Origin of the sequence: Mycobacteroides sp. LB1, assembly GCF_013449725.1 — a bacterium.
In the GTDB taxonomy this organism is placed as follows: domain Bacteria; phylum Actinomycetota; class Actinomycetes; order Mycobacteriales; family Mycobacteriaceae; genus Mycobacterium.
In genome coordinates this window covers 1,882,761-1,995,430 of sequence record NZ_JACCFF010000001.1, presented here as the reverse complement: position 1 = coordinate 1,995,430, position 112,670 = coordinate 1,882,761, and the positions used below count along the sequence as shown (strand labels likewise).

Genomic DNA, 112,670 nt, shown 5'->3' with positions numbered 1-112,670 from the left:
GATCTCGTATGTTTTTCGATTGCCGTTGCGCTGCTGTGAATTTCAATGTCCGGTGCTCTGTCCACCGTCGACGTGCAGACCGCGACACCGCGTATAGACCACTCTCGGTCAATCAGGCCGACACCGCGGAATTTGCGAATTATCCTGATCGACAAGGCTTGTCGAGATATTCACGATATGCCCGCCGCTGACCTGTCAGGTGAAGACCTTGAGCACTACGCCGAGGTGCACTATTTGACGAGCCCTATCCGGGCGTCAGTGGTGCGTGCGGGAGATCCACACGGCACAAACCTTTGGGCGGGTAGCGGATTCACATGCTTGAGTCGGGGCGCGCGGCCATCGTCCGCGATAAGTGGGCATTCCGTCTATTTCATGCGGAATCGGAACGCACGGATCGGCGAAAGTGGTAGCGCGCCTGGCGTCTCAAGGAGTGGGACGTGTGCCGGCTGAAAGGTGGGATAGGTAACAGAAAATTTCCTGCGTTAATACAAGAGATGCGCAGATGTGCAGGAAAAGTGACCAATGTGGTTAGGGTGCAGCAAATTATGAATCGAAGTCGTGGAACATTCAATAAACCCATGATGTCCTGCGATTTTGCCTGACTAGACGAACCACTACACATGCGCTACCGTAATCAGTAAGACGTTGGCGGACAGTAATTCCCGTCATAATTTACAGCAAATATGACGGAAGCCACATATTTTGGTAGGTCGTCAAGCTGGTTGTTAGCGTCCCGTCTCATGTCTGATCTCGCTGCTTTGCTGGCGTTTATCCATCAGGTTTCGGGTACGCCGTATGTCTCGGGCGGAGACACCTCACGAGGCACTGACTGCTCCGGCCTTGCCTCCTGGGTGTCCAACGTCGCCACCGATCGCCCCGCGTTCGGTTCTCGGTTCAACACCGGGAACCAGGAGCGCGCGCTTCTCGCACGTGGTTTCAAGTACGGCACCGCTCCTGGTGCACTGGTAATTGGCTGGAACGGCGGTCATACCGCCGTCACGCTGCCCGATGGCACCCCTGTCTCCAGTGGTGAAGGAGGCGGCGTGAAGATCGGTGGTGGTGGCGCATACCAGTCGCAGTTCAAGCGCCACATGTACTTGCCGATCGACAACGCGGACACGGCAGATGCGGGCCCGTTGGATGTGCCCGCTCATGCCGAGGGTCCTGAGGTGATCCCCGCGACTGTGCTTGCGCCGCATCCCGGACAGGCGCCCGCAGAAGAAGCGCCGGCCGAAGCGGACTCGGTCGAGATCTAAGGGATCTCCAAACTTCTTGTACAACAACACAATTGTGATGCGCTGGTGTCGCCACTCACGCCTCCCGTTGGCCGGGAGGAACCCCGTCGATGCGCGCAAACGGTTGGGGTCCGACAGGATCAGGGTCAACTCCATGCACCCCGGCGTCGTCTACTCCCCGATGACGGCCCAGGCCGGATTTCAGGAGGGCGAGGGCAACATGCCCATCACCGCGATGGGGCGAGTGGGAGCCCCAGATGAGGTCGCGGGCGCTGTCTCCTATCTGTTGTCGGATGACGCCGGCTACATCACCGCTGCCGAGCTCGCGGTCGACGGCGGATAGACCGCCGGCGCCACCCTGAAAACAATGACGGGTCAGTGAGGTCGATTGGTCGCGCTGATTAACGTGTCGATTTCCTTCGCAGCCTGGGCAGGCAGTTCCAACTGCGGGAAATGCGTGGTGCCAGCCAGGCGCGTGTAGCTGAACCACGGATTGCGTGATCGGAACTCGTCGTGCAGATCGTCGTACGCAGTGCGTTCGGGGTTGCAGAAGATGTGATGAACGGGCCGGGATTCGGTTAGCTTTTCCATGCGCGACATCGGTGAGCCCCAGGTGGCGTACGCATCCTCGATGACGCGTCCGGCGCGTGCCCACACGTCGAACCCGAATCCGCCCATCTCCGAGCGGATATGCCGATTGACGGCCGCATTGCCGCTACCGGCCAGCCACGCTCGGAGAAACCCCAACCGGCTGGACTGCCAGCCTTCCGGATCGCGGAATGCCCTGATACCGCTAAGGAATTCGGCAGGAGCCGGTGTCATGATCAGGTCCACAATCATGACGGAAGGCACCCGCACGGCGCCGAGAAGTTCGGCGAGTTCCAGCGCCGTCCACCCGGCATGGGCATGAGCCACGGGGACAATTGTCTGCACGCTCAGGGCATCGAGTAGTCCGATGACATCTGAAACCTGTTCTGCAAGACCAAAATCGGCAACCGGCGTGCGGTCGATCCCATGGCCACGCCAGTCCATGCGAAGGACGCGGTGGTGCGGGACGAGGTGGGGCAGTAGCTCGTCATACGCGCGGTGGTCGTGTCCCCAGCCGCTGAGCAGCAGGATCGCGGGTCCGTCGTCGAGCCCCTGGTCGTCGAAGCTGATCTGTGCGCCGTTGATGGTGATGGTGTACATCGTGAGCCTCCCCGGAATGTCAGAGCGCCGAGTGGACGCGGAGGGGATGGATACGCACGAGAGCCTCGCCGGGCGCACTGTGATGCTCGTGAACGTAGGCCTCGGCGCGGGCTGCTCCCAGATACCGGGCGGTGATATCGATCAGGGTGGCGCGGACCGTCGATTCGTCGGGGTCCACCTTGGCATCGCCCTGAACCTGCACATAGCGGTAAGGCTCGGTCGGTGTCGCCACGGTGATCACCACGCGCGGATCACGTTGTAATGCCCTGACTTTCAAGCTGTTCAGATGAGTGACGAACTGTAGGTGATCGTCGGCCAGCTGATACCAGATGGGCAGAATCAGCGGTCGTCCGTCGGGTCCGAGGTAACCGAGTTGCCCCACCAGAGCGGGGGTCGAGTCGAGGAACCGGCGGATGGACGGATCGTGGATCGAGGTCATGGATCCTCAACCTAGGATCTCAAGTGCGCTTGACGTCAAATCGTTCGTACCGGGTGCTTCGACACGCCGTGCGGTGGCGGATTCGTATCGCATACTTCCGCCATGAGACGGCGTGTCGGAATAATGGGTCGCGTGACGCGCATGATCGCGATCGGAGTGGCGGTGCTGGCGCTCATCGCGGCTGGGCTGCCCGCGGGATACGCCCATGCCGACCCGCAGGCATGCGTTCCGGGGGATCCGGCCCGGCCGCAAGCCGAGCTCTTCGCCACAAACAACACCGCGATCATCACCGATCCCGCGGATGGACGTCTGCACGACCCACTTGATGACTTCTCGCTGCAAGTGAGCGCGATGACCGTCCAGAATCTCGTTCTCCCCGTGCGATCGACACCGGTCGACGGTGTGTACTGGTCCCAGGACAACAACCGCATGACATACGAGCGTTCGCGTGCCTTCGAACTTGCCTGCGTGGACCGCGATGATCTGCAACGCATCGGTGAACAGGTACGTCGACAGTACGGTCAGGAATCGGTGCTCACCTTCGAATACCTGCAGGCCGGGGATGCCGGGATAAATGCGGTGGCCGTGGAGGTTCCGGGCATCGATCGGGTGCGGTTCCACGACGCGCTGACCGCGGACACCGCTGCGCGCGAGGCGCTGGTCGGCGGGTCCGTCACCGAAGATAACTGGTTGATGCTGATCGCGGACGTCAACGATGTCGACATCGCCCGGCGCCTGGTCCATGCTGCCGGTGGCAGCTGGCAGAACGCCACTATCCAATACGGAAAGCGTGAGTTCGTGGGGGCGCCCCAGTAGCGGTTCATTGCATCTGTTCAGCGGGCCGAGAGCACCCTGTACAGGCACGATTTCGTCGGGGGCGGCACCGCGGTTCGTTCCTTCGGAAGGGATAAGGCCCTGGGAGAGTTCGTGTTCCATATCGGGTGCCAAGCGGATTCCACGGCAACTGGGTTCCGAGTGCCGGCTGAGGCATTCCGCTAAGGAGTTACCACGTATCGACGACGGCTCTGCGTGGCGGCAGCGGCTCCCGCGTGGCCGCGGCGAAAGTCGATGCGACGAGCGACCGCGTATCGGCAGGGTCGATCACGTCGTCGATCTCGAATATCTGAGCGGCGTTGAGCGCCTTGGCATTCTCTTGCGCAGCGGCGGTGGCCTGACGCACGGCCTCTTCGCGAGCGGCCTCATCGGGAATCGCCTCCAGCTCCTTGCGCAGCCCCAGACGCACCGCGCCTTCCAGGCCCATGGGACCGAGATGCGCACCCGGCCACGCCACCGTCAGCAGCGGTTCGTGCAGACTGCCACCGGTCATGGCCTGCGCGCCGAGGCCATACCCGCGACGCAGGATGACCGCGACCAGCGGCACTCGCAATGCCGCGCCGGCAACGAGCATGCGCGACGCGCGCCGCACCAACGCATCCGCCTCCGCGGCGGGACCCACCATGTATCCAGGACAGTCGACCAGCGAGAGCACCGGCAGCTCGAATGCGTCGCACAGCTGCAGGAAGCGCGCGGCCTTATCGGATGCGGCGGCCGTGATTGCTCCGGCCATCACCATGGAGTTGTTGGCGAGCACGCCAATGGCTCGGCCCTCGATGCGCGCGAGCGCTGTCACCATCTCGGGAGCGAACTTCTCTCGCAGGAACGTCACCGAGCCTTCATCGGCAAGCGTTTCGATGATGGGTGCTACCGGATATGCGCGTCGCGCGCGCTCGGGAATCATTGTCCGCAAGACGGTTTGGTCGGCTTCTGATCCGGGATCTACCGAACCCTGGAAGTAGCCGAGAAGCCGTTTGGCGACGGCGACGGCCTGCTCTTCATCCTCCACGACCACATCGACGACACCATTGGGCGACTGGACCGACAGCGGTCCCACCTCATCCGGAGGCACGTCGCCGAGTCCTCCGCCCGCGATCATTGCCGGACCACCCATACCGATGGATGTGTCCTTGGTTGCCACGATCAGATCCGAGCATCCCGCGATCACGGCATTGCCGGCGAAGCACCGGCCCTTGACCACCGAGATCCGCGGCACGACCCCCGATAGCGCCGCCCACAACTTGAATGCGCGGACATCGAGCATCGAGACCACGGGGTAATCGGTGTCGCCGGGACGTCCGCCGCCACCCTCGGAGAAGAAGACCGTCGGCAGCTTCATGCGCTCGATGAGATCGAAGAGCCTGTCCTTCTTCTGGTGTCCGAGCGCACCCTGCGTTCCGGCCAGCACGGTGTAGTCATAGGACAGCACGGCACACGGATTGCCGTTGATTCGTGCGGTCCCGGCCACCAGACCATCGGCGGGTGTGCGGGCGATCAGATCGGCGACCTCCCGCCGCCCGCGTTGGGCGGCGATAGCGAAGCGCCCGTACTCCACGAACGAGCCGTCATCGACCAGGTCGGCGATGTTCTCACGAGCGGTGCGCCCGTCAGCGGCGTGACGACGTGCAACCGCGTCGGGCCGAGCCGCATCTTCGGTGAGCGCACGCCTCCTCAGTAGCTCCAGGTGGTCATCGCGCAATGGTTCGTCAGCCATGGTCCGGACTCTTCCACAGACCCCGGAAAGTCTGCGGGAACTTTTCCTCACCATGATTCGACCACTCCACCGGTGCCCCCTGTGGGCTAGGCGGTCAAAGGAGATATGCAGTGAAGTTGGTCACCATGCTGGGGATGCCCGGGGAAGCTCTCCGGGTCTCGCGTGACGAGTGGCAAGAATCGCTGACGGATGTGGTGCGCGAATCATTCGCGTTCCATGTCGAGCGCAACGGTTTCTACCGCGCCCAGTGTGAGGCCGTCGGCCTTACCCCGAGTGACATTCGCGAGTCGGCTGACCTGCATCGCATACCCCTGCTTCCGGTCAGCATGTTCAAACAGGCTGGGGCGCATGTGCTCATGAGCTGCGGGCTCGAGGATGTCGAGATCGAGATCCGGTCGACGGGCACGAGCGGCGTGCCGTCGGTGGCGCGGCGCGATTCGACGACGGTGACCCGGGCATCGGTCGGAATCTTCGGTGGTTACCGCGACTTCTTCGGTATCTCGCAGGGAGCGGGTCTGTTCCTATGCCCGTCCACCGCCGAGGTGCCCGAGATGGGGATGGTCAAGATCTTCAATCTCCTTACCGGGATGCTCGACGACCACCGCTACATCGTGCGCGAATACTCCTTCGACCCCGAGGAGGCGTTGGCGCAGCTACGGAGCTGGGAGGGGAGGATGACCAGGCACCTCATCGGCCCGCCGTTCATCATCGCTCGGTTCCTTAAATACCTGGAGCTGGAGGAAATTCCGCTCGCGCTCGACCCTGAATCGATGATCATCATGCTGGGCGGCTGGAAGCAGTACACGGGCAACTCCATCAGCCGAGAAGACTTCAACGAGAAGGCGCAACGAGTGCTGGGCATCGACCGCACTCGCATCCGCGACATGTACGGGATGATCGAGTCGAACATGCTCGCCATCGAATGCGAGCATCAGCGCAAGCATGTGCCGCCGTGGTGCTACATCTCGATCCGGGACGTCACCGATGCCTCCGTCGAGCTGGAGCCCGGAAAGACCGGTGGGATAGCGATCCTCGACGCACTGAACACCGCATACCCGGGATTCCTGCTCTCCGACGATATCGGTGAGGTGGACGAGGGGGACTGCCCGTGCGGCCGCACCGGTCAGACGGTGAAGTTCCGGCGGCGCCGCCAGGGCGCCGAATTGGGCTGCTGCGCCGTGAGTATCGAAAAGTACATCGACTCAAGGGAAGTCGTCGCCGAGTGCCAGCTGGTGGAGACCGGGGCGGGCGTCTAGTGCCCCGGTTCAGTCCGATGGTGGTCGACCACTTCACCAACCCCCGCAACTCGGGCCGCCTGACGCAGGCCGATGTCACCGCGTTCATCGGGAACCCGGTGTGCGGGGACCAGATCCTGCTGAGCGCACTCATCCGGGACGAAGCCATCAGCCAGATCGGATTCGAAGCATACGGATGCTCGGCCTCGCTGGCCGTGGCGTCCATTCTCACCGAGCGTCTCACCGGGATGCCGGTGGAAACGATCGCGACCATCGAGGCGACCCAGGTGGCCGAATGGTCGGGAGGCCTCTCGCCGGAACAGCAGCACGTCGCCGCCCTCGGAGCTGACGTCGCTCAACGTCTAGCCAACAACTACCGCAACGGAATCCACGAAGATGTCAGCACCGTCCCTGGTTCTTAACCCACCATGTCCATCCGCGGAAGTGGTCCCGTCGGAGATCTACCTGGACTACGCAGCCACGGCACCCCTGCATCCGCGTGCGGCGCAGGCCATGGAGGACGGCCACCGGCTGGTCGGTAATCCGTCGAGCCGCCACGGCGCCGGCCGTGAGGCCGCTGACGCATTGACGGATGCACGGCAGACCATCGCGCTGATGTTCGAGGCCGACGCCGATGAGGTGGTTTTGACCGCCGGCGGTAGTGAGGCGAACACCCTGGCGCTGTGGGGAACCTTTGCAGCGGTGGGATTTCGGGGCCATCTGGTGACGTCTTCCATTGAACATCCCGCGGTCCTCGCGAATGCCCAGGCGCTGCAAGACCTGGGCGTCGAGGTGACCTTCGTGGATCCGGCCCCGTCGGGACATGTCGATTCCGAGGCGGTGGCGCGTGCGCTGCGCCCCGACACCGCGCTGGTCTCGGTGATGCACGCCAACAACGAGACCGGCGCCATCCAGCCCATCCGGGCGATCGCCGATATCGCGGTGCAATCGGCTGCCGCGTTCCACGTCGACGCCGTACACACCGCAGGCAAGCTCGACCTGACAAGTGTTGGTGCCACGATGATCTCGGTGTCGGCGCATAAGTTTGGTGGCCCGCGCGGAATGGGCGCACTGCTGGTGCGGCGCGGGCATCGGCTGCTGCCGGTGATGCGCGGTGGGCCTCAGGAGAACCGGCTGCGCGCAGGTACGGAAAACGTGCCCGGAGCACTCGGTATGGCCGCCGCGGTCGATGTGTGTCTACGTAAGACGTCGATGGGTTATCGGCTGGGAATGCGAGACCGACGCGAGCAGCTGCTCGATGGGTTGCGCGCGGTGGGCGGTGTCCATCTGAACGTGGCCGAACCGGTACTGGAGGAGACCATCAGCGTGCGCTTCGACGGTATCCGTGCCGACACCCTCGCCGACGATCTCGATATGCACGGGATCTACGTGTCCACCGGATCGGCCTGTCATGCCGGAGAAGACTCGGTTTCGCATGTGCTGCAGGCGATGCGGCTGACCGAAGATCAGGCGCGCGGTACCGTGCGCTTCTCTCTGGGCCCGGGCGTGTCACCCGAGGATGTCGACAGAGTCATCGCGGTCACCAGCAGGGCGGTAAAGAGATTGCGTGCCATGGCGGGCGGAATTGTCCGATGATCGTCGCCGTCAAGAACCTTGTCGCGGAGCGTGCCCGGTTCGTCCTTTCGGTTATCGGGGTCGCTGTCGCGGTTATCCTGGTGCTGGTGATGTCCGGCATCTTCGTCGGCACCACGAATCAGGTGACCACCTACATCGACCACTCCAAGGGGGCGGTGTGGGTGGTTCAGCCGGGTGTCTCCCAGATGTTTCGCGCTGTGTCGTGGCTGCCCGCTGATGGTAGGGACCGGTTGCTGAAGGTCCCCGGCGTGCGATCGGCGGATCCGATTCTCGGCCTGCCATCCGATTTCGTGCACGATGGCGGACATACCGCGTACTTCGTCGTCGGATACGACACGGCCACCGGTGTGGGTGGCCCGTGGTCGTTGTCGGAGGGCCGCAATGTGTCTGGTTCCGGCGAGGTCGTACTGGACCGGGTGCTGGCCAAGAAGAACAAGATCCATGTCGGTGACACGGTGCAGCTCGTCGACGGTGATTTCACGGTGGTGGGGTTGTCCAACCAGACAGCCGCTGTGGGCAACTTCTACGCGTTCATTTCCTTGCCGGACGCGGCTCACCTGCTGCGGGCGGGAAGTCGTGTGTCCTACTTCCTTGTTCAGCCTGCCGATGGGTTCACCGCGGACCAGGTAGCGGGTGCCGTCCGAGAGGCGGCGCCGGGTATGGATGCGCTCACCTCGGACACCTTCGCCGAGAACAGCCGAGCAATTGTCATCTCGATGATCGGGCGGCCGCTGAAGACAATGATCGGGATCGCGGCACTGGTCGGGGTGGCACTTGTGGGTTTGACGGTTCTCGCGGTGACCACCGAGCAGATGAGTGATTTCGGAGTGCTGCGCGCGCTGGGTGTTCGGCCGGCACAGTTGTGCCGCACCGTGATTACCCAGGCCGCGCTGATCGCCGGGCTCGGATACCTGGTGGGTGCGGGAGTCACCTACGGGGTGCAGTTCCTGGTGAAAGATCGGTTGGGAGACGTCACTGTGGAGGTAACTCCCACCATGCTGGCCGCCATGGCTGCGGCCACCGGCATCATGGCGATCATCGGATCGCTGATCCCGGTCCGGCGGGTAACACGTATCGATCCCGCTCAGGCGTTCCGGAGGTGAGCGCGATGAACAGCTCTGAAAGCCCAAGCATGTCAAATGATCCCGTGCTGCAGCTGGAGGGCATCGAGCACCAGTATGGAACCGGCGATGCGGCGGTGCGTGCACTCCGGGGCCTGGATCTGACGGTGAAACCGGGTGAGGTAGTGCTGGTCGTCGGCCCATCGGGTGGTGGCAAGACCACTGCGCTCTTGGTCATGGGGCTACTACTGACCCCGCGGTCGGGGACAGTCAGGATCGGTGGCCAGGACGTCGGCGAACTCGATGAGCGGGAACGTGCGCGTCTTCGACTGCGATATCTCGGGTTTCTGTTCCAGGAGTACAACCTGCTTAATGCGTTGACGAGTGCGGAGAATGTGGCGCTGCCGTTGCGCTATGCCGGGGTCGGGAAGGACGCCGCCATGTCGCGGGCTCGGGAGCTGCTGGCCGAGCTCGGATTGGCGCATCGGACCAATCATCGTCCGTCGGCGCTCTCGGGTGGAGAGAAACAACGAGTCGCCGCGGCGCGTGCATTGGTGGCGCGCCCCGGTCTGGTCCTCGCCGACGAGCCGACGGCGAACCTGGATTCGGCCACCGGTAAGAAGGTGGCCGAGCAGCTCGCGGACGCGGCGAGAACTCAAGGGGCAGCGGTGGTGATCGTGACCCACGATCTGCGTCTCACGGATATCGCCGATCGGGCGCTGCATCTCGAAGACGGCGTGCTGCTGGAGAAGGAGAACCAATGACCGAAATCGCAGTGCTTCCCAGTGATATGGACGTTATCGATGCGCTCCGGGACTCCCTGACCAAGCTGCTGCCTCCGGAGGATCTGGCGCTTGTCGATCTAGATGCCGTCGATGCCAACACGCCACTGCTCAGCCTCCCCATCGACTCCGTGGTGTTGATGGCGCTGATGAACGACCTAGAAGACAGATTCACGGCGTTCATTCCGGAAGAGGAAGCGTTCGCGTTCACGGTGGTGGGTGATATCGGAACGTTCATCCGGCAGCGACTCCGTGATAAGGCGATACGCCGCGAACAGGCATGAGCGCTCACTCGATTCGTCAGCATGTGAAGGCGAATGCTCCGGCCATGGTGTCCGGTGCGATCGACTACGTCACCTTGTTGCGATCCGATCTGGAGCAGATCGACTTCTATGACTCGCGTACCCACCTGTACACGCTGGCGGGAGTGAATCTGGTTCGTACCATCCGGATTCGCGCGGCGGCATTGCGAGCTCGAGGCCTTGGGCGCGGCGATCGGGTGGCGATGATCGCCGCGAGCGACGAGGAGTACCTCACTACATTGCTAGCTGTGCTGCTGTTGGGCGCGGTACCGTGCGCAATTGCACCGCCGCCGACCCCTTCGCGACCGGAATCCGCGGGCGTGGCACACCTACGTGCGGCGCTGGGAGTGCTGAGCCCGGCAATGGTCATCACGCAACCGCGGGTGGCGGTGGCCATCGCGCACCCGGTCGTCGTGACGTATAACGAGCTGACCGACCCCGATCCGATGGATTGGTCGCTGGGTTCGCACCCCGACCCCGGCGACATCCACCACATCCAGCTCACCTCCGGCTCTACGTCGGCGCCGAAGGCGGTGCTGTTGACTCACGGCAATGTGGTGCACAATTCCAGCGCAATCGCGTACGGGACAAGGGTATTACGGGGTCGGGATCGGGTGTTCAGTTGGCTGCCGCTGTACCACGATATGGGTTTCATCCAGGTGCTGGCCGCGCTTCTCTACGGCCTGCGGGTCGGGGTGATGACCCCGATGGGGTTCCTACGAGATCCGCTGTCCTGGATACGACATATGACCCATCACGGGTCGACCCACACCGCGGGCCCACCATTCGCATATCGGGCCGTCTCTGACGCGATCACGCGCGGTGGCGCGTCGGCCGATATCGACTTGTCTGGTCTTCGTCACGCCTACGTCGGTGCCGAACCCATTCCGTACACGGTGTTGCGTGACGCCACCGAACGGCTGGCGCCGCTGGGGATGCGGACAGATGTACTGGTCCCGTGTTACGGGATGGCCGAGACGGTGCTCGCGACAACCGTTGCACTGCAGCCGTGTTCATCGGATTCGTCATCCTTCGGCAGGGTGCGCGCCTGGAGGCACCCGGATGACGATCAGCCCGCCGTGTCGTGCGGGCAGGTCGTCGATGGCCTGCAGTTGCGGATCAGTGCGCCCGATGGCAAGCCGTTGTCCGACGGTGCCGTGGGCGATATTCAGGTGAGTGGGCCGTCGGTGATGCTGGGCTACTTGACCCCGGAGGGAGGGGTCGCCGCCCCCGAGGACGGATGGCACGACACCGGGGACCGAGGGTTTCTCACCGATGGTGAACTGTTTGTAGTGGGCCGCCGCAAGGAGATGCTCATCGTGCGTGGGCGCAATTTCCCGCCATACGACGTCGAACGGGAGATCGACCGGATATCCGGCGCCGGAGGGGTTTCCGTTGTCTTCTCGCTGCTCGACGAACAGCGGGCTCGCGAGTCGTTGATCGCTGTCGTCGGAACCAGGGTGGCGGCGGATGAGTATGAGGAGCTTCGCACGCGGATAACCAGTGGCGTCCGTGCGGCCTTCGGGTTCTCCCTTGACGAGGTCGTGGTGGTGCCGGCCCGAACGATTCCGCTGACCACAAGCGGAAAACGTCAGCGGCTCAAGGTGCGCGAGCAGTATCGGGCCGGGCTCCTCGTTCCCGTGGGGGGTTGACGTGCGGCACATGTGGGATGCGGTGGTGATTGGCGCTGGGCAGGCGGGGCTCGCCGCTGCAACAGCACTGACGGACAGGGGATTACGTCCGATCGTCCTGGAGTCGGGTTCCGAATCCGGTGGTGCGTGGAAGCACTACTACGACAGTCTGACGTTGTTCAGCCCGGCCCGATACTCCGGCGTGGTGGGCAGGCCCTTCCCCGGTGACCCCGATCGCTACCCGCGGCGTGATGAGGTAATTGGATATCTGAGCGACTACGCGGCGCGGCTCGACGTAGAGGTGCGGTCGTATTCCCGAGTGACACGAGTCGGCAGGAAGGCGGCCGAATACACGGTGACCGCCGACGGCGGCGACGCATTCGTCGCGCCGATCGTTATCTCGGCGACGGGCACCCACGGAAATCCCTACACGCCGGTTATTTCCGGGGCAGAGACCTACCGCGGTCGTCTGCTGCATGCCGGGCAGTACCGCGATGCAGCATCGTTCGCCGGTGAGCGGGTGGTGGTGGTTGGGGCGGGAAACTCGGCCGTGCAGATCGCGGTGGAACTCGCGGATACGGCGACGGTCACGCTCGCTACGCGTGGACGTCTGCGTCTCGTACCTCAACGCCCGTTCGGGCTAGACATGCATTTCTGGTACACACGAACGGGTCTCGATACCGCCCCGGTGGGGTCTTGGCTGCCGCGTCGACCGACCGCCCCAGTGTTCGACGACGGTCGCTACCGTGCGGCATTCAACGCGGGTCGTCCCGATTGCCGAAAGATGTTCACGCGCCTGCTTGGCGATGGGGTGGTGTGGGCCGACGGCAGCACCGAATCTGTGGATGCGATCGTGTGGGCGACGGGATACCGCCCGAACGTCGACTACCTTGTTGGCCTTGGCGCGCTGGATGCGTCAGGTGTTCCGCGGCACCGCAATGGTGTGTCGACGACTCATCAAGGGTTGGGTTACGTCGGACTGGAATGGCAACGGTCGTTGTCGTCGGCGACGCTGCGTGGGGTCGGCAGAGACGCCGCATTTGTCATCGATCATCTTCTACGGCAACGGGATACCGCTCATAGCGTTCGGTCTAGTCCAAATAACGCTGCGCCATTGCGGTAGAGGACACCGCGCACCCAGTCGTCGTCGACACCGGGGATTTCCCGCAGCGCGGTGATCGCCTCGGCATACCCGTAGGGGATGTTGGGGAAGTCGCTGCCGAAGAGGATCTTGTGGCCCAGGTCCCTAAGCCGCGGGAAGTCGGATTCCGGAAACGGTGCCCTCTCGTTGGAGAACGTGGTGAAGGCCATCGTGGTGTCGAGACGCACCTCGTCATGCTGCGCACAGATGTCGAGGAAATCGGCGTACTCGGGCATGCCCATATGCGCGATGATCAGGCGTAGTTGCGGGAACTTTCTCAGCAGCGCCCGGATTGGCTCAGGCCCGGTGAATTCGCCCGGCGCCGGACCGGAGCCGCAATGGATCACCACGGGAAGTCCGGCGCCCTCGATGAGACCCCATACCGGAGCGAGTAGTGGATCGGTGGGGGAGAAGGCCCCGACCTGAATGTGGACCTTGAAGATGCCCGCGCCCGCCTCGATCGCCTCGCGCACGTAGTCGACGGCATTGGGTTCGGGAAAGAAGGTGGCGGTGTGAATGCAGTCCGGAGTCTGGGCGGCGAACTGGGCGGCCCACTGGTTCAGCCAGGCTGCCATCTGCGGTTTGTGGGCATAGATCAATGAGGTGAAGCGGAGCACCCCAAACTGTCGCAGCGTCGTGACCCGCTCGGACTCCTCGGCGCGATACGTGATCGGCCAGGACCGACCGACCAGCGGCCCCACCGAGTCGAAATAGGCCCACACCTTGTCCATGACGGGTTTGGGCATGAAGTGGGTGTGCACGTCCACAATCCCCGGGACGCCTAGCTCCTGCCAGATCTGTCTGACGGGCGCTGGGTCGAAAGCTGATTCGGGCATACGCCTATCTATATCAATCGATCCGGGGGAAGCAGCCATGGCCTAATACCCCCTAGGGGTACTTGCCAAGGGTGCTGACCGCTGCTACGTTCAACTTGTCAGATACCCCTAGGGGGTATAGAAAGGAATGGACGAATGTCGACAACGGAAACGTACGACTGGAACCTCAAGGGCGACTGGTTCGATGTGTGCAGCTGCAAGCTGCCCTGCCCGTGCAGCTTCGCGCAGGAACCCACACACGGAGACTGCCTGTTCACCTTGGTGTGGCATATCAGCGAAGGCCATTGGGGCGATGTCGATTTGAGCGGCCTGGGCGTGGTGGCTCAAGGCGAGTTCAAGGGGAACATGTGGATCGGTGATCCGGACGCGACCATGAAGCTGATGTTCTACATCGACGAGGACGCTGATGCCCGCCAGCGCATCGCGCTCGAACGCATCTTCACTGGTAAAGAGGGCGGCTGGCCTGCCGAGTTCGCAAGCCTCATCGAGGAGCTGCGCGGTATCGAATACGTGCCGATCAACTTCAGTAAGGCCGATGATCTCGCGAGTTGGAGCGCGCAGATCCCCGGCAAGGTGGATCTGCACGTTGAGGCCTTGACCGGTCCGACCGCCGACCCCAGCCGCCGCGTGACTACCGCGAACGCGCCCGGGGCTGAAGTCGGGCCAGGCCAGATCGCGACGTGGGGAGTGGTCAAGAAGGATCATTCCGTGGGATTCGAATGGTCGCACGAGCATCGCGGCGATTCGAGTAAGCACTTCCCGTTCGACTGGCGTCCCGACGGCAAGGTTGAGGCTGTGTCGGAGGAAATGGCGTCGGCTCAGCAGGGCGGATGCTGCTGCTCGAACTGAGCGAAGTCGGACCGCGCCCGGGAATGAACCCGGGTGTGGTCCGACTTCGATAGTTAGGTGAACATCGACCTGACAGGCAAGACGGCGTTGGTTACCGGATCCACGCAGGGCATCGGACTGGAGATCGTGCGGCAGCTCGCCGCCAGTGGTGCGCGGGCCGTGGTCAATGGACGGTCCCAGGAACGTGTCGACGCGGCAATCGCCGACCTGGGGCATGACAGCGGCAATGGCACAGTGATCGGCTTAGCCGCCGACGTGACCACGGCGGTCGGTGTGGAGGTGCTGCGCGCGCAGCTCCCCGAGATTGACATCCTGGTCAACAACCTGGGCATCTTCGGCACCACCCCGGCGCGCGAGATCACCGATGAACAGTGGCGGACCTACTTCGAGGTGAACGTGATCTCCGCCGCGCGCCTTATCCGCTCCTACCTACCCGGAATGATCGATCGCGGATGGGGCCGCATCATCCAGATCGCCAGCGACTCCGCAATTGTCATCCCGCAGGAGATGATCCACTACGGCGTCTCCAAGACTGCGTTGTTGGGGTTGACTCGCGGATTCGCGAAGGACGCGGCGGGTTCGGGAGTCACCGTGAATTCGGTCATCGCCGGACCCACGCACACTGCGGGTGTGGAGGACTTCGTCTATGAGCTCGTCGACAAGTCGCTGCCCTGGGATGAGGCGCAGCGGGAGTTCATGACGAAGCACCGGCCGCAGTCGCTGTTGCAGCGCCTGATCGAGCCGCGGGAGATCGCCAATCTGGTCGCATACCTCAGTTCCCCCTTGGCCTCTGCCACTACTGGCGCGGCGGTTCGCGCCGATGGCGGATACGTGGATTCGATCCTGCCTTAGTGGCCGGTGGGCCTTGCGGAGAGCTGTTCGTCGGTATCCAGGACGGTGACGAGGGTGCGTACCCACCATCGACGTTGTTGTCGGTGGTGGGTTGCATCTGGTTCGGGGATGCCCGCGCTGCGGCGAAATGCCGCCCCGTAAGCAGATTCGGTGGCAAGCGCCTGATGTAAGGCGGCGACGGCAAGACGGGTATCGGTGCGCGAAGGTCGGCGACCGTGGGATGGCATCCGGGCTGCGTGGAGGGTGTCTACGACGGGGTCGAGAAGACCGGCGCCGCCATCGCGCCACCCCGCGGCGTGAAGGGCGATCGCCAACTCGCCGTAACCGTCTTCGTAGACATCGGCGATGGAGTCCACGAGCTCGGACACCTGTGCTCCACGGCTGACCCAGTCGTGGGTGGCGTGCTCGATCGCGGCGCGGATCCGGCTACCGCCGTGCTGCAGCAGTGCCACGAGCAGACCGTCGCGGCTCTTGAAGTGGTGGGTGATACCCGCGTCGGTCATGCCGATTCGGGTGGCGACGGCGCGTACCTCGACCGCATGCGGACCACCCTCGACCAGTAACTCCTCGGCAGCTTTGAGTATCAATGACTTTGCCTCATCGGGACGTCGGCGCGTTCGAGGCTGGCTCACACTGAAAGTCTACCTTGACTGCTCAATGCAACAGGACTATACCTTGACATTGCAAGGTATAGCGCATCGAAAAGGAGGCCAGTGATGCTGACGTTCGAGGAGAAACTGCCCGGTGTCGACAACGACATCTCGTTGGTGCCGCTCTTTAGAGGCGTGTGGCGGGTGGCTCCGTACGTGATCCTGCCCAACACCCCGGCCGGCACACGCGTTGTCATCGAAATCCCGGAAGGCAGGATGGAGGGGCGTGGGATCAGCGCGCAGACCCTGGGTGGCGCGAATGCCGACTGGTTCGTTATCGGGCCGGACGGAACCGGCACGGCAGATTATCGGGGAACCATGCAGACCGCCGACGGGGCGGCGATCTACGTCCACGGCCACGGTCGCTGTGACATGGCAGCAGGCTTTGCGGCCGGAGCGGTCTTGCGAGGGCACGCACATTTCGAGACCGGCAGCGACCAGTACCGCTGGTTGAACAAGATTCACGCGGTGTTCCGCGGTGTCGTCATTGGTGACGGCTCCTCGGGCGACGGTATCTACTACGACGAATACTTCGAAGTGCGCTGATGTCGGTTCGGCTCAACGGGCCCCGTCCCGGCCACAAGAAAAGGGCCACTTCCGTAGGCTGATTCGGAAGTGGCCCTTGTCCTTTCGGCGGGCTTAGTTAATGCCGCCGATGTACTGGCCGCTGGGGGGCGAGGTGTAGCGCATCTGCGGTCCGGAGTTGTTCATCGAGTACTGGCCGGTGCCCAGCCGGGCGTGGTCCCGGTTGTTGCCCCCGGGGCCGTCATTGCCGGCGCCTGCGACAGCGGAGACAGGTGCGGCGGCCAGCTCGATGGCGGCGTAGGTGGGCACCAGGATTGCGAGACCGATACCAGCGGCGGCGACAGCGCGACGGAGGTTGGTGGAGATTGCCTGCGAGGCGGCGCTAATAGTGGTCATTTCGTCTGCGCTCCAATACTTTTGAACATCTTCTTGCGATGCTTCTAATAACGTGAGCGCGATCCGTTGCCATCCTGAACGGCCTGTGATATGTCAGTCAGCCCGGCCCGGAATAATCGCGGAGACGGGGCTGTTCGATAAAGCAGGACAACCGAATACGCCAAACGCGGACTCCCACGGCCTTATGACCGGGTTGAGTCCGCGTTCGCGTATTCGGTTGGATTCAGTTGTGGGTGGGGCAGGAGATGTCGACGTACACCGTCGAGAAGGCGGTGGCGCCACGCAGGCCCTCGATACCCGTCACCACACATTGGGAAAGCGGCGCGTCGGCGATGCCATTCAGCTGGACTGTGTAGCCCTGCGCCTGTAGCCGGTCGACGGTGTCGGAGGCGGAGGATCCGCTACCCCCGGCTGCGGAGGCCTGCGCGGTGAAGGCGAACGAGGCCACGGCCATCGCTGCGAGCGCGGCCAGCGCCACCAGGAACGAAACTGCCGACCGGACGGCCGATTGTGCGAATGGGGCGATGCGGGTGTTCATGGCAGTTTCCTTAGTGTCAAGAGAAGGTCATCAAAAGTTCTAATGCTTAAAAGAACCCCAAACCATTAGGAGGTCCTTCCTCTGCACTGTTAGATAGGCCACATGGTTACAAGTGGCTTTATCCATTAGGCGAGATATGGTCGAAGCTTGGATACAAGCACGTCGAGCACGATCGCCGCCATCCTGGGGGAACCACTTCCCGTGGAGCTGATGAACACCGTTCGCGGTGGTCGCGGGGAGGTGCGGGACGCCCTGGATGGTGATGTCGCGGTGCACGCGTGGCTCAACGCGATGGCGGAACGCATCCTCGCCGAATCGGGTGCGCAGACCATCAGGTTCCCGTTGGAGGATGCGCGTATCGTTGCCGGTGACCTGCGGGCGCTGCGTGACGCGCTACGGTGCCTGGCGTCCGAAGTCACCGAGGATCCGCGACCCCCGACATCCGGTACTGCACATGCCCAGGCCGTCGCCACCATCAATACGCTCGCGCGCATCCGGGCCGAGCTGGTGTGGCCCGTGGACGGGGAGCCGACGAGAACCGTGACGGCGCGCGGATCGCAGGCACGGTTGACCGTGGGGCTAATCGCTCGTCAGGCGGTCGATTTCTTTGGTGGTCAGGGACGTCATCAGCTGCGCGCGTGCCTTGCTTCGCACTGCGTCTTGTACTTCGTCAAGGAGCACCCCCGGCGGGAATGGTGCACCCCGAAATGCGGTAACCGAGCCCGGGTCAAGCGGCACTATGACCGCCAAAGTCCGGCGGGTTCCTAGCGTTCAGCCGTTATCGGCGACCGCGCGCCGTCTATCCAGGTACACCTTGGCGGCCGTCGCGACGGCGGGGAGGGTCGACAAGATGGCGATCACCAGGATGATGATGTCCAGGTGCTCCCCGACGAACGCGATATTGCCCAGGAAATAGCCGACCGTCGTCAGGCCGATGCCCCATGCGGTGCTGCCAATAGCGTTGTACAGCAAAAATATTGGATAGCGCATGCCGGACATGCCGGCGATCACCGGGGTGAAGGTGCGAACCACACCGATGAACTGTGCGACGAGAAGCGTCTTGGGTCCGTGTTTGTCGAAGAACTCGCGAGAAGCCGTCAAATACCGCTGTTTGAAGAAGCGCGCATCTTCCTTCTTGAACAATGCCGGGCCCAGTCGACGTCCGATGAAGTAACCGCATTGACTGCCCAGCAGGGCGGCCACGGCGGCGCAGGGCGCCAGCACCTGGATCGAAATCGGGGAATTCGGCTGAGCGGCAATCAGTCCAGCGGAAAACAACAGGGTGTCACCGGGCAGGAAGGGGAAGAGTAGCCCGGTTTCGATGAAGACGATGATCATGACCCCGGCCAGGACGGCGCCCCCGAACAGCCCGCCTTCGCCAAGCCAGTACATCGGATCCATGACGTCCGCCGGCGCCAGACCCATGTCCATGGCTGGAAGCTAGCCACGGAACATTGCTGGACAGGAAACAACACGAGAACCCCGTCTGGCGCACTCGCGCTTGGCGGGCAATCCCGTATGACGGGTACGCGGCAACCGGGTGAACAATCTCGACGTGACCTCGTCTATTGGGGCGATACGGAGATCCTCCGAATACCGTGACGATCCAGAGATACTCGGAATATCGTGACGATCACAGGAGCATCGCTCAAGGGAGCTAGATATGGTCCGGACCACATTCAGTGTCGCGACGTTCAATATGTACAACCTGCAGGACGCAAAGGCCAAGCTGTACGCGACGACCAAGCCGTGGACGCCCGAGGAGTTCAAGTGCAAGACCGAGTGGGCGGCATGGCAATTGGGGACGGTTGGCGCCGACGTGATCGGGATGCAGGAGGTGTGGAGTAAGAGCGCTCTGGAGGCCGTCCTCGCGGTGGATCCGAAGGGACTGGCCGACGAGTACGACGTGCTGGCCACCCCGGCCGTCGGAACCTCGATCACCTGTGCGGCCCTGGTGCGCAAGGGCCTGCTCATCGGAAAACCCAAGTGGATCAACGACTTCCCGAAGGCCGTGCGGCTTGAGTCCAGGGATGATCCCGCTGATCCGCAGGCGCCCGTCATCGACGTCTCGATCACGAGCTTTTCGCGGCCCGTGTTGAACTTTCAGGTCCAGCTACGTGACGACGAGCCGGCCACGGAAGTCTTTGTGGTGCACCTTAAATCCAAGCTTCCCACGCAGATCAGTAGGGAATCCTGGTATAAGAAGTCCTCGGCGACGTATCGGCCACATCAGCAGGCACTGGGTGACGGGATCTCGACCATCCGCCGAACCGCTGAGGCGGTGGCCGTGCGGATCCTCCTCAACGGGGTCATGCGAGATACGGAGACCCCGGTCATCGTGCTCGGCGATATGAACGACGGCAAGGAGAGCAACACCGCGAACATCCTTACTGCGCAGCCGCGCTACCTTGTCGGAGATTCGCAGGGCGGCAGCGACTTTGGACTCTATTCAGCCCAGACGCTGCAAGAGTACCGAGACACGCGCGACGTGTACTACACCCACGTGCATCAAGATCTGCGGGAATCTCTCGACCATGTGCTGGTTAGCGAGCAGTTCTACGACCACAGCCGTAAGCGGGTGTGGCTCTTTGATGGGCTGCTGATCAACAACGATCACCTCAACTTCGAGAATCACCGGGAGACCGGTACTGGGGACCACGGCATCGTCAGGGTGAGCTTCAAACATGACCCGGCGAAATGACCTTTTAGGACACGCTCAGCACTCGCCGATCGCCGAGTGGGCTCTGCAGTGGCACGGCCAGACTGCCCTGTAGGGCGATGAGGATGCACATCTTGTCGACGGCTTCCGGCGGCGTGCCACCGCGCAGTGCGATCTCCACCGCGTCATCGGTCTCGTGAACGGTCGCGTGCACGCCATGGCATTGCGGAGTACCGCTGGTGAAGTACACGATCACCGCATTGCCGTCTGGGGAACGACTCCAGATGTCGAATGGCACCGGACGGCTGTCGACGATACGTGGGTCGTCCTCGAAAACCGTTGCCCCGTCCATCGGGGGATTCTCGGACGGGGTTGAGGTTGCGGTGGCGCCGGGGGTATCGGCTGCCGCGGTGGGTGTGTCGAGCCCGCGGTCGCCGCAACCCGCAAGCAGAACAAGGGACAAGACCGTCATCGCCACCGCACGCATGCTCTCAAGGTAGGCGCACGCCAGGCTATTTTGCGATCGGCAGCGACAACAGCGCGCGTACCTCCTCGTCGGAGACCTGGTGAAAGTCCTGGTAGGCATCGCCCACCGCGAGGAATCGGGTGGGAGAGGACGCAACGACGAAATCGTCGACAAGGGAATCGAATCGACCAAACGCCGACCGTGGCGCGACGGGAACAGCCGCTATCACCCGTGCGGGCGCCCTCTTTCTGATCGCCAGTAGCGCCACGCGCAGCGTCGCACCGGTGGCAATCCCGTCGTCGACCAGAATGACTGTCTTACCTTCGATTTCGGTGCGGCAGTGATTCCGATAGGCATGCTCACGACGGGCGAGCTCGAGGCGCTCGTGGGTGGCCACGTCTTCGAGTTGTTCGGGGGTGATTCCCATCATGCGCACGATGTTCTCGTCGATAACCACTTGGCCCCCGCTGGCGATGGCGCCCATCGCGTACTCCTCGTGTCCGGGGACCCCGAGCTTGCGCACGACTAGCGCCTCAAGGGGGGCTCTCAAGGCTGTCGCGATCTCCCGCCCCACCGGTATTCCTCCACGCGGTAACGCGAGGACCACCACATCCTGCATCGTGTAGGGCGCAAGGATGCTCGCCAGTACGCGGCCGGCGTCCTGGCGATCATTGAACATCCGATATATGCGTGACATGGGACCGTCTCGGAGTGCTTCTCCGAATGCCTCCATCTTCCAACCGGGATGGCGTGCTGACAACAGCTGCGTCCTGGACGGCCTCGAACAGTGTGGCGCGGACGGTAGACACCGAATGAGGAAGCCACACGGCCTGAACGGGAACCAATGGGGGATCGACGATCTCGACTACCCGTACGTTGCCGTGGTAAACGTCCCCCGGGTCGTCGGTGACGAACGCGCAATGGTCTGGGTGTGCGAGCACCGCGGTGTACGGAGGCGTGCCCTGCACCGGATTGACCAGCAGTCGTGGTTCGAAACCACTTCGCCGGCAATGTGAAACCAACAGGTCCGTGTAGAACGAATGGCGGGGTGGGGCCCACACCACTATGGGAAACTCGGCGATTTCGGTGATGTCGATGCGATCACGGGTCGCGAGGCTGTGGGACTGCACCACGGCGATACGGAGCGGCTGATAGAGGAGAGTGTCGGTGGCCAAATCGGCGGGCATATCGACCCCGCGGCGGAGCGCCAGGTCGAGCGAGCCATCGAGCAGGCCGTCGTGCATGGCATCGGGAAAGACCTGCCGAACGGTGATTGACATCGATGGGTCGGCGATGACAGCGGGTTCGATAAGGCGATAGACCTCGTCACTCGATATTGCCGGGGAGTGGGCGATGACAAACGCGGGTTGTGGATGTGTCGCATTCCGCGTTGCGTTGGCCAACACTCGGATTCCCGCGAGCAGCGGCTTGGCACCGGTGTACAGCTCGCGGCCTGATTCGGTCAGTTGCAGGCTGCGCTGTGCCCGAGAGAACAGCGCCACACCGAGATCGCGTTCGAGCTGGCGGATCGCGGAGGAAAGCGCCTGCTGCGTGATGAAGAGCTCGCTGGCCGCAGCGGCGAGTGTGGGTGCCTCCGCGGCCACCACGAACTGAAACAATCGCCGGGAATCCAGTAAGTCAGCTAGCGAACTGCTCTCTCTCGCCTCGTTCATCTGCAAATACAACTCCTATTTGTGTGTATACAAGAATTATATGGTTTTTCCTTGTGTTATCTAAACCTACGATTTCGAGGAGAGACATGGGTAACCATGGAGCCCACTCGTGAGGGCGAGTCCACGGATGCGAAAAGGGAGATAATCGAGTGACGAATCATTCACTAAATGGTAAGACAGTACTCATCGCTGGTGGTGGCAAGAATCTGGGCGGACTCATTGCGCGGGATCTCGCCGAGCACGGGGTCGGCGCCGTAGCCGTGCATTACAACAGCCCCTCGAGCAAGGAAGCTGCCGACGAGACGGTGGCCGCGGTAGAGGCGGCCGGCGCTAAGGCGGTTGCATTCCAGGGCGACCTGACTACGGGAGCAGCGGTAAGCAAACTGTTCGCAGATACGGTCGAAGCAGTGGGGCGGCCCGATATCGCGATCAACACCGTCGGCAAGGTCATCAAGAAGCCGTTCGCCGAGATCACCGAGGAGGAGTACGACTCGGCCAGCGCGGTGAACTCCAAGTCCGCGTTCCTGTTCCTCAAGGAGGCGGGTAAGCATGTCAACGACAACGGCAAGATCGTGACGCTGGTGACCTCGCTGCTGGGCGCGTACACCCCCTTCTATGCGGCGTACGCCGGTACGAAGGCCCCGGTAGAGCACTTCACCCGCGCTGCATCAAAGGAGTACGGCGAGCGCGGCATCTCGGTGACCGCGGTGGGTCCGGGTCCCATGGATACGCCGTTTTTCTACCCGGCCGAAGGTGAGGAGGCGGTCGCGTACCACAAGACCGCGGCCGCACTTTCGCCATTCTCCAAGACCGGTCTCACCGATATCGAGGACATCACCCCGTTCATCCGATTCCTCGTCAGCGACGGCTGGTGGATCACCGGACAGACCATCCTGATCAACGGCGGCTACACCACGAAGTAGTCACTGTTGCGGTAGCGGCCTCGTCTGGGACGTCGGGGTCGCCGCTGGCCGCCGTACACGCTTGGTGAGTAGGACGCTCGCCAAGGCGACGGCGGCCAGTTCCGTCACCACGCTGATGACCGCATACGGCGCCGGATCCCAACCACGTTCGGAAAACCCGAACAAACCGACAGTGCGGGATAACGCGAACGACACCAGCGCACCGGCTGAACCCAGCGCGGCGAGTGCCACTATCCACTCGGGTGCGCCGACCGCGATCAGCACGGCCAACGCGATGAAGACACTGGCCTGAATCAGGAAGCCGGGTCCGACTGTCGGAATGTTTTGGTAACCATGCATGTACAGGTAGGCGTGGACATACCCACTGACGGCCAGCGTCGCGGACAGTCCGAGGCGAAGCACGACGTTCATAGCAGCTTGTCCTCCTTGATGGCGAGCGCCTGACTGCCCTTCAGGTAGCTGACCTCGCGAATGCCGAGGATGTCGTGCAGCTGGCCGGCTGGCAGCGTCATCGGTTTCGGAGCGGGACCATCACCCGGTTTGGGTAAGGGATACGCCGTCGTCGTACCGCTGTGGAAGGTGATGTTCCCTTCGGTTTTGGTGAACAGCTGGTGCACATGACCGTTGAGGCATGTCACCGACGCAAACCGCTTCAGGTAGCTCAGGGCCTGCGCGGAATCATCGGTACCCCAACCCCATTCGGGATACATGGCGAACAGCGGGATATGGCTGAACACGATGATCGGGGTGTCCGAAGAAAGGGGCGCAACGTCCTTTTCGACGAACTCGAGCTGATCGTTTCCCAAGTGTCCGAGCTTCTTCAAATTGAGCGTGTTCACCAGCCCGATCACATGGACACCGGCGATATCGAAGCTGTACCACCCGTCGCCGCGGGTGCCACCGCCGAAGACACTGCGGTACTTCTGTCCGGCATCGTCGACCGAATCGTGTTCCCCCGGAACAGTGAACACGTGCGGGGTGCCGAGCCCCGACATCATCTGCTTGACCTGATCGAACTGCTCATCGGTGGCCAGATGCGTGAGATCGCCCGTGTGGATGACGAAATCCGGGGTGTAGCCCAGGTTGTTGATCTGATTGATCGCGTGACCGAAGGAATCGACGACATTGGGGTTGGCGGTGCCGTTGAACCCGATATGACTGTCGCTGATCTGCGCGAAGCGCAATGTGGGGCGGGTGCTCGTGTTCACGGCGGCCGATCCTGCGACATGCGAGATCACTTCTCCGCCAGCCACGGTCAACGCAACCGCGGCGCCGAACCAGGCGGTGTGGCGGACCAGCTGCCGCCGCGTCATATCTTGTCGGCCGTGTTGCTCGGTCATTGCACTACCACCGTTGCCTTCATGAACGGGTGGATTCCGCACACGTACGGGTACGTGCCCGGCCGGGCGAACTGGTAGGAGAACGTGCCCTGAGCGTCCATTCCGGGTGATCGGAACGTGCCGTCCTCGGCCACCACGTTGTGCGGCTCTTCGTCCTTGTTTGTCCAGGTGACGGTCGTACCGGCGGGCACTGTCAGCGTCGTGGGATTGAATGCGAAATTCTCGATGTTGACCGCGGGCCCGGCGGGAGCGGGTGCCATCGGGGTGCTGCCGTGTGGTGCCATGCTGCCGGATATCGCAGGCATGCTGTGCCCGGACATTCCAGGAGTGCCGTTGGCATCGGAAGCCACCGTGATCGACAGCGGCGCATCGGATGGCGCGCTGCCACCACCGGAACATGCCGCCAGTGGGATCGCGGCTACCGCGACCAACGCGGCGCAGCGCGATCGAGATCTCAAGAAAAGCATGGGAGCCCCTTTTCATGACCGAGTCCGCGGTGAGTCGCGAACCACCGCACAGAGATAGGGGCGGGGGTTACAGACGGATCAGACCGGGCGGTCGGGCGCAAACACCTCGATGTGACCGTCGGCCTCGCGTACCTCCAATGTGGGCAGTGGTTTGGGGGCGATGGGCAATTGGTGGGTAATCACTCGCCCGTCGGTGGCGAACGATGTGGTGTGGCAAGGGCATTGCAGCCGGTCGTGCGCCCCGTCGAACCAGAGCTTGCATCCCTGGTGCGTGCAGACTCCCGATACCGCCTCGATCTTGCCGCCCACTCGACGCACGAACCCATTGACGAATCCGAGGTCGAAGGGATGCACCCCGCCGTCGGGGACCGCACTGCTGGCGGCGACGCGCTGCCAACTTCCGGTGTTGGGGACGATCTGGCCCGACGCCTGCTGGGGGTCGGTCTCGGGTTTCGGGGTCATGAGACGGTCGGCGGTGACGGCGACAGCGACGGCAGCAGCGGCAGCCGAAGTGCCGACGAGGACGGTCCGGCGGGTGGGTGTCTGCCACCGCGTGTGCTCGGAAGACGCTGGAACATTGCCCATCTGATCGGCAAGGCGCCCGTGTAGATCGGCCAGAAACTCCTGGCTGGGAGCATCATCGCCGGGCCGGGTCGCGCGCAACTCGATCGCGGTTCGGATCTGTGCCGCCTCGAAATCGTCGGGGCGGAATGGCTTGGGTCGTCGACCTCGGAGCAGGTCGTCGACATAGCGGCGCAGCCCACGCGGATTCATGACAGGTCCTGTTCGTTGATCTGGGCGGCCAGGCGCAATGCGCGGTGTTGCAGCACCTTGGCATTGGCGACGGTGACACCCATCTTGGCGGCGGACTCCTTGATCGAACAGCTTTGCAGGAACCGGAGTTCCAGAATTCGACGATAGTTGTCCGGCAGTGCGTTCAAGACCGCCTTCACGTGTTGCGGTGCGGCGCTGATGGATTCCTCGATGTCCGGCGGTCGGTCGGTGACATCGTCGATCGAGGTGATCTCGCGGCCCAGGGTTTCGCGCCAGTGCGCCGCAAGCACCGTGCGTGCCGTCGCCCGCAGATAGGCCCGCACCTCGGGCTTCGTCGCGGTGAGGCGCAGCGGGCGCAGCGCGGCAAGAAACACCTCGGCCGTCAGATCCTCGGCATCCGGCTTGTTGCCCACCCGCGCGAAGATGGTGCGGTAAACCCAGACGGCATTGTCCTCATACACGGACTGCCAGTCCGCATAGTGGTCGCTTCCATCCGGAACGGCTCGTAAGCCGCGCCGGGCGGTGGGATCACGTTGCGTCATCACCGTCGGTTGTCCCGTCCGAAACGTCCCTCACAAGGCAGGCGGAGATCCGCCCCTAGAGAAGTAGTGCCGGTGGTTACACGATGTCGGTGGCTGTTTGGTTCGGGGTAGCGTCACGGGGATGACGGGTGCTCTCGACGGGATCAGGGTGCTGGAACTGGGCACCCTGATCGCTGGGCCTTTTGCGGGTCGGCTACTAGGGGATATGGGCGCCGAGGTGCTCAAGATCGAGCCGCCCGGCTCGCCGGACCCGTTGCGCACGTGGGGGCAGGCCGAGGTTGACGGGCACCATGTGTTCTGGACGGTGCATGCCCGCAATAAGAAGGCCATCACGTTGGATCTGCGTACCGAGGCCGGGCGCGGGCTATTCCTTGATCTCGTCGAGAAGTCGGATGTGATCGTCGAGAACTTTCGGCCCGGCACCCTGGAGAAATGGGGGCTGGGCTACGACGTACTGACTCAGCGCAACAAGGGCATCATCCTGGTTCGGGTCTCCGGCTACGGACAGACCGGTCCTGATGCGCATAAAGCGGGGTACGCATCGGTCGCGGAGGCCGCCAGCGGCCTACGACATCTCAACGGCTTCCCCGGCGGACCGCCGCCGCGGATGGCACTCTCGATCGGTGACACCCTGGCCGGGATGTTCGCAGCACAGGGCGCCTTGGCCGCTCTCTACCGGCGGACTGTCACCGGAACCGGGCAGGTGGTCGACGCGGCATTGACCGAAAGTTGTTTAGCAGTACAGGAATCCACCATCCCGGACTACGACGTGGGTGGGGTGGTACGGGGCCCGTCGGGTACCCGGCTGGAGGGGATTGCCCCGTCGAACATCTACCAGGCAGCCGATGGCAGCTGGGTGGTGATCGCCGCCAACCAGGACACGGTGTTCCGTAGGTTGTGCGAGGCAATGGAACAATCAGAGCTGAGCTCCGATGAGCGATTCGTGAATCATGTTGCCCGCGGACGCAATCAGGACGAGCTCGACGCGATCATCGCCGACTGGGCGCTGCAGCGAAAGCCTGCCGACATCATCGAGGTGCTCAGTGCCGCCGGAGTGATCGCCGGTCCCATCAACACAGTCGCCGACGTGGTCCAGGACCCCCAGCTCAAGGCGCGGGAGATGCTCGTCGAGCATTTCGACGAACGACTCGGTCGGTCGGTGCTGGGACCGGGTGTGGTCCCGGTGCTCTCGGAGTCGCCGGGCAGCGTCCGGAACGCGGGCCCGGCGCGGCCCGGACAGCACAACGAGGAGGTCTACGTGGGGCTGCTAGGTAGGAGCGCCGCGGATATCGAGAGCCTTCGCGCCGAGGGGGTGCTGTGAGTCTGCCCGCCCATGTCACCATTCGAGAGGTGCTGCTGCGCGACGGTCTGCAGCTTGAGGCGCTGATTCCGTTGGCGGACAAGCTGAAACTGCTGGACGCGATCGCGGCGACGGGGGTACGTGAGGTGGAGGCCACCGCGTTCGTGTCACCCTCCAAGCTGCCGGCGCTCGCCGACGCCGCCGAATTAGCGGCCGAGCTGGGCAACTACCCGGATATCGAGTTCTCCGCGCTCGTTGCCAGTCCCAATGGCGCCAAACGTGCCATTGCCGCGGGGCTGACCTCAATCGAGTACGTCGTTTCGGCGGCCGACGGCCACAGCCGCGCCAATGTCGGCAGCACCAGTGCGGAGGCCACCGCCCGCATTGAGGAAATCGTCGCACTCGCGCATGATGTGGGTGCGACCGTGGAGGTCATCGTGGCCTGCTCGTGGGACTGCCCGTTCGACGGCCCCACCCCCGAACATCAAGTGCTCGAAATCCTGGGTCAGGCCCGCGATTGGGGCGTCGATCGCTTTGCCCTGGCCGATACCATCGGCACCACGACTCCGCGCCGGGTGGCGAATCTTGTTGCTGCGGTGCGGCCCATAGTCGACGGCGCACCGTTGGGTGCGCACTTCCACAACACTCGGGGATCGGGCCTGGCCAGCGCATACGCCGCCGTGCAGGCCGGGGTGACGCGGCTGGATTCCTCGATCGGCGGGCTTGGCGGCTGTCCCTTTGCGCCCGGTGCGACCGGCAACATCGCCACCGAGGATCTGGTGTACCTGTTGCGGGACAGTGGAATCGGCGTGGATGTCGATCTATCTGCTGCGATCGATGCCGCGCGGCTCGTGCAAGCGGTGGTGGGGCATGAGATTCCCAGCGCCTTGCTGCGCGCGGGAGATCGGCTGTCTGGATAGCCAGAAAGAATTCTCCGCAGGCCATTCTCAACGGTCGGGTGGTGGACTAGCATTCGACCGACCACAGGTCAGTTGCTGGACTTTTGTTTAGTAACGGGTTGGGCCTGCGTGTTTGGGTGATATTCAAGGAGGAATATGTCCACACACCTATGGATTGGGACAGCGGTGGGTCTGATGATCCTCGGCGGCCTACTTACGGTGGCGGCGCTATATGTGCTGTCCTATAGCGATAAAGGTCCCCGGCGATATGAGCTGACGGCGACCGGCCCGAATTATTTCGAAGAGACGGCTCCCTTCGCCGTGACCGCTGAGGTCGGCGTACCTGGTCCCATCGAGCGGGTGTGGAATCAGGTGGAAGAGGGTGGATACCTGGGGGTCATCCCGTTCGTGTCCTGCCCACAGCGTTCGGGAGATCGGCTGGCAACCCGGACTCCCGTGCTCGCGTTCTCCGAGAAGGTCGTGCGCAGTGAGGAAGGCCGTGAATTGGTGGCGATGGGGACGGGTGCCTCATTGCCGCCCATCTTTATCAAGTCGTTCGCTCAGCGCTGGGAGCTAGCCCCCGAAGGGAATCAGGTGCTAGTGCGGTGGACCATTGCCATCACTCCACGGTGGTGCGCATGGATCCCGCTGCGGTGGATGGCATTTATCGCGCGGCCGTTCCTGCGGACCGTGATGCTCCAAGCGATCCGCTAACGCGAACCCGCCGCGACCACCTCATTCGCAAGGAGTACAGGCCCGGTAACCAGGCCGCTGAACATGGTGGCGATGGTGTCGGCGACCTCGACCATCGTGACCGCGGGATCCTCGGATTCGGCGATGACGCTGTTGGCCGCGACGAAGATCGTCATGAGCATCCGTGCAGCCATCGATGTATGCACCCCGGCTTTGAGTTCACCGCGTTGTTCCAGCGCTTCCATGAGTTTGACCATCGGTGGCAGCACGATCGTTTCGTCGATATGGCGGTAGGTCTCCTCGCCCAGGACCATCGGCGCCTGGCGCATGAGTTCCCGGTACGTACTGTCGTTGAGCGATCGTGACAAGTAGACCCAGGCGGAGGCGGCGGCGACTTGCGGGCCGTTGGCTCCCGGCCTGTCCAGGCGGTGGATGGCGGTGGTGACGGTATCGGCGGTCTCGGTCAGGCATTCGGTGAGCAGCGCGGTGAACATCGCCTGTTTATCGGAGAAGTGGTAGTAGAACGTGCCCTTACTGACTTCGATGCTGCTGACGATGTCGTCGACAGTCACGTTGTTGTATCCGGTGCTGGTGAAATGCCGGCGTGCGGAGTCCAGGAGATCCGAACGGGTCTGTTCTGCGTACATCTGCCGCCGGGTAGCCATGCAGGCAGTTTAGTCAGAAGCCGACCGGAAGTCAGTTTCTGAACAGAGATTGTTCCTTACCAGACCAATCGGGCGAGGTAGGTCTGCGCATACCGCCGCACCGCCGCGGTATCGGTGATATCGAGGACGCCCGCACGGTTGGTGAGCAGTGAACCGACCAGGCGCACAAGGATTTCCGAGACCGCGAGCGCCGCATCGTCGGGCATTGTCGCGCCGCTGTACCGAAGGGTCGAGGCGACCAGCGCGCTGGCGCGGTCGATGGCCTTCTCGCCCGAGGGTGTGTTGAGCCCGATGACCAGCTCGGGTTCGTTCTCGATGATGGTGCTGGCCAGCTGACTTTCGGTGATAAGCCGCATCGCCAGCGTGAAGCATTCGACGATGGCTCCCGCGGCGTCCTGGCCCTGTGCGGCAGGAGCCAGCTGGGTGAAGATCCCGAGGCTCTCGGTTTCGATGAGATGCTCGAAGAGCGCCTCCTTGGTGGGGAAGCGGCGGTAGAGGGTCCGTCGGCTCACCCCGGCGCGGCGTGCGATGGCGTCCATATTGGCGCGGCGCATGCCGTGTCGTTCGAACTCGGTGCGCGCGGCATCCAGCACGGCGTCGGCGGGCGGTGCGCTTGTCACCCCCTGAGTATTCGCCTCTTCGCGCAAGCTGCTCATCGGTGTGTGTTCTATGCCGCCCGGTTGTGCAGCGGGCGGGGGTCCACTCCCTCACGCTTCCAGGCCTCCGCGGCCCACGGCAGGTACAGGGCGCGTACCGGCAGCTTGTTGAACACCGGGTTCAACGCACGCATGACCTTGGCGAAACGCTGAAAACTGCGTTCCTTCTTGTCGTTCCACTCCAGGCGGCAGACGGCCTGCATCTGTGGCGGGAGCGTTCCGACGATCACCGTCCGGATGAAGGCGTTCAGCGGGGCAGACAACACCCGCCACATCGGTGCCGGAATCTGCTTGGGCCCGGGCACGCCCTGCCGGATGTAGCCCGTCGCGTAGAGGATGGTCTTGGTCGGCACGAACCGGTCGAACATGCCCTCCATGTAGGTGACGAACTCGTCGTAGGTCTGTGGCTGGTTGCGGGCGCTGACGCCGTAGAGGCGGTACCAGACCTTGCTCTCCTCGAAGATCTCCACCTTCTCCTCGTAGGACAGCCGGCGGACGAACGTATCGGTGATGTACAGCACCTGATCGACGAATGTCGCATGCGCCCAGTAGAAGAGCTCGGGGTTGAGGGCGTGGTAGCGCGTGCCGTCGCTGATAGTCCCACTGATGGGCTTGTGGAAATCCCGCACCGTCCGACCCCACTTTTGTGGGTCCGCGGAGTAGACCGTTTTCATGATGGGCGGGCCGGAACGGCGGGCCCGGCCGAGGGTGTCACTGAAGATCACTGAGTGGTCTTCGACGGCCTTGCCCAGCTGCTCGATGCAATTCTCGGTGCCGGCCAGCCGCTGGAAACCCAGGACCCCCCGGATATCGCCGTAGAACTTCCAAACCAGCGAATCCGCGCCCAGTCGGGGTGTCTCGACGGACGGGTCCGCTCCATCGTCGACGGGCATGGGGATTGCCTCGCGTAGTCCTTCGTCCAGGCTGACGGGGCGAGTGATGGCGCTCTGATCGACCATAACGCCAGACTAGCTCAATGGCACAAAAGTGCGCAACTGTGCCAACGCTCAGTCGGTGAAGTCGATGCGCACCGAGACGGGTGTCGTCTCCAGTGCCTTGACGACGCGTGCGCCGACCGCCCCAAACTTGCGGCCCCGCGCGACGACATCGTCATCGGGTCGGAATTGGGCTATGCCGGTGCGCCACCGTTTTCCCTGCTTCAGCCGGACATTCGGGTTTGCGGCGATATTGCTGCCCCAGCCCGAGCGGGTGCCGTGCTGGCTGATGACCCAGGCACCGGTCGCATCGAACTGGACCGAGACGGGGACCCGTCGCAACTGCCCGGTCTTGCGGCCCGTGGTCTCCAGCTCGGAGGCCAGCGCCGTGCGCAGGCCGAGCTTCGTCAGGGCAGCGACAGCGGGATTCAGCAGGTATCGCCCCATGGCGCGCTCCCGGCGAAACTTGCGCAGCGTCTTGTCCGTCATGAACTTCTCCTTCTACGAAAGGCGTCGACACCATTGTTCTTAAGGAGCCGCAGCGCGGTGATCCAGGGGCCGACGGTGGGATCGGGGTCTGTGCCCGCACCCAGGCGGTGCAGTTGGGTGTTATGCCACTGGAGTTCCAGTGCGCTGAGGAATGACTTCGCCCTGCCGGTTCTCGCCAGCCATGCCGGCATCGGGAGGGACGCATCTGGGACGGTGAGCGTGTTCTGACGCGCGGTGAGCAGGCGGTCGGCGGACTCCGGGTTGACGGTGGTGGGACGCCCGAGTCCCACGACATCGCAATCACGCGATTGGACGGCTTCTGACATGGCGGTTCCTGTGCGGAACCCTCCCGTCACGGCCAGTGGCACATCGGCGGCGGCCTCGCGGGCAGTGCGGGCGTACTCCAGGAAGTAGGCCTCACGGGCCTGGGTCGACGCCGATGTCACCAGCGGGCGGCCCTCCATAGCCGGGGATTCGTAAGTACCGCCGCTGATTTCGATCAGGTCGATCTCCTCGGAGGCGAGTGCCGCGATGACTGCGCGCGACTCTTCCTCGGTGAAGCCTCCGCGCTGGAAGTCCGCGGAGTTGAGTTTGATGGCCACCGAGAACCCAGGGCTCACTGCGGCGCGGGTGCGCCGGACAACTTCGAGAACGAAGCGCATCCGGCGCTCGGGGTCGCCGCCCCACCGGTCGGTGCGCTGGTTGGTGCGCGGCGACAGGAACTGTGCGACGAGGTAGCCGTGTGCGCCGTGGATTTGCACACCGTCGAATCCGGCGGCGTCGGCTATCGACGCCGTGGTGGCGTACCGGTCGATGATGTTCTCGATCTCGTCGTCGGTGAGCTCGCGGGGCGCCTGCCACCCAGGGACGTTCATCTTGATGGCAGACGGCGCCACCGGCTGGGATGCGGTCGCCAGCGGGTTGGCTTGTCTGCCCGGATGATTGACCTGCATCCAGATCAGGCCGCCGCCGTCCTTGGTCGACTTGGCCCACCGGGACAGGCCGTCGAGATGCCTGTCGTCCTCGATGACCACGTTCCCCGGCTCGCCCAGGTGGCTGCGGTCGACCATCACATTGCCGGTCACGACGAGGCCGAATCCGCCGGTGCCCCAGCGGCGGTACAACTCGACGAGCCGATGGTCCGGGCCCTGGGACATATCGCCGAGCCCCTCGCTGAGAGCCGACTTCATGAGCCGATTGCGCAGAACCTGGCCTGAGGCCAAGGGAAGGGGATCGTGTAGGTCTACCACGCGGACGACGGTAGTACACCGATCGGTATACTGCAATATCTCGGTTATCTACCGACGTCGGAGGCGTCTGAGTAGACTGAGCGGTATAGTTAACACCTGACAAGTTTGGAGGCAGGCGGGATGTCGGCACGTGACACCTTGATCACCAGCGTGACTGGTTTGGTGCGGCGCAGGGGCGTCGCGGGAACTGGTCTCAACGCGCTGCTCGAGGACAGCGGTGTCTCGCGGCGGACCATCTACCTGAACTTCCCGGGCGGTAAGCAGGAGCTGGTCGCCGAGGCGACTCGTCTCGCGGGACAAGCGCTCACGGACATCATCAAGACGGCCGGCGACGGGATTGACCCGGTGCGGGGGATTCAGATGTTTATCGAGCTATGGAAGGCGCAACTCGGCGAGACCGAGATGCAGGCCGGTTGCCCGATCGTCGCTGCCGTGTTGGGGCGCACCGAGGCGCCTAAGGCAGCCGAGGTGGCTGCCGAGGCGTTCCGGGATTGGCAGGCGCTTCTTGCCGGACGGCTGGAGAACCACGGGGTGGGCGCGGATACCGCGCGCTCACTGGCGAGAACGATGATCGCCGCGATCGAAGGCGCGGTGATCATGTCGATTGCGGAGCAGTCGACCGAGACACTCGACGATGTCGGGCAACGTTTGGCGGAGCTTGTGCGGTTGTACGTCCCGTCCGAATCCACCGCCTAACCTTCACTCGCCGGCCCCGGCAGCTCTAGCCCGCCCTGCCCACTCCCGTGATCAGCGGTAGATCCAGCGTCGTGCGGATACCGGCATCGGCCGCGACGACGGCCGGGACCGCGTTGACCACACGCATCGCGGTCGCGATCAGGTTCGCGTAGTTATGATCGCCGTGCGCGCTGAACGAGCCCAAATCCAAGATGTAGCTGGGCTCCCCGGTGATCTCGACGCGGTAGGTGCCGCCTTCGTGTGCGGGCTGAGGCCAGTCCGGCGCCAGATCCTCGCGCAGGCGGGTGAAATGCTCGAGGACCGTCACGGCCTTGCCGTCCTTCATGCCGCGCACCTCGAAATGTAGTGCCGCCATGGTGCCGGCCGGGATATGTCCCGAGGAGATCTCGAAATCCTCTGGGGCGGGTAGCTTTTCGTACATCTCGATGACTTCGTCCAACTCGATGCCGAGGCCCTTCGCGAGCTGACGCACCACCGAACCCCAGGCCAGGGACAACACGCCCGGCTGCAGCAGCATCGGCGTCTCGTCCATCGGCTTGCCGAATCCCATGACGTCGAACATCACCGTCGCGCTGTCATAGGTCGCGTAGTCGACAACCTCGATACAGCGCACCTCGTCGATGCGCTGGCAGGTGCCCATCAGCGCGAGCGGCAGCAGATCGTTGGCGAATCCGGGATCGATACCGCCGACGAAGATCGACGAATTACCTTCCCGTGCCGCGGTTTCAATGGGTTCAAGCATGTTCTCGGGCAGGACGCCCCACGGGTACTGCAGGAACACCGGAGCGCTGGCGGCGATATTGATACCGGCCGCCAGAATCGAGCGCTGGTCTTCGAGAGCTTCCATCAACCGGTTGTCGGTCATCGCCGTGTAGACAACACAGTCGGGCTTGAGCGCGAGGATCTCCGCGGCGTCGTTGGTTGCGGTGACCCCGGTGGTGATGTCGAGCCCGGCGAGCTCGCCCGCATCCTTACCGGCCTTGTCCGGTCCGGAAACCCATACGCCGACGAGTTCCATGTTCGGATCGGTGATCACCCCGGCAAGCGCATGCCGGCCGACATTGCCTGTGCCCCATACGGCCACACGTGCCTTGCTCATGAAAGGTCCGGAAGGGGGATGTCGAGGTTGGGGGCGATCAGGCCACCGTCGACCTCGAGAACCTTGCCGGTGAGAAAGCTGCCGGCAGGTGATGCGAGATAGAGCGCGGCCGCGGCGATATCGGTCGGATCGCCCAACCGGTGCAGGGGGGTGTTCTTCTCCAACGTCCCACGCACTTCGTCATTGCTCGCGACGATTTCCAATGCCGAGGTGAGGATGGATCCGGGGGCGATGCCGTTGACACGAATCCGCGGGCTCAGATCCATTGCCGCGGTGCGCGTGTAGTGAGCGAGTGCGCCCTTGGCCGTGCAGTATCCGAGGAAGGCCCGCCCGGGTAGGCGGCCCATGGTGGACGTGATGTTGATGACCGACGCGTTGTCCGACTTGAGTAGGTGTGGCACGGCGGCACGCACCAGCGCATGCCCGTTGAGGACATTGAAGGAGAAGGCCTCGGCGAGATCCTCATTGGTGGTGTCCAGGAAGGGTTTCGGCATGGTGCCACCCACGTTGTTGACGACGATGTCAAGTCGCCCGAACCGGTCGACGGCCTTCTGTGCCAGGGAAGCGGACGCTTCGGTATCGGAGAGGTCGGCGACGACGACCTCCGCCTGACGTCCCGTCGCCTCCACCTTCTCGGCGACCTCCCGCAGCTGGGATTCGGTGCGCGAGGCGATGACCACATCGGCGCCCGCCTGCGCAAAGGCCACGGCGATCGCCGCACCGAGTCCGCGGCCCGCCCCGGTAACGACCGCGACGTTGCCGTCGAGCCTGAATCGGTCCAGAATCATCTCTACCTCCGTGTCGAATATTCGACTACCTTGGGGCGAATAGTCGATGCACTGTAGACCTGGACCTCGCATCGCGCAAGAGGGGAGTACCTATGCCGGCCATCTCACCGCCGACTGCTCGCGTCGTGCAGATCGTGGAAATGCTTGCTGCCACAACCCAACCCAAGTCGGTTAGTGAGATCGCCACGACCACTGGTATTTCTCGGGCCACCGCGACCGCGGTGGTGAACGAGCTGGAGGCCGCGGGGTGGGTGGCGCGTGACGATGAGCTTCGGTATCGCATTGGATCGGCTCTCCCACGCGCGGTTGACACCGCCATGCCTCGGGAGATTCAGGAAATGCTCGCCCGAATCGCGGTGGAGGCGCAGGCGGGAGCGACCGTCAGCCGAATCAGTGCGAAGACGTTGACGATCGTCGCCAAGGCGCAGGCCGGTCGCAGGGCCGTCGCCGGATTTGCGGTCGGCCAGACCATTCCGCTGGCATTTCCGGCGGGTTCGGCGGTCATGCCGTGGCGCTCCTCCGACGAACGGTCACAGTGGCTCGGTACTGCTCGTCGACTGAGTGCGCGTTCCGGTCAGCGCCTCGTACAGCAGGTTTCCGACTGCGGATACGTGGTCTACGGCCCCGATCATGATGACACCGGGATGGTTGACCTGCTCTCGGACTTGCTCGGTTCGGTGGGCTCGGAGGTGATGGAGGCGGCTCTGCGAGAACGGCTGCTGCGACAGCTGTCCCGGCTCACCTCGCGTCCCTATTCGCGCGGCGAACTGGGATCCGACGATGTGCTCCCGATCAGTTATCTGGCGGCGCCGATCTTCGAGGGTGCCGATGCCACGTATGAACTTCAGCTGGGCCCGCTGCTGCCCGGTGCGACTCGCGCCGAGCGGGAAGCCCTCATCACGACGCTGACGCGAGGGGCGCGGGAACTTTCGGAATTGTTGAACTAGCCCGCCGTGACGACGGGGACGCCCTCGGACGGTTGCACGATGACGAACCCCTGACCCTGGAACGAAACCTGGAGGGCCTCGCCCGAGCCGCGGCCGATGAGGGCACCGGCCTTGAAGCTTGTCTTGAGTTGGGTCTGCAGGTTCGCCGACCAGGCCACCACCGCATTGGTGTCGGCGAAGGTCGGCGCCTCGGCGGCGTTGAGGACGACAGGCGGACCGTCGGTGGTCAACGCGACCCAACCGGTGCCACGCAGTGTCGTGTTGAACAGACCGCCCGTCACCATGCTGGCGCCCTTTACCCGTTCGATGTTCCAGTTCAGTCCCGCGGAGAAGGCCAACACGTTCTTACCGCTGATCGACAGACCTGCGTTGTTCAGATTCAGCAGGTGCACATCGAAGGCGCGCTCGGCAAGGAACACATCGCCTTGGCCCGAGCACCGCATCAGCGGCAGGCCCTCGCCGGTCAGTGCCTTCTTGAGGAACTTGGCCGCACCGCCGCCCTCGAACGAGAAGTCGACATTGCCCTGGTAGGCGACCATCGACCCCTGGCGTGCCAGGAACGGCTCGCCGAGCCGTACGCGCAGCAGCTTCGCGTTCTGGTTGGAGATCGGTGTGGCCTCGTTCTCGCTGAACCGTCCGTCCACCAATTCTCCGGTGATGCCGGAGAATCCGTTGCCGACGGCCTGCGCCGCTGCCGCCGGTTGTGCCGGCGCCTGCTGGGTGACCTGTGGCCCGGCCGGTGCGGGGCCGCCCAGCGGAGCCGCACTGACCTTGCCCTGGTGTGCGACTTGATCCGTCCAGCGCTGGCCGTCATGCCAGCGGAATTCGAATCGTCCGTCGGGGTCGGGTTGCCAGCTTCCGGGGTTCGGAGTCGTCATGACAACCAAGCTAGCGGTGTTCGCTCAAGGGCGTCGTTCGATCAGGAACGTTGTTCGATCAGGATTGTGGGGACCGCCAGCCCCGGATCTTTGACGGTGGCAACCCGTGTTCCGGGCTTGTGGCCGTCTCGGATATCGCTGAGCGTGACATCGGCCGCCGTCAGACGGGCATACGAGGCGTCGATATCGGCGGTGCGCCAGGCGATTCCCCACAGCGAGTCGGGTCCGGCGGGGTCGGCTGCCTCGTCGGTGCGGAGTACAACCTCAACCACCAGGCCCGCGCACCGGAAGAACAATTGGTGGACACCCCAGGGCTGCAAGCGATCCAAACGCAGGTCAAATCCGAGCCGTCCGCACAGCGTCGCGATGATCCTGTCGCGGTTGGGGGAGAACAGCACCAGGTGATCAATCTGGCCGCTCTCGGGGGCTGACCGTGCGGGCGCGTCCGGTCGTTCAGTCAATCCCAGGGTGAGTCCGTCGGCCTGTCCCGTCGCGAGGTCTCCGCGAGAAGTCAGCGAGAGGCCGCGGCGTTCGAGGATCCGAGCAGTGGACGATAGGTCCTCGACACGAAACAGCATCCCGGGGTGCGGTGCCCATTCGGGGAGCCCGAGGTAGAGCTGGGGGTGCGGAGTTTCGGTGCCGAGCAGCCGCGAGTAGGCGGCCTTTGCGTCAGCGAGATTTGGAACGTCCAGAAGCACCGAGTCCAGTTCGGTGATCATCAGAGCATTTCCTCCCTGCCGGACCGAAGTCCGCTTATGCATACTGGTGGTGTGCGCTTTCAGCTTCTCGACATTGTCTTCTACCTACCAAACCCCACGACGGGGGCGTTGACGCCCGCCGCCGACCGACTGAACCGCGTGGTCGAGACTGCGGTACTGGCCGAGAGCCTGGGCTTCGACTCCTTCGCGGTCGGGGAACGGCATGCGGGAGACGTGCTCTCCTCGGCTCCGACCGTGCTGCTGGGTGCGCTGGCCGCCGCCACCGACCGAATCCTGTTATCGACCGGCGTTACGGTGCTGTCCCTGCTGGACCCGGTGCGCGCCGCCGAGGACTTCGCCACCATCGACCAGCTGAGCCGCGGTCGCCTGGAGATCGTCATCGGGAAGGGCAATGAGGACCGGCAGTACCCGTTGATGGGACTCGATATCGCCAAGCAGTACGAGTACCTGCAGGAGAACTACGAGCTATTGCGTCGACTCCTTCGTGAGGAACACGTCGACTGGACGGGGGTGCACCGGCATCCGCTTACCGACGCCACCACGCTGCCCCGGCCGTACGACGGACCGTTCCGGATCTGGCATGGGTCGGCGACCTCGACGTTCGCCGTCGAACTCGCCGCCAAGTGGGGTGACCCGATCGTCACCGCAAATGCCCTGCAGCCCAAGGAGAACTACAAGGTTCTCATCGACAGGTATCGCGAGCTTTACGCGGAGAACGGGCACGACCCGGCGCAGCTGTACGTGGGCGCAGGATCGGGTGGCCTCTATCTGGCAGATACAACCGAACAGGCCATCGCGCAGTACCGGCCGATCTACGAGGCCAGGCTGGCGCAGATGGCCAAGCTCAAGGACCATCCGAAGGCCGTCGGCAAGTTTCCGTCCTTCGAATCCATCGAGGACGCGGCCGATCGGGGGCCGGTGCTGGCCGGATCGCCGGAACGGGTGGCCGAGAAGATCGTGGAGTGGCATGACGCCTTCGGTCACGAGTTCCAATCGATCTCGCTGAGTCCCGAGGCCGATTTCGAGGAACAGAAGGACACCCTGCACCGATTCGCCGAAGAGGTTGTCCCGTTGGTGCGAGCAGAGGTTACGTCGACGCTGTGGGGCTCGCGGGACACACTGCGGGCCAAGGGACTTACCGCGTCCTGAGCCCAAGCCTCACCGAAGAGCGCGCCGGTTGCGGCCGACTGTGCGGCAATCCGATTTGGCACGCCATAGTGGCGCTGACGGGCTCGTTCTTGCCCAAAACTAGAACATGTTCTAACGTCGAGCGAAGTGGCTGATCGGCGACTATTCACTGAGGAGTGCGATGCCTGATCTCTTTGACCCGCTGCACGGGTCGATCAACTCCGGGCACCTGCTGGTTGCTGCCCTGAAAAAGAATGCGAGCGTGCCCGCGCTGGTACTCGGGGATGTGACCCTCACCGGCGCCCAGATGGCCGATGAGATCAGCAGGTACATCCAGGCTTTCACTTCGCTGGTGCCCGATCCGACTGACGGTCAGGGCATGCTGGCGCTCAACCGCCCCGAGGTGTTATTGGTGATCGGGGCCGGGCAGCTGCTGGGCACCCGACGCACCGCGCTGCACCCGCTCGGGTCCCTCGATGACCATGCCTATGTGCTGGCCGATGCCAAGATCACCACGATCGTCATCGACCCGACGCCGCAGTTCGTGGAGCGTGCCGCCGCATTGGTGGAGAAGGTGCCGACGCTGACCCGAGTGCTGACGCTCGGGCCCGTTCCGGCGGAACTGGCCGGGGTGGGGCACGACTTGGTTGCCGTGGCTGCGGGCTTTGCGGCGAAGCCGCTGGTGCCGATCAACCTGTCACCCGAACACATCAACGGGCTCACCTACACGGGTGGGACGACAGGTAAGCCCAAGGGCGTCATCGGAACCTCGCAGTCGATTCTCACCATGACGCAGATCCAGCTGGCCGAGTGGGAGTGGCCTGAGCGCCCCAAATTCCTGATGTGCACCCCGCTTTCACATGCCGGGGCCGCGTTCTTCATGCCGACCCTGATGAAGGGTGGGTCGATGGTGGTGGTGCCGAAGTTCGATGCGGGTGCCGTCCTGCAGGCGATCGAAGAGCACAAGATCACCGCCACCATGCTGGTGCCCTCGATGATCTACGCGCTGATGGACCATCCGGATTCACACACCCGCGACCTGTCCTCGCTGCAGACCGTCTACTACGGCGCCTCGGCCATCAACCCGGTGCGGCTGGCGGAGGCCATCGAGCGTTTCGGACCGATCTTCGCGCAGTACTTCGGCCAGTCCGAGGCGCCCATGGTGATCAGCTACCTGGCCAAGGGCGATCACGATGCCAAGCGGCTCTCCAGCTGCGGCAGGCCCTCGGCATTCCTGCGCACCGCGCTGCTCGGCGAGAACGACCAGCCGGTGAAGCAGGGTGAGCCCGGCGAGATCTGTGTGGCGGGGCCCTTGGTGGCAGGCGGTTATTGGGAACTGCCCGAGCAGACGGCCGACACCTTCAAGAACGGCTGGCTGCGCACCGGCGATATCGCGCGCGAGGATGAGGACGGCTTCTGGTTCATCGTCGACCGGACCAAGGACATGATCGTCACCGGTGGTTTCAACGTCTTCCCGCGCGAGGTGGAGGACGTTGTCGCCGAACATCCGTCGGTCGCGCAGGTCGGGGTCATCGGGGTGCCCGACGAGAAGTGGGGTGAAGCGGTGACGGCGATCGTGGTGCTGCGCGCCGATGCCGACCGTAGCGGTGGCGCGGTCTCCAAGATGACGTCCGAGATTCAGGCCGCGGTGAAGGATCGCAAGGGCTCGGTGCAGTCGCCCAAGCACGTGATCGTCGCCGAGTCGCTGCCGTTGACCGCGCTGGGAAAGCTGGACAAGAAGGCCCTGCGTCAGAAGTACGCGGCGGTCTAGCTTCCCTCCGCTCCCGAGAGAAGGTTCCGCGCGCTGGAGTGGATGAACTCGCGAAGCCATGGTGCGGGCTCGCCCCTATCGGGTAGATGCCGGCGTATCGCGGCATACGGCATGTCGATCAGTGTGAACACCATCTTGTCGAGCAGCTCGTGAGTCACCGCCTCGAAGCGACGTTCGGCGTACTCGCGTAATGCCTTTCGCACCCGAGAGTTCAGCGACGTGAGCTCGGCTGCGAGGGTATCGGGCCAGTGGGCGACCAGATCGGCCTTCTCGTACTGGAGTAGCAGCAGTGCCTCGTTGCGGTTCTGCTGGGTCCAGTCGAAGGCGTGATCGATCGTCGCCGCCAGTGCGTCGTCGGGGTCGGGCATCGCGAGCGCAGCAAGTATCCCGTCCTGGTAGCGCGTGATGGACCGCAGCCAGAGGCGGGCCACGAGCTCATCCCGGCTGGCGAACCGGTGGTACACCGAACCTGAGGGTGCGCCCAGGACCTTCCCGACGGCGGCCGCGGTGGCAGCCGACGGCCCACCCGAAGCCACCAAGCTCAGGGCCGCATCGAGGATGTCGTCCGCGGTGTACTGCGGCTTACGCCCCACGGCGCCGGACCATGCTCGTGCCCTGGGCGACCGCGACCAGCTTGGTGTGCCCGTCGTGATCCTCGACGGAGATCTCGCAGCGGCCGAGCGCCTTGGTGCGACCCGAGCTCACCAGGGATGCGTCGGCGAGCAGACGCAGACCGTCGCGCGCGGGGGCCACGTACTCAATGGTGTATCCGCTGGTCACGATGTCCCCGCCCAGGCCAAGGGCGCAGGCGTAGGTGATCGCGTTATCGGCGAGGTAACTCAGCACCCCGCCGTGAATGAACCCGCTCTGCTGCCGCAGCTCGTCGCGGATGTCGAGCGAGAGCTGAATTCCGGACTCATCGAGCCGGCTGATGGAGGCGCCCAGGAGGCGACTGAATGGCTGCGCATCGAGCACCTGTCGGGCCTGATCCAGGGTGATCACAATATTAGAGAGTAGTCGCTAATAATTGCACGAGCCAGCGTGCATATGATGAAGATGCAGCTGGTCTGCTGGTATCGGTTTCGGCCGATGCCAGCATCGAGTGAAGCGCCGCCCAACAGGGCTGTTCGGCACGAGAGGGAACCCGGTGAGAATCCGGGACTGTCCCGCAGCGGTATGCAGGAACGAACGCCGTCTTAAGCACTGGGGAAGCACTAAGGAAGCCCCGGGAAGCGACGGCCCGTAGGAAAACCTGAGCCCGGGTAACGCCTGTAAGTCCGAAGACCTGCCAGCCGTGCCGGGTGCGCCGCACCCGGCGGATCATCGCTTCGCGGAATGGGCGTATGACCGAATCGGTTTCACCGAACAGATATCTGTTGCGGTGGGCCCGTGCTCGGTTCTTTCGTCCCCTGGCGGTGGCCACCCCGCTGTTGATGAAGGACTAGAAATGACGGATCAACCATCTGCGGCTTTTACCGCAACCACGCTCGGTTCGGCGCGCATCGGCCCACGCCGTGAGCTCAAACGGGCTACCGAAAGCTACTGGGCCGGACGCACCAGCCGCGAAGAGCTCGAGAAGATCGCCGCCGGGCTGCGGCGCGACAACTGGGCCGCACTCGCCGCCGCCGGTCTCGATTCCGTGCCGGTCAACACGTTCTCCTATTACGACCAGGTACTCGACACCGCGGTGCTGCTAGGCGCATTGCCGCCCCGTGTCGCGGGCATCGCAGACGACCTCGATCGGTACTTCGCCGCCGCGCGCGGCAATGACGAGGTGACACCGCTGGAAATGACGAAGTGGTTCGACACCAACTACCACTACCTGGTGCCGGAGATCGGGCCCGACACCCGATTCGAGCTGAACCCCGCCAAGTTGTTCAGCGAGCTGAAAGAGGCTCAGGCGCTGGGTATTCCGGCACGTCCGGTAGTTGTTGGGCCGATCACCTTCCTCGCGCTGAGCAAGGCCGTCGATGGTGCCGCCGCGACCATCGAGCGTCTCGATGAGGTGGTGTCGCTGTACGAGCAGCTGCTGGTGCAGCTTGCCGAGGCCGGGGTCACCTGGGTTCAGATCGACGAGCCGGTGCTCGTCACCGACATCCTGCCGAACGGCCCGGAACTGGCCGAGCGGGTGTATGGCCGCCTCGGTACGGTTGCCGATCGCCCCGCGATCTTGGTGGCCACCTACTTCGGTGACCTTGGGGCGGCCCTGCCCGCCCTGGCCCGCACACCGATCGAGGCGATCGGCGTCGACCTGGTCTACGGGTCGGCGGCGGGTGTGGCATCGGTTCCGGAACTCGCTGGAAAGACCGTTGTGGCAGGCGTTGTCGACGGCCGAAACATCTGGCGCACCAATCTCGAGTCGGCGCTGGGCACACTGGCGACCCTGCTGGGATCAGCGGGTGCGGTAGCAGTTTCTACATCGTGCTCGACGTTGCATGTGCCGTACTCGCTGGAGCCGGAGACCGAACTCGATGACCAGCTGCGCAGCTGGTTGGCCTTCGCCGAGGAGAAGGTCAAGGAAGTCGTCGTGCTGGCGCGGGCACTGAGCGAGGGGCGCGACGCTGTTGCCGCGGAGTTCGCGGCATCGAACGCTGCCGTCGAGTCACGGAAGACGGACCCGCGCCTGAACAACGGACAGATCCGTGCGCGGCTGGATTCGATTCTGGCGGCTGGTGTTTCACGCGGCGATGCCGCAGAGCGCCGGCGTAGCCAGGACGAGCGGCTGAAGCTTCCCGAGCTGCCGACCACCACCATCGGGTCGTTCCCGCAGACCACGGAAATCCGGGTGGCGCGCGCGGCATTGACCAAGGGCGAGATCGACGAGGTGGAGTACGTGCGGCGTATGCGCGGCGAGGTTGCCGATGTCATTGCGCTGCAGGAGAAGCTGGGCCTGGACGTGCTGGTGCACGGCGAGCCGGAACGCAATGACATGGTGCAGTACTTCGCCGAGCAGCTCGACGGCTTCTTCGCCACCCAGAACGGTTGGGTCCAGTCGTATGGCAGCCGCTGCGTACGCCCGCCGATCCTGTACGGCGATGTGGCACGGCAGAACCCGATGACTGTTGAGTGGGCAACCTACGCACAGTCGCTGACCGCCAAGTATGTCAAGGGCATGCTGACCGGGCCGGTGACGATCCTGGCGTGGTCCTTCGTCCGCGACGATCAGCCGTTGGCGGACACGGCGAATCAGATCGCCCTGGCGATTCGGGACGAGACGGTGGACCTGCAGGGCGCCGGAATCGCCATCATCCAGGTGGACGAGCCTGCGCTGCGCGAGCTGCTGCCGTTGCGCACGGCGGACAAGCCCGCATACCTGGACTGGGCAGTCGGCGCGTTCCGGCTTTCCACCTCGGGCGTGTCCGACGCGACACAGATCCACACGCACCTGTGCTACTCGGAGTTCGGCGAGGTGATCGGTGCGATTGCCGACCTAGACGCCGACGTCACCTCGATCGAGGCCGCCCGCTCGCATATGGAGGTGCTCGACGATCTCAATGCGATCGGATTCTCCAACAGCGTCGGCCCGGGCGTGTACGACATCCACTCGCCCCGGGTTCCGACCAGCGAGGAGATGACGGCTTCGCTCCGCGAGGCACTGAAGGCCGTTCCAGCCCAGCGCCTTTGGGTGAACCCGGACTGCGGTTTAAAGACCCGGAAGGTTGACGAGGTGACTGCCTCGCTGGCCAACCTGGTGGCCGCCGCTGTCGAGGCGCGGTCCGGCGTCTAGATCTCGATTGCTGCGACCAGTCCCCCGCAGGAGCCCCCTGCGGGGGACTGGTCGCGTGCGAGATTTATTGGTGTATAAACCATTAGCGAGCCAAATCGGAGGTACCTGGTGTCGATGAATACCGTTGCATTGGAACTGGTGCCGCCCAACGTCGATGGCGGCCTCGGCAAGGCGTCGGAAGAGCTGCGGAAACTGTCCAGTTTCTCGGCGGAGTTCGGCATTGACGGGCGCATCGACCACGTGATGATCCCCTCGATGATCCTCGAGGACGCCGATCGACCGCTCGAGATGAAGCCGAAGCTGGATGTCGCCGACTATTGGTCGATCATCCGATCAGAGCTACCCACAATGCGGGGACTGTGCACGCAGGTCACTTCCTTTTCGGATGAGACGTCGTTACGGAGCCGACTTGCAGGCCTGACGGAAGCCGGGATGGACGGCGTGATTTTCGTCGGTGTGCCGCGGACCATGAGCGACGGCGAAGGGTCGGGTATTCCACCGACCGATGCGTTGTCGAAGTTCGACGACATCATCGAGAACAGGGGAGTGATTCTGATTCCCACCCGCAGCGGGGAACAGGGTCGCTTTTCGTTCAAATGCGATAAAGGCGCCACCTTCGCGATGACCCAACTGCTGTATTCCGATGCGGTGGTTGGCTTCCTACAAGAGTTCACGCGGACGAGCGACTACCGGCCGGAGGTTCTGCTTTCGTTCGGTTTCGTCCCGAAGTTGGAGTCGAAGGTCGGACTCATTGATTGGCTGATCCAGGATCCCGGCAATGAAGCCGTCGCGCGCGAACAGGCCTTCGTCAAGTCGCTGGCTGCCTGCGAACCTGATGCCAGACGGCCACAGCTCGTCGACCTTTACAAACGTGTCGTCGACGGGGTCGCAGACCTCGGCTTCCCCTTAAGCGTGCACTTCGAAGCACCGTACGGTCTTGCCAGGCCGGCCTTCGAAACATTCTCAGAGATGCTGGGGTACTGGTCACCAGCGCTCTAAGCGCTGTGGAAGCGGTGCGGTGGCGTGGAATTCCGTTGACCGTGATCGAGTCCGTGATCGAGACTCGTCGTATGGAACCCGTTGAGTTGCGGACAGAACGGCTGTTGTTGCGCCTCGTCACCGCGGCCGACGAGGCCGCCCTCGCACAGGCATGCAGCGATCCGCTGATCGCGCGATACGTCCCGGTGCCTTCGCCATACACCTCGCAGGACGCGCAGCGGTTCGTTGCGGCATCCGCCGCCGGGTGGGCCGACGATGTGCAGTACGGTCTCGGTTTCTACCTGGCGGACTCGGGATTGTTGGCCGGAACTTGTGTGCTCAAGTGTGTGGAGCGCGGGGTTGTGGACCTTGGCTATTGGGCAGCCCCGGCTCACCGGCGTAGGGGACTCACGGTCGAGGCGGCGAGACGACTGTGCCAGTGGGGTTTTGACGAGCTGGATATCCACCGTATCGAGTGGTGGGCCGTCGTCGGGAACACCGGCTCACGCGCCGTCGCGGAGTCAATGGGTTTCCAGGTTGAGGGGCTGCTGCGCCGACGGGCGTATCAGGCTGGGGAACCGGCCGATTGGTGGGTAGGCGGATTACTGTCGCGGCCCGCGTAGGTGAGTCACGAGCCTCGGTGAGCAGACGCTTGTTGTACGCGCGACCGGCGATATGTGTACAACAAGCGTCTGCTCGCGACGAGAACTTACGACGCCAGGGAGCGTTGCGGCTTCCCTGAGTACTCGCTCAGCGGTCGGATCAAAGCATTCGCTGCGGCCTGCTCCATGATGTGCGCGGTCCAGCCCGTGATCCGGCTCATCACGAAGATCGGTGTGAAGCAGGGGATATCGAAGCCCATCAGGTAGTAGGCAGGCCCGGTCGGGAAGTCCAGATTGGGCTTGATGCCCGTCGCCGCGTCCATCTCGGATTCCAGCACCTTGTAGATCTCTAGCCACTTGCGCCCGTCACGAACCCGGGCCACGTCCTCAAGTGCGGCACGCATCGTAGGTACCCGTGAGTCGCCGTTCTTGTACACGCGATGCCCGAAGCCCATGACCTTCTCTTTGCGGGACCGCTTACCTTCCAACCAACCTGCAGCCTTGGCGGCGTCACCGATCTCGATCATGTCGTGCATGACGGCCTCATTGGCGCCACCATGCAGGGAGCCCTTGAGTGCACCGATCGCCGCGGTGACCGCACTGTAGATATCGGACTGTGTCGAGGTCACCACGCGAGCGGCGAAGGTCGAGGCGTTGAAGCTGTGCTCGGCGTACAGGATCATCGACTGTTCGAACGCCGTGACGATCACCGGGTCCGGCACCTCGCCAAAGCACATCCGCAGGAAGTTCGCCGAGTAGCCGAGGTGGCTGTGTGGCTGAATCGGGTCCAGTCCGCGCCGCCGGCGCATATCGGCGGCGACGATGGTCGGCAGCACGGCGAACATGCGGAGCGACTTGGCGTAGTTGGCATCTGGTGTGCTGTCGTCCTCCGACGGATCCTCGGCACCCAGGACACTGATGGCGGTACGCACCACGTCCATCGGATGGCAGGTCTCGGGCAACTTGGCCAGCAGAGACATCAACGAACGGTCTAGTCGACGTTGCGCGCGCTCCCGTTGGGAGAACAGGCCCAACTCTCCCTCGTTGGGCAGCTCGCCGTGCCACAGCAGGTAGGCAACCTGCTCAAAGCTGCACTTGGCGGCCAGATCCTGCACCGGATATCCCCGGTACGTGAGCGAGTTGGTCTCGGGCACCACCTTTGAGATGGCGGTGGTGTCCACCACGACACCGGCAAGTCCCTTGTGAATGGTCGGGGTTGCGGTAGTCATCGGGCTCCTCCTCCATTGAGGCTGAAATTGAAGATCTCGGTGTCGAATTGGTTGTATTCGGAATAGCGGAGCAGTTCGTACAGGCGGCTGCGGTGCTGCATTTGGTTCAGCAAGCCCGACTGTGTTCCGGCCGTATCGATTTCACGTAGCCCCTGCTCGACCGCGAACATTGCCAGCCGCAGGGTGGTGACGGGATAGATGACGACGTTGTACCCGACCTCGCGGAGCTGCTCGGCGGTCACCAGTTCGGACTTTCCGAACTCGGTCATGTTGGCGAGCAGCGGAACGTCGACTGCGGCACGGAAGGTCTCGAACTGACCGATATCGTTGAGGGCCTCCGTGAAGATGAGATCCGCACCCGCATCGGCATAGGCCTTGGCGCGCTCGATTGCCGCGGGCAACCCCTCGATACCCGCAGCATCGGTGCGGGCGCAGATCACGAAATTGGGGTCGCGGCGGGCCGAAACCGCAGCCCGCAGCCGCCGGACCATCTCGGGGGTCTCCACGACCGCCTTGCCGTCAAGGTGCCCGCACCGCTTCGGATTTACCTGATCCTCGAAATGGCAGCCGGACAGCCCGGCGTCTTCGAGCACGGTGACCGTGCGGGCGGCACTCATCGGCTCGCCGAAACCGGTGTCGGCGTCGATAAGTGTCGGCAGGTCGGTCATCGAGGCGATCTGCCTGCCACGTCCCGATACCTCGGTGAGAGTCGTCAATCCGATATCGGGCAGTGCCAGATCGGCAGACAGCACCGCCCCCGACACATACACACCTTCGAAGCCGATTTCCTGAATCAGCTTGGCCACCAGCGGAGAAAATGCGCCCGGAAAGCGCAGCAGTTCACCGGAGGTCAGGCCCTGACGGAACGCGGCGCGCTTGGTCGCCGCATCCGTGGCAGAGGCAAGGAGTGAGCTCACTTGAAGATGCCCTCCGGAGTGGTGGGTGCCTTATCGAGGACCACGGCATCCACGAGCGGGTTGAGCGCACCGAGCGATCCGGCCTTCAGGCCGATCAATCCCTGTGCCACGGAAAGGAATCGATCCTGCTCATGCTGCTCGATGACACCGTCGGACAACCCGGTGAACTTGTTGATGTAGTTCTCCCGGGCGAACGGGCGTGCCCCAAGCGGGTGCGCATCGGCGATCGCGAGTTCATCGGTGATCACCTCGCCGTTCTTAAGCGTCACCACGGCCTTGCAGCCGAAAGCCTTTTCGTCCGGGTTGGCCGAGTGGTAACGCCGGGTCCACTCGGGATCCTCGACGGTGCTGATCTTGCGCCACAGCTCGATGGTCTCGGGGCGGTGCGCGCGCTCCGGGGCGTACGACCGCTCGTGATGCCAGGTGCCGTCCTCCAGCGCGACGGCGAAGATGTACATGACCGAGTGGTCGAGTGTCTCGCGAGAAGCGTCCGGGTCGAACTTCTGCGGATCATTGGAACCGGTACCGATCACCACGTGTGTGTGGTGGCTCGTGTGCAGCACGATCGTCGCGATCTGCTCCAGATCTCCGATCCGGTCGCGCAACCTACGGGCCAAGTCAATCGGTGCCTGGCTCTGATACTCGGCCGAATGCTCCTTGGTGTAACTGTCCAGGATCGCGCGCTTTTCCTCACCGGGACCGGGCAGCGGCACCTCGTAGACACGCTCCGGACCGCCGAGCATCCAGGCGATGACGCCGTCCTCACCTTCCCAGATCGGGGAGGGTGCGCCTTCACCGCGCATGGCGCGATCGACGGCCTCGATGGCGACCTTGCCGGCCCACGCTGGGGCGTAGGCCTTCCAGCTGGAGATGAGTCCCTTGCGTGACTGTCGAGTCGCCGTGGTCAGGTGCAGGGCTTGACCGATGGCCTGATAGATCGTCTCGGTGTCGAGCTTCAGCATGGTGCCCAGACCGGCGGCCACCGAGGGCCCGAGGTGTGCGACGTGGTCAATCTTATGCTCGTGCAGACAGATTCCGCGGGTGAGGTTGATCTGGGTCTCGTATGCGGTGGCCAGACCGCGAATGAGGTCGTTGCCGCCGATGCCGAGCTGCTGGGCCACGGCCACCAATGGCGGAATGTTGTCTCCGGGGTGTGAGTAGTCGGCGGCGAGGAAGGTGTCGTGGAAGTCCAGCTCACGTACGGCGACGCCATTAGCCCAGGCAGCCCACTCGGCCGAGTAGCCACCGCTGACGCCGAAGACGTTCGCACCTCGCCCACCGGAAGACACCGCATGCGCCTGCGCTTGGCGGCGCGCGACTGTGACGGGACGACGGATGGCCGAGGCGGCGCTGACGGCGGCGTTGTCGATAATCCGGTTGATGACCATCGCCTCGGTATCGGCGGGAACGGCGACGGGATCGGAAGCGACTTCGGCGATCTTCCAGGCGAGGTGTTGGTCGCGGGGGAAGTCATCGGCGCTGCGGCGGGTGTGTACGGAGTGAACGTCCATGATCCGCACGTTACGCAGGCTTTCGAAGGATCAAAAGACCATGTAGATGCGTATTTCTGTATCCTTAGTTCGCGCATCTTGCAAACATTGCGAATATGTAGAGGGTTATCCTCACCTCATGTCCAGACCGTTCGCCGGAGCGCGGTTGCGGAGGTTGCGCGAGGAGCGTGGCCTGACGCAAGCGGCGCTCGCGCGTGTCCTGGACTTATCGACCAGCTATGTGAATCAGCTGGAGAACGATGCGCGTCCGGTGACGGTTGCGGTACTGCTGCGGCTCACCGAACGGTTCGACTTGTCGCCGCACTACTTCTCGCCGGACTCCGACGCCCGGCTGGTCGCGGATCTCGGCGAGATCTTCACCGAGGCGGCGGTGGGCGAGATCAGCGATCTACAGCTCGAAGAACTTGTCGCCCGGATGCCCTCGGTCGGTCAAACGCTGGTTGGCATGCACCGCAGGCTGCGGGATGTCACTGCGGAGCTGGAGAGCTACCGAGCCACCGAGAACGCGGCCACAACCGGCGAATCGATACGAGAACCACTGCGTCCCATGCCGTTCGAGGAAGTCCGCGACCTCTTCTACGACCACAAAAACTATCTGGGTGAGCTCGACACCGCCGCCGAGGATTTGTTCGAGCATTACGGGCTGCACATCGGCGGGCTCGACGTCCAGCTGGCGGCGGTGCTCAAGCAGGACCACGGCATCGCCGTCACTGTGGATAAGGCTGGGGCACTATCAGATTCGGCGAAGCGTCGTTTCGACCAGGAGACCGGGGTGCTGCGCATCGCGCACTGGCTCACCCCCGGTCAGCGGGCCTTCCAGATGGCGACCCAGCTGGCACTGCTGACGCAGACGGAGACCATGGCGGCGATCCTCTCCGGCGCCGAGCAACTGAGCCCGGAGGCGGTTGGCGTTGCCCGTATCGGGTTGGCCAACTACTTCGCGGGCGCATTTCTGTTGCCGTACAAACAGTTCCATCACGAAGCCGAAGCGGTACGCTATGACATCGACCTGCTGGCCCGCCGCTACGAAGTGGGGTTCGAGACGGTGTGTCACCGGCTGTCCACGCTTCAGCGGCCCTCGAGCCGCGGGGTGCCGTTCATCCTGGTCCGCACCGATCAGGCTGGCAACATCTCGAAGAGACAGTCAGCCACGGCATTTCACTTCTCTCGGGTTGGCGGAAACTGCCCGCTGTGGGTGATTCACAACGCCTTCTCGCAACCCGGTCAGTTCGTGACACAGGTCGCCGAGATGCCAGACGGTCGCCTGTACTTTTGGATTGCCCGGACGACGACGACGGCGACGGGTGGATTTCTCAGCACACCAAAATCATTCGCGATCGGTCTGGGATGCGATATCGCCCACGCGAATCGTCTCGTGTACTCGACTGGAATCGCGATTGACGATCCGTCGACCGCCGTGCCGATCGGACCAGGGTGCAAGGTATGCGTGCGCGAGTCGTGCACCCAGCGAGCGTTTCCCTACATTGGCCGCAGCGTCCACGTCGACGAGGATGCCAGCAGCCGCCTGCCTTACACCTGATCGTTGTGCCGCAGCACCGTTGGCGCGGCGGCGATCAGTGCGACCAGCTGGATCACCCCGACCACCGCGATGAGCATGGGAATCGATACTCCGTACAGGTAACCCGTCAGTGCCCCGCCGATCGCGGTCGCCGTACCGAGCACGGCCGCGTACACCCCGTAGGCGGTGGCCCGGCGAGCCGACGGGACGAGATCTGCGACCACGGCACGCAGGGTGGATTCCTGAATCCCGACGGCGGTGCCCCACAACAGCGCACCGAGCACGATGCCCGGCAACGAGTCTGTGAACGCCAGCATCGGCACAATAGCCCCGATAATGGGTAACACGACAAGGGTTTTGGGTCCGATCCGGTCGTATGTCCAGCCGGAGAAGAGGGCCGACACGGCGGCGGCGGCCATGGCGACTGCGTACACCAACGGCACCGTGGCGGGCGCGAGCACGCCTTGCTGAACCATATGGAAGGACAGCACGCCAAAGGTCGCGAACCCGGAAACGGTGATTCCGGAGAATCCCGCATACAGCCAAAACCTCACCGGAAGTCCGAGTTTCTGACGCACGGCCGGTGCGCCGTGCACATGCCCGGCGTCCTCATATCGCTCGGGATGAGGTACCCGTCTACGCAACCAGAACAGCAGGGCAAGTGCCGCGGCGCCCGGAATGGCCAGCACGGCGAACGTCGGCAGATAGTTCCCTTGAGTGACGGTGAGCATGCCGGCCACCACGAGTGGGCCGGTGACGGCGCCGACTTGGTCCATCGCTTCGTGTACCGCGAAACCCTTGCCGCGACCGGTGACTGAGGTGGCGTGGGATAGCAGGGTGTCCTTGGCAGGGCTGCGCACCGCCTTGCCCACGCGTTCGGCGATGACCAGAGTGGCGGCCACCCACAGCACGCTGGCCATCCCCAGGAACGGGACCGTGATCACGGTCAGCGCGTAACCGGCGATGGTCCACGACCAGAACATGCGGGTGCGGTCCGTGAGGGGGCCCGATACCAGTCGCAGCGCCAGGGCGGCGGCCTCACCTATTCCCGTCACCACCCCGACGACGAAGGCAGTAGCCCCGAGCGATGCCAGCAGTGGTCCGGTGATGGAGCGGGCGCCCTCATAGACGATATCGGCGAACATGCTGATGACGCCGAAGGTGGTGATGAAGCGCCAAGCTGAAAGACGTTGTGGCACAGTCTGTGAATCTAGCCGATCCACTGTTTTACTTGCTCGGCGATCCATCCGCCGTCGTCGAGGGGAATGTCGTGTCCGGCGGTGGGATGGACTGCAATGGGTGCGTCAAACCGTTTGGAGATCGTGCGTGATGCCGAGGAACTCACGAGCCGATCGTGAGTCGAGGTCAGGACCAGCAGCGGAGTGTCGATGTGGGTCGGCATCCGGAAGGTGACGGCGGCGGTGATCTGGCGGCCGATGCTGGCGCTCGACGGTCGCTGGGTCTGCAGGTACCCCGCCCACCTCTGTGAGAGTGCATCGAGATCAAGATCGCTGTTGTTGGCGGTCTGTGCCAGGATCGCGCGCTCGCGAGGGACGTCGGCGCGGAATCGTCCGAATATCAGGTTAGGTATCGACGATGGGCGGAACCGCTGCCATATCGGAGTGGAGGCGGTGCTCGAATTGATGATCACTGCGCGCTCGAATTCTCCGGGATAGCGCGCGCACCAATCGAGTCCGATCATGCCGCCGAGAGATATCGAGAGCAGCGACCAATCGTCGTTCCCGCGGTCGAGACGGGACCGGATGTCGTCGGTGATCGACGAGATACTTGCGGGCGAGGTGCGGTCGAACTCGGTGCCGAACCCCGGCGCATCCAGGCAGTCCACCTGAACACCAAGCGATTCGGCGAAGATCTGCGGGAACTGTTCCCAGTGGCGCTTCTCGCGGCTCAGGCCGCGTAGTAGCAGCCACCGTGTCATCGTTTGATGCCTACCGTGATCCAGTCAACGGTGATGAACGGCGGTGTGACGGGACGGTTGACCGGGCGTTGCAGTGCCACGTCAAATCCCGCACCCTCAAACAGCGCCCGCATTTCCACGGGGGTGGGCATATTGGCGGGTACACGGTTGAGCAGCAGATTGTGCAACCCGGGTAGGCGTCGCTGACTAGGGCTTAGCGTGGCGACAGCCGCGAAGCCGCTGGGTGCAAGCACCCGGTGGAATTCTGCTAGCGCGGCAGGCTGGTCGAAGAAGTGGAATGCAGACGTCGACAGCACGGCGTCCAACGCCCCATCATCGAAGGGAAGATGTTCGGCCGGAGCAGTCAACCATTCGACGCGTCCGGAGCGGGCCTTTGCCTGCGCCAGCATGCCTTCGGACATGTCCACGCCGTACACTTTCTCCGGTGCCAGCTGGTCTGCGATCCGGGAGGCAAGAATGCCTGTGCCGCAAGCTATGTCCACAATCTGCCGCGAGCCGTGCTCGCGGAGCTGATTGATCATCTCGTCCTGCGGGGGGCTGTACACCCATTGCTGGAGCGGGCCCCAGTCGTAGGCCTTGGCGGCCAGACTCCAGAACCGGGTGACGTAATCGTTGAAAGCTCGCCGTTGAACCGCGGATGAGCCGCTTGCGCGAAGACCAGCAGGGGTGGATGAGCCGCTCGGGCGAAGACCATCAGCTGTCGTCATGGGCACAACGTACGCGAGCGGTGGTTGCGCTGCCAGAGGTGCACTCCGGCTTGGTGCTCAGCCACCGGAGATGGTGACCCTATTCGGGTAGAAGGCCAGATGGCGGGCAATCTGGGCGACCGCCGGGTAGGGGTCCTCGTAGGTCCAGACGGCGTCCTCGATGGTCCCGTCGGGTGTGTGCACCGAATAGTACGAGGCCTCGCCCTTGTACGGGCAGTAGGTATGGGTATCGGTGGGCTGCAGTACCTCCCAGTTCACCGCGTCGGGTGGGACGTAGTACACGGGCGGGTAGGTGGCCTCCTGCAGCCGCAGGGCATTGGTTGTGTCGGCGATAGTGACGTCGCCGGACGTGACCACGATGTGACTGGTGGAGGGCTCGATGTGGATCGGATGGTCCGGGCCGGGAACCAAATGCGGCCTGTCGGGGGAGGACATGTTTCCGAGAGTAGGCCTCTTTCAGAGGCAGCCGGCGGCCTTGTGTCACGGGTCGTAGATCCCAGCTCCGATCGGCTGTACCCCTTCAGTTTCTAGCCGACGCAAGGCCCGAGAGCGCTATGGTCTGCCACATGGCCGACCGAACTGACCCTGACGAGCTGTTCGGCATTGACGCGCTGCTCAGCGACGAGGAACGCGCGATCCGTGACAGCGTGCGTGCGCTGGTCAACGCACGCGTGGTGCCGAACGTCCAGCGGTGGTACGAGCACGGCGACTTACCGGTACGGAAGCTGGCGTTGGAGCTCGGCAAGATCGGTGTGCTCGGCATGCACCTGCAGGGTTATGGATGCTCCGGAACATCCTCTGTCGCATATGGACTGGCGTGCATGGAGCTGGAGGCGGGTGACTCGGGTATCCGTTCGTTGGTCAGCGTGCAGGGATCGTTGGCGATGTACGCCATCTACGCCTACGGCAGTGACGCGCAGAAACAGAAGTGGCTGCCCCGGATGGCGACGGGGGAGGAGCTGGGTTGTTTCGGTCTGACCGAACCCGATTTCGGGTCCGATCCCGGTGGAATGCGCACCTATGCCCGACGCGAGGGCACCGACTGGATCATCAGCGGCACCAAGATGTGGATTACCAACGGATCGATAGCCGATGTCGCGGTTATCTGGGCGCAGACCGACGACGGAGTTCGTGGCTTCTTGGTGTCGACGGATTCGGCGGGATTCAACGCCCAGACCATCCGCTCCAAGATGTCGTTGCGTGCGTCGGTGACAGCCGAGCTCATTCTCAGCGACGTTCGAGTACCGGAGAAGAACCGGCTGCCTCAGGCGATCGGGCTCAAGGCTCCGCTGTCGTGCCTTAACGAGGCGCGCTTCGGCATCATCTTCGGGTCGATGGGCGCGGCGCGCGAATGCCTGCGTACCGCACTCGATTACGCGCAGACCAGGGAACAGTTCGATCGCCCGATCGCGGGATTCCAGCTGACCCAGGAGAAGCTCGCGAATATGGCGCTCGAATACGGCAAGGGTGTGCTGCTGGCATTACATCTCGGTCGCCGCAAGGACGCGGGGACGCTCATCACCCCGCAGGTCAGCCTGGGCAAGCTCAACAATGTGCGCGAGGCTATCGAGATCGCCAGAACGGCCCGGACAATCCTTGGCGCCAATGGGATTTCGGGTGAGTATCCGGTGATGAGGCATGCCAACAACTTGGAGTCTGTATTGACCTACGAGGGGACCAGCGAGATGCACACGTTGGTGATCGGTCAGGCACTTACCGGAATCGCGGCATTCCGGTAAGTGCCCTAACGCCGACACGCCACCTAGTGGCGGAATCGTGCGATACGAATCCGCCGCTAGACGGCGTGTCGGGAAGAGCGTGCGGTTAGTACTTGCCGAAGGCGGTCGCCACATTGTGGCCGCCGAAGCCGAACGAGTTGTTCACGGCGTACTTGTAGTCGCCCTTACGGGGCTCCTTGCTGACGATGTCGAGTTCAATCTCAGGGTCAGGCGTTTCGTAGTTGAGGGTGGGAGGAATAACACCCTCCATCAACGATTTCACCGTGATGATGGCCTCTACGGCACCGACAGCACCGACGGAGTGCCCGAGCGCCCCCTTGGGCGCGTAGACGGCGGCATGCTGCAGACCGGCGTGCCGGATGGCATTGGCCTCGGCCACGTCGCCGACGCTGGTCGCGGTGGCATGCGCATTGATGTGGTCGATGTCCTTGGGGTCCAGGCCGGCGGTCTCCAGGGCCCGGGTCATGGCGCGCGCCGCACCGAGGCCTTCCGGGTGCGGGGCCACCACGTGGTACCCGTCCGAGGTGATGCCCGCGCCCAGGAGGCGGGCGTAGATCCGCGCTCCACGGGCCTTCGCATGCTCTTCGGTCTCGATGACCATGAGCGCCGCGCCCTCGCCGAACACGAAGCCGGTGCGGTTCTTGTCGAACGGCCGCGATGCCCCGGCGGGGTTGTCGTTATTGGTCGAGAGCACGATGCGCATATTCGCGAATGCCGCGATCGGCACGGCCTCGATGACTGCCTCGACACCGCCGCAGATGGCGATATCGGCGTCGCCATACGCGATCTGACGCCAGGCGTGCGCGATGCCCTCGTTACCCGAGGCGCAGGCCGATACGGGCGTGATCACGCCGCCGCGCGCGTGGCGTTCCAGGCCGATGACAGCTGCGGGGCCGTTTGGCATGAACATCTGAACCGCCAGGGGCGAAACGACTTTGGTGCCATTGATGCGCATCGCGTCATAGGCCTCCATCATTTTCTCGGCCCCGCCGAGGCCGGTGCCAACCGAAACCGCAAGGCGTTCTAGATCGACGTCGGGAGCGCCGGCGTCCTCCCACACCTGACGACCGAGGAACGCCGCCAGGCGCTGCACATAGGACAGGCGACGATGCTCGATCTTCGTCATGTCCTTGTCGAAGTCGCGGACCTTGAGGTGCCCGCCGATACGCACCGGCAGGTTGTATTGGGCGACGAAATCGTCCTCGAGGGTGCGGATACCGCTCTCTCCATTGAGCAATCCCTGCCAGGTGCCCTCGATATCGGGCGCTATCGAGGTCGTCATGGCCATGCCGGTCACGACGATGCTCGGGAAGCCGCCGTTTGCGGTAGATGGTTTGTTCATTGTCTATATCCCCCCATGGACATGTCCGTGGCGACCACGCGCTATCCCCTTTCGAACTCATCGATGAGCTATCTGCTAGATGGAATTTTAATGAGCTGCCTGCTAGCGAACTCAGCCAGGGTGGGTCACGAGGTGGATTCAGACATGAACCCTATGCGAAATTTGTGTAGGAACTGCACGAATTGGCCAGGTGTGTCCTGGCGGTTGACTTCTCATCGTATGGCGCGTCCGATGGAGTGGGCAAATGAAGAAAGGGTCTAGTTACCTGGGCCCGACCAGGGTGAATGTGACCCGTCGCACAATGCCCGCCGCAGCGGGAGATCTGTAGCATTGCTCACTATTGGGTCTAGTTTGCCTTGAGATAGGAGCGGCATGCGGGTTGATGGGGACACGTGGGACATCACCTCCAGCGTGGGTGCGACTGCTCTCGGAGTAGCCGCCGCACGCGCCACCGAAACACTGCGCCCCGACGCGCTGATCAGCGATCCGTTCGCGCGGATCCTCGTCGACGCGACCGGTAAGTCGACGGGTTGGGAACAGCTGGCGGCGGGTGACGTCGACTGGCCGGATCCCGAGGCCGGCCGGATCTACGGCCGGATGGTCGATTACCAGGCCACCCGCACCAACTTCTTCGACGCCTACTTCCTTGCCGCGACCGCCGCGGGTATCCGGCAGGTCGTCATCCTGGCCTCCGGGCTGGACTCCCGCGCATACCGCCTCGACTGGCCGACCGGCACCACCGTGTACGAGATCGATCAGCCCCAAGTTCTCGAATTCAAGGCCGCTGCGCTCGCCGGCTATCAGCCGACGGCGCAGCGACGCGGTGTGGCCATCGACCTGCGCGAGGACTGGCCGGCCGCGCTGCGTGATGCCGGGTTCGATTCCGCGCAGCCGACCGCATGGCTTGCCGAGGGCCTGCTGCCGTATCTGCCAGCCGATGCGCAAGACAGCCTCTTCGTCAACGTCGGAGCGTTGAGCGCGCAGGGCAGCCGCATTGCCGTGGAGGGATATCACGGCAAGCTGGTCATGGACGAGAGCGAGGAAGAGGCCGCCCGCCGTGAACAGGTGCGCGCCGCCTTCAAGACCGCCGTCGATGTCGACGTCAAGATCGAAAACCTTGTCTACGAGGACGAGAACCGGGCCGATCCCGCCGAATGGCTTGGGGCGCAAGGATGGTCGGTGACCAAGACCGACGCACACGACGAGATGGCGCGGCTGGGACGGCCGGTACCCGAGGACATCGAGCACGGGACATTCCGCGGCCAGCTGATCCAGGGAGAACTCCGGTGACCGACAGGACCGCACGCACCGAAGACGACAGCTGGGACATCGCAAGCAGCGTGGGCGCCACCGCGGTAATGGTGGCCGCAGCCCGTGCGGCCGAAACTCGCAGCGACACACCGCTGATCGACGACCCGTTTGCGCACCTTCTCGTCGAACGCGCGGGGGCTGGGGCCTGGTCGGTGATCGCGAGCGATGATCTGCGGCAGCAGCTCGCCGGGCTCGACCCAGATGCCGACCGCATCATGCAGTACGCGGTGGACTACCAGGCAGTGCGCACTCGATTCTTCGACGGATTCTTTGAGCGGACAGCCCACGCGGGAATCACTCAGGTGGTGATCCTTGCTGCCGGCCTGGATTCTCGTGCTTATCGGCTGGATTGGCCGGTCGGCACCACCGTGTACGAGATCGACCAGCCGCTGGTGCTGCAGTACAAGCGAGAGACGCTTGACGAGCACGATGTGCGGCCGGCTTGTCTCAGGCGGGAGGTGCCGGTCGACCTGAGGCAGGACTGGCCGGCGGCATTGCAGCAGGAGGGATTCGATGTCGCATCGCCCACCGCATGGCTGGCCGAGGGGCTCCTCATGTATCTGCCGACCGAGGCACAGGACAGGCTCTTCGAACTGATCGTGGGCCAGAGCGCGCCGGGCAGTCGGATCGCCGTCGAGGCCGTGGGGCCGGACAACGCCAAGCGGCAAGAGTTTCGCAGCAGGATGGGTGAACACTTCGACCGGGCTCGCAAGCTGGCGGGAATCGACGGAGAGTCACTCGATGTCGGGTCGCTGATGTACCACGACGAAAACCGCACCGATGTCCCGCAGTGGCTCGCCGGCCGCGGGTGGACGGTGCGGGCGATACCCGCCGAGGTGGAGATGGTTGATGCGGGCCGGTCGGCCTATCTCGAGGAGGACCTGCGCGGGAACACCCTGATCGAGGCCGAGCTCAAGGGCTAGCGCCAATGTCACGCGTTCCGCCAGGTGGCGTCGGCGTCTGGGGTGCGGGGGTTCTCAGGCCCCAACCGGTTGGTTACCATCGGTGATACAGCTCACTAAGCTGCCATCGTTAGTCCGTGTGTATGTGCGTGGCCTGCGGCGATGTGCTTGACGATGAGCGTGCAATCGAGAGGAACGGATATGACCACCGAGATCTCTACGCCCGCCGAGCAGGACGCTGCGCCCGAGCCCTCGCGCATTCCGGACATCGTCCGGGGCCTGCGGGAAACATTCGCGACCGGTCGGACCCGCGATTACCACTGGCGCAAGGCTCAGTTGGTCGGCCTGGAGCGACTCTTCTCCGAGAACGAGGCCGTCATCGCCACCGCGTTGCACGAGGATTTGGGTCGCTCCTCGGCCGAAGCCTGGATCGCCGATGTTGTCGGGTCGGTCGTCGAGGTCGTCTATGCCCGCAAGAACCTCCGACGCTGGATGCGACGCAGGCGAGTGCGGGGTCTTCCGCTCGCCCAGCTGCCGGCCAAGGCATGGTCGGTACCCGAGCCGTACGGCACGGTGCTGGTCATCGGTGCGTGGAACTTCCCGCTGTACCTGACGCTCGGGCCTGTGGTCGGCGCGCTGGCTGCGGGCAATACGGTGGCCATCAAGCCATCGGAGATCGCGCCCGCCTCGTCGGCGTTGATGGCCAAACTGATTCCGCAGTACCTCGACCCGCATGCAGTGGCGGTTGTCGAGGGAGACGGCTCGGTGACGCAGGAACTGCTCGCCCAGGGTTTTGACAAGGCACTGTTCACCGGTGGCGCCGAGATCGGCAAGCGCATCCTGGAAGGTGCGGCGCAACACCTGACACCGGTCGCGTTGGAACTGGGGGGCAAGTCACCCGTCTACGTGGCCGCCGACGCCAACATCGAGGTGGCCGCTCGCCGCATCGGATACATGAAGGGCCTCAACTCCGGTCAGGTGTGTCTGGCCCCCGACTACGTATTGGTCGACCCGGCGGTTCGCGATGAGTTGGTCGAGAAGATCACGGCTGCGTGGGCGGAGTTCCAGGCCGATAAGGAGTCCAAGGGACTGCGGATAGTCAACCAGCGCCAGTTCGATCGCTTGGTGGGTTACCTAGCCGCGACCGAAGGAGAGGTTGCCACCGGCGGTGGCACCGATGCTTCTGCGCTCACCATCGAGCCGACGATCGTGGTGGATCCGAGTGCGGATGAGCCGCTTATGCAGAACGAGATCTTCGGGCCGATCCTTCCTGTGCTGACGGCCGACTCCTTGAGCGACGCCATCGACTTCATCAACTCGCGGCCAAAGCCACTGGCTGCCTACGCCTTTACTGAGTCCAAGCAGGTCGGTAACCGATTCATCGACGACGTGCCGGCCGGCGGCACGGTGATCAACCACCTGCTCTACCACGCTGTCATCCCGAAACTGCCCTTTGGCGGTGTCGGTGCCAGCGGCATGGGCTCCTACCACGGCAAGGCCGGCTTCGACGAGTTCAGCCACCTCAAATCAACTCTGTACAAGAGCACCAAGATGGACCTCAAGCTGCCGTACCCGCCGTACCTGGAGAAGAACCTGAAGTTGATGAAAAAGCTTATGTAGCTAGAGGTTTCGTTCTCCGTATTATTCAGCAACCCAACGATGTGCCAAGTGAATAGGAGTTCTGCATGCCGGGAGTGCAAGACCGGGTAATTGTCGTGACCGGAGCCGGTGGGGGATTGGGGCGCGAGTACGCGCTCACGCTGGCCGGCGAGGGTGCCTCGGTGGTCGTCAACGACTTGGGCGGTTCCCGCGACGGATCTGGAGCCGGTTCGGCGATGGCCGACGGTGTGGTCGAGGAGATCAAGGCGGCCGGTGGCCGCGCCGTCGCCAACTACGACAGCGTCGCCACCGAAGAAGGTGCCGCCAACATCGTCAAGACCGCCATCGACGAGTTTGGGGCCATCCACGGTGTGGTGAGCAACGCCGGCATCCTGCGAGACGGCACGTTCCACAAGATGACCTACGACGGTTGGCATGCGGTGCAACAGGTTCACCTGTACGGCGGGTACAACATCACCCGCGCCGCCTGGTCACATTTCCGGGACCAAGGCTACGGGCGCATCGTGGTCGCCACCTCAACCAGCGGATTGTTCGGCAATTTCGGGCAGGCCAACTACAGCGCGGCCAAGCTCGGTCTCGTCGGGCTCATCAACACCCTCGCGTTGGAGGGTGCGAAGTACAACATCCACTCCAACGCGATTGCACCGATCGCAGCCACCCGCATGACCGCCGATATCGCCCCCGAGGCGGTGCTGGACAAGCTGCCCCCGTCCTTCGTGGCCCCGGTCGTCGGATACCTGTGTACCGAGGAAAGCACTGACAACGGTTCGGTTTTCGTGGTCGGCGGCGGCAAGGTGCAACGCGTCGCGCTGTTCGAGAATGCCGGCGCGGATTTCGATGCACCGCCGACGGTCGACGATGTCGCGGCGAAGTGGTCGCAGATCGCCGATTTGTCGAATGCCGTTAAGGCCGGCCCTCCGTCGCTCGCATGAAAGCGATACAGGCGCAGTCACTGTCGGGCCCGGAGGGGCTGGTCTACACCGATGTTGAGGAGCCGCGCGGTGACAACGTCGTCATCGTCGACGTCAAGGCCGCGGGAGTCTGCTTTCCTGACTATCTGATGACCAAGGGCGAATACCAGCTGAAGATGGAGCCGCCCTTCGTCCCGGGGATCGAAACCGCCGGAGTGGTGCGATCGGCTCCGGAGGGTTCCGGGATCAATCCCGGTGACCGGGTGATGGCATTCAATTTCATTGGCGGATATGCCGAACGCGTGGCAGTGGCTCCGTCCAACATCCTGCCCACCCCGCCGCAGCTGGACGATGCCGAGGCCGTCGCGCTTATTGCGAACTACCACACCATGTACTTCGCCTATGCCCGCCGCGGACAGCTTCGTGCCGGGGAGACGGTGCTGGTACTTGGTGCGGCAGGTGGAATCGGCACCGCTGCGATCCAGATAGCCAAGGGCATGGGTGCCAAGGTCATCGCCGTGGTCAACCGGACTGCTGCAACGGAATTCGTCAAGAGCGTCGGTGCCGACATCGTGTTGCCGCTAGAAGAGGGCTGGGCGAAGGCCGTGCGGGAGGCGACCGGCGGCATCGGTGTCGACATGGTGGTCGACCCGATCGGTGGACCCGCCTTCGACGATGCGGTGCGCACGCTGGCCTCCGAAGGACGGCTGCTGGTCGTCGGATTCGCGGCCGGTGCGATACCGACAATCAAGGTAAATCGCCTCTTGCTGCGTAACGCCTCGCTGGTCGGTGTGGCCTGGGGTGAGTTCCTGCGTACGCATTCGGAGTACCTGTATGAAACCCAGGCAGGGCTGGAGAAGCTGGTGGCGGAGGGCATGCGGCCACCCGTGAGTGCGCGGGTGCCGTTGTCCGAAGGGCGTCAAGCGCTTCAAGACTTCGCCGACGGCAAGGTGTTCGGAAAGATGGTATTGGTTCCGTAATGGCCAAGGTGTTCAACGGAATCGCCCAGGTCGCCATCGGCGACCTGGGTACCACCGATTGGCTTTTGGTGGACCAGGGGCGCGTCAACACCTTCGCCGACGCGACCGGCGATCACCAATGGATCCATGTAGATCCCGAACGCGCCGCTCAAGGTCCGTTCGGCGGAACCATCGCCCACGGGCTGCTCACCTTGGCCTTATTGCCGCAGTTCCAGTTGCAGCTAATCCGTGTCGACAACATCTCGATGGGAATCAACTACGGCTACAACAAGGTTCGATTCATCAATCCGGTTCGGGTGGGATCGAGGCTTAGGGCCCGAGGAGAGATCGCCAACGTCGATCAGAAACCCGGTGCCGTGGACGTGACGATCTTGACGACCGTGGAGATCGACGGCGCAGACAAGCCGGCCTGTGTGGCCGAATCGATTTCGCGGTACATCGCGTAGTGCGTCTGAGTGCCGCGTTAGCGGTCCGGGGGCACAGGGCATTTCATGCGCTCCATCGCAAGAGGCGAAGAACAACAAGGTCATAGGCGTGATACCTACTCTCGCCCAATAGAATCGCGACCGAGGCTTTGTCAATTGATTGGACACCCAACAGTGCAGGGTGTCGAAAATCTCACCGTGATCTACGACGATGTGTAGATCACGTCAGTCAGGTGTTATGTTACTGCTCAGTTCGGGCCTCGCTTTCTCTGTGACCAGCGAAGATAGTGGCCCGAGAGGTTTGGGACGAGAGGGCATCAGGTGGGTCTGCCAGCACACGGACGTGTTGCCGCCGAGCATTCGATCGTGAGTGCACGATGACCACGTTCGAGGGGACACGCCCGGCGCGGTCGGCCACGCCTTCACGCGATGCGGTATCCGGCGCCCTCAAAGAGTACGTACGCAAGCATCCGGTGCAGGCGGTGGAGACCGCGGGCAGCCAGATCGTGTTGGGCATCCGGTCGATGCAGTACATGTTCTCCGATCTCTTCCACCGCATGTTCCCGTGGAAGGAATTCATTCACCAGGGTGCGTTCATGGCCGGTAGCGCGGTGGTGCCGACGCTGCTCGTCGCGATCCCGATCGGTGTCACTCTCTCCATTCAGTTCGCCTTGTTGGCAGGCCAGGTCGGCGCTTCCTCCCTGGCCGGTGCGGCCAGTGGTGTCGCGATCGTGCGCCAGGGCGCCTCGCTGGTGGCTGCGGTGCTGATGGCCTCCGCGGTCGGCTCGGCCATTACCGCGGACCTGGGATCACGGACCATGCGCGAAGAGATCGACGCCATGGAAGTGATGGGTGTGTCGGTGATCCGACGGCTCGTCGTGCCCCGCGTCGCCGCAGCCGTCCTAGTGGGCGTCGGGCTGACAGGTACCACCTGCTTCGTCGGCTTCCTGGCGAGTTATTTGTTCAACGTGTATTTCCAGCACGGCGCGCCTGGCAGCTTCGTCGCCACCTTCGCCTCGTTCACCCGAGTCGACGATCTGATTCTGGCGCTGCTCAAGGCCATTCTCTACGGTCTCATCGTCGCCATCGTCGCGTGCGATAAGGGGCTGACCACCAAGGGCGGTCCGGCCGGGGTCGCCAACTCGGTGAACGCCGCCGTCGTCGAATCGATCCTGATCCTCATGCTGGTCAACGTGCTCGTCAGCCAGGTGTACGTCATGGTCTTCCCCAGACACGGGATATAAGGGCGCGCCATGACTATCTCCGCATATCGCCCCAAGGGCGTCCAGCCGATCATCGACGCCGGGCATAAGGTCGGCCAGTCGGTTCGTCGTCTCGGGCACATGCTGGCGTTCTTCGTGGAGGCCATCGCGTCCATCCCGAACACCCTGCGCTACTACTCCAAGGAGTTCTTCCGGCTGCTGGGGGATGTGACCTGGGGTAACGGATCGCTGGTGACCGGTGGCGGAACGGTCGGCGTCGCTGCCGTACTGGGTGGCACGATCGGCGCCCTGATCGGTATCGAGGCTTACAACCTGCTGAACATCATCGGCCTGGGCCCGGCCACCGGATTCATCTCTTCCCTGGTGTCGACCCGTGAGCTGGCGCCGGTGATGGCTGCCCTCGCCTTCGCGATGCAGGCCGGTTGCCGGTTCACCGCGCAGCTGGGCGCCCAGCGCATCAACGAGGAGATCGACGCGCTGGACGCGCTGGCGATCCGGCCCATCCCGTACCTGGTGACGACGCGGCTGCTGGCGTCCACCGTCGCGGTCGTCCCGCTGTATCTGTTGTGCCTCGTCGTCAGCTACATCACCTGCCGCCTGCTCGTCGGGATCTCCAGCGGAGGCTCGATCGGCGGCGCCTACGACCACTACTTCACGATGATGTTGAGCGGCACCGACATCGTCTACTCGGTAATCAAGGCCGTCATCTTCGTGTGGATCGCCTCGACCATCCAGTGCTACTTCGGATTCAACGCCTCGGGCGGGCCCGAAGGCGTGGGCGTGGCCGCGGGGCACGCCATGCGCGCGGCCATCACCGTCGTGATCATCGTGAACATGCTTCTCACCATGGCGCTCTGGGGAGTCGATGCCGGCGCAAGGTTCGGTGGTTGATGTGAGCAATTCGATTTCCCCGAACGGACGTGGCTGGTCCGACCGTGCCCTGCTGCTCGGCGGTCTTTCGGTGCTCACCATCCTCGCGTTGGTGACGGGCCTGTTGCTGGCCAAGTCCAAGGGTTACCTGGAAGACACCGTCAAGGTCGAGGCACAACTGACGAACGTTGGCGACGGCCTGCCCGAGCGTGCCGACGTGAAGTTCCGGGGCATGCTCGTCGGCGCCGTCACTTCCGTCATCCCTGCCGAGGATGGCAAGCCGAACATCGTGCAGATCGACCTGAAGGCGGAGCACGCTCAAGGGATTCCGAGCACAGTCACCGCGCGCGTGGTGCCGAGCAATGTGTTCGCGGTCTCCTCGGTGCAGTTGGTCGACAATGGTGACGGCGCAGCGGTGCGCGACGGCGCCGTGATCTCCGAGGACACCAAACTGCCGACGGTGCTGTTCCAGACCACCACCAACAAGCTGCGCCAGGTGCTCGCCGCCACCGAACGGCAACGGGGCGATCCGCCGATCGGTTTGATCGGCGTACTTGGGGAGGCCACCCAGGGACGCGGTGACAAGCTGTTGACCTCGGGTGCGCGGCTGCAGAGCATCCTCACCGAGTTCAACGCTATGGTCACCGCCAGCCCCAATGATCCCTCGACGATCGCCGCGCTGGAGAAGATGACGGAAGCGCTCAGCACCACCTCGCCGCGGCTGCTGGACAATCTGGAGAACGCCCTGGTGCCGCTGCGCACCCTGGCCCAGAAGCAATCCGATGTGCGCGGGCTGCTCTCGGCGGGCTTGCACACGACCGGTACAGCCGCCACCGCCATTGATAACCACATCGACCAGATGATCGGAATCGGTACCCACCTGACCCCGGTCGTCGGAGTCCTCGCACAGCACTCGGACAAGTTCACACCGATCGCCTCACGTATCAGGGTGCTGTCGGATGCGATATTCGCCAATGGTTGGGATCCGGGTCGCCAGGTTCTCGGCCTCAACCTGATCCTGTCGTTTACCCCGGCCTGGACGTACGTGCGTGACGACTGCCCGCGGTACGGCGAACTCGCCGGACCCAGCTGCACGACCGCACCCGAGACGCGTCAGTGGATCGACATCCCCGAGGTACTCCAGCCCGGCAGCTACAAGCCGCCGCCGGATATCGCCCCGCCTGCGGGAACGATCTTCCCGCCGACGGCCGCCGACATCATGTTGCACGGCACCGGCCCGAACCCGCAGGAGTCCGACAGGGCCGCCAATCCGGTTCTGCCGCCCTTCGGCCCACCGCCTAACCCCGCACCTGCCGGGGTGGCTCCGGCCTCGTTCGGCGGGAACGTCGGCCCAGTGGGAAGCGCAATCGAACGCGAGCAGCTCGGCAAGGCACTGGGTGGGGACCCGAGCGCCTCGCAGCAGCTACTCCTCGGTCCGGTGGCGCGTGGGACGGCAATCTCGGTCAGTCGTGACGCATCGGATGCTGATGTCGCCCAACCCAATCCAGCACAGGGGGGTGGACGATGAAGAACTTCCGGGTCGCAGTGATCGGGCTGTCGCTGTTCGTTGTCTTCGCTATCGGCGTGACGACTCTGGTGTACGGCACCTTGCTCCGTGACACCACGGGCTCGACCAAGAGCTACACCGCGATCTTCACCGATGTCACCGGTGTACGAGCCGGTGACGACGTGCGCATCGCCGGTGTGCGGGTGGGCCGCGTCGATTCGATCGAATTGGACGGCGCACTCGCCAAGCTGAAGTTCCGGGTCAAGAGCAACCAGAACCTGTACGGCAACTCGATTGTCTCGGTGACCTACCAGAACATCATCGGTCAGCGGTACATCTCGCTGTCCCGAGGATTAGAGGGTAGTCTGGAGCGTCTGGCCGAGGGCAGCGTGATCCCGGTGGAGCGCACCGAGCCCTCCTTCGACGTCGGCGCGCTGCTCAACGGATTCGAGCCGTTGTTCACGCTGCTTGACCCGAAGCAGGTCGACAACCTGTCCAACGGGCTCATCGACGCGTTTTCCGGGGACACCGGCGCGCTGGCCCATGTGGTCGCGCAGACCAGCGAGATTACGAAATCCTTTGCAGGACGGGATCAGTCGCTGGGTCAGCTCATCGACAACCTCAACACCGTCCTGGACAACGTCGCCAAGCAGAACGACAACCTGGACCAGCTCGTCGTCCAGAGTCAGAACGTCGTCGGCGAGCTGGATAACCGTCGCCAGAGCCTGGTGTCCTCCATCGGTTCGGCCACGCATGTGGTGAGCCGGATCCAAACCATCGGCGACAATGTGTACCCGCAGCTGCAAGAGATGCTCTACCGCCAGCCCGGTGCGGCCGCGCACATCCTGGCCAACCAAGACCAGTTCGCGTTCCTCGGTTCCAACCTGCCGCTGCTGCTCAAGGGTCTGGCTCGTACGACTCAGGATGGCGCATACGGAAATTCGTACGCCTGCGCGCTGAACATCAACGGCTTCTTCCCGGGACTCAACGACCTGGTTCCCGCGATCGTCCGGCACGCCACAAACGGTGGCGTCGCGAAGTACACACCGAAATGCCGAGGGATCGAATGAGCCCCCGTGAACGCACGTTAGAGGATCGCAGCAAGTTCTGGATCGGCATGATCGCCGTCGGTGTCGTCACCGCGATCATTGCCTCGATGCTGCTCTACCGCCAGATCGGATTCGGGTACACCCGGTACAAGGCCGAGTTCGCCCAGGCGGCGCAGCTCAAGGCGGGCGACTACGTCAGCGTCGCCGGTGTGGACATCGGCGAGGTGAAAAGCGTTGTGCTCGATGGCACCAAGGTGCTCGTTGACATGCGGGTGCGTGACGAGGTGAAGCTCGGCTCCGAGACGCAGGCCGCGATCAAGACCACCACACTGCTCGGCTCGCGGTACATCGAGCTGCGTCCGCGTGGCGCGGGTGTCATCCCGAACAAGCGAATCGCGTTGTCGCACACCGAGGTGCCCTACGACCTGCAGGCGTTGCTCGCAGACACGGCCGCCACCTACGAACAGGTCGACACGGCCAAGTTGGCGCAGTCCATCGACATCCTGGCCAAACAGCTCGACGGGCTGCCCGAGGCACTGCCCGACGCCATGAAAAACCTCAAGGAGCTGTCGGGGATCGTCACCACCCGGCGGGGACAGATCGGCGAGCTGCTCAAGAGTGCGTCCACCGTGACCTCGACGCTGCATCGGCAGCAGGCGAACCTCGGCCACCTGGTGTTCCAGGGCCGGGATCTGCTGGGGGAGTTCGTATCCCGGAAGGCATCGTTCCAGCGCCTGATGGGATCGATCACCAAGGTGGTCGAGCTGTTGAGCAAGGTCGTCGTCAAGGACCGGCCTGCCTTCGAGACGCTATTGCGGCAGCTCAAGGATGTCACGGCGATGGCCAGTGACCACGACGACTACGTGCGAAACCTGTTGCAGATCCTGCCCGTACCGCTACGCAACCTGACCAATGCGACGGGCTCGGCGTACTCCATGAACATCAACCTGAACAACGGTCTGGTCGTCGACAACTGGATGTGCGCGATCAGCAGCCGTTCACAGCAGTGGGGCCTTCTCGAGTACTTCAAGGACTGCGCATGAGCGTGAACGTGACCCAGCAGGGTTCCAAGGCTCGCCGAGTGTTCTTGGTCGGCGCGGTTTCCGTCCTCGCGGTGCTGGCCCTGATCGGCGGCTACCTAGGTCTACGCAAGGCCGGCCTGGTGGATGACAAGATCACCGTCACCGCACAATTCGACGAGGGGTCCGGCCTTTTCGTAGGCAATGTCGTCGAAGTGCTTGGACTGCCGGTGGGCAATATCGAATCGGTGGCGGCCAAGGGCACCTACGTTGAGGTCAAGTTCAACGTCGACAGGGACGTGAAGGTGCCGGCGAACGTCATCGCGGCCGCGTTCACCAGCTCGGTGCTCACCGACCGGCACGTCGCACTGAGCCCGCCGTACACCGAGGGGCCGGTGCTCAAGGACGGCGACACCATCCCACTCGACCGCACCCGTACTCCTGTCGGATTCGACAGGGTGCTCGCCACCGTCGACAAGCTCAGCTCGGCGATGAAGGGCGACGGCAAGGGCGGTGGTCCGGTCGCGGACCTCGTCAATGTGGGCGCACAGGCCGCTTCGGGTAACGGCGAACAGGTCAAGACCGCCCTGGACGAATTGTCCAAGGCGCTGAAGATGACCACCGACGGCGCCGAGACCAAGGACCAGCTCTCCACCATCATCAAGAGCGTGAGCTCGCTGGTGAACGCGATGTCGGAGAATGACAAGGCAATTCGTCAGTTCGGCTCTGCTGTACACGGCACCTCCGAGGTCTTGGCCGCCGAGCGGTTCGGGACTGGCACCACGGGACGTAAGGCGAACGAGGTCCTCAAGAACACCGCCGAGCTCATCGATAAGAACCGTGACGTCATCAAGGGTCTGCTCGGAAACGCCAACGTCACCGTGAAGTCGTTGACCGACAACCAGCGCGAGCTCAAGGAAACCCTGGATCTGCTGCCGCTGCTGCTGGACAACCTGGATCGCACCATCGACCCGGTGAACGGGTCGATCCGACTGCACCCGATGTTGGACAAGCTGCTGCTCGAGAGCCAGTTCAGCAAGGAAATCTGCAACATGATGGGTCTGCGGCAGCTTGGATGCAGCACCGGGACGCTGGCCGATTACGGTCCCGATTTCGGGCTGACGTACATGCTCGACGGCATGACCAGGATGGGGCAGTGATGAGGCGCCCGCAGGCGGGAGGGACCCCCAGCATGCGCGAAGAGCGTGGGACACGGATGCGAATTTCGAAGCTGAGGCTCGCCACTCTCGCGTCGGTCGGTGTTCTCGCCGTATCTGCTTGCTCCCCACCGGGACTCGACAGCCTCCCGCTTCCCGCCCCCAATATGGGCTCGGAGTCCTACAAGCTGACTGCGCGGTTCGCCAACGCACTCAACCTGCCCGCGAAGGCCAAGGTGCGTCTCGGCGGTGCCGATGTCGGCGAGGTCGAGTCGATGGAGGCCGTCGACTATGTGGCAGTGGTTCAGCTGCGGGTGCGGCAGGGTGTGCGATTGCCCGTCGGAACCACCGCCCAATTGCGTACGGCGACCCCGCTTGGCGACGTGTTCGTCGCCGTGACGCCGCCGGCTAAACCGACCGGTCAGCTCCTCAAAGACGGGGGCACCCTGGACCTGGAGAGCACGTCATCGGCCGCCACGGTCGAGGGCGTGCTGGCCTCCGCGGCCGTGCTCGTCAACGGCGGTGTCATCCGCAACCTGACGCACCTGGTCAATGGACTCGGAAAGTCTTCCGGCGGTGAAGGTAGCAACGGCATCGTCTTTGGCAACATCGTGAAGCAGTCCGATCAACTGATGGGCACACTCAACGGCCGTTCGGCGCAGATCCAGAACTCGCTGGACAAGACCTCCCAGTTGGCGTCGACACTGTCGTCTCGGGAGAAGACGATCAACGATCTGCTGGAATCCTCGGCGCCGGCACTGAATGCGATCGATCCAGATCAGGTGGGCGACCTCGCAGACACCGTGGGGCACATCTCCGATCAGCTGTCGAAATTCCCGTCGATCCAGGGCACCGATAGCCGCAGCATGATCGCCGACTTCAACTCGATCGCGCGCGGGTTCAACGACATCGCGACGAGCCCGGACACCAGCCTGGTCGCGCTGAACCGTTTGATACCAGTTGCCGTCAAGGCGAACGCGGGTAGCGCACTGGCCGTCGATGTCAACATGGCCAAGTTGGCACTCGGCAACTGGCCCGATGCCGGGTACAAGGGTGACCCGACATTCCACGGTCCCAAGCAGGCGGATTGGGGTTACCTCGTCGGCAGTTTCAAGTACGCGCTGTACCGACTGCAGGAGCGGGTCGTGGGTCAGGGTCCGAACCCGCCTGCGCCGAATCCTCCGGCGCCGGAGCCTGCTCCCGCGCCGGCCGCACCCGAGCCGGGACCGGGCCGATGACCGCGCCCGAGGTGAGGCCGGCCCAGTCCGGGGGTCTGCTGGAATCGATTTCCCGCGGACTGCTGGCGCTGTCCGACGTCTTCAAGCGCAGCTGGAAGTGGCTGTCCGTGGTCGGATTGGTTGCGATCCTCGTCATCTGCGTCGGATACGTGATGTTCGGGACCTTGAAGGTGAACCCGATCGAGTCCAAGTACCAGGTGAAGGTGCAGCTACACGAAAGTGGCGGGCTGCTGCCCAACCAGGAAGTCACACTGCGCGGGGTGCCGATCGGCCGGATTCAGTCCGTCAACCTCGAGAAGGGCGGCGTGGTCGCAACGGCGTCGATCGATGGCGGAGTGAAGTTGCCGGTCGGCAGCGAGGTGCGAGTCTCCGGGCTCTCGCCTGCCGGTGAGCAATACCTTGACTTCCGTCCGACGACCAACGCCGGTCCGTTCCTGGGGAACAACGGTGTCATCGCGTTGGGCCAGGCGACCACTCCCATGACCCTCGCAGAGGTTTTGGCCGACTCCGATGGTCTGCTGGCACAGCTCAATCCGGACAAGCTCAGCGTCATCCGTAAGGAGATCGGCGTCAGTGCGCAGGGTCCGGACAAGCTTGCCGATATCTTCGACGGCGGCACCTTCCTCATCACCACCCTCGATGGTGTGCTGCCGGAAACGGTGACCCTGCTCAAGTCCAGCAGGGTCACGTTCTCGACCCTCGTCGACCTCAACTCGGGCCTGGATGCCACCGGCCAGCAGCTGGGCAGCACCTTCGCGGGGCTGAAGAAGATGGACGGTGGATTCCGGACATTGCTCGGTACCACCCCGAAGGCGCTGACCGGTGTGGACAACCTCTTCGCCGACAACTCAGACACCATGGTGCAACTGCTGGGCAATCTCGCCACGGTTGCGCAGCTGAACTACGTGCGTGTCCCCGCACTCAATGCGCTGTTCCCCGGGCCGGAGGTGCGTGGATCAACATTGGAGAGCGTGGCGTCGATCTTCCACGACGGCGCCATCTGGGCGCTGGCCGACCTGCTGTACCCGCGGCCGACGTGCGATTACGCGACGCCGCGGAAGCCCGTATCGGACGCCAGTTTCTACGAGCCGGCGTTGTACTCCACGTATTGCGCCAACCCGGATCCAGCGGTGCTGGTGCGCGGGGCTCGCAATGCACCGCGTCCGGCCGACGATGACACCGCGGGTCCGCCGTCCAACGCGGATCTGGCCAAGGTGTCCGATCCGACGCCACGGGGCAAGTGGACCGTTCCGACGCCGTATGGTGGACCTCAGTGGCCTCTCCCGATCCCTGGGGATGCACCTTTGCCTCCCGAGGCGCCCGCGCCACCGCCCGGTTTCGGTAATACTTCACCTACCGGACGTTAGGCACGCCCGGATCGGTACCAGTAAGACGCGCAAGGAGCACAACCATGGCAGATGACGCTGTCGGCAAGGACGCCAAGAAGGCGGCTGCTAAGGAAGACGCGGATACCGCAGACTCCAAGAAGGTCGAGGCGGCTCCGGCCGCGGCGACCGAGGAAGCCGAAGCTACGGCGGACGAGGCAACGGACGCCGCTGTCGAAGAGGTCGCCGATTTCGATGCGGAGGCGTCTGCGAAGGGTGCCGATGACTCCGATGACGAGGACATCAGCCTCGAACCGGATGACGAAGACAAGGACAAGCCGGGCGGTTTCCAGCGCCGCCATCTGACCTGGACGGCGGCCGCGGTCGCCGTGATCGCCATCGCCGCCGGCACGGCCGTCGTGGGGCGGCTTTACGAAGAGCAGCGCATCGAAGAGCGGTCCTCTAGCGAGGCACTGATCGCGGCACAGGAATTCGCCGGTGTGCTGACCAACGTGGACAGCGCCAAGCTTGACGACAACTACAACAAGACCATGGACGGGTCGACAGGCAAGTTCAAAGACATGTACGGCAAGTCCAGTGCGCAGCTGCGGCAGATCCTGGTGGAGAACAAGGCAAGTTCGCGTGGCGTTGTCGTGGACTCCGCGGTGAAGTCGGCAACACCGAACAAGGTTGAGGTGCTCCTGTTCATCGATCAAGCGGTGTCCAATGTCGCGGTGCCGGACGCTCGCATGGACCGCAGCCGAGTCCAGATGACGATGGAGAAGATTGACGGACGCTGGCTCGCCAGTGACGTCGAGCTGGCCTAAGACCCGCATCCGATGACTGTCGGTGGGCTACTGCTTGTCGCCTTGGGGATTGCCGTAGGGATCGTCGGCATCGTGGTGCCCATGGTTCCCGGAACCATGTTGGTGGTGCTCTCCATCGGCGCGTGGGCGCTGTTCGAATCGACCACGAAGGCCTGGGTGGTTCTCGGAATTGTGGTGGCGCTGGCCATCGTGACCATGGTGGTGAAGTATGTGTGGCCCGCTCAGCGCATGCGTGAAGCGGGGGTACCCACTCTCAGCCTGGTGCTTGGCGGGATCGCGGCGATCATCGGGTTCTTCGTGATCCCGGTGGTGGGGTTGGTGATCGGCTTCGTGCTTGGCATTTATCTCGCGGAGTTCATTCGACGCAGCAGCCAGAAGCAGGCATGGGGAGCCACCGTCACCGCGGTGAAAGCGGTTGCCACCTCGATCGGTATCGAGATGATTGGCGCGATGGTGTCGGCGGGAATCTGGCTCGGCGCCGTGCTTACCTGATTTCTCTCCTCTGCGAGCGAGGGTTAGGTGAGCGCTGTCCGTAGCGCGGTCAGGCCCTCGCCGTCGATCCCGGCGGCCTTCAGCATCGCCTCGGGAGATCCGAAAACGTTTGTGACTTGGCCGAATCCGGTGTCGAGGTACTCCTCGCGGACGCCGAGCACCTCATCGGACAGCATGGATGCCATGGTCTGTGCGAGCTCGGGTTCGGCGGCGGACATCTGTGCCGAGATATGGGCCCGCATCGCCCCGATTGCCGCATTGCTGAGGAGATAGTCGGCGGCGATATCGGTGTAGTCGACGCCCACCGTATGCAGCACAATCCCAATGAGGAAGCCAGTGCGGTCCTTGCCTGCGGCGCAGTGCACCAAAGCTGTTGCGCCGTTGGCGATTTGATCGGCCACTGCCTTCAGGGCGACGAGGGTGCCGGGGAGTTCGACGAACCGGCGGTACTCGGCCAGCATGAAGTTCACCTGCAGCGCCGGGTCGGGGCCGCGGCCCGAGGTGACGCTCTCGATCATCATCTGTCGATAGGCGACCTCATGCGGTGCACGTTCCTCACCGGGCACCGGGGCGGCGAACGGAACCTCATGCACCCGGATGTCACCGTCGACCCGGTCGGGGCCGGTGCGCTCGATCTCGGTGGCGCTGCGCAGGTCGTACAGGTCGGTGACGCCGTACGCCCGCAGTGTCTGGGCACCTGCCGTGGTCAGACCGCTGAGCTCAGAGGATCGGAACAGTACGCCAGGCTGAATAGTGACCGGAGAATCTGCACCGCCGACGTCCCGGAAGTTCCAGATGCCCTCTACCGTGCTGTCGGCGGGGGAGGCAGTCGATTCGGTGCTGGAGATCGTCACACCCCCACGGTAGCGGTCGGTGTTTCCGGGGTTTCGGGGTCTCTGCTGATGCCTTCACCCCGTTTGTGGCGGAACAGTACGAAGAACGCGATCGCCACCACCAGTGCGTATCCAGCGAAGCTCAGCCAGATGCCATGCCAGTTCTTGCTGTGGTCGGGGTTGGTGAAGAAGTACTCGATGACGGCTCCGCTGATCAGGCTGCCCAGCATGGCGCCCAACCCGTTGGTCATGAGCATGAACAGGCCCTGTGCACTCGCTCGAATGGTGGGACCGCATTGATCCTCGATGAATAGCTGGCCCGAAACATTGAAGAAGTCGAAGGCCATCCCGTAGACGATGCAGGACAGCACGATCATCCAGAGCCCGTCCCCGGGATTGCCGTAGGCGAACAGGCCGAAACGCAGGGTCCACGCCACCATGCTCATGAGCATGACCGTCTTAATTCCGAAGCGTCGCAAGAAGAATGGGATGGCCAGAATGAACAGCGTCTCGGAGATCTGCGAGATGGACATGATGATGGCCGGATGCTCGACGGCGAAGAGGTTCCTGTAGGCGTCGACATCGGCGAAGTCGTGCAAGAACGTATCGCCGTAGGCGTTGGTGAGTTGTAGGGCGCCGCCGAGCAGCATCGCGAAGATGAAGAAGATCGCCATCTTGCGGTGGCGGAACAGTGTGAACGCGGTGAGCCCGAATCTGTCGGCGAATGTGGTGCTGTGTGCGCGATCGAACTTCGGCGGGCACGGCGGCAGGGTGAAGGCGAAGAGCCCGAGAAGTACCGCCGCGGTGCCCGCGACATAGAACTGACCGGCCGAGGTTTCTAGGTTTAGCAGGCTCACGGTGTGCAGGGCGACGATGAATCCCACCGTGCCCCATACCCGAATCGGCGGGAAGCTGGTGACAGTGTCCTTGCCCACGTTCTTGAGAGCGTTGAAGGCGACGGTGACCGACAGAGACAGTGACGGCATGTAGCACAGCATGTTGAGGAGCAGAACCCAGAAGAAGGTCGTGGGACTGGTCACCAGGGGCAGGCTGAAGAGTGCCGCTGCCCCGCCCAGATGCAATATTCCGTAAAGCTTTTCGGCGTTGACCCATTTGTCGGCGATCACGCCCAATATCGGCGGCGTGATGATTGCGGCGATGCCCATGGTGGAGAAGGCGGCCCCGAAGTGCGCACCCGACCAGTGCTTGTTGTTGAACCAGTACGCCCCAAGCGTCAGCAGCCATGCTCCCCATACGAAGAACTGCAGGAAGTTCATGACGACAAGGCGGGTGGACATCTTCATTGAGTACCCATAGTGATGGACGTCGGCGCAGTTGGCAGCGCAATCGGTTCCCGACAAGCAAAGAACGCCCCATCGCCTGTCTCGGGGTTTAGGCCGTCAGGTAAACATGTGTCATGCACAAGGATGTGTCCTCTTCGTCAGAACCCCTCATCGGCGACGCGACGCTCGACGCCGATGCCATTCCGCCGAGCCTGCTGGAGTACCTCAACCGGGAGCTGGGGGAGGAGGTCACGGTACGCAGGCTTTCCGCCGGACATTCGAACCTGACCTATGTGGTCACGGGAACCTCTGATACGCAGTGGATTATGCGGCGTCCGCCGTTCGGTCGGCTGCAGGCCGGCGCGCATGACGTGATGCGTGAGTACCGGGTGCTCGACGCGCTCAGCGCTGCGCAGGTGCGGGTTCCGCGTGTCACGCTGGCCAGCACCGATGCCGAGATCTTCGGCGCCCCGTTCTACCTGATGGAACGTCAGGAGGGCGAGGTGATCAGGGAGGTCTCACCGGAGTGGTTCGTCGGCTCGATACGGCGTGAGCTGGTCCTCGACCTGGCGGTCGCGCTCGCCGAGATACACAATGCCGATCCCACGCGGTTGGTGGAGGCCAAGCTGGGACGTGAATCCGGTTATCTGGCGCGGCAATTGAAGACGTGGGGCGGGCAATGGGAGTCCATCAAGGAGCTGCCCACCGGTCGTGATCTGGAGGACCACACGGCCATCACCGCATGGCTTACCCAGAACTACCCGGGGGATCGCCCGGCAGCCGTGGTGCACGGTGACTACAAGCTGGACAACGTGCTCGTCGACCCCGCAACGGCGCGGGTCACCGCGGTACTGGACTGGGAGATGGCGACTGTCGGCGATCCGCTGGCCGACCTGGGGTACCTGCTGTACATGACCCCAGAACCGGGCGGGGAGGTCGCGATGGCGGAGCTCACCGGATCGGTGACAGCGCAGGAAGGCTGCCCCTCTCATGCCGAGATCGCCGAGGCCTACCGCAGCGCCCGCACCGGCGACCAAAGCTATTGGACACCAGAAGATTTGATTTACTACCAGGTATTGGGCGGGTGGAAACTCGCCACGCTGCTCGAGGTGTCGTACCAACGGCACCTCGCCGGTACCACCGATGACCCGTTCTTCGCGGAGCTGGAACAGGGTGTTCCGAGACTGCTTTCGGTAGCTCGCAGCCTGATCCCGCCCGCTGGCTAGCATCAAGGAACAAATTCACCGACTCGCTCACTACCCAGAGGAATGCCATGGCCGACGAAGTCCTGATCGAACAGCGTGACCGTGTCCTGCTGATCACCATCAATCGTCCGGATGCGCGTAACGCGGTCAACAGGGCAGTCAGCCAGGGACTCGCCGCCGCAGCGGATCAGTTGGACAGCTCCGATGACCTGTCCGTCGCCATCATCACCGGTGCGGGTGGAAATTTCTGCGCCGGAATGGATCTCAAGGCGTTCGTGAGTGGTGAGGCGGTGCTGTCCGAGCGTGGCCTCGGCTTCACCAACGTGCCGCCGAGTAAGCCGATCATCGCCGCGGTGGAGGGCTTCGCACTGGCCGGTGGCACCGAACTCGTGCTGTCCTGCGACCTGGTGGTGGCGGGCCGGAGCGCTAAGTTCGGCATTCCCGAGGTCAAGCGGGGTTTGGTGGCCGGTGCCGGTGGCCTGCTGCGTCTGCCGAACCGGATCCCGTACCAGGTCGCGATGGAGCTGGCGCTGACCGGTGATTCCTTCACCGCAGAGGATGCCGCCAAGTACGGGTTCATCAACCGGCTCGTAGACGATGGGCAGGCGCTGGACGCCGCGCTGGAGCTGGCCGCCAAGATCACCGCGAACGGCCCGCTGGCCGTTGCCGCCACCAAGCGGATCGTGATCGAGTCGGCGAGCTGGGCGCCCGAGGAGGCCTTCGCCAAGCAGGGCGAGATCCTCATGCCGATCTTCGTGTCCGAAGACGCCAGGGAGGGTGCGAAGGCGTTCGCCGAGAAGCGCGCGCCCGTCTGGAAGGGCAAGTAGCTTCACTTTTTCCGCGGAGGCAGTGCCGCGCTCTCCTGAGGTGAGAGCCACCGCTCTTCTCGAAAAGGAGAGCGGTGGCGCTCCCAGTCAATCGGCGTACTGTAGTTAGTTGTGCGAACTTGTCACTAGTAAATGCCTGTGACCAGTACTTTTGAATGTACGCACAGCTGACATGCACGCTTTTGATGGGAGACCTGCTGTGGCCAGAACCGAAGGTGATACGTGGGACATCGTGACGAGCGTGGGCGCTACTGCGCTCATCGTGTCCGCGATGCGTGCGGTGGAGGCGCGTAAGCCCGAGCCGCTTGCACGGGACGACTACGCGCAGCATTTCGTCGCCGCGACCAAGGCTGAGGCGCCGATCTTCTCCGAGCTGCTGGAGGACCCCGCGGTCGCCCAGGAGCCCGATGTGCAGCTGTTCTCGAGCTACCTCGGGGCACGGACCAAGTACTTCGATGAGTTCTTCCTCGCGGCGGGGGAGGCCGGTATCCGGCAGGCGGTGATCCTGGCGGCCGGACTCGATGTCCGTGGATATCGTCTGCCCTGGGCAGCGGGCACCACCGTCTACGCGCTTGACCTCCCCAAGGTGCTCGAGTTCAAGGCTCGGGTTCTTGACGACCACGGTGTGCAGGCCATGGCCACCGTCCATGATCTGCACGTCGACTTACGTGACGATTGGCCGGCAGCACTGAAGGCCGCGGGATTCGATTCCACGCAGCCGACGGCATGGCTGGCCGAGGGCCTGCTCCCCTTCCTGCCCGGCGCGGCCCAGGACCTGCTGTTCGAGCGCATCGTCAACTTGTCTGCGCCCGGAAGCCGCGTTGCCGTAGAGGATTTCGGTGCTCCCGGAAACCAGGCGGACCGGATGTCCAACGCGATGGAGAAGGACGACGGCGTACTGCAGCGGATATTCAAGAGCATCGTCGAGGAGGATGGGCCGCCGTCGAGCCTGTGGTTCGGTGATGAGCGCGAGGATCCGGCGCAATGGCTGACCGGGCACGGTTGGACCGTCGAGGCGACCACTGCGGGTGAACTGTTGAAGCGATACAACAGGGCTCCGCTGGCCGGTGAGCACGATCTGACCGACGCCATGGGGCAGAGCAGGTACTTCACCGCGGTACTCGGCGCGTAGCCATGGTGCGTACCGACGGAGACACCTGGGACATTGTCACAAGCGTCGGCTACACGGCGCTCGCGGTTGCGGCCGCACGCGCACTGGACGCGAAACTGGATCCGCCACTGGCACATGACGAGTACGCCGAGAGGTTCGTCGCCGCCGCCGGTGAGCCACATCTTGCCGAGGCCGTGGCCAGCGGTGATATCAGTGGCTTCGCCGGAGCCAATGCAGGGTGGGTTGGCGTGCGAACCAGATTCTTCGACAACTTCTTCGCCGATGCTGCCGGGGCGGGGGTTCGTCAAGTGGTGATACTGGCTGCCGGATTAGACGCTCGCGCATACCGATTGCCCTGGCCCACCGGGACGACCGTCTTCGAGGTGGACCAGCCGCGGGTGCTCGAATTCAAGGATCAGGTGCTCGCAGCGGTTGATGCGGGCCCGGCCGCCGGCCGAGTGCCGGTGGCAGTTGATCTGCGCGACGATTGGCCGAAGGCGTTGGCGGGGGCGAGATTCGACGCTCAGCAGCCCACCGCGTGGGCGCTGGAAGGGCTGCTGCCCTATCTGCCCGGCCCGGCGCAGGACGCACTCTTCGAGAAGCTGCACGAGCTGTCGGCTCCGGCGAGCTGGATTGCGGCCGAGCTCGGACCTAGACCGGGGGAGATCGCGGAATTCGAGCGGGACATGCCGCCGGATTCTCCGGGCCGTCCTCGGGTGTCCGAGCTCTGGTATGACGATCCCCGACGCGATACCAAGTTGTGGCTTGCCGAAAGAGACTGGGCTGTTAAGGAAATCGATCTCGTCAAGGCGGCCGTTGGATATGGACGTCCGTTCGGCGAGCAACCGCGTTCGTTCGAGACATTGCTTCGCACTAAGTTTTTCACCGCTACCCGGACAAGCTGAGAGGGCTCCATGACAAATATCGAGGACAAGAACTGGACCCGCAGCGAGGGCGACTCGTGGGACATCGTGTCCAGTGTGGGCTACACGGCGCTGGGTGTAAGCGCACAGCGTGCCGTGGAAAGCGAGCGGCCCGACGCGCTGATAGACGACCCGTTCGCCAAGCACTTCATCCTCGCGGCGGGTGAACCCCATTTGATCGAGACGATAACGAAACGCGATGCGCCGCGCGCATCTCCGTTCGAATACTTACGTGGGATGGGCATGCGCAGCCGATTCTTTGACGAGTACTTCCTGGACGCCGCGGCCTCCGGCATCCGGCAGGCGGTAATTCTGGCCGCGGGGCTGGACTCGCGGGCGCATCGGTTGCCGTGGCCGGCCGGCGTCACGGTGTACGAACTGGATCAGCCGGAGGTTCTCTCCTTCAAGGACCGGGTGTACTCCGAGCAAGGCGCTTCACCGACGTGTGATCGTCGGGCCGTCGCGGTGGACCTGCGTGATGACTGGCCCGCCGCGCTGAAGGAGGCCGGATTCGATCCGAGTCTGCCCACCGCGTGGTCGGCGGAAGGCCTGCTGCCGTATCTGCCTGCAGCAGCACAAGAACTGCTGTTCGAGCGGATGGTTGAACTGTCGGCCCCCGGTAGCCGCGCCGCTATCGAGGGGCCCGCGGGTTCGTTGGGTATGGCTCAGTTCGCCAAGGTCGAGCAGAAGTACCGCTCCGAGAAGGACACCTTCGGCAAGATCGATATCACGGAGCTGTTCTACGACGAGGAGAAGACGCCGCCCGTCGAGTGGTTCTCCGGTCGTGGATGGGATACGCAGGGATTGGACATGTTTCAGCTCGCGGAGCGATACGGCGTGCAGTATCCGGAGGTTCCCGAGGACATCAGAGAGCTGGCTGGTGCAATGCACTACCTGACTTGCACGCTGTCGGACTGAAAGGGCCACATAATGACCAACATCGAGGACAAGGACTGGTCGCGCAGCGAAGGCGACTCCTGGGACATCGTGTCGAGCGTCGGGTTCACCGCGCTGGGTGTGGCCGCGGCGCGCGCGATTGAGAACACGCAGCCCGAGCCCTTGGTTCGCGATCGGTACGCAGAGCATTTCGTGCGCGCCGCGGGCGAACCGCATCTGATCGGACTTCTGGACAATCCCGTTGATTCGTCGAATCCCACTAACGCGATGCGGCAGATCGGATTGCGCAGCAGGTTTTTCGACGAGTTCTTTGTGAGTGCAACGAATTCCGGTTGCAAACAGGCGGTGATCCTGGCGGCCGGGCTGGACGTGCGCGCGCATCGGCTGCTGTGGCCGGAGGGCACCAGGGTCTTCGAGCTGGATCAGCCCCAGGTTTTGGAGTTCAAGGACCGGGTGCTCGCCGAGCAGAGTGCCACGCTCACGAGCGATCGGCGTGAGGTCGCTGTTGATCTCCGTGACGACTGGCCTGCGGCGCTGCTTGCCGCGGGTTTCGATCCTGACGTTCCGACCGCGTGGTCGGCCGAAGGACTGATCGTCTATCTACCCTCTGCGGCACAGGATCTGCTGTTCGAGCGGGTCGTCGCATTGTCGGCTCCGGGAAGCCAGATCGCCGTGGAAGCAACTCGCGGTACACCCGATATCGCCAAGTGGGGCGAGATCATGAAGAAGTACGCCGACGACAGCCACCCCATGTCGAAGGTGGACATCAGCTCACTGTTCTACGACGAAGAGCGTGCCGACGTCGAGGACTGGCTGGCCGCTCGTGGCTGGACGGTCAAGGGCGCACACGCCCTGGAACTGGCCGCCGCCTACGGGGTGGATATCCCGGAGCTGCCCGAGGACGTTGTCGCGCTGGTGAAGCAGGGCAACTACCTCACCGCCGTTTTGCCCGGCTAGCCGGCTCATCCCCAGGGGCTGGTTGGGGATAGCGTTCCGGGCTAACATGCCGGAGGGGCATGTTCGGAGGGGGAGCTCATGAAAATCGATCCGGTAGCGACGGAGAAATGCGCCTCGCAGCTCGACGCGACAGACGCGCATGTCGAGTTCGCCAAGGGAAAATTACATGCCACCGAGGGCAAGGACCTTGGCGACCTCGGCGATGCGATGAACGGCGCGCGGAACCGAGTGTCAGGTGCACTTGGCACGGTTGCGGCTGTGCAGAAAGAGATTTCGCAGAACATCAGGATGTGCACGAAGGCGCTTGTCGAGATGGATCAACGTAACGCCGGCAATCTGAGCGATGCGGGCGTCAAGTTCCCGGTCCTGAACTAGGGCCCGGTGCGCGATGACTCTGGGAGACACGCAAAAGCAACTTGAGCAGGTAATCGCCGACCTTCGGCAGATCGGGGAGATCTCCGTAAGCACGGTCTGGCCAATTGCCAGGAAGGTTGTCGGTGCCGTCCGGAAGGTCATCGCCGTGGCTACCGAGCCACCTCCGCCCGACCCGGCGACGGTCAGAGAGGTGGCAGCGCGCTGGCGTGAAATGGCGCCCGCCATGGGCGAGTGGCACGCCAACGACGTTCAGCAGGCTCAGAACACGATCCCGGAATCGGTGTGGGGACGGACCTCTGGTGATCCCTACGGCGAGACAACCGGGGACAAGGCGCGCACCAGTATCGCGAACTTCAAGACGCGATCCACGACGATAGGTCCGGCAGGAACCGGGGTCGCGAGCTCGCTCGACACCTTTGGCGGATCGATGGAGAAGGCGCGCGACCGTTGGCATAACGCGTTCAAGTCCTTGAAGGACGATGTCGACTGGCACAACATTCCGAAAGCGCCTTGGGATGCGGTCCCGTATGTGCGAAAGCTCGTGGGCGACGTCGTACACGGCGTGGAGGAACTAGCCGGCGCGTACGGCGATGCCGACAAAGCAGTGAACGTGGCCAAGGGTGAGCTTGGAAAGGCAGTGGAGGGCATCACACTGCCCGACCACACCTCGGTGGCTGCCGGTGCCATCGGTTCGGTAAACAACTGGTCCGATGTCAAGGACGATCGGGATGGCCATAAGGACGGAACCGGCTTACGGCCGGGCGTACAGGAACGGGCCGATGCCAACCTGGCGGCGATGAGTCCGGAGGATCGCGCCAAGGCGCAAGCGATGCTCGATGGCGCGAAAGATGAGGCTCGGCGGAATTGGATCATCTCGGCTCTTGCGCGTAATACGGATATTGGTACTTTGCAACGTTTCTCGGACAAGTTAGCGGTCATGGATGATCAACAGGTGCGCGAGCTTGACCCGGTGGAGTATGCCAAGAACAACCCAGGCGTCCTGCTACAGCCTGACGGCACCACGTGTGGGTCGTCCTCGCTTGTTGTCGCCAAGATGATCAATGACCCGGTGTACGCGATGAAGATACTCACGGGCTATGACGCGGCTGGGTCCGAACCACCACAGCCGGGACAGTCGATAACCGCATCCGTGGTCACGTCCAGGTTCGCGGATGAAGCCAAGAAAATGCACGACTTGACGAATAACGCGATTGTCCCCGGCTGGGGTACCACCTGGCCCGAGTCGTTGGGAACTCCCCCGGGTGGCGCCGCGGACGAGATGGGCAAGCCCGGTGGTCCTGGCGTCCCGGGTAGTGGGTACCAATTCGAGGCGGCGAATCCGCTGAGCCCGTCGGGGGACTATCAAGCGATCAGTGCGGCCGTCCAGTCCGGGCAGTCTGTTCCACTGTTCGTCGGCAGCGGAGTCAACGGACACATTGTCTTGGTGACAGGAATCCAGGGCGATTCACTGGAAATCTACGAGCCCTCTTCGGGGCAGAGGATGACGATCCCGAGGGAGGATTTTGTCAACAACCGAATATCGTTCGGCGGCGAAACGCGCTATCGGCCATGGGGTGAGGTGATCCCGAAGTGAAAGGCCTGAGACTTTCTCCGGTGCTGTTGCTGATTTTCGTGCTGGCCGCATCATGCCCAAAGCACCCCGAGATCTTCGAGCCCAACGATGTGGACGCGAAGCGATCCGCGTGGCTGGCGGCGGATGCTTGGCTCGCTCCTGCCGAGGTATACCGCGCCTCGTACAACGGGCTGAACAACATCTCGCGTGCGGCGGTGGTCAGGACTATGTCGTCTACGACGGCTGATCCGGCGGAATTGGCTTTACGCGAGACCCGCACGTCCCTAGAGAACGGGTGGGTGCTGACCTACGCTCATTGTGGCGCGGTAGGGCGGCCGATGTCATCGGTCAATGCGCCTCAAACACTGCCGGGTATTGAAGTGAATCTCGAAAAGTCGCCGACTGACCCCGAGCATGCCGCGGTAGCGCAGCTGACGGTCTATCGCGCCGATCCTGACCCGGGCGGTCAAGGAATCGTCAAGATGGAGATCAATGCCTTTGCGCGGTATCACTCGGACAAGGGCTGGCCGAATCTGCCCAGCATCCCGATTGACACCACGTGTCTGGCGACTACTGGTGCGCTCACGGTCGGCCGCAATGCCACCTCGGCGTTTCCCAATGGAGTAGTCCAGGGAATAGCGCACGGCCAGCCGCTGAATGAGAAGGGTGAACCTGACGGATCGGCCCGCTGAAGCTCGTCTGCCCAAAGACTCGTGGTGCCAGACTGGAGCGCATGAGCCAGACTCCCGAGAACACCAAGTACGTCGAACCCGGTGAATTCAAACGGGACACCAACTACATCGACACCCGGATCACCGCGGACGGTCGCGACGGCTACTCGGTAGAACCTGGCCGGTACCGACTAGTCTCAGCGCGCGCCTGCCCGTGGGCCAACCGAACGCTGATCGTCCGCAGGCTCCTCGGACTGGAAAACGTTTTGTCACTGGGGCTTTGCGGTCCCACACATGACACGCGCAGCTGGACCTTCGATCTTGACCCCGGTGAGGTTGACCCCGTCCTGGGCATCCACTTCCTGCGCGACGCCTATCTCAAGCGGTACCCGGACTATCCGCGCGGCATTACGGTGCCTGCGATCGTGGAAGAGTCCACGGGAGAAGTCATCACCAATGACTACGCGCAGATCACGCTGGACTTCTCCACCGAATGGGCCGAATACCACCGCCCCGGTGCACCGCGGTTGTACCCGGAAGAGCTGCGTACCGAAATCGACGAGGTGAACCGTCGCGTCTACACCGAGGTGAACAACGGTGTGTATCGGTGCGGATTCGCCGGCGGTCAGGATGAGTACGACGCGGCCTACGACCGGCTGTTCACGGCTTTGGATTGGTTATCGGAAAGGCTTGCCGGGCAACGGTATCTCGTGGGAGACACCATCACCGAGGCGGATGTGCGGCTGTTCACCACGTTGGTCCGGTTCGATCCGGTGTATCACGGGCACTTCAAATGCAATCGCGAAAAGCTTGCCGAGATGCCTGTGCTGTGGGCGTACGCGCGCGATCTGTATCAGACGCCGGGCTTTGGCGACACTGTTGACTTCGGGCAGATCAAGGAGCACTACTACGTGGTCCACGCCGACATCAATCCCACGCGCGTGGTCCCGAAGGGGCCGGATCTGGGCGGTTGGCTCACACCTCACGGGCGCCAGGCGTTGGGTGGCAGCCCGTTCGGTGAGGGAACCCCGCCAGGGCCTCCGCTAGAGGCGGAACGAGTGCCGAGCATCGCGACCGCCATCGACTGAGGGCGGTCCTTGCCCTGGTTAATGACATTTGCAAGATTTACAAAAACGGAAGACTTGTTAACAAGCATGCCTTTCCATAATATCCGTCGGCATGCTGCACCACAGGGTGAAAGGCGAGTAGATGACCGATCAACCAGTCACTATTGGAGTTGTCCGCGAATCGGGCGAGGGCGAGCGCCGCGTCGCGCTGGTGCCGAAGGCGATCGCCGGATTGATTGGCAAGGGTGTGAACGTCGTCATAGAAAGCGGCGCCGGAGAGCGGGCGCTGCTGCCTGACGAGCTGTACACCGTGGCCGGTGCAACCGTGGGCGACGCCTGGTCCGCCGACATCGTCGTAAAGGTCGCGCCTCCCACGGCCGCCGAGGTCGCTCGCCTGCACGAGGGGCAGACCCTCGTGGGCTTCCTGGCGCCGCGCAACGCGGACAACAGCATCGGCGCTCTCAAGAGCGCGGGTGTGCAAGCCTTTGCGCTGGAGGCGATTCCGCGCATCTCCCGTGCTCAGGTGATGGATGCGCTGTCCTCGCAGGCCAACGTTTCCGGATACAAGGCGGTGCTGTTGGCGGCCTCGGAGTCCACCCGGTTCTTCCCGATGCTCACCACCGCGGCCGGAACCGTGAAGCCCGCGCTGCTGCTGGTACTGGGTGTCGGCGTGGCCGGCCTGCAAGCGTTGGCGACCGCCAAGCGGCTCGGTGCTCGCGCTACCGGCTACGACGTGCGTCCCGAGGTGGCCGACCAGGTTCGCTCAGTGGGCGCACAGTGGCTCGATCTCGGCATCGACGCGGCCGGTGAGGGCGGCTACGCCCGCGAGCTCACCGACGAAGAGCGCGCCCAGCAGCAGAAGGCGCTCGAGGAAGCCATCAAGGGATTCGATGTCGTCATCACCACGGCGCTCGTTCCCGGGCGTCCCGCACCCCGTCTGGTGACCGCGGCGGCGGTCGAGGGCATGAAGCCCGGTTCGGTAGTGGTGGACCTGGCAGGGGAGACCGGCGGCAACTGCGAGCTCACCGAGCCCGGCCAGACCGTCGTCAAGCACGATGTCACCATCGCTTCACCGCTCAACCTCCCGGCGACGATGCCCGAGCACTCGAGCGAGCTGTACTCGAAGAACATCACCACCCTGCTGGACCTGCTCATTACAGACGGCGCACTCGCACCGGACTTCGACGATGAGATCGTCGCGGCCTCCTGCGTGACCCGTGCCGCAAGAGAGGACGCATAGCTCATGTATGACCAGCTATTGGCCAATCTCGCGATCCTGGTTCTGGCCGGGTTCGTCGGGTTCGCCGTTATCTCCAAGGTGCCCAACACCTTGCACACCCCGCTGATGTCCGGCACCAACGCCATTCACGGCATCGTGGTCCTCGGCGCGCTGATCGTGCTGGGCGAGCTGCCCGCCGACGCACACTGGGGTGTGCGGATCATTGCGTTCGTCGCGTTGATCTTCGGCACGCTCAACGTGATCGGCGGCTTCCTGGTGACCGACCGCATGCTCGGAATGTTCAAGGGCCGCAAGGCTGCCCCTAAGTCGGAGGCGGCTGACAAATGAACTATCTCGTCACAGTTCTCTACATCCTCGCGTTCGGACTTTTCATCCTCGGCCTGTCAGGCCTGACGGGACCGAAGACTGCGGTTCGCGGCAACTGGATCGCGGCCACCGGTATGGCGATCGCCGTCATCGCGACCCTGATCAAGGTTCGGGATACCGCCCCGATCAACTGGATACTCATCGCCGTTGGTTTGTTGATCGGTGTCGTGCTTGGTGTCCCGCCGGCCAAGAAGACCAAAATGACTGCGATGCCGCAGCTGGTCGCGCTGTTCAACGGTGTCGGCGGTGGCACGGTCGCGCTGATCGCGTGGACCGAGTTCATCGAGACCGACGGGTTCAAGACGTTCCGCGGCGACCAGCACCCGACCATTGCACTTGTGATTGGCTCGCTATTCGCCGCCGTCATCGGCTCGGTGTCGTTCTGGGGCTCGCTGGTTGCATTTCTCAAGCTGCAGGAATCGATTCCGAAGAACGTCGAGAAGCGACTTGTCGCCTCCGCCAAGATCTTCCAGGCCACCAACATCCTGTTGCTTATCGGTGCTGTCGCCGCGGCGGTGTGGATCGGCCTGAACGCAGGAGTGGGCACCCCCTTCTGGGCGATTGTGATTGTGCTGGTGCTGGCTGGTGTCATGGGCTTGTTCGTGGTGTTCCCGATCGGTGGCGCCGATATGCCCGTTGTCATCTCGCTACTTAATGCACTGACCGGATTGTCGGCTGCGGCAGCCGGTTTGGCGCTGAATAACACCGCCATGATCGTGGCGGGCATGATCGTGGGCGCCTCGGGTTCGATCCTGACCAACCTGATGGCCGTCGCGATGAACCGGTCTATCCCGGCCATCGTGTTCGGCTCCTTCGGCGGTGATGCCGGCGGTGCGGCTGGCCCCGGCGGCGAGCAGGGCACCGTCAAGGCCACCAGTGCCGCCGATGCCGCCATCCAGATGGCCTACGCCAACCAGGTGATCGTGATCCCCGGTTACGGCCTGGCTGTTGCGCAGGCTCAGCATGCGGTCAAAGAGATGGCCAGTCTGCTGGAAGCCAAGGGTGTCGAGGTCAAGTACGCCATCCACCCGGTGGCGGGCCGTATGCCCGGACACATGAACGTCCTGCTTGCCGAGGCCGATGTCGAGTACGACGCCATGAAGGAAATGGACGATATCAACGGCGAATTCAGCCGCACCGATGTCGCCATCGTGATCGGTGCCAACGACGTCACCAACCCGGCGGCGCGCAACGATCCTTCGAGCCCCATTTACGGCATGCCGATCCTCAACGTTGATGAGGCGCGGTCGGTCATCGTGCTCAAGCGCTCGATGTCATCCGGATACGCCGGCATCGAGAACCCGCTGTTCTTCGGTGACAAGACCTCGATGCTGTTCGGCGACGCCAAGAAATCGGTGGCCGAGGTTACCGAGGAACTGAAGGCGCTGTAGCGCAACCAACGTCATCGAGTGCGAGCTGCGTGCGGAAATCCAGTGGGAAATCCGCGCGTAGCTCGCATTCGGCGTATGAAGATGTCTATGCGCGGGATGCTGGCGGTCGTTATCGGGGCGTGCGTGTTGATGACTCCCGCAATGGCTGCTGCGGCGCCGCATGATTGCGCCTCAGTGGATCGGGCGCGGGTACAGATTCGGGGGCTGTCACAGGAGAACGGGGTAGCGGTTCGTCAGACGGCCGTCGCGCGAAATCACGCGATAGCCGCGCTGCTCCGGACGGCCGCGGGCGGTACCGAAGACCTGACGGTGCGTGACCGGGCACTGGATGCCGGGGCTGCCGCGGAGCACTACGCCACGGTGATGGCTGCCGCGACCTCTGTAGACGGCGTGCTTGAGCCACCCGGTGAAGAGATGGCTAACGCGATAAACGCCATGGCGGCGTTGGAAGCGGTCTGCCCGATCCCTGGCGGCTAGGCATCCTCGATGCGCCGCCAGGTCACCAGGGCGGCGGCCAACGCGGCCAACCCGGCAAGCCAGTACAGCGGATGCGGTAGTGGCGAAATGGCGACCGCCGCAACGGCAATAGCCGGTAGCCCGATGTTCAGGATGGTGTCGCGGCGTCGCAGGAGCAGCACCAGCCATGCCAGTACCAGATAGATGGCGAAGGGCACCGTGGCGGTGAAGGCGCCGACAGTAGGACTTAGGTGACTCTTGTCCAGTCCCTCATCGACTGCGATTTCGAACCCCGCAGACAGCGCGGCGACCGCGCCGAAGATGAAGTAGTGGCTGTAGCCCCACAGCAGGGTCGACCGCAGTGATGCATCCTTGCACTCCTGCTCCTGATCGAAGTAGATCCACCACACTGCGGCGACGATGACCAAGGCCGATGCCGCGATACCGATCATGGTTGTGTAATTCTCGGCTTCCTCGGCGCCGCCGATGATCGAGTTCGCGGAGGCCAGGATGGACTCGCCGAGCACGATCAGGGTGAACAAGCCGTAGCGTTCGGCGATGTGCTCGGGATGCCATGTGGTGGGGGCGACGCGTTCGGAGAACCATGGCACCGAAATATCGGCGAGGGCGATCACCAGGAACAGCGGTATGCGCAGATGTTCCGGTGCGAACAGTCCCCAGCACACCCATGCGGCTTGCACGGCGGTGATGCCTGCCACATAGCGCAGGCAGGTGGCGCGCATGGTGGGGTCGCTGATGGCCGCGCGCACCCATTGACTGCCCGCGGCGATACGCATGAGCACGTACCCGCCGATGGCGATACCGAAGTCGGCCCCGGTCATCGCCCGCTCGACACCGGCCGCGACGGTGAGCGCCCCGGCCATCTGGACGAATACGGTCACCCGATACAGCCAGTCGTCCGTATCGAAGGCACTGGCGAACCAGGTGAAGTTCATCCACGCCCACCAGATCGCGAAGAAGCCGATCGCGTACCCGGCGAGCCCCTCGGCGAAATGACCCTCGGCCCAGAAGTGGTGCAGGGTTCCGGAGGCGCGCGACACCGCGACCACGAAGACAAGGTCGAAAAGCAGTTCTAGCGGGGTGGACGCGCGATGCGGCTGTGCTGGATCGCGTGCCACCATGGCCCGCAGGCCACTGGTCATGTGGTTACCTACTTGGGGTCGGTAGAGCGGCGGACGTGGGCAGCTTAACGTGCAGATGGCGGCGGAGCCGGCGAACATGACGCCCCACTAATCCAACCAGTTGATCGGGATTTCGTATGCGCACGGAAACCCTGCGCATATAGTGAGGCACCATGCAACCGGTGCCCGAGGCTACAAAGGCAGGCAGCTCATCGCAGCGCCGTGCCGGCCGTCGCGAGGAATTGGTGGCTGTGGCGTCCAAGTTGTTCGCCGCCCGCGGCTATCACGGCACCCGGATGGACGATATCGCCGATGTTGCGGGCCTGAACAAGGCCACGGTGTACCACTACTTCGCGTCCAAGGCATTGATCCTGTACGAGATCTACTTCAAGGCGGCCGAGGAGACTCTCGCCTGCTTGCAGGACGACTCAAGGTGGACGGCACGTGAGTCGCTGTACCAATGCACCAGCCGGATGCTCGGGCTCATCTTCTCGAATCGTGAGCAGGGCGCGGTGTACTTCCAGGAGAACCCGTTCCTCTCGGAGTGGCTGTCACCCGAACAGGTTGCCGAGATCCGTAAGCGCGAAGACATGGTGCAGGAACGGGTTCAGAACATCATCGAGCGAGGCATCTCCAGTCGTGAGTTCGTCGAGTGCGACTCGCATGTCATGGCGCTCGGTTACATCGGAATGGTCCTGGGCTCCTACCGCTGGCTCAATCCGAGCGGCCGCCGCAGCGCCCAGGAGATCGCCGTGGAGTTCAGCACCACGCTGTTGCGGGGGCTGATTCGGGACGAGGCAACGCGGATCAACGATCCGCTTGGTGTGGCGACGGCGGCGTCGGTGCCCTCGTCAGACGGCACCCGGTAGACGGCGAGTGGTCGCCGATCCCACGCTGACCCTGGACCTGCCCAACGTCAGATTGCGGGCATTGACCTGGGGTCCGCAGGACGGTCCGCTGGCGATCTGCGGACACGGATTTCCGGACTCGGCTCACACCTGGCGTCTCCTCGGCCCCAAGCTGGCCGCCGACGGATGGCGTGTGGTGGCGCCCTTCACCCGTGGTTACGCGCCCAGTGAAATACCGGCAGACGCCGAGTATGGGCTGGGCGCGCTGATGCAGGATGTTCTCGACATCCACACGGTGCTGGGCGGCGACGAGCGCGCGGTGTACATCGGTCACGACTGGGGCGCACTGGTCGGCAACGCCCTCGCCCGCAGCGGTTCGTCGCCGTTCGCTCGTATCGTCACTATGGCCGTGCCGCCATTCGAAGTTCTTGGGTCCGCCATGTTGTCGAAACCGGCGGTTGTGCTCAAGCAACTGGCATTCAGTTGGTACACCATCTTCCACCAGCTGCCGGTGCTGCCGGAGTTGCTGTTGCCGTGGCTCATTCGGTTGTACTGGCGCCGCTGGTCGCCGGGATACGACGCACGCACCGACCTGCTCCACACGGGTGAATCGATGTTGCAGGCAGGCAGTCGGCGAGCTGTTCTTGGCTATTACCGCGCCAATATTCGACGGGCACTATTCCCGTCGCGCAAGTACTGGAAGACGCAACGGTCACTGCTCGACGGTGCGCGGACCCCCGTGCTCTATCTGCACGGCCGTACCGACGGCTGCATGACCGTGGGGTTGGTCGAGTCGGCGCGCCGGGATCTGACCGATCGCAGCGTTGAAATCATTGATGGCGGCGGACATTTCGTGCATCTCGAACGCCCCGACGAGGTGTATGCGCTCGTATCGGAATTCTTGGGTGCCGCATCACCGAAGGTAGAGTGAGCCAATGCCAGTCGTTAGTCAGACCGTCGAGGTGGTCGCGCCGCCTCAGGTGATCGTTTCCATCGTCACCAACTACGAGGCCTACCCGGAGTGGAACAAGGAGATCACCAGCGTCGATATCCTGGAGCGCCTTCCGGACGGCCGCCCCCGCATCGTGCGCCTGAAGGTGGAGACCAGCGGTATGTCCTCGACCAACGTCGCCGAGATCGCGTACCTCAACGCCGCTCAGGTGGCGACGCGGCTGCTGGAGAGCGACATCTTCGAGAAGCAGGAGCAGACGTTCTCTATCGTCCCAATGGGGCCCACCTGCCTGCTTACGGTCGATATGGATGTCGAAACCAAGCTGCCGATCCCCAAGCCGATGGTGAAGAAGCTCGCCAACCAGGTCCTCGAACATCTGGCCGAGGGCCTGAAAACCCGAGCCGAGCAAATCGCGTCGGGAGCCATCGCGCCGCCGGTGCCGGCACCGGCAGCGCCCGTCAGCCCCGGTTACGCACCGCCGCCCCTACCTCCCGGCACGGTCTAGGTATTCGATCAATCGGCGTGCGCCGTCGATGAACTGAACCTCGGTTTGCGCAGTCACCTCGGCGGTGTCTCCCGCGCGTAGTGCCGCGATGAGCTTGTCGTGTGTCTCCACCGCGTACCGCGCCCACGCGGGATCGGAAGCGAACAGCGGGTGCGGGGTGTATCGCGTCGCCTGCAGCAAGAACCACGCCAGTTTGGGACGGTCCGCCACATGATTGAGAAATCGGTGGAACTCGAACTCCGAGAATGAAATTGATTCGGGCGAATCGGCATTCCGGAGTGCGTCGTTGAGATCGGCCAGGGTGTCGATCTGCTCCGGGGTGATGCACTCGGCGGCCGTCTTTGCAAGCTCCACCGCAAGATGCGCCTGCAACGCGAAGATGTCCTTGATATCGGCCCGACTCATCGAGGCAACCGCATAGCCGCGATGCGGGACGGCGCTCACCAGTCCTTCACCGCGCAATGTCAGCAACGCCTCGCGTACGGGTGTGACGCTGACACCCAACTGGGCGGCCGTCTCGTCCATCCGGATGTACTCGCCGGCACGCAGTTCGCCGGTCATGATCGATGCACGGAGCCGGCTGGCAACTTCCTCGGATAACTGCGGCCTACGGATCTCACGGGTCTGCGTCCGGGGAGAGTTCATCCGATCTGCCTCCTTTTCCGTTGTTGGTGACGCGCTTGCATCTAAAGTCATATCAAATATATTTGACCGGACGCGACGAAGCGACAACCCCAGGAGGCATTGAGTTGAGTCCCCATGAATCTGTCGGCGCACCCGATGTAACCGTCGACGGCGGCATCATGCGGATCACGTTCACCAGGCCTGATCGGATGAATGCACTCAACGCCGCGGCCACCGCCGGCCTCGTGGAAGCCTTGGAGTCCGTCCCCGGACGTGACGACGTCCGTGTCGTCGTCATCAGCGGTGGCGCCCCCGGGAGTGCCTTCACTGCGGGGGCCGATGTCACCGAGTTGGCGGCGGGATCCGGAGACCTCACGCCGCTACAAGCCGCCGAACTGACCATGGACAACGCCGAGCGATTGGTGCGTGCGGTCCTGAACTGCCCGGTACCCACCGTCGCAGAGGTCACGGGCGCGGCTGCTGGTATCGGCGCCTCGGTGGGCCTGGCGTGCGACCTGGTCTACGCCGCCGACACAGCCTTCTTCCTGCTGGCCTTCGCCAACATCGGGCTCATGCCCGATGGCGGATCGAGCGCGTTGGTCTCGGCCTCCGTTGGCCGCGTGAAGGCCAATGCGATGGCGCTGCTGGCCCAGCCCCTCAACGCCACGGAAGCTTTCACGGCGGGGCTGGTCAACGAAGTGCTGCCCGGAGACCAGTTGCGTGATCGCGTCGACAAGTCGGCGCGAAGGCTTGCCCATGGTTCCCGTCGGGCGATGCAGCTGACCAAGGAAGCCATGAACTCGGTGTCGCTCAAGCTGTTCGACGAGGCCATCGCCCGTGAACGCGAGGGGCAGATCGAGCTGTTGACCTCACCCGACGCGCAAGAAGGCTTCGCCGCCTTTCTCGAGGGCCGTCGCCCCAACTTCAGTTAGTAGGAGAGTCAGTGACCGACACGATCGACGTGACCGCCCAGTCCACCAGTCTCGACCAGCCTTACCGCGCACGGCGCCAGAACTGGTGTAACCAGCTGGCCCGGCATGCGCTCATGCAACCCAATGCCACTGCTATCCGGTATCTCGGGCGCAATATCTCGTGGGCTGAGCTCAATCAGCGTGTGCAATCGCTCGCCGACGCGCTGGCCCGGCGCGGCGTCGGGTTCGGGGACCGTGTCCTGATCCTCATGCTCAACCGTCCCGAGTATGTCGAATCATGGCTGGCCATCAACGAACTCGGCGCCATCGCGATCCCGGTGAACTTCCGTATGACTCCGTCAGAGGTCGCGTTCCTGGTCGAGAACAGCGGGGCCAAGGTGGCCATCACCGAGACGGTGCTGGCGCCGGTGGCGGCCGCGGTCCGCCAGCAGGTGCCCGCCTTGGAGACGGTGATCGTTGCCGGCTCGGAGACCGAGGACGGTGCTCTTGGATACGAAGAGGTCATCGCCGAAGAAGGCGAGGCACATGCTGAGGTGGATCTGCCCGGTGATACCCCCGCGCTCATCATGTACACCTCCGGGACGACGGGTCGTCCCAAGGGGGCCGTACTGACGCACCTCAATCTGTCGGGCCAGGCGATGACCTACCTGTTGAGCACCGCCGTCGACCTGAACTCGGATGTGGGCTTCATCGGCGTCCCCATGTTCCATATCGCGGGTGTGGGGAACATGATCACCGGGTTGCTGCTTGGGTTGCCCACGGTCATTCACCCGCTCGGTGCGTTTGATCCCGGAGCTTTGTTGGACGTCTTGGAGTCCGAGGGTGTCACGGGGATCTTCCTGGTTCCGGCACAGTGGCAGGCGGTGTGTGCGGCACAGCGAGCAAACCCACGCAAGGTCAAGCTCAAGACGCTCTCCTGGGGAGCGGCACCGGCCAGTGATGTGTTGCTGCGGACGATGTCCGAGGCATTCCCCGACGCGAGGATCCTGGCCGCGTTCGGGCAGACCGAGATGTCGCCGGTCACCTGCATGCTCATGGGGGAGGACGCAATCAGGAAGATGGGTTCCGTCGGCCGGGTGATCCCCACGGTATCGGCGCGGGTCGTCGACGAGAACATGAACGATGTGCCGGTCGGTGAGGTCGGGGAGATCGTCTACCGGGCGCCCACCCTGATGCAGGGCTACTGGAATAACCCCGAGGCCACCGCCGACGCCTTCACGGGTGGTTGGTTCCACTCGGGCGACCTGGTCCGCCAGGACTCGGACGGTTTCGTGTGGGTCGTGGACCGCAAGAAGGACATGATCATCTCCGGCGGAGAGAACATCTACTGCGCGGAGGTAGAGAACGCGCTCGCCGAGCATGAGCAGATCACTGAGGTGGCGGTGATCGGCAGGCCACATGAGAAGTGGGGCGAGGTGCCGGTCGCCGTGGCGGCCATCCGCGGGGAGGCGCTCACGATCGGTGATCTCGATGGTTTTCTCACCGAACGGCTGGCCCGGTACAAGCACCCCAAGGACCTCGTGGTCGTGGATGCGTTACCGCGTAATCCGTCGGGCAAGGTCCTGAAGACCGAGCTGCGACAGCAGTTCGGATCCGGGACGTAGCGGGAACCAGTCGGCCACAGCAAATATGAATCCAGATTCAGATAATTTTGGCGAAGCTTCGTACGTAGAACTGTACGGAGTGTACATTCCTGTAATCGCCGTCACATCGGGGGGACTGGCGTGACCGGACTCATTGATACTGCGTGTCGCGTTAGCTGACGAAAGGGACCAGGTGGTGCTTCGGATCTTGCTGTGGCGCTGCGCCGATGCGCGTCCAGGTGATATCGAAGGAGGTCGGTGTGCCGAACTCCTTTGAATCCGATGGTCGGGGTCCGTCGGATCGACAGCTCCTCATGTGTGGCGTGGTGATGGCCGTCGTTGCAACCCTGGTAGCCGGGGCGCTGGTGATCAAGTCGACCGGACGGTTCAACGACTATGTCCGCGTGATCGCCGAGCTGACAAACGTGGGTGACGGCCTGCCGGCGAAGTCGGATGTCAAATTCCAAGGAGTGCTCGTCGGCTCGGTGACCGATGTGACCCCGTCACAGCGCGGCAAGCCCAATGTTGTTCATATCGATCTGAAACCTGATCTGGCACCCACGGTCCCGCGAACGGTCACCGCACGAGTGGTCCCCAGCAATGTGTTCGCGGTGTCCTCGGTGGAGCTGGTCGATCATGGCCCCGGTGCCGCGATCACCAACGGGTCGACCATCGGTGAAGAGACCGAGATGCCGACGGTGCTCTTCCAGACGACCATCAGCAAGCTGCGTGACATCCTTTTGGCCAACGGGCGAGGCCGCGATGACGATTCGGTGGGTATCTTCGCCGTGATCGCGGCGGCGACGGAAGGGCGTCGCGCCACCCTGCTGGGCGCGGCCGGGCAGCTGTCCCGGCTCGTCGATCAGCTCAATGACATCGTCGCCACTGACACCGGCCCGTCGACTCTTTCGGCGCTTCTTAACGCGACGAAAGGCTTGCAGTCCACGGCCCCGGAGCTCGTGGACGCGCTGCATCAGGCAGTCAAGCCAATGCAAACCCTGGCCGAAAGGCGCGAGCAGTTACAGACCCTGCTCAATGCGGGATTGCATACAACGGGCATCGTCCGGCAATCACTGGATAATCAGACCGACCGGATGATCGACATCACGACAAAGCTGACTCCGGTCATCGGCGTGCTCGCTCAGAACTCCGTGCACTTCTTGCCGATCGCAGCTCGGCTGAAGGTGTTCTCCGACAAGTTCTTCAGTGAGGTCTGGGATCCGGAAAAGGACGTAGTCAACATCCGGGGAAATCTGTCATTTACGCCGTCGACGATGTACACCCGCGCCGATTGCCCACGATACGGGGAGCTGAAGGGTCCGAGCTGCTTCACTGCACCCGAGCTGGTGGTGCGCCCCGATCTCCCCGAAGTACTGCTTCCGCAGAACTACAAGCCACCGCCCGATCTTGCTCCGCCGCCGGGAACCGAGGTCGGGCCGGACGGGAATTTGATCGTCACCGGGCCACCGCTGCACAATCCGTCCCCGAACTTGCAGGACCCCAATCCCCCACTGCCGTGGTGGCAGCCCAATCCGTCGCCGCGTATCCCCGGCACCGCTGACCCTGATGACGCTCTGCCGCCACCGCCCGGAGGTGCTCCGGCCGCCACCGCGCCGGCCTCCTTCGGTGGGACCGTCGGACCCGTTGGTAGCGCGATGGAACGCCAACAGCTAGGCCTGATCACCGGCGGTGAGGCTTCCGCGTCCACCCAACTGCTGCTGGGTCCGGTCGCGCGCGGAACCAAACCTATTGTCGCCCAGCAGACCTCCGCAGGGGGGACGCGATGAAGTTCCGTGGACCACTCATTGGGTTATCGATGTTCATGGTGATCGCGGTGGCGATGACCTGGCTGGTGTACGCGACCCTGCGGCGTGATGTCGCGGGGGCGACCAACAACTACGCCGCGATGTTCACGGACGCCACCGGGTTGCGCGACGGGGACGATGTGCGCATCGCGGGCGTGCGCATCGGCCGCATCGAATCGGTCGCGATCGACGGCGATCTGGCCAAGGTAGAGTTCCGGGTACAGACCGAGCAACCGTTGTACGGCAACACGATTGCATCGATCACGTACCAAAACATCGTCGGACAGCGCTACCTGGGTCTATCGCTGGGTAAGACCGGTAGTACCGATCGGCTCAAGCCGGGGAGCGTGATTCCCGTGGAGCAGACAGAGCCGTCCTTCGATATCGGCATGCTGCTGCACGGGTTTGAGCCCCTCTTCAGCGTGCTCGACCCGACTCAGGTCGACAACCTCACCGATGGTGTCGTCAAGTCCCTGCAGGGGGATACCGGTTCGATCGTCGGACTGGTCGACCAGACATCGCAACTCACCGAGACCTTCGCGGGCCGCGACAAGGTTCTCGATGATGTGATCACAAATCTCAACGGTCTGACGAAAACCCTGGCTGGACAGAATAAAAACCTGGATAGCGTGTTGACGCATACGCGTGAGATGGTGACGATCCTGGATAACCGCCGCGCCGGGTTGGTGGATTCGATCGGCTCGACGGGTTTCGCAGTGCGCCGGTTGTCGAAAATCTCGGACACGGTGTATCCGCAGCTCAACGAAATGCTGTACCGGGAACCGGGATTCGTCAGTCACCTGAACGCCATCGAACCGCAGCTTGCCTTCACCGGGGCTAATCTTCCGTTGCTCCTCAAGGGTGTGGCAAGGACCACCCAAGAGGGTGCCTTCATCAACGGATATGTGTGCGATCTCAACATCACCGGATTCTTCCCCGGACTCAACGACGTCGTTCCGATCATCGTGAACGCCGCCACACCGGGAAACAAGGCTCAATACACTCCGAAATGCAGGAACCTGGCAGATGGATAAACGCACAGTGTGGCAACGCATTTCGCGACGCCCTGTTGAGACGTATAACAAGATCTGGTTGGGCGCAATAGCGCTCGCGGTGATCGGCTCCCTGGTGGGGGCGATGCTGCTGGTGAAGGCGGTTGGTATCGGTTACGGCCACTACACCGCGGAGTTCTTGCAGGCGGCGTCGCTGCAACCAGGGGCCAATGTGTCGTATGCGGGGGTTCCGGTGGGGAACGTCACGAGTGTCGAGCTGGCAGGCGACCATATCGAAGTCGGCATGCGGGTCCGTGATGACGTCACACTGCGCAAGGACGCCAGGGCCTCGATCAAGATCACCACGATACTTGGCAATCAATACGTCGAACTACGCAACGGCGGCGATGGGAAGCTGTCCAACCGTCGAATCGATCTCGCGCACACCGAGGTTCCCTATGACCTGCAGGCCACTCTCGAAGACGCCACCTCCACCTTCGAGCAGGTCGACGCCGACAAGATCGCAGAGTCGGTTGGGATTCTGGGCAAACAGCTCGAGGGACTGCCTGCGGTCCTGCCTAAGGCGATGGAGAACATTCAGACGCTGTCCTCGGTGATATCGCATCGCCGCGATCAGATCGGCACGCTGCTGGCCAGTACCGAGTTGGTGTCGGGCACTCTGTACCGGCAACAGGGCGATATCGGCAAACTGATCATTCAGGGCCGAGATCTGCTCGGCGAGTTCGTTTCCCGGCAGGCGAGTTTCCACTCCATGATGCGCGCGCTGACCGAGCTGACGAACTTCCTGAGCAAGATTGTGGTCAAGGACAGGCGCGCGGTCGATGCGCTCATCGCCGATGTGAAGACCTTCAGCAATTTGATCGGTGGCCATGATGACTTGTTCCGAAGCATCCTGCAGGTGACGGCGGTCGCGGCCCGAAACTTCACCAATCTCACGGGTTACGGAAACTCGCTCGAGCTGAGCGCGCCCGGTGGTCTCGCGGTGGATTCGTGGATGTGCGCGATCAGTGGAAGGGCCAAGCAGTTCAACATGATCCCGTACTTCAAGGATTGCCAATGAACATGACGAAACACCGGATCTTCTGGATCGCGGGAGCGTTGGCGGCGGTGGTGGCCGTCACGATTGGCGTGGTTGGCTGGACCTATCTGCGCGAGCGTCACGAGAGGCTCACCATCACTGCGCAATTCGAATCGGTCTCCGGCCTCTACCCTGACAACAAGGTATCCGTGCTGGGCATGCCGATTGGCAAGGTCACGAAGATCACCTCGCGTGGCACCTATATGGAGGTTGAGTTCACGGTCGATTCGAAGGTCAAGGTGCCTGCCGAAGCCAAAGCCGTCACGGTGTCCACCTCGATTCTCACCGACCGTCACATCGAACTGACACCGGTGTATCGCGGTGGACCGACGCTCAAGAACGGGGACGTTATCGGATTGGACCGCACGAAGACGCCCGTGGAGTTCGACAGAGTGCTGGCCATGATCGACAGGCTCTCGAAGGCGATGAAGGGCGACGGTAAGGGCGGCGGGCCGCTGGCCGATGTCGTGAACAACAGCGCCAATGCGCTGTCCGGAAACGGTGAGTTGATGAGGGCATCTCTGGACGAGTTGTCCAAGGCGCTTCGTCTGAGTGCTGACGGCGGTGCGATGACTCGTGATCAGCTGACTAAGATCATCACCCGCCTCAGTTCGCTCTTCGATGCCTCGGCACGTAACGACCAGAACATCCGGGACTTCTCCTCCCAGGTGCGGCAGCTGTCCCAGGTGCTCGACGACGAGCAGCTGGGTTCCGGAACTACCGGAAAGCAGCTGAATAGCATTCTGCTGCAGGCAGGTTCGCTCCTGGAACAGAACCGCGATGCCATCAAGGATTCGGTGGGCAATTCCAACCAGATTGCCCAGGCGGTATACGACAACCGGCGAGAGTTATCGGAAGGGTTCGATCTGCTTCCGCTGATGGCGGATAACGTCTACAACATCATCGACCCGATCAACAACGTGGTGCGTGCCCATGTGCCGGTGGACAGGTTGTTGTTCGACACTCAGGCCGCCAAGGAGATCTGCAATCTCATGGGTCTGCGCCAACTGGGATGCAGCACAGGCACCTTGCAGGACTACGGGCCCGATTTCGGATTGACGTATGTGCTCGACGGTCTCGCGGCGATGGGGCAGAAATGATCGAGATACGGAGATTCGTAGGGTCCGCGGTGGCCGTCGCCGTGCTGCTGACGAGCGGCTGCAGCACCAACGGCCTTGCCAGCCTTCCGCTTCCGGCGCCGGGGATGTCAGGTGGTTCCTATGGCCTGACGGCACTGTTCACCAACATCTTGAACCTGCCGTCCCGTGCCAAGGTGAAATTGGGTGGCGCCGATATCGGCGAAGTCGACTCCATGAGCACCACCAACTACACCGCCGTGGTGACGATGCGGATCCGTTCGGATGTGGAGATTCCGAAGGGGACCACAGTGGAGCTGCGCACCGCGACCCCGCTGGGTGACGTCTTCGTCGCACTGAAGCCGCCGCGGCCGGCCAATCCCGACGCACCGCTCTTGCGTGATGGAGACACCTTTGGTCTCGAATCGACCACCGCCGCCGCGACGGTAGAGGCGGTGCTGAGTTCGGCGGCGATCATTGTCAACGGCGGTGCGGTACGTAACCTCACCGGCACGGTCAATGGTCTCGGCCGAGCGACTGGGCCCAACGGTGAGGCGTTCGGAGATCTGATCGGAAAGTCGAATCGGCTGCTGGGCACGCTCAATGCGCGTTCCGGTCAGCTGGATTCCGCGCTGCGGGACACCGCACAGCTTGCCGCTGAGATGAATACGCGGCACGAGGCGCTCTCGGAGCTGTTGGTCGCTGCAGCGCCAGCCACGGACACCCTGTCTGCCAATGCAACTCATATCGCCGATCTGGCCGATCAGGTGGGTGCGGTGACCAAGCAGCTCTCCAAGTTCCCCTCGATCGCGGGTACCGACACCAGCGGCCGTAGCGTCATCGCCGATATGAACACGCTGTCGCGCTCGTTCAACGACATTTCGGTGAGTCCCGACACGAGTCTTGCCGCGCTCAATCAGCTGATGCCCCCGATCGTCAAGATCATGGCCGGTTCGGCGTTCGCCGCTCGGGTTTCGATCGACAAGCTTGTACTTGGCTCTATCCCTGATATCGGCTTCAAGGGCGACCCGGGCCTGCACGGGCCCAAGCGATATGACTGGGCCAAACTCGTCGGCTCCTTCAAGTACACCCTGTGGCGCCTGCAGGAACGTGTCGTGGGACAGGGGCCGGATGTTTCCACAATTCCGGTGCGCCCCAGCCCAACCGAGCCGGGTGTGATTGAGCCGATACCGGGTGCGGCTCCCGTCCAACCGGGGCCGCCGCGATGATCAATTCACTGGCGAACACGGTTGTGGGTACGGTGCGAGCAGCGCACCGGAAACGCATGTGGTTGTCCTTTTTCGCGCTCGCCGCGACCTTGCTGGTGGCGTGCGGGTACCTCATGGTGGGTGCGCTGCGAGCCAGGACATTCACGTCGACCTACGAGGTGTCGCTTGAGCTACCCGAATCCGGTGGGTTGATTCCCAACCAGGATGTGGCACTGCGTGGTTTACGGATTGGCCGGGTGGACACGGTGACTCCATCGCCCCGCGGGCCGGTTGCAGTGATGCACATCGAATCCGCGGTGAAGATTCCGGTGGGATCTCCAGTGCGGGTGTCCGGGCTCTCAGCTGGAGGGGAGCAGTATGTCGACTTCGCGCCGGTGACGACCACCGGCCCTTACCTGGGTAATGGCAGTGTGATTGCCCGGGGTCAGGCGACGGTTCCCGTGTCACTTTCCAAAATGCTCGCCAACGCCGATGGCACGCTCGCTCAGGTGGATACAGCGAAATTGGAAACCATCAAACGGGAACTCCATCTCTCGCGCGAGGCGCCGCGCAAGATGACGGACATCATCGACGGCGGCGTGTTCCTCTTGTCCACACTCGATTCCGTATTGCCGGAGACGGTCAGCACCCTGAAGCACAGCCGGGTGACGTTGTCCTCTATCGCAGAGATGAACAAGGGTCTCGCCACCACCACCCCGGGTCTGAACAGGTCCCTGAACGGCGTGGCCCGCATGGACGGCGGATTCCGCACGCTGATCGATAGGGTTCCCGGGCCGTTGGCCACTACCGACGCTGTGTTCGCCGACAACTCCGACACCATGGCGCAGCTGCTGGGGAACCTCACCACGGTGGCACAGTTGTCCTATGTGCGCGTGCCGGCGCTCAATGCGCTCTTCCCCGCGTATCGCGGATCGGTGATCGAGGCGGTGGGCAACACCTTTTACGATCACGGCGTGTGGGCCACCGCCGATATATATCCCCGCTACACCTGTGACTACGGATATCCGCGTACCGCGGTGTCGGCCGCCGATTACCCGGAGCCGTTCTTGTATGCGGGCTACTGCCGAGATGACGACCCAGCGGTGCTGGTGCGCGGTGCGAAGAATGCCCCGCGGCCGGCTGATGACGATACCGCCGGCCCACCGAAGGGTGCCGACCTCGGCAAGTTGGCCGATCCGACTCCTAAGGGCCGCTTCACCATTCCTACACCCTATGGCGGCCCGACCCTTCCGATTGCGCCTCCGAAATAGCGGGTCTAGCTGAATCCCAGCCAGCTGGGCAGTGCCCGACCGACGCCTCCCGCGGCATCGCACAGGGTGTAGGTGCTATCGCAATTACCCTTGGGGGAGCCGTATCCCGCCCACATGCCGCCGGCGTCCCGGCGCAGCACGATGGCTGAGGAGCCGCCACCGTCGAGTGCGATGGCCTTGTCGACACCCAGCCCGCGGTAAAGGTCCTGGAGGTTATCGGGTGTGTAACTTCCGCCCTGGAAGACCATGAGCTCATCGGTCGCGGACTTGTATCCGACCGCGGTGCGGGCGGCGGCGGGGCCGGGATCGTTCAGCTGTTCGGTGAATCCTGGAAGCAACAACTTGAGCCCGCTGACCGCGACGAACTGAACTCCCTTGTCCATCAGGCCTTCTAGCGGTCCGGTGGCGTACCCGTAGTCCTTCGGCCCGGCCGAGGCGATGACCTCAGGGGGTGAGCCGGGAGAAAAGACCATGGTGGCCAATGCGGTCCAGATTTCGTCACCGCCCGAGAGTGCCTGCTTTCCGGCGTAGACCCGGGTCCCGGTGATTTGCTTGTTGAAGTCGGCGCTGCCGTTGGCGGTATCGACGTAGGCACCGAGTGGTGAACTACACCCGGTGCTCTTCCAGTTGCCGCCCTTTTGACCACGGACGTCGAAGAAGTTGGCGTTGATGATGAAGGTGGGCTTACCCATGGTCATCCAGGCCGCCATCGGCTTGTACGTCTCGGACGCCTGCCACAGACCCTCAGCAGTACGTGCGCGTGCGTCGCGTTCACACCGGGACTGGTATCCGGAGTGGTTGTCCACCAAGAGGTTTGCGCGCAGCCGCGATGATGCGCTCTTGATGACCATGAGGTGGCCGCCGTTATCTAGCGTGTATTCGTTACCGGCGGCGCTGCGGAACGGCGCTGGGTTGCCGCCCCCGAAGTTGTAGACCAGGAAGGTGCCCTTGGTGTTGGCGATGGCAGCTAACACCGCATCGTGGGCGGCCTCGGCTCGCGCGGTGTTGTGCGTGGTCGGAATGGGCAGTGCCGCTACCAGGAGCATGCCGAACGTAATGCTTATCAGGCGACGTCCGCGAGAGTGTCGCCGAAGACGCGAAAAACGTGAAATGCCCACGGCGGTCCCTCCTGTGGTGATCTTGAATAGTTAACGATAATCACAGCAGCAACACAGTCAACTTTGGTAACAAGTGGGGATCGATCGGACATCGGCAGAGTTGCGACGGCTCGCTAGCCGCCTAAGCGGGCGTGCATCTCCCACACGAGGATCTCCGCGTCGATCGTCGCGGTGACACGCACAGCGCCGGTGTCAGTCAGCCGCACGGCATCTCCCTCGGCGAGCTCTCCGGCTGTCTCGAGGGTGACGGCGCCGCGCGCGACAAAGAGATGTACGAACAGCGCCGTCGGAAGCTCCACGCTGGCACCGGCAGGAATGCGCGCAGCGTGCAGTGCCGCGTTCCTCTGGGCAATGGTGATCGCCGTCTGATCCCGGTGCCGCGGCATTCCGGACGCCACGGTCACCAGCCCGCCGCGCAGCAGCTGGTCATCGATCTCCAGCTGCTGGTATCCGGGATCGACTCCCGATTCGTCGGGTGTGACCCACATCTGGATGAATCGCACCGGATCCGAGTGACGCTCGCCTGACAGCCGCCAGGAGTCGTTCTTTTCCGAGTGCAGGATTCCTGTACCGGACGACATCCGTTGGGCCAGACCGGGATAGATCACGCCCGAGTTGCCCTCGGAGTCCTGATGCACCAGCGAGCCCTGCAGCACCCAGGTGACGATCTCCATATCGCGATGCGGATGCGTTTCGAAGCCGGCGCCGGGCAGGACGATGTCGTCGTTGTTGACCAACAACAGCCCGTGGTGGGTGTTGTGCGGGTCGTAATGCTCGCCGAACGAGAAGGAATGCTTGGAGTCCAGCCAGGAGATCTTGGTAGCGAGCCGATCACTCGCGCGTCGGACGTCGATACCCATGCCCCCAGTATGCCGAGCATGCGCAAACGCGCCGAAATCCGGCGAAATTGCGCATGCTCGCGAAGGAAGTGGAGGGGTGGGGCTTACCAGTCGGCTTCGGTGTACTTGATGACGCCGCGGATGTTCTTGCCGTCCAGCATGTCCTGGTAGCCGTCGTTGATCTGCTCCAGGCTGTAGGTGCTGGTGACCATCTCGTCGATCTTCAGCAGGCCCTGCTTGTACAGGCCGACCAGCCGCGGGGTCTCGGTGTGCGTGGTGCCGCCACCAAAGATGTTGCCCTTCAAGGTCTTCTGCAACATGGTGAAGAGGAACAGGTTGAACTTCACGTCGACGTCAACCATGGCGCCCATGCCGGTAACCACACAGGTACCGGTCTTGGCGGTGAGGATCATGGCCTCTTCGATATATTCGCCCTTCATCTCGCCGACCGTGATGATGGTCTTCTGCGCCATGATTCCCCAGGTCACGTCCATGACCGGCATGATGGCCTCGGCCATCGAGGCGTAGGCGTGGGTGGCGCCGAACTTGAGGGCCTGTTCACGCTTCCACGGCACCGGGTCGATGGCGATGACGTAGCGGGCTCCGGAGACCACTGCGCCCTGCAGCGCGCTCATACCGATACCGCCGACACCCACGATGATGACGTCCTCGCCGGGCTTGACCTCGGCGATGTTGGTGGCAGAGCCGAAGCCCGTGGGCACGGCGCAACCGAGCAGGGCGGCCGCCTCGAACGGTACTGCCGAGTCGATCTTCACCACGGAGTCCTCGTGCACCACGGCGTAGGGGGAGAAGGTACCGAGCAGGTTCATCGCGGAGACGGGTGTGTTGCCCGCGTGGATGCGATTGGTGCCATCGGCTATCGCCTTGCCGCCCAACAGGATCGCGCCGCGGTCGCAGAGCGAGCGGTAGCCGCGCATACATGGCGGACACTTACCGCAGGCGGGGATGAACGCGAAGATGACGTGGTCGCCCTCTTCCACGCTGGTAACGCCCTTGCCGACCTTGGTGACGATGCCGGCACCCTCGTGACCGGGCAGTACCGGCAGCTCCATCGGGGTGGCACCGGTCAGCACGTGGTAATCGGAGTGGCACATGCCCGCGGCATGCAGCTGGACCTGGACCTCGCCCTCGGCCGGGTCGCCGAGCGTGATCTCCTCGACAACGATCGGCTTGTTGAGCTCGCGGATCAGCGCGCCTTTTGTCTTCATTGACTGTGTCTTCCTTGTCTTGCCGTGCCGTCTTGCCTATGTGGTGCCCGAGTGAAGCAGGTCACTCCCCCGGACGAGGATAGCGGCTTTGCGTGAAAAGTGAAACGCGTTCTAAAAGGGCGTGGTCAGCGACCCAACAGTGGCCCTGACGACTACCTATGCACGGTTATGAGGTCTTGTGCAAGAAGAGCTCAGGGGTTAGGAGACGCCTGCGTCGTGGGTGTCCCAGTACTTCTGGCGGAGCATGCGCTTGAGGATCTTCCCGGCTCCGGACAGTGGGAGCTCGTCGACGAATTCGAAGCTGCGCGGCACCTTGTAGTTGGCGATGTGCTCGCGGCAGTGTTCCGTCAGGTCCTCTGATAGATCTTTGCCGCCGCACTCGGATTCCGCCTGTTTGACGACGACTGCGTGTACGCGTTCACCCCACCGCTCGTCGGGGATGCCGATCACCGCGCAGGCCGCGACCGCCGGATGTTTGGCCAGGGCGTTCTCCACCTCGGCCGAGTAGACGTTCTCGCCGCCGGTCACCACCATGTCCTTGATGCGATCGACGATGTAGACATAGCCGCGGTTATCCATCCGCCCGGCGTCGCCGGTGTACATCCACCCGTTCCGGATGGCGGCCGCCGATTCTTCGGGGAGCTCCCAATAGCCCAGCATGACGTTGTCTCCCCTGACAATCACCTCGCCGATCTCGCCGCGAGGCAGTTCCTTGTCGGTGTCGCTGCTGGAGTCGACGATCATCACCTCGCAGTGCGGGGCAGCGCGTCCCGCCGAACGCAGCAGCGCTGGGTCGTCGTGGTCTTCGGGAAGCAGCAGCGTCGCAACGGGAGACACCTCGGTCATGCCGTAGGCCTGGGTGAATCGCGCGTTGGGGAAGACGCGTTGGGCGCGTTGCAATACGGCCTCGGAGATGACGGAGGCGCCGTAGGTGATGTTGTGGATGCCGGAGAGGTCGAGCCGAGCGGCTCCCGGATGATCGACCAGCATCTGAATCATGGTGGGCACCAACAGCATGTCCTCCACATCGTGTTCGACGATCGCGTCCAGCACCCCCTGCGGGGTGAACGACGGGAGGATCACGTGCGTGACATTCGATAGGTTCCCCGCAAGCACCGACGTGAAGTCGGCCATGTGGAACATCGGTGCCGAGTGCAGCAGCCGGCCGCCGCGGGTCACGAAGTTTCCGGTGGAAAGCGACCCCATCGCCGAAGCGAGCACATTGTTGTGAGAGAGCATGACGCCCTTGGGGTTTCCGGTGGTGCCCCCGGTGTAGAAGACGCCCAGCAGGCTGTCGCCTCCGGTGCGCGTGTCCTCGACGGGATCGTGTGCGTCGAGGAGGTCTTCGTATCCGATCATGTCCTCGGGTGTCGGTCCGTCACCGCAGTAAATGACGGTGACCAGGCATGGACATGCGGCACGCAACGGTGCGGCGGCGGCCTTGAACGCATCGTCCACGAGCAGCACGCGGGTGTCGGACTCCCGTAGTGAGTAGCTGATCTCGGCGAGGCTCCAGCGGATGTTGACGGCATTCAGTGAGGCACCCAACCACGGCACGGCGGTGAGGTATTCGACGTAGCGGTCGGAGTTAAGTGACAGCATGCCCACTCGGTCACCCGGCTGAACACCCATATCTCGAAGCGTCGAGGCCAACCGGCCGACGCGATCGGCGAACTGTTCCACAGTGCGTTCCCGGCCCCGGTGAATCGTGATGGGACGGTGTGGGTCCTGCTGCAGTGCGCGATGCAGCCACTGGGTTATGTGCATACCCCGATCCTGCCGTCGTGCCACCCTTCCGGGGCGGGATTCGTCGAGCTAACGGGCAATATGCGTTGTCCCGGTACGATATGTGCACGGGCAACTGAGGGTGAGGGGGAGTCGATGTCTCAGGGTCTGCCGGTAGTGGTGGGGATCGTCGTCATCGCGTTGGTGTTCGCGGCGATCTACTTCATCTCCGACCGAATGCGCAAGAAGCGGATCGCGAGGCTTGAGTCGTACGCTGAGGCTCACGGCTGGATGTACGCAGCCGATGACTCGAGTCTGTTGGGACTATCCGATGGCGCGCCGTTTGGTCGGGGTGATCGCCGCACTGCTCAGGACGCATTCAATGGCACCATCGACGGGCACGAGTTCGCGTCTTTCCAATACTCGTACCAGGAGACGAGCGGCTCCGGCGACGATCGGACTACCACGACGTATGAGTTCATGGTGACGTGCATTGTTACACCGCCATCGTCCTACCGCCTGGAGATCGGTCCCGAAGGCATGCTCTCCGGATTCTTTGGTGCCCTGGGGTTTTCCGATCTGGAGCTCGAGTCCGACGAGTTCAACAAGAAATTCAAGATCAAGGCCAGCCCAGAGCGGTTTGCGTACGACGTGCTCAATCCGCGCACCATGGAACGGATGCTTGCCGACCAAAGGTATTCGCAGCCATTGCGATTCGAGAACGGTCGGCTGTTGACGTGGCGGACGGGGAGGCTAGATGAGTTGAAGATCTCCGGCGACGTGAAGTATCTGATCGACACCCTCGAACCGGTCCCCACGTATGCCTGGGAACAGCGGTAGGAACGCCACAAACGGGCCGGCAGCCGACTGGTATTGTTTTGCTAAACCGGCGGTTGGGTGCGTCGGGTGGCAAGTCGGGGGTCATATGTTCAATAGCAGCGCCATAGCCACTGTGCTCGTAGTGGCCGGTGTCGCCGTGGTGGCGGTCGTGGGATTGTCGGTTTACCGGTACCGGCGGCGTATTGCCGATAAGAAACTCGCTGAGGAACTTGCACAGTTCGCAGCAGCTCAAGGCTGGAACTACGGCAACACATCCGATCCGCTTTTGGCAAAGCTCTCCTCCAGCCCCCCCTTCGGCCTGGGAGATAACCGCAGGGTCAAGGGCGTGTACCGCGGCAAGATCGGCGCTTGCGATTTCGTGTCGTTCGGGTACGCCTACGAAATAAGCCGGGACACCGGCACATTCGACATGACGACAACGTACGACTACATGGTTACGTACATCGCGACGCCGGCATCTGACTATCGGCTGGAGATTACGTCTGGCAAAACACTTTTGGATGCACTGGGTGCCAATGACTTTCATCTTGAATCCGTCGAATTCAACCAGCGCTTCCGTATCGAATGCGAGCCGGAACGATTCGCTTACGATGTGCTGAATCCGCTGACCATGCAGCGGATGCTGGCCGACCCGCGATCCGCGTGGCCGCTGCGGTTTGAGCACTCCAAGCTGATGACCTGGCAGTACGGCGAACTTGATGCGCGGCGCATCCCAGGTGCTGTTCAGTATCTGATCGACACCCTCGAACCGGTCCCCACGTACGCCTGGCAACAACATGAGGAGAAAGAATGAGCGCAGTGCTGATAGTGATCATCATCGTCGTGGCGGTTGTGGCCCTGATAATCGGACTATGGCTCTTGACGACGTACAACGGCTTCGTCAGGATCCGCAATCTGGTGCAGGAGGCGTGGAAGCAGATTGACGTCGAGCTACAACGGCGGCATGACCTCATCCCTAATCTCGTCGAAACAGCCAGCGCTGCAGCACAGTTCGAACGTGACACACTGCAACAGGTGACGGCGGCGCGCAACCTCGCTCGCGAAGTCTCCGCGACGCATCAGGGCGTCGCTGCCCAGGCGCAGGCCGAGCAGCAGCTTTCCGGGGCATTGGGGAAGTTCTTCGCTATCGCAGAGAGCTACCCACAACTGCAGTCGGTTCAGAACTTCGTCGGGCTGCAGACCGAGCTGGCCAACACAGAAGACCGTATCGCCGCAGGACGGCGTTTCTATAACGGCAATGTGCGCGCACTGAATACCAAGGTGCAAACGGTGCCGTCTAACTTTGTCGCGGGATGGTTCGGTTTCACCGCAGCCGAGTACTTCGAGCTCGAGGACCCAGAGGCACGGAAGGTGCCCAATATCCGGGGAGCCTTCGACCGGCTGAATCCGCCTCCGCAGCAGTAGATGAGCGTGCTGCTGGGCCTGCTGAGCATCGGCGCGGTCGGCGCCTGTTTCGGCGGACTGGCGATGCTGGGCGTGTGGATGTTCAAGACAGCTCAGCGGAACCGCCAACGGCGCTCGGCCTGGCTGTGGTCCTTCGCATCCGGTCGCGGCTGGAGTTTCGTTGAGTCGGAACCCGGTCTGGTGCGGCTCTCCGTGTGCGCACCATTTGGTGTGGGACACAGTCGATCTGCGACCGACGTGATCCGGGGAGTGCTCGACGGGGTGCCGTTCGTGTCGTTCACCTACATCTATCGCACGGGCAACTCATCGGACAACACCGAGGCGACCCACTCCACCATGGTGACCTGCGTACGGACCCCGCCGTCGGCGAACATGCTGCTGGTCACACCGGAAGGCGTGCTGTCGGGTCTGAGGGACACGATGGGGCTCGGAGACCTCAAGCTGGAATCGGAGGACTTCAATCGGCGTTTTCACGTCCGCACCAACAACGCCCGCTTCGCCTATGACGTACTGAACCCCAGCACGATGCACCGCATGCTTACCGATCGACGGTTCCAGCTGCCGATGCGGTTCGAGAACTCCAACCTGTTCACCTGGCGGTGGGAGGCGCTCAAGCCGGAATGGGTGGAGCCACATGCTCGGTATCTGATCGACATTCTCCGTGAGGTGCCGGGGTACACCTGGGACCGGCGATGAGTTTCGGCGGCGCGGATTGTCGGTACTGGTGAACGGTGGAAATACCGCCGCCCAGTCGCTAGGAGACTCGATGTCCCGCATGCTGTTCGTCAACATCCCCGTCGCCAATGCCGCCGCAACCCGCAAGTTCTTCGATCACTTGGGCTTCTCCTTCAACGATCAGTTCTGTGACGAGAACACCCTCTGCATGGTGATCAACGATCAGACCTGGGTGATGATGCTGGAGGAGGACAGGTTCCGCGGATTCATTGCCGACGATATCGCCGATACGTCGAAGAATCGTGAAGTGCTGCTGTGTGTTTCGGCTGACAGTCGGGAGGGTGTCGACGAACTGGCAGATGCGGCGTTGGCCGCCGGCGGGGTGGATTGGATGCCGGCGGAGGAGCTCGGGTTTATGTACGGACGGTCGTTCCGCGATCTCGACGGCCATGTGTGGGGGGTCAACTGGATGGATCCGGCGCACCTGCAGTAGTGCGCAGGATCTGTGACGCCTTACGTAGAGTCGCTCTCTAGGGTGACAACACCCGCTCTACGTAAGGCGCACATGACACACAGGATTATCGGGATTCCCGCCGCCTTGGCGGCGCTCGTGGTCGGCGGTGGTATCGCCGCGGCACCCGCGTATGCGACCGATACCTTCACCCCCGGATCGCCCAACGGGATAGACAGCTACTTCCCGCAGGACGGCAACGGCGGATATCGGGTCACCCAGTACGACCTGACTCTCCGCGTCGACCCGGAAACCACCGATCTGAACGGCACCATGGTGATCCGCGCCGCCGCTACCCAGAATCTGTCGAGCTTCAATCTCGACTTCTCGGATCTGGGCACCGTCACGGCGACCGTGGACGGACGCGCGGCCACCACCGAGTTCGGCGGTGAGCATGAAATGACCGTCACCCCGGACAAGGGCATCCGCGCCGGAAGTTCCTTCACCACCACGATCATCTACGCATTCAACGAGCAGCAGGAGGCGCAGG

At 63.3% G+C, this 112,670-nt stretch carries 118 protein-coding genes, 1 pseudogene and 1 riboswitch (1 of these 120 only partly in view); of the genes and pseudogenes, 76 read left to right on the top strand and 43 right to left on the bottom strand.

Translation table 11 applies throughout. The features are described 5' to 3' along the window. Positions 1–740 precede the first annotated feature (740 nt). Both MLB1_RS09720 and MLB1_RS09715 read left to right on the top strand, forming a co-directional pair. The gene (locus tag MLB1_RS09720; protein WP_180749428.1) at positions 741–1,256 is read left to right on the top strand and encodes a hypothetical protein; all 516 of its coding nucleotides are present in this window, start codon (positions 741–743) and stop codon (positions 1,254–1,256) included. Positions 1,257–1,359: 103 nt separating this feature from the next. Then, positions 1,360–1,578: pseudogene (locus tag MLB1_RS09715) on the top strand (SDR family oxidoreductase); the annotation flags it as partial. Positions 1,579–1,610: 32 nt separating this feature from the next. On the opposite strand, the gene MLB1_RS09710 reads toward MLB1_RS09715, so the two are convergent. Further along, complete coding sequence (locus tag MLB1_RS09710) at positions 1,611–2,423, bottom strand: alpha/beta fold hydrolase (protein WP_180749427.1); 813 nt, start codon at positions 2,421–2,423, stop codon at positions 1,611–1,613. 19 nt (positions 2,424–2,442) lie between these two features. Next, positions 2,443–2,862 carry a PPOX class F420-dependent oxidoreductase gene (locus tag MLB1_RS09705; protein ID WP_180749426.1) on the bottom strand — a complete coding sequence of 140 codons (420 nt, stop codon included), beginning with the start codon at positions 2,860–2,862 and terminating at the stop codon, positions 2,443–2,445. Positions 2,863–2,994: 132 nt separating this feature from the next. Between MLB1_RS09705 and MLB1_RS09700 the strand changes: the two genes are divergently transcribed. Further along, positions 2,995–3,678 carry a hypothetical protein gene (locus MLB1_RS09700; RefSeq protein ID WP_180749425.1) on the top strand — a complete coding sequence of 228 codons (684 nt, stop codon included), beginning with the start codon at positions 2,995–2,997 and terminating at the stop codon, positions 3,676–3,678. A 187-nt stretch (positions 3,679–3,865) separates the two neighbouring features. Here the strand turns inward: MLB1_RS09700 and MLB1_RS09695 are convergent, their stop codons facing one another. Further along, positions 3,866–5,410 (bottom strand): carboxyl transferase domain-containing protein, encoded by a 1,545-nt coding sequence (locus tag MLB1_RS09695; RefSeq protein ID WP_180749424.1) that lies wholly within the window; start codon positions 5,408–5,410, stop codon positions 3,866–3,868. A gap of 110 nt (positions 5,411–5,520) precedes the next feature. Between MLB1_RS09695 and MLB1_RS09690 the strand changes: the two genes are divergently transcribed. Genes MLB1_RS09690 through MLB1_RS09655 form a run of 8 tightly spaced genes read left to right on the top strand, consistent with a single transcriptional unit; the run spans position 5,521 to position 13,140 of the window. Next, a complete protein-coding gene (locus tag MLB1_RS09690) occupies positions 5,521–6,666 on the top strand; it encodes an acyl-protein synthetase (protein ID WP_180749423.1) in 1,146 nt (381 codons plus the stop codon). Next, positions 6,666–7,067, top strand: coding sequence for an iron-sulfur cluster assembly scaffold protein (locus MLB1_RS09685; RefSeq protein ID WP_180749422.1), 402 nt, complete (start codon positions 6,666–6,668; stop codon positions 7,065–7,067). Before MLB1_RS09690 ends, MLB1_RS09685 begins: the two co-directional genes overlap by 1 nt. Beyond that, positions 7,042–8,241, top strand: coding sequence for a cysteine desulfurase family protein (locus MLB1_RS09680; protein WP_180749421.1), 1,200 nt, complete (start codon positions 7,042–7,044; stop codon positions 8,239–8,241). Before MLB1_RS09685 ends, MLB1_RS09680 begins: the two co-directional genes overlap by 26 nt. Then, on the top strand, positions 8,238–9,344 hold the full coding sequence (locus MLB1_RS09675) for an ABC transporter permease (RefSeq protein WP_180749420.1): 1,107 nt from the start codon (positions 8,238–8,240) through the stop codon (positions 9,342–9,344). The genes MLB1_RS09680 and MLB1_RS09675 overlap by 4 nt, the downstream gene beginning before the upstream one ends. Positions 9,345–9,373: 29 nt before the next feature. Beyond that, positions 9,374–10,066, top strand: coding sequence for an ABC transporter ATP-binding protein (locus tag MLB1_RS09670; protein ID WP_371750580.1), 693 nt, complete (start codon positions 9,374–9,376; stop codon positions 10,064–10,066). Continuing rightward, on the top strand, positions 10,063–10,368 hold the full coding sequence (locus MLB1_RS09665; protein ID WP_180749418.1) for an acyl carrier protein: 306 nt from the start codon (positions 10,063–10,065) through the stop codon (positions 10,366–10,368). Before MLB1_RS09670 ends, MLB1_RS09665 begins: the two co-directional genes overlap by 4 nt. 23 nt (positions 10,369–10,391) lie before the next feature. Then, on the top strand, positions 10,392–12,038 hold the full coding sequence (locus MLB1_RS09660) for an AMP-binding protein (protein WP_180749797.1): 1,647 nt from the start codon (positions 10,392–10,394) through the stop codon (positions 12,036–12,038). A gap of 10 nt (positions 12,039–12,048) precedes the next feature. Then, the gene (locus tag MLB1_RS09655; RefSeq protein WP_180749796.1) at positions 12,049–13,140 is read left to right on the top strand and encodes an NAD(P)-binding domain-containing protein; all 1,092 of its coding nucleotides are present in this window, start codon (positions 12,049–12,051) and stop codon (positions 13,138–13,140) included. On the opposite strand, the gene MLB1_RS09650 is transcribed toward MLB1_RS09655, so the two are convergent. Beyond that, positions 13,095–13,994 (bottom strand): amidohydrolase family protein, encoded by a 900-nt coding sequence (locus MLB1_RS09650; RefSeq protein WP_180749417.1) that lies wholly within the window; start codon positions 13,992–13,994, stop codon positions 13,095–13,097. The two genes, MLB1_RS09655 and MLB1_RS09650, sit on opposite strands and share 46 nt — an antisense overlap. 135 nt (positions 13,995–14,129) lie before the next feature. Here MLB1_RS09650 and MLB1_RS09645 point away from each other — a divergent pair, with 135 nt between their 5' ends. Both MLB1_RS09645 and MLB1_RS09640 read left to right on the top strand, forming a co-directional pair. After that, complete coding sequence (locus tag MLB1_RS09645; RefSeq protein ID WP_180749416.1) at positions 14,130–14,843, top strand: DUF1326 domain-containing protein; 714 nt, start codon at positions 14,130–14,132, stop codon at positions 14,841–14,843. A 57-nt stretch (positions 14,844–14,900) separates the two neighbouring features. Beyond that, positions 14,901–15,695, top strand: a complete 795-nt coding sequence (locus MLB1_RS09640; protein WP_180749415.1) for an SDR family oxidoreductase — start codon at positions 14,901–14,903, stop codon at positions 15,693–15,695. On the opposite strand, the gene MLB1_RS09635 is transcribed toward MLB1_RS09640, so the two are convergent. After that, a complete protein-coding gene (locus MLB1_RS09635) occupies positions 15,692–16,327 on the bottom strand; it encodes a TetR family transcriptional regulator (RefSeq protein ID WP_180749414.1) in 636 nt (211 codons plus the stop codon). The two genes, MLB1_RS09640 and MLB1_RS09635, sit on opposite strands and share 4 nt — an antisense overlap. A gap of 84 nt (positions 16,328–16,411) precedes the next feature. On the opposite strand from MLB1_RS09635, the gene MLB1_RS09630 reads away from it, so the two are divergent. Further along, positions 16,412–16,891, top strand: a complete 480-nt coding sequence (locus MLB1_RS09630) for a DUF3237 domain-containing protein (protein ID WP_180749413.1) — start codon at positions 16,412–16,414, stop codon at positions 16,889–16,891. Positions 16,892–16,984: 93 nt separating this feature from the next. Here MLB1_RS09630 and MLB1_RS09625 read toward each other — a convergent pair whose 3' ends face one another. Both MLB1_RS09625 and MLB1_RS09620 read right to left on the bottom strand, forming a co-directional pair. Beyond that, positions 16,985–17,266: a hypothetical protein gene (locus MLB1_RS09625; protein ID WP_180749412.1), complete on the bottom strand. Its 282-nt coding sequence runs from the start codon at positions 17,264–17,266 to the stop codon at positions 16,985–16,987. 223 nt (positions 17,267–17,489) lie between these two features. After that, entirely contained in the window at positions 17,490–17,804 is a 315-nt protein-coding gene (locus MLB1_RS09620; protein WP_180749411.1) for a hypothetical protein, read from the bottom strand. Positions 17,805–17,951: 147 nt separating this feature from the next. Here MLB1_RS09620 and MLB1_RS09615 point away from each other — a divergent pair, with 147 nt between their 5' ends. Beyond that, a complete protein-coding gene (locus MLB1_RS09615; RefSeq protein WP_180749410.1) occupies positions 17,952–18,572 on the top strand; it encodes a CGNR zinc finger domain-containing protein in 621 nt (206 codons plus the stop codon). Positions 18,573–18,575: 3 nt separating this feature from the next. Here MLB1_RS09615 and MLB1_RS09610 read toward each other — a convergent pair whose 3' ends face one another. Next, positions 18,576–19,235, bottom strand: coding sequence for a DedA family protein (locus MLB1_RS09610; protein WP_180749409.1), 660 nt, complete (start codon positions 19,233–19,235; stop codon positions 18,576–18,578). Between the two features lie 232 nt (positions 19,236–19,467). Between MLB1_RS09610 and MLB1_RS09605 the strand changes: the two genes are divergently transcribed. Further along, complete coding sequence (locus MLB1_RS09605; RefSeq protein ID WP_180749408.1) at positions 19,468–20,505, top strand: endonuclease/exonuclease/phosphatase family protein; 1,038 nt, start codon at positions 19,468–19,470, stop codon at positions 20,503–20,505. Between the two features lie 4 nt (positions 20,506–20,509). Here the strand turns inward: MLB1_RS09605 and MLB1_RS09600 are convergent, their stop codons facing one another. From MLB1_RS09600 to MLB1_RS09590, 3 genes are read right to left on the bottom strand one after another with little or no spacing between them, the layout of a single operon-like run. Beyond that, complete coding sequence (locus tag MLB1_RS09600; RefSeq protein ID WP_180749407.1) at positions 20,510–20,950, bottom strand: hypothetical protein; 441 nt, start codon at positions 20,948–20,950, stop codon at positions 20,510–20,512. Between the two features lie 25 nt (positions 20,951–20,975). Further along, complete coding sequence (locus MLB1_RS09595; protein ID WP_180749795.1) at positions 20,976–21,608, bottom strand: phosphoribosyltransferase; 633 nt, start codon at positions 21,606–21,608, stop codon at positions 20,976–20,978. Next, a complete protein-coding gene (locus tag MLB1_RS09590; protein ID WP_180749406.1) occupies positions 21,598–22,602 on the bottom strand; it encodes a LysR family transcriptional regulator in 1,005 nt (334 codons plus the stop codon). The genes MLB1_RS09595 and MLB1_RS09590 overlap by 11 nt, the downstream gene beginning before the upstream one ends. 149 nt (positions 22,603–22,751) lie before the next feature. Here MLB1_RS09590 and MLB1_RS09585 point away from each other — a divergent pair, with 149 nt between their 5' ends. Next, positions 22,752–23,525, top strand: a complete 774-nt coding sequence (locus MLB1_RS09585) for an SDR family oxidoreductase (protein WP_180749405.1) — start codon at positions 22,752–22,754, stop codon at positions 23,523–23,525. Here the strand turns inward: MLB1_RS09585 and MLB1_RS09580 are convergent, their stop codons facing one another. From MLB1_RS09580 to MLB1_RS09560, 5 genes are all read right to left on the bottom strand, one after another. Continuing rightward, positions 23,526–23,936 carry a hypothetical protein gene (locus tag MLB1_RS09580; protein ID WP_180749404.1) on the bottom strand — a complete coding sequence of 137 codons (411 nt, stop codon included), beginning with the start codon at positions 23,934–23,936 and terminating at the stop codon, positions 23,526–23,528. Further along, positions 23,933–24,865 carry a metallophosphoesterase gene (locus MLB1_RS09575; RefSeq protein WP_180749403.1) on the bottom strand — a complete coding sequence of 311 codons (933 nt, stop codon included), beginning with the start codon at positions 24,863–24,865 and terminating at the stop codon, positions 23,933–23,935. Before MLB1_RS09575 ends, MLB1_RS09580 begins: the two co-directional genes overlap by 4 nt. After that, positions 24,862–25,170, bottom strand: a complete 309-nt coding sequence (locus tag MLB1_RS09570; protein ID WP_371750600.1) for a cupredoxin family copper-binding protein — start codon at positions 25,168–25,170, stop codon at positions 24,862–24,864. The genes MLB1_RS09575 and MLB1_RS09570 overlap by 4 nt, the downstream gene beginning before the upstream one ends. Before the next feature lie 240 nt (positions 25,171–25,410). Further along, the gene (locus tag MLB1_RS09565; protein WP_180749402.1) at positions 25,411–26,106 is read right to left on the bottom strand and encodes a Rieske (2Fe-2S) protein; all 696 of its coding nucleotides are present in this window, start codon (positions 26,104–26,106) and stop codon (positions 25,411–25,413) included. Further along, positions 26,103–26,648 carry a sigma-70 family RNA polymerase sigma factor gene (locus MLB1_RS09560; RefSeq protein WP_180749401.1) on the bottom strand — a complete coding sequence of 182 codons (546 nt, stop codon included), beginning with the start codon at positions 26,646–26,648 and terminating at the stop codon, positions 26,103–26,105. Before MLB1_RS09560 ends, MLB1_RS09565 begins: the two co-directional genes overlap by 4 nt. A 121-nt stretch (positions 26,649–26,769) precedes the next feature. On the opposite strand from MLB1_RS09560, the gene MLB1_RS09555 reads away from it, so the two are divergent. The 3 genes from MLB1_RS09555 (at position 26,770) to MLB1_RS09545 (ending at position 29,561) form a co-directional block, all read left to right on the top strand. After that, positions 26,770–27,969, top strand: a complete 1,200-nt coding sequence (locus tag MLB1_RS09555; protein ID WP_180749400.1) for a CoA transferase — start codon at positions 26,770–26,772, stop codon at positions 27,967–27,969. Next, positions 27,966–28,868 carry a hydroxymethylglutaryl-CoA lyase gene (locus MLB1_RS09550; RefSeq protein WP_180749399.1) on the top strand — a complete coding sequence of 301 codons (903 nt, stop codon included), beginning with the start codon at positions 27,966–27,968 and terminating at the stop codon, positions 28,866–28,868. Before MLB1_RS09555 ends, MLB1_RS09550 begins: the two co-directional genes overlap by 4 nt. Before the next feature lie 135 nt (positions 28,869–29,003). Beyond that, on the top strand, positions 29,004–29,561 hold the full coding sequence (locus tag MLB1_RS09545; protein WP_180749398.1) for an SRPBCC family protein: 558 nt from the start codon (positions 29,004–29,006) through the stop codon (positions 29,559–29,561). Here MLB1_RS09545 and MLB1_RS09540 read toward each other — a convergent pair. From MLB1_RS09540 to MLB1_RS09520, 5 genes are all read right to left on the bottom strand, one after another. Continuing rightward, complete coding sequence (locus MLB1_RS09540) at positions 29,558–30,187, bottom strand: TetR/AcrR family transcriptional regulator (protein WP_180749793.1); 630 nt, start codon at positions 30,185–30,187, stop codon at positions 29,558–29,560. The two genes, MLB1_RS09545 and MLB1_RS09540, sit on opposite strands and share 4 nt — an antisense overlap. 74 nt (positions 30,188–30,261) lie before the next feature. Beyond that, a complete protein-coding gene (locus MLB1_RS09535; RefSeq protein ID WP_180749397.1) occupies positions 30,262–30,861 on the bottom strand; it encodes a helix-turn-helix domain-containing protein in 600 nt (199 codons plus the stop codon). Positions 30,862–30,872: 11 nt separating this feature from the next. Continuing rightward, positions 30,873–31,820 carry an oxygenase MpaB family protein gene (locus MLB1_RS09530; RefSeq protein ID WP_180749396.1) on the bottom strand — a complete coding sequence of 316 codons (948 nt, stop codon included), beginning with the start codon at positions 31,818–31,820 and terminating at the stop codon, positions 30,873–30,875. Between the two features lie 48 nt (positions 31,821–31,868). After that, on the bottom strand, positions 31,869–32,285 hold the full coding sequence (locus tag MLB1_RS09525) for a nitroreductase family deazaflavin-dependent oxidoreductase (protein ID WP_180749395.1): 417 nt from the start codon (positions 32,283–32,285) through the stop codon (positions 31,869–31,871). Continuing rightward, the gene (locus MLB1_RS09520; RefSeq protein ID WP_180749394.1) at positions 32,282–33,535 is read right to left on the bottom strand and encodes an NADH:flavin oxidoreductase/NADH oxidase family protein; all 1,254 of its coding nucleotides are present in this window, start codon (positions 33,533–33,535) and stop codon (positions 32,282–32,284) included. Before MLB1_RS09520 ends, MLB1_RS09525 begins: the two co-directional genes overlap by 4 nt. 120 nt (positions 33,536–33,655) lie before the next feature. Here MLB1_RS09520 and MLB1_RS09515 point away from each other — a divergent pair, with 120 nt between their 5' ends. Further along, a complete protein-coding gene (locus tag MLB1_RS09515) occupies positions 33,656–34,231 on the top strand; it encodes a TetR/AcrR family transcriptional regulator (RefSeq protein WP_180749393.1) in 576 nt (191 codons plus the stop codon). A gap of 25 nt (positions 34,232–34,256) precedes the next feature. On the opposite strand, the gene MLB1_RS09510 is transcribed toward MLB1_RS09515, so the two are convergent. Beyond that, positions 34,257–35,330, bottom strand: coding sequence for a diacylglycerol kinase (locus MLB1_RS09510; protein ID WP_180749392.1), 1,074 nt, complete (start codon positions 35,328–35,330; stop codon positions 34,257–34,259). Then, positions 35,327–36,118, bottom strand: coding sequence for an SDR family oxidoreductase (locus MLB1_RS09505; protein ID WP_180749391.1), 792 nt, complete (start codon positions 36,116–36,118; stop codon positions 35,327–35,329). Before MLB1_RS09505 ends, MLB1_RS09510 begins: the two co-directional genes overlap by 4 nt. Positions 36,119–36,210: 92 nt before the next feature. On the opposite strand from MLB1_RS09505, the gene MLB1_RS09500 reads away from it, so the two are divergent. Further along, a complete protein-coding gene (locus MLB1_RS09500) occupies positions 36,211–37,065 on the top strand; it encodes a MarR family transcriptional regulator (protein WP_180749390.1) in 855 nt (284 codons plus the stop codon). Here the strand turns inward: MLB1_RS09500 and MLB1_RS09495 are convergent. Beyond that, entirely contained in the window at positions 37,062–37,943 is an 882-nt protein-coding gene (locus tag MLB1_RS09495) for an AIM24 family protein (protein WP_180749389.1), read from the bottom strand. The genes MLB1_RS09500 and MLB1_RS09495 overlap by 4 nt on opposite strands. A gap of 41 nt (positions 37,944–37,984) precedes the next feature. Continuing rightward, positions 37,985–38,662, bottom strand: coding sequence for a VOC family protein (locus tag MLB1_RS09490; RefSeq protein WP_180749388.1), 678 nt, complete (start codon positions 38,660–38,662; stop codon positions 37,985–37,987). A gap of 51 nt (positions 38,663–38,713) precedes the next feature. Here MLB1_RS09490 and MLB1_RS09485 point away from each other — a divergent pair, with 51 nt between their 5' ends. Both MLB1_RS09485 and fadD8 read left to right on the top strand, forming a co-directional pair. Beyond that, positions 38,714–39,811, top strand: coding sequence for an LLM class flavin-dependent oxidoreductase (locus MLB1_RS09485; RefSeq protein ID WP_180749387.1), 1,098 nt, complete (start codon positions 38,714–38,716; stop codon positions 39,809–39,811). A gap of 160 nt (positions 39,812–39,971) precedes the next feature. Next, positions 39,972–41,561 (top strand): fatty-acid--CoA ligase FadD8, encoded by a 1,590-nt coding sequence (fadD8, locus tag MLB1_RS09480; protein ID WP_180749386.1) that lies wholly within the window; start codon positions 39,972–39,974, stop codon positions 41,559–41,561. Here the strand turns inward: fadD8 and MLB1_RS09475 are convergent. After that, a complete protein-coding gene (locus tag MLB1_RS09475) occupies positions 41,558–42,154 on the bottom strand; it encodes a TetR/AcrR family transcriptional regulator (protein ID WP_180749385.1) in 597 nt (198 codons plus the stop codon). The two genes, fadD8 and MLB1_RS09475, sit on opposite strands and share 4 nt — an antisense overlap. Continuing rightward, entirely contained in the window at positions 42,144–42,563 is a 420-nt protein-coding gene (locus tag MLB1_RS09470) for a PaaI family thioesterase (protein ID WP_180749384.1), read from the bottom strand. The genes MLB1_RS09475 and MLB1_RS09470 overlap by 11 nt, the downstream gene beginning before the upstream one ends. Positions 42,564–42,631: 68 nt before the next feature. Next, a riboswitch (cobalamin riboswitch) is annotated at positions 42,632–42,869 on the top strand. A gap of 139 nt (positions 42,870–43,008) precedes the next feature. Here MLB1_RS09470 and metE point away from each other — a divergent pair. The 3 genes from metE (at position 43,009) to MLB1_RS09455 (ending at position 46,889) form a co-directional block, all read left to right on the top strand. Next, positions 43,009–45,288 carry a 5-methyltetrahydropteroyltriglutamate--homocysteine S-methyltransferase gene (gene metE / locus MLB1_RS09465; RefSeq protein ID WP_180749383.1) on the top strand — a complete coding sequence of 760 codons (2,280 nt, stop codon included), beginning with the start codon at positions 43,009–43,011 and terminating at the stop codon, positions 45,286–45,288. A 108-nt stretch (positions 45,289–45,396) separates the two neighbouring features. After that, a complete protein-coding gene (locus MLB1_RS09460) occupies positions 45,397–46,287 on the top strand; it encodes a mycobacterial-type methylenetetrahydrofolate reductase (RefSeq protein ID WP_180749382.1) in 891 nt (296 codons plus the stop codon). Between the two features lie 71 nt (positions 46,288–46,358). Continuing rightward, complete coding sequence (locus tag MLB1_RS09455; protein WP_180749381.1) at positions 46,359–46,889, top strand: GNAT family N-acetyltransferase; 531 nt, start codon at positions 46,359–46,361, stop codon at positions 46,887–46,889. A gap of 86 nt (positions 46,890–46,975) precedes the next feature. Here MLB1_RS09455 and MLB1_RS09450 read toward each other — a convergent pair whose 3' ends face one another. From MLB1_RS09450 to prpD, 3 genes are read right to left on the bottom strand one after another with little or no spacing between them, the layout of a single operon-like run. Continuing rightward, a complete protein-coding gene (locus tag MLB1_RS09450) occupies positions 46,976–48,097 on the bottom strand; it encodes a bifunctional 2-methylcitrate synthase/citrate synthase (RefSeq protein ID WP_180749380.1) in 1,122 nt (373 codons plus the stop codon). Continuing rightward, a complete protein-coding gene (gene prpB / locus MLB1_RS09445) occupies positions 48,094–49,014 on the bottom strand; it encodes a methylisocitrate lyase (RefSeq protein ID WP_180749379.1) in 921 nt (306 codons plus the stop codon). The genes MLB1_RS09450 and prpB overlap by 4 nt, the downstream gene beginning before the upstream one ends. After that, positions 49,011–50,525, bottom strand: coding sequence for a 2-methylcitrate dehydratase PrpD (gene prpD, locus MLB1_RS09440; protein ID WP_180749378.1), 1,515 nt, complete (start codon positions 50,523–50,525; stop codon positions 49,011–49,013). Before prpD ends, prpB begins: the two co-directional genes overlap by 4 nt. 118 nt (positions 50,526–50,643) lie before the next feature. Here prpD and MLB1_RS09435 point away from each other — a divergent pair, with 118 nt between their 5' ends. After that, positions 50,644–52,065 (top strand): short-chain fatty acyl-CoA regulator family protein, encoded by a 1,422-nt coding sequence (locus MLB1_RS09435; protein ID WP_180749377.1) that lies wholly within the window; start codon positions 50,644–50,646, stop codon positions 52,063–52,065. On the opposite strand, the gene MLB1_RS09430 is transcribed toward MLB1_RS09435, so the two are convergent. From MLB1_RS09430 to MLB1_RS09415, 4 genes are read right to left on the bottom strand one after another with little or no spacing between them, the layout of a single operon-like run. Further along, positions 52,056–53,291 (bottom strand): MFS transporter, encoded by a 1,236-nt coding sequence (locus tag MLB1_RS09430; RefSeq protein ID WP_219602609.1) that lies wholly within the window; start codon positions 53,289–53,291, stop codon positions 52,056–52,058. The two genes, MLB1_RS09435 and MLB1_RS09430, sit on opposite strands and share 10 nt — an antisense overlap. Next, positions 53,255–53,983, bottom strand: a complete 729-nt coding sequence (locus MLB1_RS09425) for an alpha/beta fold hydrolase (RefSeq protein WP_180749375.1) — start codon at positions 53,981–53,983, stop codon at positions 53,255–53,257. Before MLB1_RS09425 ends, MLB1_RS09430 begins: the two co-directional genes overlap by 37 nt. Further along, positions 53,980–54,696, bottom strand: a complete 717-nt coding sequence (locus MLB1_RS09420) for a class I SAM-dependent methyltransferase (RefSeq protein WP_371750579.1) — start codon at positions 54,694–54,696, stop codon at positions 53,980–53,982. The genes MLB1_RS09425 and MLB1_RS09420 overlap by 4 nt, the downstream gene beginning before the upstream one ends. A 51-nt stretch (positions 54,697–54,747) precedes the next feature. Beyond that, complete coding sequence (locus MLB1_RS09415) at positions 54,748–55,125, bottom strand: DUF427 domain-containing protein (RefSeq protein ID WP_180749373.1); 378 nt, start codon at positions 55,123–55,125, stop codon at positions 54,748–54,750. A gap of 131 nt (positions 55,126–55,256) precedes the next feature. Between MLB1_RS09415 and MLB1_RS09410 the strand changes: the two genes are divergently transcribed. Next, positions 55,257–56,429 carry an acyl-CoA dehydrogenase family protein gene (locus MLB1_RS09410; RefSeq protein WP_180749372.1) on the top strand — a complete coding sequence of 391 codons (1,173 nt, stop codon included), beginning with the start codon at positions 55,257–55,259 and terminating at the stop codon, positions 56,427–56,429. Positions 56,430–56,514: 85 nt separating this feature from the next. Here the strand turns inward: MLB1_RS09410 and MLB1_RS09405 are convergent, their stop codons facing one another. Further along, a complete protein-coding gene (locus tag MLB1_RS09405; protein WP_180749371.1) occupies positions 56,515–57,771 on the bottom strand; it encodes a KasA/KasB family beta-ketoacyl-ACP synthase in 1,257 nt (418 codons plus the stop codon). 372 nt (positions 57,772–58,143) lie between these two features. Between MLB1_RS09405 and MLB1_RS09400 the strand changes: the two genes are divergently transcribed. The 16 genes from MLB1_RS09400 (at position 58,144) to MLB1_RS09325 (ending at position 74,627) form a co-directional block, all read left to right on the top strand. Beyond that, entirely contained in the window at positions 58,144–59,061 is a 918-nt protein-coding gene (locus tag MLB1_RS09400) for a class I SAM-dependent methyltransferase (protein ID WP_180749370.1), read from the top strand. A gap of 68 nt (positions 59,062–59,129) precedes the next feature. Next, the gene (locus tag MLB1_RS09395) at positions 59,130–60,005 is read left to right on the top strand and encodes a class I SAM-dependent methyltransferase (protein ID WP_371750599.1); all 876 of its coding nucleotides are present in this window, start codon (positions 59,130–59,132) and stop codon (positions 60,003–60,005) included. A gap of 180 nt (positions 60,006–60,185) precedes the next feature. Next, complete coding sequence (locus tag MLB1_RS09390) at positions 60,186–61,604, top strand: aldehyde dehydrogenase family protein (protein ID WP_180749368.1); 1,419 nt, start codon at positions 60,186–60,188, stop codon at positions 61,602–61,604. A 65-nt stretch (positions 61,605–61,669) separates the two neighbouring features. Next, the gene (locus MLB1_RS09385) at positions 61,670–62,536 is read left to right on the top strand and encodes an SDR family oxidoreductase (protein WP_180749367.1); all 867 of its coding nucleotides are present in this window, start codon (positions 61,670–61,672) and stop codon (positions 62,534–62,536) included. Beyond that, positions 62,533–63,495, top strand: coding sequence for an NADPH:quinone oxidoreductase family protein (locus tag MLB1_RS09380; protein WP_180749366.1), 963 nt, complete (start codon positions 62,533–62,535; stop codon positions 63,493–63,495). Before MLB1_RS09385 ends, MLB1_RS09380 begins: the two co-directional genes overlap by 4 nt. Further along, positions 63,495–63,941, top strand: a complete 447-nt coding sequence (locus tag MLB1_RS09375) for a MaoC family dehydratase (protein WP_180749365.1) — start codon at positions 63,495–63,497, stop codon at positions 63,939–63,941. Before MLB1_RS09380 ends, MLB1_RS09375 begins: the two co-directional genes overlap by 1 nt. A gap of 356 nt (positions 63,942–64,297) precedes the next feature. Next, on the top strand, positions 64,298–65,164 hold the full coding sequence (locus MLB1_RS09370; protein WP_180749364.1) for an ABC transporter permease: 867 nt from the start codon (positions 64,298–64,300) through the stop codon (positions 65,162–65,164). Between the two features lie 9 nt (positions 65,165–65,173). Next, positions 65,174–66,034, top strand: a complete 861-nt coding sequence (locus tag MLB1_RS09365; protein ID WP_180749363.1) for an ABC transporter permease — start codon at positions 65,174–65,176, stop codon at positions 66,032–66,034. Next, positions 66,009–67,541: an MCE family protein gene (locus MLB1_RS09360; RefSeq protein ID WP_180749362.1), complete on the top strand. Its 1,533-nt coding sequence runs from the start codon at positions 66,009–66,011 to the stop codon at positions 67,539–67,541. Before MLB1_RS09365 ends, MLB1_RS09360 begins: the two co-directional genes overlap by 26 nt. After that, positions 67,538–68,590, top strand: a complete 1,053-nt coding sequence (locus MLB1_RS09355) for an MCE family protein (RefSeq protein WP_180749361.1) — start codon at positions 67,538–67,540, stop codon at positions 68,588–68,590. The genes MLB1_RS09360 and MLB1_RS09355 overlap by 4 nt, the downstream gene beginning before the upstream one ends. Continuing rightward, on the top strand, positions 68,587–69,612 hold the full coding sequence (locus MLB1_RS09350) for an MCE family protein (RefSeq protein ID WP_180749360.1): 1,026 nt from the start codon (positions 68,587–68,589) through the stop codon (positions 69,610–69,612). The genes MLB1_RS09355 and MLB1_RS09350 overlap by 4 nt, the downstream gene beginning before the upstream one ends. Continuing rightward, positions 69,609–70,748, top strand: coding sequence for an MCE family protein (locus MLB1_RS09345; RefSeq protein WP_180749359.1), 1,140 nt, complete (start codon positions 69,609–69,611; stop codon positions 70,746–70,748). The genes MLB1_RS09350 and MLB1_RS09345 overlap by 4 nt, the downstream gene beginning before the upstream one ends. A gap of 56 nt (positions 70,749–70,804) precedes the next feature. After that, positions 70,805–71,983 (top strand): MlaD family protein, encoded by a 1,179-nt coding sequence (locus MLB1_RS09340; RefSeq protein ID WP_371750598.1) that lies wholly within the window; start codon positions 70,805–70,807, stop codon positions 71,981–71,983. Then, entirely contained in the window at positions 71,980–73,350 is a 1,371-nt protein-coding gene (locus tag MLB1_RS09335) for an MlaD family protein (protein ID WP_180749357.1), read from the top strand. Before MLB1_RS09340 ends, MLB1_RS09335 begins: the two co-directional genes overlap by 4 nt. A 44-nt stretch (positions 73,351–73,394) precedes the next feature. After that, positions 73,395–74,135, top strand: a complete 741-nt coding sequence (locus MLB1_RS09330) for a hypothetical protein (RefSeq protein WP_180749356.1) — start codon at positions 73,395–73,397, stop codon at positions 74,133–74,135. Positions 74,136–74,147: 12 nt separating this feature from the next. After that, positions 74,148–74,627, top strand: coding sequence for a DUF456 domain-containing protein (locus MLB1_RS09325; RefSeq protein WP_180749355.1), 480 nt, complete (start codon positions 74,148–74,150; stop codon positions 74,625–74,627). A gap of 23 nt (positions 74,628–74,650) precedes the next feature. Here the strand turns inward: MLB1_RS09325 and MLB1_RS09320 are convergent, their stop codons facing one another. Together MLB1_RS09320 and MLB1_RS09315 are read right to left on the bottom strand one after the other, a co-directional pair. Beyond that, complete coding sequence (locus MLB1_RS09320; protein ID WP_180749354.1) at positions 74,651–75,481, bottom strand: tyrosine-protein phosphatase; 831 nt, start codon at positions 75,479–75,481, stop codon at positions 74,651–74,653. Next, a complete protein-coding gene (locus MLB1_RS09315) occupies positions 75,478–76,764 on the bottom strand; it encodes a nucleoside permease (protein WP_180749353.1) in 1,287 nt (428 codons plus the stop codon). The genes MLB1_RS09320 and MLB1_RS09315 overlap by 4 nt, the downstream gene beginning before the upstream one ends. Before the next feature lie 113 nt (positions 76,765–76,877). On the opposite strand from MLB1_RS09315, the gene MLB1_RS09310 reads away from it, so the two are divergent. From MLB1_RS09310 to MLB1_RS09245, 14 genes are all read left to right on the top strand, one after another. Then, entirely contained in the window at positions 76,878–77,969 is a 1,092-nt protein-coding gene (locus tag MLB1_RS09310; RefSeq protein ID WP_180749352.1) for a phosphotransferase family protein, read from the top strand. Between the two features lie 47 nt (positions 77,970–78,016). Next, positions 78,017–78,775 carry a crotonase/enoyl-CoA hydratase family protein gene (locus MLB1_RS09305; protein ID WP_180749351.1) on the top strand — a complete coding sequence of 253 codons (759 nt, stop codon included), beginning with the start codon at positions 78,017–78,019 and terminating at the stop codon, positions 78,773–78,775. A gap of 199 nt (positions 78,776–78,974) precedes the next feature. Continuing rightward, a complete protein-coding gene (locus tag MLB1_RS09300; RefSeq protein WP_180749350.1) occupies positions 78,975–79,907 on the top strand; it encodes a class I SAM-dependent methyltransferase in 933 nt (310 codons plus the stop codon). 2 nt (positions 79,908–79,909) lie between these two features. Then, positions 79,910–80,791, top strand: coding sequence for an SAM-dependent methyltransferase (locus MLB1_RS09295; RefSeq protein ID WP_180749349.1), 882 nt, complete (start codon positions 79,910–79,912; stop codon positions 80,789–80,791). Between the two features lie 9 nt (positions 80,792–80,800). Then, on the top strand, positions 80,801–81,727 hold the full coding sequence (locus MLB1_RS09290) for a class I SAM-dependent methyltransferase (protein WP_180749348.1): 927 nt from the start codon (positions 80,801–80,803) through the stop codon (positions 81,725–81,727). A gap of 12 nt (positions 81,728–81,739) precedes the next feature. Next, entirely contained in the window at positions 81,740–82,663 is a 924-nt protein-coding gene (locus MLB1_RS09285; protein ID WP_180749347.1) for a class I SAM-dependent methyltransferase, read from the top strand. A 78-nt stretch (positions 82,664–82,741) separates the two neighbouring features. Then, positions 82,742–83,038 carry a hypothetical protein gene (locus MLB1_RS09280; protein WP_180749346.1) on the top strand — a complete coding sequence of 99 codons (297 nt, stop codon included), beginning with the start codon at positions 82,742–82,744 and terminating at the stop codon, positions 83,036–83,038. Between the two features lie 13 nt (positions 83,039–83,051). Beyond that, entirely contained in the window at positions 83,052–84,632 is a 1,581-nt protein-coding gene (locus MLB1_RS09275) for a hypothetical protein (RefSeq protein ID WP_180749345.1), read from the top strand. Further along, positions 84,629–85,303, top strand: coding sequence for a hypothetical protein (locus MLB1_RS09270; RefSeq protein ID WP_180749344.1), 675 nt, complete (start codon positions 84,629–84,631; stop codon positions 85,301–85,303). Before MLB1_RS09275 ends, MLB1_RS09270 begins: the two co-directional genes overlap by 4 nt. Positions 85,304–85,344: 41 nt before the next feature. Continuing rightward, positions 85,345–86,370: a glutathione S-transferase C-terminal domain-containing protein gene (locus MLB1_RS09265; protein WP_180749343.1), complete on the top strand. Its 1,026-nt coding sequence runs from the start codon at positions 85,345–85,347 to the stop codon at positions 86,368–86,370. Between the two features lie 121 nt (positions 86,371–86,491). Beyond that, the gene (locus MLB1_RS09260; RefSeq protein ID WP_180749342.1) at positions 86,492–87,589 is read left to right on the top strand and encodes a Re/Si-specific NAD(P)(+) transhydrogenase subunit alpha; all 1,098 of its coding nucleotides are present in this window, start codon (positions 86,492–86,494) and stop codon (positions 87,587–87,589) included. Between the two features lie 3 nt (positions 87,590–87,592). Next, the gene (locus MLB1_RS09255) at positions 87,593–87,916 is read left to right on the top strand and encodes an NAD(P) transhydrogenase subunit alpha (RefSeq protein WP_180749341.1); all 324 of its coding nucleotides are present in this window, start codon (positions 87,593–87,595) and stop codon (positions 87,914–87,916) included. Next, positions 87,913–89,346 carry an NAD(P)(+) transhydrogenase (Re/Si-specific) subunit beta gene (locus MLB1_RS09250; RefSeq protein ID WP_180749340.1) on the top strand — a complete coding sequence of 478 codons (1,434 nt, stop codon included), beginning with the start codon at positions 87,913–87,915 and terminating at the stop codon, positions 89,344–89,346. The genes MLB1_RS09255 and MLB1_RS09250 overlap by 4 nt, the downstream gene beginning before the upstream one ends. 87 nt (positions 89,347–89,433) lie before the next feature. Next, positions 89,434–89,823 carry a hypothetical protein gene (locus tag MLB1_RS09245; protein WP_180749792.1) on the top strand — a complete coding sequence of 130 codons (390 nt, stop codon included), beginning with the start codon at positions 89,434–89,436 and terminating at the stop codon, positions 89,821–89,823. On the opposite strand, the gene MLB1_RS09240 is transcribed toward MLB1_RS09245, so the two are convergent. After that, positions 89,820–90,965, bottom strand: a complete 1,146-nt coding sequence (locus MLB1_RS09240) for a low temperature requirement protein A (protein WP_180749339.1) — start codon at positions 90,963–90,965, stop codon at positions 89,820–89,822. The genes MLB1_RS09245 and MLB1_RS09240 overlap by 4 nt on opposite strands. Before the next feature lie 152 nt (positions 90,966–91,117). Here MLB1_RS09240 and MLB1_RS09235 point away from each other — a divergent pair, with 152 nt between their 5' ends. From MLB1_RS09235 to MLB1_RS09225, 3 genes are read left to right on the top strand one after another with little or no spacing between them, the layout of a single operon-like run. Then, a complete protein-coding gene (locus MLB1_RS09235; protein ID WP_180749338.1) occupies positions 91,118–91,813 on the top strand; it encodes a TetR/AcrR family transcriptional regulator in 696 nt (231 codons plus the stop codon). Positions 91,814–91,820: 7 nt separating this feature from the next. Further along, positions 91,821–92,723, top strand: coding sequence for an alpha/beta fold hydrolase (locus MLB1_RS09230; protein ID WP_180749337.1), 903 nt, complete (start codon positions 91,821–91,823; stop codon positions 92,721–92,723). 4 nt (positions 92,724–92,727) lie between these two features. Continuing rightward, entirely contained in the window at positions 92,728–93,249 is a 522-nt protein-coding gene (locus MLB1_RS09225; RefSeq protein ID WP_255485628.1) for an SRPBCC family protein, read from the top strand. Here the strand turns inward: MLB1_RS09225 and MLB1_RS09220 are convergent. Further along, the gene (locus tag MLB1_RS09220) at positions 93,229–93,894 is read right to left on the bottom strand and encodes a GntR family transcriptional regulator (RefSeq protein ID WP_180749336.1); all 666 of its coding nucleotides are present in this window, start codon (positions 93,892–93,894) and stop codon (positions 93,229–93,231) included. The genes MLB1_RS09225 and MLB1_RS09220 overlap by 21 nt on opposite strands. Positions 93,895–93,998: 104 nt before the next feature. Here MLB1_RS09220 and MLB1_RS09215 point away from each other — a divergent pair, with 104 nt between their 5' ends. From MLB1_RS09215 to MLB1_RS09180, 8 genes are all read left to right on the top strand, one after another. Continuing rightward, positions 93,999–94,805: an enoyl-CoA hydratase gene (locus tag MLB1_RS09215; RefSeq protein WP_180749335.1), complete on the top strand. Its 807-nt coding sequence runs from the start codon at positions 93,999–94,001 to the stop codon at positions 94,803–94,805. Positions 94,806–94,816: 11 nt separating this feature from the next. Next, positions 94,817–96,409 (top strand): fatty-acid--CoA ligase FadD5, encoded by a 1,593-nt coding sequence (gene fadD5, locus MLB1_RS09210; protein ID WP_180749334.1) that lies wholly within the window; start codon positions 94,817–94,819, stop codon positions 96,407–96,409. A 239-nt stretch (positions 96,410–96,648) separates the two neighbouring features. Beyond that, positions 96,649–98,175 (top strand): MlaD family protein, encoded by a 1,527-nt coding sequence (locus MLB1_RS09205; RefSeq protein ID WP_180749333.1) that lies wholly within the window; start codon positions 96,649–96,651, stop codon positions 98,173–98,175. Next, entirely contained in the window at positions 98,172–99,227 is a 1,056-nt protein-coding gene (locus MLB1_RS09200) for an MCE family protein (protein ID WP_180749332.1), read from the top strand. Before MLB1_RS09205 ends, MLB1_RS09200 begins: the two co-directional genes overlap by 4 nt. Beyond that, positions 99,220–100,266 (top strand): MlaD family protein, encoded by a 1,047-nt coding sequence (locus MLB1_RS09195; protein WP_180749331.1) that lies wholly within the window; start codon positions 99,220–99,222, stop codon positions 100,264–100,266. Before MLB1_RS09200 ends, MLB1_RS09195 begins: the two co-directional genes overlap by 8 nt. 2 nt (positions 100,267–100,268) lie before the next feature. Then, positions 100,269–101,384: an MCE family protein gene (locus tag MLB1_RS09190; protein ID WP_180749330.1), complete on the top strand. Its 1,116-nt coding sequence runs from the start codon at positions 100,269–100,271 to the stop codon at positions 101,382–101,384. Continuing rightward, positions 101,381–102,589: an MlaD family protein gene (locus tag MLB1_RS09185; protein ID WP_180749329.1), complete on the top strand. Its 1,209-nt coding sequence runs from the start codon at positions 101,381–101,383 to the stop codon at positions 102,587–102,589. The genes MLB1_RS09190 and MLB1_RS09185 overlap by 4 nt, the downstream gene beginning before the upstream one ends. Then, positions 102,586–103,839: an MlaD family protein gene (locus MLB1_RS09180; RefSeq protein ID WP_180749328.1), complete on the top strand. Its 1,254-nt coding sequence runs from the start codon at positions 102,586–102,588 to the stop codon at positions 103,837–103,839. Before MLB1_RS09185 ends, MLB1_RS09180 begins: the two co-directional genes overlap by 4 nt. Positions 103,840–103,844: 5 nt before the next feature. Here the strand turns inward: MLB1_RS09180 and MLB1_RS09175 are convergent, their stop codons facing one another. The 4 genes from MLB1_RS09175 to MLB1_RS09160 form a co-directional block, all read right to left on the bottom strand. Further along, the gene (locus MLB1_RS09175) at positions 103,845–104,957 is read right to left on the bottom strand and encodes a phosphodiester glycosidase family protein (protein WP_180749327.1); all 1,113 of its coding nucleotides are present in this window, start codon (positions 104,955–104,957) and stop codon (positions 103,845–103,847) included. 113 nt (positions 104,958–105,070) lie between these two features. After that, positions 105,071–105,817, bottom strand: coding sequence for a pirin-like bicupin family protein (locus MLB1_RS09170; protein ID WP_180749326.1), 747 nt, complete (start codon positions 105,815–105,817; stop codon positions 105,071–105,073). A gap of 83 nt (positions 105,818–105,900) precedes the next feature. Then, positions 105,901–107,025: an NDMA-dependent alcohol dehydrogenase gene (locus MLB1_RS09165; RefSeq protein ID WP_180749325.1), complete on the bottom strand. Its 1,125-nt coding sequence runs from the start codon at positions 107,023–107,025 to the stop codon at positions 105,901–105,903. 198 nt (positions 107,026–107,223) lie between these two features. After that, positions 107,224–108,792, bottom strand: coding sequence for a long-chain fatty acid--CoA ligase (locus MLB1_RS09160; protein WP_180749324.1), 1,569 nt, complete (start codon positions 108,790–108,792; stop codon positions 107,224–107,226). 114 nt (positions 108,793–108,906) lie between these two features. Between MLB1_RS09160 and MLB1_RS09155 the strand changes: the two genes are divergently transcribed. From MLB1_RS09155 to MLB1_RS09130, 6 genes are all read left to right on the top strand, one after another. Continuing rightward, entirely contained in the window at positions 108,907–109,590 is a 684-nt protein-coding gene (locus tag MLB1_RS09155; protein ID WP_180749323.1) for a DUF3137 domain-containing protein, read from the top strand. A gap of 121 nt (positions 109,591–109,711) precedes the next feature. Then, positions 109,712–110,383 carry a hypothetical protein gene (locus MLB1_RS09150; protein ID WP_180749322.1) on the top strand — a complete coding sequence of 224 codons (672 nt, stop codon included), beginning with the start codon at positions 109,712–109,714 and terminating at the stop codon, positions 110,381–110,383. Then, positions 110,380–110,994 (top strand): LemA family protein, encoded by a 615-nt coding sequence (locus MLB1_RS09145; protein WP_180749321.1) that lies wholly within the window; start codon positions 110,380–110,382, stop codon positions 110,992–110,994. Before MLB1_RS09150 ends, MLB1_RS09145 begins: the two co-directional genes overlap by 4 nt. Beyond that, positions 110,995–111,690, top strand: coding sequence for a DUF3137 domain-containing protein (locus tag MLB1_RS09140; protein WP_180749320.1), 696 nt, complete (start codon positions 110,995–110,997; stop codon positions 111,688–111,690). A 70-nt stretch (positions 111,691–111,760) separates the two neighbouring features. Then, a complete protein-coding gene (locus MLB1_RS09135; protein ID WP_180749319.1) occupies positions 111,761–112,162 on the top strand; it encodes a glyoxalase in 402 nt (133 codons plus the stop codon). 72 nt (positions 112,163–112,234) lie between these two features. Further along, positions 112,235–112,670 carry the start of a M1 family metallopeptidase gene (locus tag MLB1_RS09130; protein WP_180749318.1) on the top strand. The gene runs 1,049 nt beyond the window's last position, so only the first 436 of its 1,485 coding nucleotides appear in the window; it begins with the start codon at positions 112,235–112,237; its stop codon lies off the right edge, out of view.

Coding starts and splice junctions, on each gene's coding strand:
- MLB1_RS09720 (WP_180749428.1), top strand. CDS start 741: ATGTCTGATCTCGCTGCTTTGCTGGCGTTTATCCATCAGGTTTCGGGT.
- MLB1_RS09710 (WP_180749427.1), bottom strand. CDS start 2,423: ATGTACACCATCACCATCAACGGCGCACAGATCAGCTTCGACGACCAG.
- MLB1_RS09705 (WP_180749426.1), bottom strand. CDS start 2,862: ATGACCTCGATCCACGATCCGTCCATCCGCCGGTTCCTCGACTCGACC.
- MLB1_RS09695 (WP_180749424.1), bottom strand. CDS start 5,410: ATGGCTGACGAACCATTGCGCGATGACCACCTGGAGCTACTGAGGAGG.
- MLB1_RS09680 (WP_180749421.1), top strand. CDS start 7,042: ATGTCAGCACCGTCCCTGGTTCTTAACCCACCATGTCCATCCGCGGAA.
- MLB1_RS09675 (WP_180749420.1), top strand. CDS start 8,238: ATGATCGTCGCCGTCAAGAACCTTGTCGCGGAGCGTGCCCGGTTCGTC.
- MLB1_RS09670 (WP_371750580.1), top strand. CDS start 9,374: ATGTCAAATGATCCCGTGCTGCAGCTGGAGGGCATCGAGCACCAGTAT.
- MLB1_RS09665 (WP_180749418.1), top strand. CDS start 10,063: ATGACCGAAATCGCAGTGCTTCCCAGTGATATGGACGTTATCGATGCG.
- MLB1_RS09655 (WP_180749796.1), top strand. CDS start 12,049: ATGTGGGATGCGGTGGTGATTGGCGCTGGGCAGGCGGGGCTCGCCGCT.
- MLB1_RS09650 (WP_180749417.1), bottom strand. CDS start 13,994: ATGCCCGAATCAGCTTTCGACCCAGCGCCCGTCAGACAGATCTGGCAG.
- MLB1_RS09645 (WP_180749416.1), top strand. CDS start 14,130: ATGTCGACAACGGAAACGTACGACTGGAACCTCAAGGGCGACTGGTTC.
- MLB1_RS09630 (WP_180749413.1), top strand. CDS start 16,412: ATGCTGACGTTCGAGGAGAAACTGCCCGGTGTCGACAACGACATCTCG.
- MLB1_RS09625 (WP_180749412.1), bottom strand. CDS start 17,266: ATGACCACTATTAGCGCCGCCTCGCAGGCAATCTCCACCAACCTCCGT.
- MLB1_RS09620 (WP_180749411.1), bottom strand. CDS start 17,804: ATGAACACCCGCATCGCCCCATTCGCACAATCGGCCGTCCGGTCGGCA.
- MLB1_RS09610 (WP_180749409.1), bottom strand. CDS start 19,235: ATGGACATGGGTCTGGCGCCGGCGGACGTCATGGATCCGATGTACTGG.
- MLB1_RS09605 (WP_180749408.1), top strand. CDS start 19,468: ATGGTCCGGACCACATTCAGTGTCGCGACGTTCAATATGTACAACCTG.
- MLB1_RS09600 (WP_180749407.1), bottom strand. CDS start 20,950: ATGCGTGCGGTGGCGATGACGGTCTTGTCCCTTGTTCTGCTTGCGGGT.
- MLB1_RS09595 (WP_180749795.1), bottom strand. CDS start 21,608: ATGTTCAATGATCGCCAGGACGCCGGCCGCGTACTGGCGAGCATCCTT.
- MLB1_RS09590 (WP_180749406.1), bottom strand. CDS start 22,602: ATGAACGAGGCGAGAGAGAGCAGTTCGCTAGCTGACTTACTGGATTCC.
- MLB1_RS09580 (WP_180749404.1), bottom strand. CDS start 23,936: ATGAACGTCGTGCTTCGCCTCGGACTGTCCGCGACGCTGGCCGTCAGT.
- MLB1_RS09575 (WP_180749403.1), bottom strand. CDS start 24,865: ATGACCGAGCAACACGGCCGACAAGATATGACGCGGCGGCAGCTGGTC.
- MLB1_RS09570 (WP_371750600.1), bottom strand. CDS start 25,170: ATGCCTGCGATATCCGGCAGCATGGCACCACACGGCAGCACCCCGATG.
- MLB1_RS09565 (WP_180749402.1), bottom strand. CDS start 26,106: ATGAATCCGCGTGGGCTGCGCCGCTATGTCGACGACCTGCTCCGAGGT.
- MLB1_RS09560 (WP_180749401.1), bottom strand. CDS start 26,648: ATGACGCAACGTGATCCCACCGCCCGGCGCGGCTTACGAGCCGTTCCG.
- MLB1_RS09555 (WP_180749400.1), top strand. CDS start 26,770: ATGACGGGTGCTCTCGACGGGATCAGGGTGCTGGAACTGGGCACCCTG.
- MLB1_RS09545 (WP_180749398.1), top strand. CDS start 29,004: ATGTCCACACACCTATGGATTGGGACAGCGGTGGGTCTGATGATCCTC.
- MLB1_RS09540 (WP_180749793.1), bottom strand. CDS start 30,187: ATGTACGCAGAACAGACCCGTTCGGATCTCCTGGACTCCGCACGCCGG.
- MLB1_RS09535 (WP_180749397.1), bottom strand. CDS start 30,861: ATGAGCAGCTTGCGCGAAGAGGCGAATACTCAGGGGGTGACAAGCGCA.
- MLB1_RS09530 (WP_180749396.1), bottom strand. CDS start 31,820: ATGGTCGATCAGAGCGCCATCACTCGCCCCGTCAGCCTGGACGAAGGA.
- MLB1_RS09525 (WP_180749395.1), bottom strand. CDS start 32,285: ATGACGGACAAGACGCTGCGCAAGTTTCGCCGGGAGCGCGCCATGGGG.
- MLB1_RS09515 (WP_180749393.1), top strand. CDS start 33,656: ATGTCGGCACGTGACACCTTGATCACCAGCGTGACTGGTTTGGTGCGG.
- MLB1_RS09510 (WP_180749392.1), bottom strand. CDS start 35,330: ATGAGCAAGGCACGTGTGGCCGTATGGGGCACAGGCAATGTCGGCCGG.
- MLB1_RS09505 (WP_180749391.1), bottom strand. CDS start 36,118: ATGATTCTGGACCGATTCAGGCTCGACGGCAACGTCGCGGTCGTTACC.
- MLB1_RS09500 (WP_180749390.1), top strand. CDS start 36,211: ATGCCGGCCATCTCACCGCCGACTGCTCGCGTCGTGCAGATCGTGGAA.
- MLB1_RS09495 (WP_180749389.1), bottom strand. CDS start 37,943: ATGACGACTCCGAACCCCGGAAGCTGGCAACCCGACCCCGACGGACGA.
- MLB1_RS09490 (WP_180749388.1), bottom strand. CDS start 38,662: ATGATCACCGAACTGGACTCGGTGCTTCTGGACGTTCCAAATCTCGCT.
- fadD8 (WP_180749386.1), top strand. CDS start 39,972: ATGCCTGATCTCTTTGACCCGCTGCACGGGTCGATCAACTCCGGGCAC.
- metE (WP_180749383.1), top strand. CDS start 43,009: ATGACGGATCAACCATCTGCGGCTTTTACCGCAACCACGCTCGGTTCG.
- MLB1_RS09455 (WP_180749381.1), top strand. CDS start 46,359: ATGGAACCCGTTGAGTTGCGGACAGAACGGCTGTTGTTGCGCCTCGTC.
- MLB1_RS09450 (WP_180749380.1), bottom strand. CDS start 48,097: ATGACTACCGCAACCCCGACCATTCACAAGGGACTTGCCGGTGTCGTG.
- prpD (WP_180749378.1), bottom strand. CDS start 50,525: ATGGACGTTCACTCCGTACACACCCGCCGCAGCGCCGATGACTTCCCC.
- MLB1_RS09435 (WP_180749377.1), top strand. CDS start 50,644: ATGTCCAGACCGTTCGCCGGAGCGCGGTTGCGGAGGTTGCGCGAGGAG.
- MLB1_RS09430 (WP_219602609.1), bottom strand. CDS start 53,291: ATGGATCGCCGAGCAAGTAAAACAGTGGATCGGCTAGATTCACAGACT.
- MLB1_RS09425 (WP_180749375.1), bottom strand. CDS start 53,983: ATGACACGGTGGCTGCTACTACGCGGCCTGAGCCGCGAGAAGCGCCAC.
- MLB1_RS09415 (WP_180749373.1), bottom strand. CDS start 55,125: ATGTCCTCCCCCGACAGGCCGCATTTGGTTCCCGGCCCGGACCATCCG.
- MLB1_RS09410 (WP_180749372.1), top strand. CDS start 55,257: ATGGCCGACCGAACTGACCCTGACGAGCTGTTCGGCATTGACGCGCTG.
- MLB1_RS09405 (WP_180749371.1), bottom strand. CDS start 57,771: ATGAACAAACCATCTACCGCAAACGGCGGCTTCCCGAGCATCGTCGTG.
- MLB1_RS09400 (WP_180749370.1), top strand. CDS start 58,144: ATGCGGGTTGATGGGGACACGTGGGACATCACCTCCAGCGTGGGTGCG.
- MLB1_RS09395 (WP_371750599.1), top strand. CDS start 59,130: ATGGTGGCCGCAGCCCGTGCGGCCGAAACTCGCAGCGACACACCGCTG.
- MLB1_RS09390 (WP_180749368.1), top strand. CDS start 60,186: ATGACCACCGAGATCTCTACGCCCGCCGAGCAGGACGCTGCGCCCGAG.
- MLB1_RS09385 (WP_180749367.1), top strand. CDS start 61,670: ATGCCGGGAGTGCAAGACCGGGTAATTGTCGTGACCGGAGCCGGTGGG.
- MLB1_RS09380 (WP_180749366.1), top strand. CDS start 62,533: ATGAAAGCGATACAGGCGCAGTCACTGTCGGGCCCGGAGGGGCTGGTC.
- MLB1_RS09375 (WP_180749365.1), top strand. CDS start 63,495: ATGGCCAAGGTGTTCAACGGAATCGCCCAGGTCGCCATCGGCGACCTG.
- MLB1_RS09370 (WP_180749364.1), top strand. CDS start 64,298: ATGACCACGTTCGAGGGGACACGCCCGGCGCGGTCGGCCACGCCTTCA.
- MLB1_RS09365 (WP_180749363.1), top strand. CDS start 65,174: ATGACTATCTCCGCATATCGCCCCAAGGGCGTCCAGCCGATCATCGAC.
- MLB1_RS09360 (WP_180749362.1), top strand. CDS start 66,009: ATGCCGGCGCAAGGTTCGGTGGTTGATGTGAGCAATTCGATTTCCCCG.
- MLB1_RS09355 (WP_180749361.1), top strand. CDS start 67,538: ATGAAGAACTTCCGGGTCGCAGTGATCGGGCTGTCGCTGTTCGTTGTC.
- MLB1_RS09350 (WP_180749360.1), top strand. CDS start 68,587: ATGAGCCCCCGTGAACGCACGTTAGAGGATCGCAGCAAGTTCTGGATC.
- MLB1_RS09345 (WP_180749359.1), top strand. CDS start 69,609: ATGAGCGTGAACGTGACCCAGCAGGGTTCCAAGGCTCGCCGAGTGTTC.
- MLB1_RS09340 (WP_371750598.1), top strand. CDS start 70,805: ATGCGAATTTCGAAGCTGAGGCTCGCCACTCTCGCGTCGGTCGGTGTT.
- MLB1_RS09335 (WP_180749357.1), top strand. CDS start 71,980: ATGACCGCGCCCGAGGTGAGGCCGGCCCAGTCCGGGGGTCTGCTGGAA.
- MLB1_RS09330 (WP_180749356.1), top strand. CDS start 73,395: ATGGCAGATGACGCTGTCGGCAAGGACGCCAAGAAGGCGGCTGCTAAG.
- MLB1_RS09325 (WP_180749355.1), top strand. CDS start 74,148: ATGACTGTCGGTGGGCTACTGCTTGTCGCCTTGGGGATTGCCGTAGGG.
- MLB1_RS09315 (WP_180749353.1), bottom strand. CDS start 76,764: ATGAAGATGTCCACCCGCCTTGTCGTCATGAACTTCCTGCAGTTCTTC.
- MLB1_RS09310 (WP_180749352.1), top strand. CDS start 76,878: ATGCACAAGGATGTGTCCTCTTCGTCAGAACCCCTCATCGGCGACGCG.
- MLB1_RS09305 (WP_180749351.1), top strand. CDS start 78,017: ATGGCCGACGAAGTCCTGATCGAACAGCGTGACCGTGTCCTGCTGATC.
- MLB1_RS09295 (WP_180749349.1), top strand. CDS start 79,910: ATGGTGCGTACCGACGGAGACACCTGGGACATTGTCACAAGCGTCGGC.
- MLB1_RS09290 (WP_180749348.1), top strand. CDS start 80,801: ATGACAAATATCGAGGACAAGAACTGGACCCGCAGCGAGGGCGACTCG.
- MLB1_RS09285 (WP_180749347.1), top strand. CDS start 81,740: ATGACCAACATCGAGGACAAGGACTGGTCGCGCAGCGAAGGCGACTCC.
- MLB1_RS09280 (WP_180749346.1), top strand. CDS start 82,742: ATGAAAATCGATCCGGTAGCGACGGAGAAATGCGCCTCGCAGCTCGAC.
- MLB1_RS09275 (WP_180749345.1), top strand. CDS start 83,052: ATGACTCTGGGAGACACGCAAAAGCAACTTGAGCAGGTAATCGCCGAC.
- MLB1_RS09265 (WP_180749343.1), top strand. CDS start 85,345: ATGAGCCAGACTCCCGAGAACACCAAGTACGTCGAACCCGGTGAATTC.
- MLB1_RS09260 (WP_180749342.1), top strand. CDS start 86,492: ATGACCGATCAACCAGTCACTATTGGAGTTGTCCGCGAATCGGGCGAG.
- MLB1_RS09255 (WP_180749341.1), top strand. CDS start 87,593: ATGTATGACCAGCTATTGGCCAATCTCGCGATCCTGGTTCTGGCCGGG.
- MLB1_RS09250 (WP_180749340.1), top strand. CDS start 87,913: ATGAACTATCTCGTCACAGTTCTCTACATCCTCGCGTTCGGACTTTTC.
- MLB1_RS09245 (WP_180749792.1), top strand. CDS start 89,434: ATGCGCGGGATGCTGGCGGTCGTTATCGGGGCGTGCGTGTTGATGACT.
- MLB1_RS09240 (WP_180749339.1), bottom strand. CDS start 90,965: ATGACCAGTGGCCTGCGGGCCATGGTGGCACGCGATCCAGCACAGCCG.
- MLB1_RS09235 (WP_180749338.1), top strand. CDS start 91,118: ATGCAACCGGTGCCCGAGGCTACAAAGGCAGGCAGCTCATCGCAGCGC.
- MLB1_RS09225 (WP_255485628.1), top strand. CDS start 92,728: ATGCCAGTCGTTAGTCAGACCGTCGAGGTGGTCGCGCCGCCTCAGGTG.
- MLB1_RS09220 (WP_180749336.1), bottom strand. CDS start 93,894: ATGAACTCTCCCCGGACGCAGACCCGTGAGATCCGTAGGCCGCAGTTA.
- MLB1_RS09200 (WP_180749332.1), top strand. CDS start 98,172: ATGAAGTTCCGTGGACCACTCATTGGGTTATCGATGTTCATGGTGATC.
- MLB1_RS09195 (WP_180749331.1), top strand. CDS start 99,220: ATGGATAAACGCACAGTGTGGCAACGCATTTCGCGACGCCCTGTTGAG.
- MLB1_RS09190 (WP_180749330.1), top strand. CDS start 100,269: ATGACGAAACACCGGATCTTCTGGATCGCGGGAGCGTTGGCGGCGGTG.
- MLB1_RS09185 (WP_180749329.1), top strand. CDS start 101,381: ATGATCGAGATACGGAGATTCGTAGGGTCCGCGGTGGCCGTCGCCGTG.
- MLB1_RS09180 (WP_180749328.1), top strand. CDS start 102,586: ATGATCAATTCACTGGCGAACACGGTTGTGGGTACGGTGCGAGCAGCG.
- MLB1_RS09170 (WP_180749326.1), bottom strand. CDS start 105,817: ATGGGTATCGACGTCCGACGCGCGAGTGATCGGCTCGCTACCAAGATC.
- MLB1_RS09165 (WP_180749325.1), bottom strand. CDS start 107,025: ATGAAGACAAAAGGCGCGCTGATCCGCGAGCTCAACAAGCCGATCGTT.
- MLB1_RS09160 (WP_180749324.1), bottom strand. CDS start 108,792: ATGCACATAACCCAGTGGCTGCATCGCGCACTGCAGCAGGACCCACAC.
- MLB1_RS09155 (WP_180749323.1), top strand. CDS start 108,907: ATGTCTCAGGGTCTGCCGGTAGTGGTGGGGATCGTCGTCATCGCGTTG.
- MLB1_RS09145 (WP_180749321.1), top strand. CDS start 110,380: ATGAGCGCAGTGCTGATAGTGATCATCATCGTCGTGGCGGTTGTGGCC.
- MLB1_RS09140 (WP_180749320.1), top strand. CDS start 110,995: ATGAGCGTGCTGCTGGGCCTGCTGAGCATCGGCGCGGTCGGCGCCTGT.
- MLB1_RS09135 (WP_180749319.1), top strand. CDS start 111,761: ATGTCCCGCATGCTGTTCGTCAACATCCCCGTCGCCAATGCCGCCGCA.